The sequence below is a fragment of the Clostridium kluyveri DSM 555 genome (genome assembly GCF_000016505.1).
In the GTDB taxonomy this organism is placed as follows: domain Bacteria; phylum Bacillota; class Clostridia; order Clostridiales; family Clostridiaceae; genus Clostridium_B; species Clostridium_B kluyveri.
Map to the genome: position 1 here is coordinate 2,591,228 of NC_009706.1, position 115,343 is coordinate 2,706,570.

The following is a 115,343-nucleotide window of genomic DNA, read 5'->3' on the forward strand; positions in this document are numbered from 1 at the left end:
CAGTATTTAAACAGTATTTAATAGGGATAATAAAAAAATATAAATATACTTTTAAAAATATCTATCTCCATATTCCTGATAATCCTCCTCTGCACAATGGGATAAGGAGTATTCTTTCCTTTTCTCCTTAGGTTCAATTACATGATAGAGCAGCATATTAAAGAGTACACCTATCATAGTCCCTCCAGCCACATCTACTATGGAATGCTGCTTAATCATAACTGTTGACAGACAGATCAACACCATTAATATACCCGATTTTTGTTTTCCGTATTTCACCCTCTCAAATGCCTTTGAGTGACATAAGGCTGAATGTACTGCAATGGAGTTGATTACATGAACACTTGGGCATATATTGGTTGGAGTATCCGTTTCATAAATAAGCCTTACCATAAAAGAAAAGGGATCATTTCCTAGAACAGCAGGCCTTAACTCCTGACCATTTGGGAAAATCATATAGATAATATAAGCAGTACTCATTCCCCCTGCTAAAAAGATAATCAGCCGATAAAAGTCCCTTTTAGAATAAATTCCGGTATAAATAACACCATAAGCTATATAGGGAAACCACAGCAAATAGGGGACAATCAATGCAGGTACCATAGGAATAAGATCATCCAGCGGACTATATACCATATACTCCGGTACTAAAGTTGCCTCCAAATATTTAAACCAGATTAAAATCGGTATCAACATAAGTACCCAATAGAAATGCCTATGAGTTTTTGTAAAGTTCCTTAATCGTTTCAATTTATCCTCCTTGACTTATAGAATTCCTTTATTTTTCAATGAACAAGACGCCTAATGTATTCTGTCCACAATGACTTGAAATAGTACATCCTGCATTTGTTTCATATACCTTATCAAAAATTGCCTTTTTACTGACAGCATCTTTAACAGCATCTGCTATTTCTGAATTTATGGTTGTATGCGTAATAAAAGCCCTTTGGGGGACAATTTTATTTGAATTTTCCAGTTTATCATCAATATATTGCATCAGACACCTTTTTAACGTACCACGGTATTTTTTTCCAACTCGCATTTTCCCATTTTCCACTTCAATACAGGGCTTAAACTTCAATAGATTGGCACCCAATGCCATAACAGCTGAGCATCGGCCGCCTTTTGCCATGTAATCCAGACGATCCAGCAGAAAGCTTGCGCGAATCTTTGGAATCATGTAAGCCAGACATTCCAATATACAGTCGATAGGATAATCTTCGGCAGCTTTTATTGCCGCTTCAACAACAACATGACCTTGACCTGTTGACAGATTCATAGAGTCTACAACAAAAACATTTTCAAATTCTTGTGCCGCTATACAGGCATTCTGGTAACAACTTGAAAATCCGCTGCCGATGTTTATATGGATTACTGCATCATACTTATTTACAAACTGCTCAAAAAACGATTTATATTCAAGAGGATTAACCGCCGAAGTGGTGCTAATCGTTCCTCCATTACTTACATGATAAAAAATATCATCAGGATAAATATCAATACCATCTTGAAATATTTTTCCTCCCTTTTCTATATGCAGCGGAAGTAGGCTGATGTTATATAGTTGAAGTATGTCCGTTGACAGATCGCAAGTGCTGTCAGATGTAATTTTGATATTCATGTATGGTTCTCCTTTATCTTTTTCTGCTTCATTTATATTTAATCTCTTGTTATTTATCATCCTCCGGTAACTTTTTCAGTTTTCCTGGTCTGATACCAAATATCAGCCACATCTACATGACGCTATGAATTTCCGAATACAGAAAAATACCAAAGAACATTGGTGAAATAACACTCCAATAATGTATAATATAAGGATCTACAGTCAGCCGATGAAGTGTATATTCAGCCTCCCGAAGCAAAGCTGTCAGCTGAAAACCGTCTACTTTTAATAAATAATTATACCATACCTTGTTATTATAATAAAGTATATCCAATTCACTTTATCTTTTTGGCACACTGATAAGCTGCTACAAGAGCACCGGGCACACCACCAATCTGCATTGCCCAGCATGAACCAATATACAGATTTTTCACCGGTGTTTTTATAGAACTTCTTCTTTGGGTTCCAACTCCATGAGGAACTTGCTCCATCGGTATTATGAGTAAATCTTTCATAAGTCAGTGGAGTTGCAGCATCTTTATATTCGATATATTTCTTTAAACTAGGAATCAGTCTTGATCGTGACCAGAATTTAATTACTCCTAGTTCTGAATCATTTCTCTTACAGTTTTTATAATTATATCAGTTAATTTTCTAATATCTCCGTTATTTATTCGATAAGCTGATGTATCTTTTCGAGTTGGCTTCGGGTCCGAAGTCAATAGATCAGCGATATGCAAATCCATAAGTGCGTCAGGTTCCTTTCCCACTCTTTTTTTCAATTCACCTGCTAGTTTTGGATTTGCACCATCGGCCCCACCACTTATTGAAATAAAAGCATATTTACAGGGATTTGTTTTAAGGTGCTTTAAGTAAGCACGGAGTGGTGTAGCCACTTGTCCCATCCAAATTGGTGCAAAAAAGAGAATCAAATCATAATTTTCTAATTTATCAGGTGTTGGTTGTACCTGTGGTGTTCTGTTAAAAATCATGTCCAGAACAATTGAATTAATAGTCCTAGATTTAGTTTCTTTAATTTTCATGTGCTCCACCACAAGTTCTTCTGCTATACTGTTGGCTAAAGCTTCGTTGTTACCAGTTAATGAATAGGAAACAACTGCCACTTTCATAATAAAACCTCCTAAATTTTTCATATATATTCTTGCCACATTGACAAAACAAAATCCTTCCCTATTTTTTCTGTGCTTTAATGAGAGCGTTTTCCACAGGCTTCAAATAGGCTTTTGAAGTAAGAGTAGCTCCACTAATGACATCTACATGCAGCGACTGGGCTTTTATTACTCTATTATATAGCTCGCCTGTAAATTCCGGCTTTTGATTTTCTTTATGCTCTAGTATTTTAATATCAGTAACCTTGCCCGAAGACACAGTAACCTGTACTTTATTGGCTCTCCATTTGTACATTCCACCTTCATACTCCCCAATATAAGTACCGTCGTTCAACTTGCTGAAATTTACAGCGTCAAGAGAAAGATTTTTAGCTTCATTATATTCTTTTGATACATACCACCATCCTACTGCTCCTACTACTCCTAATACAGCAATAATTGCAAGAAAAATAACCCATCCAATTTTTCTTTTCCTCTGTTTTTTCATTTTTAACTACTGCTCCTTTTCATAATAATTATGCTTCCCATTTAATTTATTTTTCCACCTTGTAATATTATTCTTTTCCAGAGCAATCCATCAAGCCTTTCATTGTAAATTCCGCTAAGTATTCTAAAACTTGTGGGAAATATCTAAGTCCAATCTCTTCCTTGTGTGTTTCTATATTAACTAAGGCAGAAAAAATCGCCATAATCATCTCAGCATCTATGTCATTTCTCATTTTTCCTTCAATTTGCCACTTCTTTACTATTTCAATGAAATTGTCATATAAAAAAGCAACACAATCAAATCCGTTTTCCTCACGAAAACTTTGTTCTATTTTACTAAAAACATCTCTGTTATACCATTCTTTTAAGATGGGATTTGATGTCATTCCCTTGAGATTCAGAAACATGATTTTCTTCATAACATCTATGGGGCTAGCTTCTAAATTAACAGATTCCATTATGTTCCTTTTCAATTTCAAGTTTTCTTCCAAATAAATCTCCATAAACAGCTTATCTTTTGAAGGATAATAATTATAAAAAGTACCCGTAGCCATACCAGCCATTTTTGTTATTTCAGCAATACTTGTATCTTTAAAACCTTTGGAACCGAACAAATCCCTCCCACACTTTAATATATCCGCTTTTTTATCAATCATGTAAGTTACCTCCCTGTAGTTTAGAAAATCTCTTTATTTATGTATTCGCGTAATAATATGAATGAATATTTTTAAATTCATTCATATTCTAACATAAGTAAATATTTTAGTCAATTATGTATAATACATAGATGTTCCTCCTTTATCCACAGGCTGCCACTGCTAACACCTCCATCTTCTTCAAAGTGTTACGCCCCTGGATAAGTTCTTCCCCTAAAGGATAACGTATTCTAAGTGCTAAAAACACCAAGAATACTGTTAATAAGGTTCAGATGAAAATAAGTATTTCTCTATATCAAACTCCACCTGAACCTCTGAATCACTTGACATTTGCTACTTTATTTCTGTTCCAGTTTTCTGATAGCTGGAACCAGTGGACAAAGTACCGAAATTCCAATGATTAAAATGCCGGACAGCAAGAACCAATGGCTCACGCCGATTCTGTCGGCAAATGCTCCTGAAAGAATTAAACCAAAAGGCATAGCTAGAGATATGACGCTCCCTGTTAGAGAAAATACACGTCCCAAATATTCAGGTTTAATTTTCTCCTGAAAAAGGGCTGTTTGAACGCCGCTGTAAAATGGAACTGAAAGTCCCATAATTCCACAACACAAAACAAAAAAGATGAATTCATTTGAAGGAAGTAACCCTGAAATAGTCAAACTAACTCCCATCATAAAAATAGACGCTGTTATTAAGGTGATTCGCTTTTTATAGCCACCAAACAGTCCTAATAACAAACCTCCTGTGAGCATTCCAGAGGCATAGGCTATCTCTGTAATAGAGATATGCATCGGTGTTCCACCAAAGTGTTCCATGCTGATTAGTGGGTAAAGTGCATTGATTGGCATATAAACTAACATATATAGTGTTCCTATCAATAACAAGGTAAATAATCCTTTATTTTCTTTCAATACAAAAAGCCCTTGTTTCATCTCTCCAATAAAATTTCGCTTTAAACTCTCTTGCTCTATATTAACCTTGGGAATGTGAACAAGTGCCACCGCAATACACGCAATCACAGCACCTACCACATCTATGGCTATGATTGCATTTAGTTCCCAAACAGAATATAAAAAAGCCGCAGCAGCTGGACTAAGAATGTAGCTTATGGACTGCAAAGATTGACTGTAACCAGCACATTTAGTTAATTCTTCTTCTGGCACTAAAAGAGGAGTTACCGCACTTAGTGCAGGAGAATGGAAAGCTGTTCCAACACTACGAATGAACAAGACTACCATAACTATCCAGACTGGCAGTTCCATGTATATTGCAATAACAGCTAATACCCCACCAGCCGAAGCAATAATTAAATCAGCACAAATCATAATCATCTTTCGATCATAACGGTCAACCAATACACCAATGGCAGGTCCAAAAACCGCATATGGCAGAAAACCAATTAATGAAGCCATTGACAACACCACTGCAGATTGAGTTTTTTCCGTAAGGTAAAAGATAATCGTCATCTGCAGAATAGCACTAGTAATAAGTGAAACTGCCTGTCCTGTCCATATAGTAAAAAATTTTTGTTTCCAATTTGAATTTTCTTTTGTCATATCTATTCTCTCCTTGCATTTTTATTATTGGTTTTATACTGGCTTTAGGCAATAAAAAATGCAGGCTAAAATCCGCAATGCGAGCTTTAGTCTGCATACCAACGTTAAAAAGACATAGGAAAAAATATAGTCTCAAATGGCTACACTTTACCTGTATCTATGCCTCTATTCGTAAAATAAGTACAACAAAAAAGCCCACTTTCATGGATGTTTTTACTACTTTTTTATTGCCAGCTTATCTTAAACGTACAGAATACATAGATAGAATGTCCTCCTTTAATTCACTAAATTTTATGTCATTTTATCATAAATAATATGATTTTGTCAATTATTATAATTAATATTAAAATCGAGGATATCGTATAAGAAATCAATATCTAATTTTTATGGAAAATGAGAAAATGCGTTAACACAAGATCATAACTTTAAATTCTTTATATGATAACTATTTAGAGAATGAATAAGATCTAAAAACCTGTCCAGCATTCAAATATGCCTATTTGGGTCTGTAAAAAAGTCTGTAAATTATAGCTTTCTGTGATAGGATAAAAATATCATAGAAAGCCGTTTTTTCACAGATCCTTGCCTTCCTACTATGATTGCTCTTAATGTTGAATAATATAGCTCAATTATGACGAAATCGCATCCAATGTATCCTCTTTATTTGAATCAATGTTGACTGTAATTTTATTTGGCATACAGACTATAATTTGATACTTCTTACTTATCCACCCGGTATCAGAACAAACCTCTTTCGGACATATTTTTCTATCCATTTCTAACATTCTTACTTTTCCATTCTTCGTTTCTATATACCCATAGTTATTATTAAAATTAAACTTATAAACTTTACTCTTATTATCTTTATTAAGAGGCAAGTCTTTAACTATTTTCCCTTGTACCTTAACAATTATTTTCTCTTTATTACCTGTATTTTTTTCAGTATAGTTCATCACATATATAGAGAATACTGATATTATGATTATAAATATGAATATTCCATAAAAAACCTTGTTCAATTTGGTTAATGATTTCATTTTTTCTCACCCACTAATGTTAATATTCATATAAATTCACTCTTACAGTTTGATTTTATCATATTTTCACTGACCAAGGCAAAATAAAAAAACTATCTCTAGACCCTATTTTGCCTTGTGTTTTATTTCCTATTAATTCACAAGTTATCAACAACTTATCCACAGGTTATCCACATTATCCACAATATTCTACTAACTTCTTGAAATAAAAAAATAAGTACCAAAACATTGTTGGTACTTTCATATAAGTGAGATTGATAGGTATTTATAACTTAAGAATAATATTATTTTAGATGAAGGTAGCATATATTATTTATAGTTATCATAATATAGTATAACTATTAATTGTTATGATATTATTTACTAATTGTTAAATAATATTTATACTTTAAATATATGTTAATGTAAAAATAAGCACCTATTCATTTAGGATGCTTATTTTAACGTTTTTCTATTTCAAGAGTACAGTAAACATATAACTTATGTTGGTTGCATCTATATTTAACGTGTCCTGCAACCACAGACACAGCTTTACATATCCTCAATGCCTTGGAATATAATACTATGTTACATATTTATATTGTATTCACTAATTGTTATGATATCATTATGCGTATGTTAAAAGATATAAAAATAAGCACTCTAAATGACGAGCGCTTATTTTCAATATTATTCTATTTTAAAGGAGAGCAAACTTATACCATCCTATGGCAGTTGCATTTGAGTTTTAAGTATCCTGCAACTACAGACACCAGTTTGGTAATTACCATTATTTAAAGATTTTTTATTTATTTTTAATTGACACTAAAATATCTAATAAATATAGAAAGTTGAAATTGCATATTAGTATATCCATCAAATATAATCAATCCTGGATCAGGTTTTGGTATTACTTCAACTTCACAGTTTCTATTTAATCTTTTATGTTCAAATTTAATTTCTTTTATTTTACTTTCTAAGTCTTCTAATTTATTTGTACTATAAACTACAGTAGCATTTGGAAAATCATACATTATACTCACCCTTTCAAATAGTTATTCTTCTTTCCTCTAAGATTATTTTCTTAGGACACTTATAATTATATATGGTATTTATTACAGTTTAATGTCATATTTATTAACTATTTATAACAAATTTCATTATTCCATGAATAAAATGAAAATAGGCACTGTCCAAGCATTGCCTATTTCTGACATATATATAATACAAAGGATTATTTTTATTTACGGTTTCCCGTATGTGAATCTCCCTTAGCCGTATTGATTTGGGCTTGGGTAAGAAAAATACTATTTGTTAGATTAGCTCCACTAAGATCGGTATCTCTTAAATCAGCTCCAATTAGATCAGCCCAGCTTAAATCGACTCCTCTAATATTTGCCGCAATAAGACAGGCTCCCCTCAAATCTGCAGCTCTAAGGTTAGTTTTTCTCAGATCAATTCCTTAGTATACTTATCTTTGTATGTATATATCATATTTATTTACCTCATTTTAGAAAAATAGTTTACAATTTTATTTTATTTATGAAATCATACTTTTTTATTGTAACGGGTGTAACTGGTTCACCGTAAAAATCTATTGGCTCTCCTGTTACTTCACAATCAAATTGTTCTAATATTCTTATAGTTATATCTCTAGCTTCAATAAAAACCTTCTCTACATCAAGATTAAAAATTTCATTTAGTGAAAATATAATCATTTTTTTACCTATTCCTAAGCTCCGTAACTTTCTATTAACTGCAAATCTCCCCAAATGCCATTGATTACTTTCAACCCAACCGGCCAACACTCCTATGATATCTTCTCCTACTTTTGCACACCACCAAATCGGATTTAACCCTTTATCTATAGGTATTAATTTTTCAGGAATATTTTGCTCATAAGTAAATACTTCTATTGCTAACCTAATTGCATCATCCATATAATTTGACGAGACTTTCTCTATTTTTATTCGACGATTATCTTTTATGAGATTATTTTTTAATGCAAGAAGATGAAATTCTTTAAATGCTTTTGCAATGCCATTATTGCCATCCTCATATCCAAAATGCAGGATTTGATTAATAAACTTATTAGACTCATAATCTCCATTTATTATGGCTTTCATACCTAATGGTAGCATACTAATATATTTCATTCTTTTGTCAGTATGAGATTTCTCTATTTTAATAAAATCTTTAACTGCTAAGTTATTAAGAATTCTGCTTAACGAGGCCTTATCAATTCCTAACTGAATTACTAATTCATTAAAAGCAACAATTCCATTTCGTTTAAGGTAACTTAGTATATGTGCTTGAGCTAATGTTAATTCAGAATTTAGACAATTATGATTAAGTAAACCTAATTCTCTTATAATTAGTCGCAGTTCTTTCCTTACTATTTCAACTTCATTCAATCTAATCATTCCTTTTGTTGATATTATCAACAAAATTATACTCTATTGAGATGTATGTTTCAATACAGATTTCATAGATTTACTTATAAAATCATTTGTATATTCAAGATGTTTTCGCATTGCTGCAGAGGCTTCAGAAGCATCATGAACTTCAATTGCTTTAACAATATCTTCATGCTGCTTCTTAACAATATTTCTGCTCTCCGAACTTTTAAACATGTTTTCCACTACCTCTTCAATATCGGATTAACCCCCTCGTTTTGGACAGAATCTAATAAATTCTTCATTTCTATTAAATTTAGACCCTTATTTGAATGTTTGTTAGGTTTTCTTCAAAATAAAGGTTATAAAATTCATGTGGAGCCATAAATCTTAAACTTGAATGTAATCTCCTATTATTGTAGAATTCCATAAATTCATTTACTATTTTGTATGCTTCTCCATAGCTTTGAAATTCATTAATTTTTAAACACTCATCCTCAAGTATTCTGTGAAATGATTCTACATGTGCGTTTTTATTTGGCGTCTTCACTGGTATTCTCTCATGTTCAATTTTAAGTTCTTCACAGCATTCATCAAATTTATGACTTATAAACTGGGGTCCGTTGTCTGTTCTTATTACTGGCTTTTTAGAGTCTTCCTCAAACAAGTTTCTTCTTATTAAGCACTTCCTCAGTAGTGCTGCAGCATCTTTAGCCTCACAGTGTAAACCCATGTGGTAATCTATAATGCTCCTATCAAAGATATCAATTAAATTTAGTAAGTAGAAGAATTTATCCTCACCTTCTATATAGCCATATTTTATATCCATTTCCCATAGTTGATTTGAGCCTGTTATAGTTCTGTTAATTGCAATATTTCTCTTTATTTTAGTTCTAATTATTCTCTGATCTTTAAGTATTCTGAGCTCTTTGCAAAGCCGATAAACCTTCTTATGATTAATCACAAGATTACAATATTTTCTTAAATGGTAAGTTATTTTTCTATATCCATAGTTAATAGCATCCCCGTCAATGGCCTCCAAAATAAATTCCTTAATCTGATCATCGCATACTTTCTCACCATCTCTGTTTATACTATATCCTTTTGGCTTTCCACCTTTAGGCCTAGTCTTTTCTTTGCCTTCTACACTTAAATTATAGTAATATGTTGATCTTCCGAGTTTAACTACTTTAAGTACAAATACTGCATTGTATCCTTGCTCTATATACTTTTTAGCTATTTCTACTTTTTCCTTAATTGAGGGTTTGATTTTTTTATTAAATCTCTAAGAATTGCTATTTCTAAATCTTTTTCTCCTAACAATTTTTTTAGATGATCATTTTCTTTTGTTACCTCTGTCAGCTCATTTTCAAGTTCTTTTTCTCCCTCAACTAAAGCTTTTCTACCAGGCTTAATTTTAATCTCATCCTTATCCTTAGAATTCCTTATCCACGTAAATATAGTTGATTTTGAGAGCCCATGTCTCCTTGATACCAGTGAAACATTTCCTACTTCTTTCACTTCTCTTAATACCTCTTCTTTTAATTCTTTCGTATAACTTTTTCCTTTCATAGTTTACCTCCAATCACTTTCTACATTATAATAAATATAGATGTAATGGTCCAAACCTATTTAGGGGCTTAAGAGATATATTTTTCTATCAGATAGGAAACCGCATACATCACATTGGAAACAAGGCAATTTTCTGATGCCTGCACAATCTTATAATGTATTTTTTTATCGATCTCAGCACTTTTTTCATAGTTTTCTTCACTATTAAATAAATTGATTAGTTCTTTTATTTCCTGAAGCTTGGCATCATTAATATTCACTGCTGCTAAAGCAGCTGTTTCAGGCTCAATTATTTTCCTTAATTCTAAAATTTCATTTGTTTTACTTCCATGAAGCATAAAAGTTATTGAAAGGGGTTCCAACAGACTGTCTTCAAAGCTTTCTTTTATATAATTTCCTTCACCTTGTCTGCACTCAACTATTCCCAGCATCTCCAAAGATCTTAAAGCTTCCCTGATTGATGTTCTGCTGACATTAAGCTGTTCACACAAATCTCTTTCAGAAGGTAATCTATCTCCACATCTTAATTCACCTTTTTTTATTATATCTTTAATCTGTTCTATAACCTGTTCGAAAACCTTTGTATTTTTTATTTCGCTAAACACTTTAAAATTCCTCCATTCGATTTAATTAAAAAACACAAAAAATATATTCCACATAATTGGAGCTAGAAAAACGGTAATAATCCCTGAAATCGCCATAGTCAAACCACTCATTGCTCCCTCCGTTTCTCCTGATTCCATCGCCCTTGCAGTTCCAATCGCATGAGAAGATGCCCCCATTGCAATCCCAAATGCAACTTTATCATTAATTCTAAAAATTCTATATAAAATCGGCCCTAAGATCGAACCTATGATACCAGTAAGTATAATTGCTACAACGGTAACTGATTGTATTCCGCCTAATTGCTTCGAAACTGCCATTCCAATTGGTGTCGTAATCGATTTAGGCATTAAAGATTTTATAAGTATATCAGATACTTTAAAAAATTTAGAAAACATAATTACAAAAATAATTCCGAATATATCACCACATAAAATACTTATGATTATAGGCAAAGCATTTTTTTTGAATAAGGAAAATCTTTTGTACACAGGCAAGGCCAATGCAACTGTTGCTGGATATAGAAAAAATGAGATAAGCTGACCTCCAATATTAAAATCTTCATATTTTATATGCAGTTTTGCAAGTAATATAATCAATATAGCTATGGCTATTAACAAAGGGTTAAAAATTGAAAGTTTTATTTTTTTGTTTATATAAACTCCTATTTCATAAGCAACTAACGATAGTAATACGCCAAATACAGGAGAACTAGTAATTTCATTCATGTAAGCTTCCTCTTCTAAAAAATTTTACGATATAAGCTGTTATTAACCAAACCACTACTGTTGAAATAATTAAAATGCTTATAAACCCTACCCATTTTCCTTTCAATATTGCAAATGATGTTGCCAGACCTACTCCGGCAGGGATAAACAAAAAAGACATATTTGACAATAAGAATTCACATACATCCTCAATCATTTCGACTTTAATTATTCCTTTTTGCAGTGCCAGAAAAAGTAGAATTAAGCCAATAACAGAGCCTGGGATTGGTAAGTGTAGCAGTATTTGCAATACTTGTCCAATAAAATATGTAACTAAAATAATCATTAACTGTTTCAAATATTTCATTAAATTTTTCCGCCTTTCTACAATTCAATTGGTATTATGGTAATACCAATTAAGTTTAGTATACTACCCTTTGCCATATATTGCAATAGCCATGAGCTAATATATTTACTTAATTTACAGAAACATCCTATAGAATTACTTATCCATACTCATCTTCCACTTTGAAGAAACTGAAGGTGTTAGAAATAATAGTCTTTGGTTAAAAATTTGTCTTTAAAAATACAAGAGGTAGGCATATTAATCAATTCATTGACACCTATAAAATAGAATGATATAATAGACAGAACGGTCTATTATATACTGAAAAGGAGATGAATTAAATAAAAGATAAATTAAAATTATTAAGGCAGGAGGCTTTATAATGACGTATAAAACTTTATTATTAGAGAAGCAGAATGGGATAACAATCATAAAAATGAATACGCCCCACAATTTAAACGCAATCTCTCAACAGTCAGTGGAAGATTTGTTTGCTGTGCTCCAAGTGATTAAAAATGATGATAATTGCCGGGTTGTTATTCTGACTGGTGAAGGGAAAGGATTTATTGGAGGTGCGGATATTAAGCACATGGCCTGTTTGGACGCAATAGAAGGCGGGCAATTCTGTTTTGCTGTATCAAAATGTACATTAGAAATGGAGAAAATGGGGAAAGTGTTTATTGCGGCTGTTAATGGATTTGCACTGGGAGCCGGTTTAGAAGTGGCCCTTGGCTGTGATATCCGAATATTCTCAAAGCATGCCAAAATTGGATTTCCGGAAACCGGCTTAGGAGTCATTCCCGGTGCCGGTGGTGCACAGAGACTGCAGCGGTTAGTGGGAATAGGGAAAGCCAGTGAGATAATATTTACTGGTGACATCATTGGTGCAGATGACGCGTTAAGGTTTGGAATCGCAAACCAGGTTACAGAACCGGAATCATTAATGGATACAGCTATGTCCATGGCAGAAAAGATTTTGACAAAATCTCCAGTAGGCACCCGCTTAGCTAAGGAAGCCCTGCAGAAAGGCAGAGATACAGATTTGGAGAAGGCTCTTGAATACGATAAAAATCTATTTGGTTTATGTTTCTCAACAGAGGACAAAAAAGAAGGAATGGCTGCATTTATTGAAAAAAGAAAGCCAGTCTTTAAGTAACTTCAATTCGTAATTTGAATATATAGATCCAAGATTAAATTAATTCTATTTTTAAGAATTAATTTAATTATTACCTCTAATTTTCTAGATTAATTCCTCAGAAACTACATAAATTATAATATCATAAATCAATAGAGGAGGAAATTAATTATGTCAAAAAAGCCATTAGTTCCAGGTGCAGAAAAAAAATTAGATAAGCTTAAAACAGAAACAGCAAATGAATTAGGTGTAGATTTAAATAAAAAGTATGTTGCAGATTTACCATCAAAAAAAATTGGAGCTCTAGCTGGTCCAACAGGTGGTAATATGGTTAAAAAAATGGTTGAGGCTTATGAAAATAAATTGTTAAAATAAATCCATATTTGTTACAATCCAATATCCTATATAACAATTATTTGTAAATAAAATAGACACCCTAAATAACGGGTGTCACTTTGTGATAAAAGATTTACTTTTTATATTTATGTGGTATCTAGATAGTCATATTATATGCAAAGATTGTTATAAAAAAATATTTTCCTCGTTAAATCTTTGTTAAGAATACATCTGACTAAAAACTAAACATATAATGGTGGTTGCAACCATTTTAACGTGCCCTGCAACCTTAGACACGATGACTGGTAATCATCTTCTTACATACTTACAATGAATAATAAAGTTAACCAATGTATATAATTTTACTATAGGTATATTATATTCCCTAATTGTTACAATATTATTTTATATAGGTTAAATAAATATTTACCATATGAATAAAATTTTGCCCCTTAGATTGATAGTAATAAATTTAATAACTTCCTTTCAGCAATGGTGTAATCTTACCAGAATAGTATATGCATAAAGCATGAAGTGCTCTAGTACAGGCAGTATAAAGCAGCAGTCTTTCCTCCTCACAACTATAATTTCCATCTCCTGCATTATATATAAGCACCACATCAAATTCTAATCCTTTAGAAAGGTAAGACGGAATTACCAAGGTATCACTTACATATTCATCATCCTTCATTATGGATTTAACATGAACCTTACCTTTTAAGAAACTGTATACCTCTTCTGCTTCTTTTACGGTCCTTGTTATAATACCAATTGATTTGTAACCTTTCTCATTATATATTTTTACATCCTCAAGAAGTCTTTCCTTTATGGCTCCTTCATCTATGAATCCAAGAAGTAAGGGATCATCTCCACTTCTCTCTACGCATTCACCAGAAATCTCCTTATTAAGCAGCCTTCTTGAAAACTTAGTAATTTCTATTGTTGATCTGTAGCTTTTAGTTAAGTTTATTATGCAGGTATCATCTTTTGAAAATATATTGGATATATTACTATAATCTCCTACATTCATAAACGGATTGATTGATTGGTGTAAATCACCCAGTATGGTGATACTAGCAGACTGGAAAAGCTGATGAAATATCTCATACTGTAACGGTGTATAGTCCTGTGCTTCATCAATAATAACATATTTGATTTCTGAAGTCTTTGGAAGGTCTCCAATGGCACCTTTTAAATATAGAAGAGGCGGCTGATCCTCATAATTAAGTATTCGAGTCTTTAGTTTTTCTAGAGTATAACTTTTGATTTTATCAATTTCCGTCTCACGGTATTTAGTATTTGAACTTGCATAAAAAAATTCAAGTTTTTCAAAAAGTTTTTTATAAATATCCACCAAATCAAGTTCTGTCATCCTATTGATTTCATAATAGATATTCTTCATTTCTTCCTTTACAACATGTGTACTTCTCTTCATAATTTCTACTTTATCTATATAAGAATCCGAATCCTTAAGCTCGCTAGCCACTTCTTCTATCCGCAGTTTTTTATAAGGCTCTACAAGGAACAAAATTCTTTCTCTTATCTTTTCAAGCCTTCTTTTCAGCGGAAGCTTCACATAATCTTTAAAAAATAATTCTTGTATATCCTTAGAGGAAATTATCAAATTACCTCTGAAAATAATATCCGTAAAATTTCTATCCATCTTTTCAAGATACGATACATATCGTTTTAATATATCTAAAAATTCCATAGAAGACTTAAATTTTATACTGCTGATTCTCTTTTGGTAAGAATCTTGCTTCTTAGAAACAAGAATATATTCCATCATCTCGCAATAGTTTTCCTTTATAAGTTCACTGCCTAAGGCCATATGCATATATTCCTTAAACGTAGTCTGGTACATATTGTCTTCTCCAAGCTGTGGCAATACATTGGAAATATAATCATTAAAAATACCATTTGGAGAGAATATCACTATATTTTGAGGCTTTATTTTATCCCGCTGTTTATATAGGAGATAGGCAATTCTATGAAGAGCAACAGAGGTCTTTCCGCTTCCAGCAGGACCCTGGACAATCAGATTTTTGTACTCCTCATTACGAATTACTTTATTCTGCTCTCTTTGAATAGTTGTTACTATTGTCTTCATTTTACTATCAGTGCTTTTACTCAAGATATCCTGCAGCACTTCATCGTCTATCTTAAGATTGCTGTCAAACATATACTCAATTTTACCATTATTAATTTTATACTGTCTTTTCAGTGTGAGCTTCCCATCTACAATTCCTTCAGGACATTCGTAGCTGGCCTCTCCAATTTCGTAATCATAAAACATACTAGAAATTGGCGCACGCCAGTCATATATGAGAATATCATAATTATCATTAATAAGGTTTGAAATTCCAATATAACACTTTTCAGCTTTCTTATCTCCCTTTTCAAGGAAATCAATTCTTCCAAAATAGGGTGATAAAAGCATTCTCTCATATTTTTTCTCAAGTTTTCTGGTAAACTCATGGCCTCTCTTCTCTATTTTCATTGTATTAATGAATTGCATAAAATCTACAATCTGTTCCAGTCCATTGCTTACGGAAACAGAACCTATATCCTGCCACAGTTCCCTTTGTGTTTTAATGGCATCCTTTTTAAATCTTTCTTTAAAATTATGCTTTTCATTAAACTGTTTTCTAACTTCTTTAAGCACCTCCTGCAGCCATTCATTTTCAAGCTTCCATTTAACGTCATTCCTGTTCATGATATACCCCCTCCTTTTTGACGAATAATTAAATAAGATTTTTTTCAAATACTGTTGACACCATTATTATAAGGGTGTATAATATAATTAGAGGTTTATATTATACTTTTATGAAGTGACATTAAATTTAGTGTATCACTTTTATTTTATTATGTCAATGTAAAGACATTTGTCATTGGGCAAGTGTCTTTTTGTAGTGTAATTCATCATAGCTAATTTTAAGTAAAAACTATTAAGTCATTTTTCTCATTTACCTTTCCCATAGCATTTTCTCCGATAAATAATACTTTTATTATATTACAGCCTAATACATTCTTTTTCCGTCACCAAGGATACCCTTGCTCTTAGCTAACATGGCACTACTAAGCTGTACTCATGACTCTCACCGGTTAGATTACACCATGCCGGATGTACCTAAATTGACGTCGTTACCTCGTAGGCATGGGATAACGCATCAATAACAACTTTTTTTGCAGTTTCCTCTGATATTTCTTCTTGTACTTCGAATGAATTATATGGGAGGTCCATAGTCCACCAAGAGATTGATTCTATAATAAATCTTGCTGCTAATTTCAAATCTTCTATTTTCCTAATGTGCCCATATTCTTCAAATAGCTTTAAATACTCATATACACTCGTAAAGAAGTAAGACCTAAATTGCCTGTAAATCTCAACAAATTCTTCATGTTCATTTGTGTTTTTTTCGAAAATTAGACATCCTCTTGCATATTTTGAAATCGTATCAAAAGCATTCGATATCATACTTTGGAAATTATATCCTATTGAGATCTCTTCTTTATGCTTATCAAATTCTTTAGAATTATTTATTAACACTAAATGAACTTCTTTTTCTAATCCTATAAAATCCTTTTCAGTAATTGGCAAACTTAAAGGCCCATGGATATGCTCAGGAGATATGATACATTTAATAACGAATCCATACACTGCTTCTTTACTTTTAAATAAATGATACATACTGCCAACAGCTATTCCGGCAGCCTTTGCTATTTGATTCATCTGCGTCCTTGTATAACCCTGTTTAATAAACATTCTGCTCGCCACATCGAATATTTTATATAATCGCTCATCTGTCATGAATTTTCTCCCCTTTACCTTATTCCTTTTACCTTATCTTTCCCTTTATTATAAATCACGCATACAAGGATTGTCACTAAATAAGACATACTTAATATAAGAACAAATTGCAAATGCGGATTTATCTCAATTTTAAATATTTCATATGCTATAAAAGTCATAATTGGCATATGTACAATGTAAACCTGAAAAGATATCTTATTCAGAAATGATAAAATTCTACTTTTTATCGCTGGAATAAAGGAATGACCTATTCCCAAAATAGAAAAACTAGTTAACAGCTTAACAAGTTTTGCCACATAGCCACGAACACTATACATTTCATTAATTGTATCAAAATAGCAACCCACTTCCCAATAATAAAATAGTATTAGTAAAACTACTGATAAAAAAGTGTATTTATACTTATCACGATCTAAAGTTTTTTGAATTCGATCATCCATTGCAAAGAAATATCCCATTATAAATACATATAAATACCCGATTGGATTTCTTTCTCCTAAAAATGGGAAAATCCAAAATAGAAACGGATATGGCATGCAGATTAATAATATCATCATGGGTTTTGTTAGAAATTCTATTATTTTATCATAATGTTTGCTGTGAATTTTGCAAGCCCATTCTTTAAAAAATGGCAGACACAGTAATGTAAATACAAACAAATATAACAAAAACCATAAATGCATTGGTCCGAACCCTGTTGTCATTGCCTCCATATTTCTTGAAACAGAAGTAAAATATAATTTTATTTGTTCGATAAAGGATTGCTTTCTTCCAATGCTTAATCCATATAAATAAGACGTGATGGGATTTAAAAACACACACCCTAATACCATTGGAATAAGAATCTTTGATACCCTTGTTTTAATTATACTCCCTGCACTTCTTTGTTTTAATGAATAAAATAATGCCATACCTGATATTAGAAACAATATTACCATATGCCATCTTGCTAAAAACATTTGCATATATTTACAGAATATCAATTCAGTATTTGCTCTTGCAAATATAATAATGTTATTATTTAAAATAAACATATCGCATACATGATAGAAGATAATACTTATAACTACAATTGCACGAATCCAATCTAAGTCGTACCTTCTCTTTATTTTATATTTTTCCATAGGCAACCACCTCAAAGCATTTATATGAACGAATAATTCATTCATATAAATAATATCATTATAATTTTTATTTGTAAAGTATTTGAATTAAATCATTACAAACTGCCTTGCCTTGTATCCCAATTGTAAATTCCAAATTTATCTTTACAAAGTAAATTTTGATATAATATTTAAGATATTATGATATAATTTATTTATGAATTATTAAATTGGAAAAGTCAATGCAATGTGGGAATGAAATGTTTTATAAAATAAAAAAGAAACATGTAATATCAATATTAACATCGATAATTGCAATAGTGATTAGTTTTTCTTTTTTTACAAGTATTACAAATAATCCAAAGCAGAATTCTGAAAAAACATCAAATATTGATATACAAGAAATATCTGAAACAGACTCTAAAGATATACAATCATCTGATGTAACCGAAAACTATGGAAATCCTGAAATCATAAGTCGTCATTATATCTATAAAGAAGATGTAGTTCCTCATATCTATAAAGAAGATGTAGTTCCTCATATCTATAAAGAAGATGTAGTTCCTCATGTTATACTTCTTGACCAATAAATATAATAACCATTCCTGTAATAAAAATAAGCACCCTAAATAACGGATGCTTATTTTTAACAATATTATTTTGAAGGGATACAACTTTAATATACTGGCTTCTGGCAGTTGCATTTGAGTTTTAAGTGCCCTGCAACCACAGACACCGGGTTAAATTTTCATATGGGGAACTAATTTATAATCTGTTATATTATTTATTATATATGGTATTTGTTACAATCTAATGTCCTATGTAATAACTATTTGTAAATAATATAAAAAATAGACACCCTGAATAGAGGATGCCTGCTTTGTGTGTAAAGAGCTTATTTTTATGTTAGATTTAGAGTAGTGGTTGCATCCATATTTAAAGTGTCCTGCAACCATAGACACTGGTCGGTCTAAATATCCTCAATGCCTAGGGATATATTATACATGGTCTATTATGTATTATATACATCAATTGTTATCATATTGTTTTGTACAAGTTAAATAATATTTACACATATTAAAAGACACTCGAACTTAATCAAGTGACTTACACAATATATAATATAATTTTTATTTACGGTTTCCCGTATTGTATACCACTACATCTACCGTGTTTAAAAAATCATATATGCTTTTTCTTCTCATTTGTCTTGTAAATGCCATTATAATTTGATTTTTTTATTTTCAATTCTTTTAGCTAAGTCTTTAATTTTTTCTTCAATGGCTTTAGCTGTTTTTATAAACTCATCATCACTTTTCCCAGAAGGATCTTCCAGCCCCCAGTCTTCCTCATACTTTGAAGGTAAAAATGGACAAACTACATTACACCCCATTTTAACTACTATATCAATTTTGGGAAGATCATTAAGTAATTTTGATTTTTGTGTTTCATTTATATCAATATTATATAAACCTTTCATAATTCTTACTGCATCTTGATTTATATTTGGTCTTAATTCTGTTCCCGCAGAATAGGATTCAAATATATCATCTGCAAATAATTTTCCTAAAGCTTCTGCCATTTGTGATCTACAAGAATTGTGTACGCATATAAATGCTACCTTTGGTTTCATAATTGTATTCCTCCATATTTAACCTAACTTTGTAGGTATTTTAAAATATCTTTTTCTCCAATGTAGTGCTACATTTACAAGACCTATCATAGCCGGCACTTCAACTAATGGCCCTATAACAGCCGTAAAAGCTTCTTTTGATTCTATTCCAAATACTGCAACTGCAACTGCTATTGCAAGCTCAAAATTATTACTTGCTGCGGTAAATGACAGTGTAGTTGTCTTTTTATAATCTATTCCAGATTTATAACTTATAAAAAATGAAACTGAGAACATTATTACAAAGTATATTAAGAGTGGAACAGCTATTCTTATAACATCGAAAGGAAGTTCAACTATATATTTTCCCTTATAAGTAAACATGATTACTATAGTAAACAGTAAAGCAATTAATGCCAGTGGACTTATCTTAGGTATAAATTTTTTTGTATACCACTCTGTTCCCTTTTTAGGTTCTAGTAGTAATCTTGTAAATAACCCAGTTGCAAATGGTATTCCAAGATAAATTGCTACTGATTCTGCTACTTTAACTATAGAAATATCCACTCTATAGCCAGTAAGTCCAAACCATGTTGGCAAAACAGTTATAAATATATAACAATATATTGAATAAAATATAACTTGAAAAATTGAGTTAAAAGCCACAAGAGCAGCTGCATATTCTGTATCACCATCAGCTAAACTATTCCAAACAATAACCATAGCAATACATCTTGCAAGACCAATTAATATAAGTCCAGTCATGAATGCTGGGTATGACTTTAAAAAAACAAATGCAAGTATAAACATTAAAATTGGACCTATAATCCAGTTTTGCAAAAGTGATAACCCTAAAATTTTAGGAGTTCTAAAAACTTTATGAAGTTCTTTATAATTAACTTTTGCAAGTGGTGGATACATCATAACTATAAGTCCTATTGCAATAGGAATAGAGGTTGTTCCTACAGATAAATTCGATAATGTATTAGCTAAATTAGGCATAGACCATCCTAAAAATATACCAAGTGCCATTGCAAGAAAAATCCATAATGTTAGATAATGGTCAAGCCATGACAGCTTCGATATCTTATTACTCAACTTAATCACTCCTAATCCATACAATTATTATTGAAACATGCTTTCCCTTTTCTTAAGTCATCACAATTAAGGCCACTTTCTTTATATTTTTTTAATCTTTGTAAATCCTTCTTACATTGTTCTAAGTTAACTGCATGTTTTCTTATGATTACATCTATAAATGAAAATTCTCTAATAGTAGCCTTATTTATTTTATAGTACACATATTTATTTACTTTATAGTAATCAACAATTTTGGCATTTGTAAGTTTTGTTAAATGCCTAGAAGCGTTAGATTGACTAATATTAAGAACAGTTTCCATTTCGCAAACACATAATTCTCCATCTTTAAGTATATTTAATATTCTCATGCGTGTTTCATCTGCCAATGCTTTTATCACCTGTATTAAATTCACTATATTCACCTCCACCTCATATGATTATATTCAATTATAATCATATAAGATCTAATTCACTTCTGCAACCCATGGATTAATATTTTTTAATTATAAATTGTAGAATATAATAAAATTTTCAAATATTAAAAATAAAGATATGCTCTTATCCAAATTCTACAATACGTTCATAGCATACGTTACAAATAAAATCTAACAGAAAAACTCCTAGCAGACTTAGAAATAATTTCTATACATGATATAATATCATCAAGAAAATAAAGCATTTTTAGTTAGTCACCTTCCAGAATTTATCTCTCACAACAAATTCTGAAGTAAAGGGGTCGAGAATTCCGCTAGTTTATACTATCACGCAAGGCTGAGCTTATAGTTTATATATTATTTCATTAATTAATCTAAACCAGATTCCAATGTCAGTTTTTCGAGATTATTAAATATCTTCTCTTCGTCCCAGTTCCACCATTGAAGCTCTAACAAAAATTCTATTTTTTCATCACTAAAACGTTTCCTAATAAATTTAGCAGGATTGCCTCCACAAATGGTATAAGGTTCAATATTCTCTACTACTGTTGAGTTAACAGCAATAATCGCACCATCACCAACTTTAACACCTGGCATAATAGTAACATTTTGACCAATCCAAACATCATTGCCAATTACTGTGTCTCCCTTAAAAGGAAGTTGTTCTATTGTAGGAGTCACTCTCTCCCATCCACATCCAAAGATATTAAACGGATAAGTTGTAATTCCATACATTCTATGATTTGCTCCGTTCATGATAAACTTAATACCTTCTGCAATTGCACAAAACTTGCCTACTATGAGTTTATCCCCCAAAAATTCGTAGTGATGCTCTATATTATCATAAAATTTCTCTGGAGATTTTTTATTATCGCTATAATAAGTATATTCTCCTATCTCAACATTGGGTCTTTTAGGTAGATTACTTATATAGCAAACTGTTTTTATGTTTTCATTTGGATATAGCTTTTTCTTATCTGGTCCAGTCATAGAATTCTACCTCCTTTTTAATCTCTTATATACGCTGATAAATCAGTTTATCGAATTAAGTTCAATCTCTTATCTTTGATTTCATAAACCACATCAGCCACATTATCAATTAGTCTTTTGTCGTGGGTTATAAACACAATGGTTCCAGCATACCCTTTCATCAACATTTCCAAAGCCTCCAAACTTGACAGGTCAAGGAAATTACTCGGTTCATCCATTAACAAGATATTATACCTGCCTATAAGCATTTTAGCTAACAGCAATTTAATAATTTCGCCGCCGCTTAAAATAGATAATCTTTTGCAGATATCATTTTGTACAAAACCCATAGAGAGCAGCACTGAACGTATTTCTGATACATTGTAATCACAATCCTCCTGCATAAATTCCATAACCTCTCGATTACGGTTGTACTTATAACCATTTTGGGCAAAGTAACCTATTTCAGCCTTGGGTGAAATCGAAATACCCTCTTCATGTTTTAAGATCATTTGGATTAAAGTTGTTTTTCCTGTACCATTACCGCCAGTCAGTGCCACCTTTGCTCCAAGTGGTATGCTAAAAGATGCCTTTTCAAACAATATCTTATCTTCGAACCTTTTATTAATTTCTGTCCCATAAATCGGATGTGAATTATGAAGCTCCAATGCTTTACTCTGCCTGAAACGAATCCTACAAATGTCTTCTGGAGCTTCTACATCTCCTAAAGCTGCAATCCTATTTTCCATAGACTTCGCAGCATTATACAATGTCTTTTGCTTACTTCCCATTGTTTTCTGATGGGCCAAACGTCCACCGCTTTCAGAATTATTTTTCTTGCCGGCACCTTTTGCTTTCTGTTCTATTTTACGTGCCTGTTTTCGCTTTTCTTCAGCAGCCTGTTTCAGCCGGTCACGTTCTGCAACAAATCGTTCGTATTTTGCAGCCTGGCTTTTATTTTCTTCTTTTTTCTGACGAAGATAATCAGAATAGTTTCCCCAATACTCTGTGATTTTGCCGTCTTTCAATTCCCATATTTTATCTACCACCTTGTCAAGGAAATAGCGATCATGGCTAATAACTAGCAATGCACCGGAAAAATATTTTAACTGTCCGATTAAAAAATCGATTCCTTCACGGTCTAAATGGCTGGTAGGTTCATCTGCCAAAAGACCATGTACCTGCGCTGAAAGAGCCTGTGCTATTTTAAGTCTTGTTTCTTCACCACCACTCATGGTCTGTACTTCTAATTGCTCAACACCAAGTTTTCCTATAAGTACAAAATCTTTTTCCCCCTGCAAAGTTACTTCATCCAACTGAGGGATATATGCAAATCCCCCAAAACGATTGATTTTACATCCCGGGGGAGTTAATTCCCTCAAAAGTACCTTGAGTAAGGTACTTTTTCCTGCACCATTTGCTCCCACCAAACCAATACGATCATAATCATATAATTCTATTCATCTATATCTAAAACATCACGCCCTGTGTATTCCACACGAAGATCTTTTGCTCTTATTATTAATTCCATTTCCTCTCCTCCTGTCTAAAATCGCACGTTTTCATTTACCTGTTCGCAGGGAAAACCCTGCGATTTAAGCAGGAAGGATTATATGAAAATATAATACATAAATGTTCCTCCTTGAAAAACTATCTTCTTTAAATATTATTTATACACATATTCTCAAATCCATCTCATTTATTAATTCGATGTGAATTCCTAAAAATGACCATTCAACGTAAAAAAGGCTGCAAATGAACATAATTCACCTGCAACCCTTATATCTCTATAAAAACATAGAACATCAAAAACTACAATAAGGCGGTTACACTTAGTGTTGATAATAGGATACAATAATGGTATATGAGTGTTCATTGTAAGAATCCAAAAATAAAGTACAACAAATAAATCTAAAACTATAGGCTTTTTCACCTTATCTTTTATTTAGTTATTTGTATTAAATTAAATAACAGAGTCTCATTTTAACAATAAACATTCTTATACCTCTTTTCTAAATATTTATTTCAATATAACACATATAAAAATGATTATCAATATGCTCCTATTTCCTCAACGCAGTCCTACGGCACTCCACATGCATTGAACGGTTAAAAAAGATGCCGCTTGAATCTAGCACCCCCTTGGGGGAAGGCTATCTTCATGAAAAAAATTGACCCTCAAATTCAATTTTATCGGGCAAAATACAACACCTTCGTTTCATATTGCACGGCCGAGATTTTTATTGGACATCAAATAGTTGTATGGCTTAACACTTTAATCTCATAAATCAAAAATTGTAAGCAATAAAACCCTTAAATGCTCTTTGCGTTTGAATGAACTATGTTGATAACTATTTATTGCAATTGCTTTCTGAACACTGAATTTTCGGATTAACCCCCTCGTTTTGGACAGAATCTAATAAATTCTTCATTTCTATTAAATTTAGACCCTTATTTGAATGTTTGTTAGGTTTTCTTCAAAATAAAGGTTATAAAATTCATGTGGAGCCATAAATCTTAAACTTGAATGTAATCTCCTATTATTGTAGAATTCCATAAATTCATTTACTATTTTGTATGCTTCTCCATAGCTTTGAAATTCATTAATTTTTAAACACTCATCCTCAAGTATTCTGTGAAATGATTCTACATGTGCGTTTTTATTTGGCGTCTTCACTGGTATTCTCTCATGTTCAATTTTAAGTTCTTCACAGCATTCATCAAATTTATGACTTATAAACTGGGGTCCGTTGTCTGTTCTTATTACTGGCTTTTTAGAGTCTTCCTCAAACAAGTTTCTTCTTATTAAGCACTTCCTCAGTAGTGCTGCAGCATCTTTAGCCTCACAGTGTAAACCCATGTGGTAATCTATAATGCTCCTATCAAAGATATCAATTAAATTTAGTAAGTAGAAGAATTTATCCTCACCTTCTATATAGCCATATTTTATATCCATTTCCCATAGTTGATTTGAGCCTGTTATAGTTCTGTTAATTGCAATATTTCTCTTTATTTTAGTTCTAATTATTCTCTGATCTTTAAGTATTCTGAGCTCTTTGCAAAGCCGATAAACCTTCTTATGATTAATCACAAGATTACAATATTTTCTTAAATGGTAAGTTATTTTTCTATATCCATAGTTAATAGCATCCCCGTCAATGGCCTCCAAAATAAATTCCTTAATCTGATCATCGCATACTTTCTCACCATCTCTGTTTATACTATATCCTTTTGGCTTTCCACCTTTAGGCCTAGTCTTTTCTTTGCCTTCTACACTTAAATTATAGTAATATGTTGATCTTCCGAGTTTAACTACTTTAAGTACAAATACTGCATTGTATCCTTGCTCTATATACTTTTTAGCTATTTCTACTTTTTCCTTAATTGAGGGTTTGATTTTTTTATTAAATCTCTAAGAATTGCTATTTCTAAATCTTTTTCTCCTAACAATTTTTTTAGATGATCATTTTCTTTTGTTACCTCTGTCAGCTCATTTTCAAGTTCTTTTTCTCCCTCAACTAAAGCTTTTCTACCAGGCTTAATTTTAATCTCATCCTTATCCTTAGAATTCCTTATCCACGTAAATATAGTTGATTTTGAGAGCCCATGTCTCCTTGATACCAGTGAAACATTTCCTACTTCTTTCACTTCTCTTAATACCTCTTCTTTTAATTCTTTCGTATAACTTTTTCCTTTCATAGTTTACCTCCAATCACTTTCTACATTATAATAAATATAGATGTAATGGTCCAAACCTATTTAGGGGCTTAAGAGTTTTGATAATCGCTTTTTATACTTTTGAAGAAACAAGCATACCCACTCGGGGTCAACTTTGCTGTAATATCTGGAGCTCTAGCTCATCATTTTATCAAAGAAAAACTCGTCCGTGTCAAAGTCGTTACAGATAATTTCCACTAACCATTCTGTATGGTTCGGTTATTTATATCCAACGGCATGTCTTAAGACAATATTGTTCATACTTGTTTCCAAAAGTATCTTTCAGGCGGGCCTATTCTATGGGGATTACCATCTAATTGAGGTAAGCAAACAAGAGCAGTAATACAATGATCGGTCAAATTTGGACGAGAATACCGGCGCTAAAGTAAGCCCTACATACATCGGGTTTCGATTAAACCGACAAGGGCCGGTCGTCACCAGTATTGCCGATATTTCTCCTGGAACAGTTGTAGTACGTACTTTATGAAAAATAATCAGCCCCCATGCTGCAACAATCGTACCAATAATGAAAAAGACAATACCGATTTTAAACACTACCTCTGAAGAAATATTACTAGGAAAAAGCAGCTGCAGATCTAATCCAACAAGATAAGTTAAAACAAAAACCCATAAAACAGGAACACGCAACAAAAATTACAGTAGACTCTTAACTTTGCTATTTCTTTTTTTCATGCACCCCATACCGGAATGTGCGGAATAACGTATGCGCTGTTTCAGAAACGAATGAGAAGATGATAAGTCCAATAACGACTTTTGCACCTATGATCACCGGCTGAACAGGATTAAAATTTGCTGGGAGCGTAATAAAACCGGCGTTTGCGAGCTGCTGTACAAATGCCTGATTCCAAATTTTGAAGTTAGAAAAGGGGATCAGAGCCAGGATAAGTGCAGCTATACCCAAAGCCGTGTTCATGATCATCAATTTAAGGTTGTATCGACCGATGACCATCTTCAGGATCTCTTTGACAATTCCTATTCCGAAACAGATATCAATGAGCCAGAGATAGCCGTGCAGGACGCTGGGGTTAAATATCTGAATGAGGACACCGTTGTTCTTAGGCAGATAGAAATCGAACTGACCTGCAGCAAAGTTAAAAAAAATAAAGAAGATAACAATGAAAACAATGCTTACGATTGGCTCGGAGCGTTTAAATGCCGCTTCTTTTATAGGGAGCTCAGGCAAATCGACGAGGTCCCAATTATCCCTTTTCCATTTTTTTGCAACGATGTCCACAGCAAAGTGCTCTATGAGTGCGAAAACTGCTGTCAGCCATGCAAACGCCTGAATAACAGCATCCAGTATTTCTCCCAGTGTCGAGCCGATGATCGTCCCGATGATAAGCTCCGGTGCGGAAACATAGCGGACGATCGATGCCACGAGCATAGCCAGCGCGACAGCAGGAAGGGCAATCTTCAGCAACGTAATATACTTATCAAAGAGTTCCGGACCGATAATATAACGCGGCCGTCCCGAATATTTTGCGGCAAGTTTGGCAGGCTCACCGAGAGTTCTTAGTACAACCTCTATATCATTATCCGTAGCCTCACGCTCTCCCGTTTGTTCGGCAATCATATCCTCAATCAGGCCACGTAACTCCTTTGCTATATCCTCCCGCTGTTTTTCGGGCAAATGCCTAGTAACGGCGTAAATGTATCGTTCAATCATTTCCATCAGGTTCACTCCCATTTTCGTTTATTAGTTTCTCCATGTTTTCCGTCATAACAGTCCATTCTGAGCAGAGCTTTTGATAGACAGTTCTGCCAATATCGCTCATAACGTAATATTTGCGTGGTTTAGAACCGCTAGTCTCCCAGTTACTGCGCAGCAGCTCCTGCTTTTCCAAACGACGGAGCAGAGGATAAAGCGTACCCGCGTCTACCGGAAATCCTTTTTCCTGAAGGCTTTGCATGAGGGAATATCCATACTGGGGCTCATTAAGCTGACTGAGCACACCCAGGACAACAGTACCACGCCGCAACTCCATGATAAGGCTTGAAAAAATATCTGACTGATCAGACATACTATCACCTCTGCAGATATTATACTGTATGGCACACACTATTGTCAATATATCAATATTTGGAGATTTTTATATAGTGCAATAGATCATAATTAGAACTATCAAGGTAATATTATTGCCGTTAAAGCATTTACAATTAAAATCTACCCGCTAAATAAAAGAAGGTCGATTGCATACAATAGGTTTTTTCAACATAGTTGAAAGCCAATAAACAAATTATATTTGCAACACAGGGTGGGATATAAAACATTAAGTTTTAAAGCAGGACGTACGCCATCACGGGTTAGACTGACATTCGCATAGCTGTGAATACTGCAACTTGAATCGATAAAAACGCACACGAAGGCTTGTTTTCTTGTGTTCTATGCCAGCACTAGGAACAGCCAACTTCTTCGCCGTTTCTAATGATATAGTTATCTTTGTTCATTTTATCCTATATATAATAAGCTGTATCCATTGATTTTTTGCGTTTTGACAAAATCAATGGGAAAGTTGAGTAAATAATCTTTATTATGTAGATTTTATGGGGAGCCATTTTAGGTGGAGCGTAAATTTATACATTTTCGCAATGTAAAATTTTTATGTCTTTGATAATTATTGCAGATTCAATATGATACATCGTAAATTTTTGAAGCAAAGTTCCAACCAATCCTTTTTTAAGCTCAAGAAAGTCCTTGGAAAGTGTTTCACTATCAAACAACACAAACTGCGTATTGTTTTCTGCTAATGCAGTAATTATGTCTAAAATATTTCTTTCTGTTTCAAGTTTAGTTTCTGAATCATTAAAATGAACATAACTTATTTCATTATTGCTATTTACGGTATACTTCATTATTCCATAGTTGTAGGAGAAAGCTTTATTGGATATGGGGAAATTATGTTAGCTGATATTACTGGAGATGGTACTCCCGAGATAATATCCACAGCACTAAGTGGTGGTAGTAGTGGAAATGAATCTTGTGATGTAGAGACTATGCATGAAAGTAGTTTAACAAAAGTAGATAACTATAATGAAGGAGAAAGACCTGGATTAGATGATGAAGCCATTAGTCAAGATAATTTCTCATTTCAATTAAATGGCTATGATACATTTAATATGTATTCAAAAAATTTTGATAAAAGTTGTTCAGTAGATTTGACAGGAGATTTATCAATGCAAAATGCTAAGGACTGGGGGACAGAAGTACAGGCTTGGATGGGACATGATCCTATATATACTTTATATAATATGGATAATAGTGGTGTATATGGATTAAAAGTATATGAAGATGTATCTGGCAGTTGTCACGCTGATTCGTTAGGCTGATTTTATGCTTATTATAAATATGAAAATAGTGTGATGAAACTTATAAATATAGATTTTAATAGTCCCTACCCTATAACAGAAAATTAGAATTGTATTGAAATAAAAATTAATATAATTTTTATCTTCAAACTCACATTTCTTAATAAACTTATTGCTAGATAAAGTTTTAAGTTTATCCAAACCTTCTCACTTCAGCCTTCATCTTTAATATAGGTAGGACACCCCTGTCCTCTATTGGGATTAGCAAACGGTCCCAATTTTTTAAATTCTACATTTGATAGCGGTGTAAAACCATCTGAAAATTCAGCAAACGTTCAAATACTTATTTCCTTAAATTACTCATACCTCTTCAACGGAAACGAGGAAAAAGTTCTTTTGCCGTTTCAGACATTATCTTGCTCTTCTCACCTTCGTCGAAGCCTAAGTAGCTGCTGAACTGTTGGATACTTTCAGTTACGCCTTTCTCGTAGCGCAGTGGATAATCCGTACCGAATAGGATATGTGATGTTCCTGCCAATTCTCTCAATGTAAAAAATACACTAGATGAGGTTGAGAGCGCCACATCATAATACAAACTTCTCAAGGATGCAAGAACTTCATCGCTGGACAAGCTACTTACCTTGTTTTCCTGTGCAACAGTACTCAAACGATATGCAATATACGGAATGACTCCTCCTGCGTGAGAAACAATCCATTTAATATTTGAGTACTTTTGGACTTTTCCGCTATAAATTAGATCCATCATGGCGCGTGTTGTATCAAATGGGAATTCATAGATGGACATATCTTTTACAAACAGAGACTCAGTCACTCCCACAGGCTTAGTGGGATGAAGTAGTACAACCGCCGACCTTCTGTTTAACTCCGCCAAGATTTCATCCATGCGGTCATCTCCTATATAAATTCCTTTGGTGTTGCTTGGAATAGAGAATCCATCCACTTTCAGTGTGTCATATGCATAGTCAATCTCTTTTAATGCATCGTCAACAAATTCAGTGGGCAGACATGCCAGCATTCCATATTTCTTTGGATCATAAGTAACAAATTGAGCTAAAAAGTTATTCATTTGCCTGGTCACTTCAGGACTTGCTGACACAGGTAGCGAAAGTAATGCTCCTGTTATCCCCATCCTATTCATTGTCTCTTCATCTATTTTCATGTTCCAAGGTGGCAATAATGCTGCATTAGGATTATTTTTTCCTATCACATGGTGATGTACATCAATAAAACACATATTTATTTCCTCCTTAAATTATAGTTAAGCAAACACCTTGTCGCCAAACTGATTGAACAGATAATGTATCAGAAATATTTGATGTTGGATCGCCCTTAACTAGCAATAAGTCGGCACGAGCACCATCCACGATCCGTCCGCGGTCAATAAGTCCAAAACGCCGCGCCGGAACTGAAGTAACAGCTCTCAACACCTCAATAGGTGTCAAGCCGGCCTTGGCAAGCAATTGCAGTTCATGATGCAAACTTGCTCCGGGTACCATACCACCAACATCAGGTGTTGAAGAATCGGCACCAGCTAAAATATCCACACCGGCATCGTGAAGTGCCTTCACTGTTTCCAAAAGATATTCTGTCTTCCCTTGTGGATAAGAATTGATGTGTTTATGAAGTGCGTTTATCCATTCTTCACTTAATTTAGAGCATACACGTTCATCCTTGGCGAACTCACCCGCGTCACTGTCTCCTATTGTGGAAGCGCCAGCGACAATAGTGGGGCACACAAACACTCCTGAATTTACAATGGTATCAATAATTTCTTTAGTATAGGGCTTGTCAATGAAAATATGCATTAATCCGTCTATTCCAGCTTTAATCGCACGTTCAGAAGCTTTAATGGTCATTGTGTGGGCAACAGCCATTTTCCCAAAACGATGAGCTTCGGCACAAGTAGCCGCAAGCACTTCATCGGTAATGTCAGGTGTACCCGGCTTCCCAAACACCGTTCCGTCCTCAACCATAATTTTAATGTAGTTAGCGTCTTGCTCTACACGCTTTTCCACAACCTTAGCAGCCTCTTCAGGGGTTGATGCAAACTTAATTGCCTCGCTCATATCAAAGCCCTGAGGCATCTTAGGAATGGCGCTTTTCGGTATAAGCTCGTGGGGGTGACCTCCTGGAGCAGTAACTGCAAAGAATGAGTTCAAAGCATCAGCTATATCTCTGCGCTTATCAAGCGCTTTTTTCTGCTCTTTTGACCAATACCCTTGCATTATATACGCGGTAGTAACACCAAAAGTTAAGGCAATCTTCCGGCTTTCAGGGTCAGCATGTGTATGTGCGTCAATTAAACCCGGAAGCAGTGTGCATCCTTTCGCATCAATAACTTCTGCGCCATCAGGAGCGGAACCTCCAACGTTGACAATCTTTTCTCCTTTGATTGTAACTGATTGTTTTTCGATAACACATTCGCCATCAAAGATTTTTACGTTGGTGATGAATGTGATTTTGTCTTTACCCATATTAATTACCTCTTTTCAATAATATTGTTTCTAAACACCGTTTGGTTTCTACAAGCATAGTATATGGCTGCAATTTAAACCGAACTTAAATGGAGTTTAAACGCAATGTAAACAAAAAGAAAAATCACAGTCAGTTAATTTAGACTGTGGTAATCGACATATTAGTTTTTATCTGGGTAGAAAAATAGTAAATTCCGTACCTTTTCCAATTTCACTGGTAAGAGATATTTTCCCTCCGTGTAAATCAACAATCTTTTTTACTATTGAAAGTCCAAGTCCGTTGCCACCCAAAGAACGGTCACGAGATTTATCTGCTTTATAAAACCGTTCGAAAATTCGTGGCTGATCTTGCGGTGAAATACCTCTACCTGTATCGGAGATTTTACACTCAATTTCATTTTCATTGCTTGATAATTTGACTCCTATATTTCCGTTTTCGGATGTGAATTTAATAGCATTATGAAGCAAATTTATAAATACCTGACTTAATAAATCCTCATCGCCGCATACTATCGTCTTGTCAAGAGAAACGTCAAGTGTGATACTTTTCGCAGACCACTGTGGTTCTAGCATGAGTAAAATACTTTCAATTTGCTTGTCGATTTGATAGTTCTTTAAATTTAAATTATGATTTTCTGATTCCAAATTAGATAATCTTAATAAATTTTCGCTTAGCTTGGATAATCTTTTGCTTTCAGCTTCTATTATATTGGCATAGCGTGATATTTGGCTCTCGCTTAAATTTCCTTTTCTCAGCAGTGCAGCAAACCCTGAAATAGAGGTTAAAGGTGACTGTATTTCGTGTGATACATCTGATATAAAACCTTGCCGCATTTTTTCCAAAGAACCTAGCTCTTTTGCCATTCTGTTGACTTCATCTGCTACCTCATTAAAAGGGTCGAGTTCGTTTGTTTTAACAAACACATTGAAATCACCGGAAGCCATCTTGTTTATGGCTTCAATAGCTCCGCTCAATACTTGAGAGCGTGAAAGATCAAACTTTCTTTTTTTACGGGTGAATCGCCAGTGTAATTCTAAATATATTTCCCAACCAACAAAAAATATCACAACAGAAACGAAACTTTGAGCAATATAGAGTAGATATGAATGGTTAATTCCTGATTGACTGAAAATGAATGTGCAGATATAGTACCCACAGGTTAAACTAAGTAACGCCGAAAAAAAAATTAGCATTACTGAAGAAAAAGACCAATTTCCTCTCACTTCGCCGCCTCCAATCTATAACCAAGTCCCCGAATTGTAGTAATTTTGAACTTGTAAACATGAGACGGAAATCTCTCTCTAAGACGATTTATATGAACATCAAGTGTTCGCTCGTTTCCTTCAAAATCAAGACCCCAAACCTCTTCAATCAATCTATTACGAGAAAGGGTTTTACCATGATAGCTTCCAAGCATGAATAAGAGTTCAAATTCTTTCATGGGTATATCGTAATTTTCATTGTTACTAATGACCGTATACCTACTTTTATCCATGGCTAAATTACCTATATTAATAGTCTGTGAAGCAACTACTTTATAACGCCTCAGAAGTGCTTTTATTCGAACAAGTAGCTCATCAACCTCGAAGGGTTTTGTTAAATAATCGTCCGCACCAAGTTCAAAGCCCTTTACTTTTTGGGAAAGCTCGCTTTTGGCGGTCAGCATTAAAATAGGCATATCCTCATAATATCTACGTACTTGTTTGCAAAATTCGTAGCCGTCCATTTGAGGCATCATAATGTCAAGAACACAAAGGTCTATTTTTTCCTCTCCAAGTTTTTGTAATGCATCTCTCCCGTTTACAGCTTCAAACACAGAAAATCCGTCATTTTTCAATACTGTGCAAATAAGCTCTCTAATATAACCGTCATCATCTATAACTAGAACCTTATTCAAATCTCTCACCCTCCTCTTATGAGTGTACCCAATCAATGTAAATACAATATAAACTGAACCTATTTTTTTCGTTTATTATTTTGAAAAGCCGACTCAAATCCATTATTCTATTGATATCTTTAAGCATATAATCACCACCCTAAAAATAAAATGCCATGGCAAAATTAATATAAAATTCTGCTACCACGTTATCTTAATTGAACTATTCCACAATTATTTAACACTTCTTCTCTTTAAAAACTTTTCTATTCCCACTCTTACTTCTTCATCCATATCAATATTTGGAATTTCAATATTTTCTTCAAATCCATCCATTTCCACGCCATCAAAGCAATATAGTTTAATTAATAGTTTCCATAGGGTTTCTACTTCTTCTTTAGTAAAATCTTTGAAAATATCAGCCATAAAATTAATAATGCCCTCTCTTCCACACTTGATCATGATATCCATACCTAAATCAGTGACACATATGTTAACTGATCTCTTATCTTTTTTACTAGGCATTATAGACACAAAATTCTTTTTTTCAAGACTTTTAATTAATTGGGTTATATTTTGTTTAGTTGTTCCTAACTTCTTAGCAATATTAATAAAAGTAGTCTCATCTTTAGGTAAGTGAAGTACTGCCAGCATTGTCGTATATTGTCTAGATGTTAACGGTTCACAATATTGATCCCCTACAATTTGAATTTTATTTGAAACTGAAATAAGACTTGAAAATGCCTGCTGCATAATATGCAGTAAATAAAATCCTTTACTAAAGAGATATCAATAATGCTTAGATTATTCCAATATACTCATTCTTACTTTTCTAGTTTTTTTAATAAAGGTTCCATAAAAAATTCAATTGTTCTTTGCCATGATTTAAACTGCCCTTCTGCATTACCTTCTATGGTTCCCCCTGAAGAAAATACTCCTCCCATCATATTTATCGATAAGGTTTCGCTTATGGGAATAATATATGGAGCCGGCATTGGATGGCCCATTTTATCACATGTCAGTAATTCTACATTTTGAGAAGCCTGGTTGTAATAAGGACAAACAACATTTTTTCTATTAGAAACTAATGTTATTATTATTTTATCTGATTTGATTTTATAATCTAAAATTTCCAATTCAGTATCAAGAGATTTAAAAAGTTTTTCCATGATTATCACCATAACTTCAATTAAAATTGGAAAGAACCTATTTGACGCATACGTTTAAAGTAACTCGCTCTGTATTAATATTTGTTATTTATTGTTCACTATTTCCTATTTCCATCACTATCAAAAATACTTCTTAAATGTATTTCTGAAATGAAAACACCAATTAAAATAACTGGTACTATTCCAATAGATAATACAACAGCAATTAAGCCATTGAAATTATCATAAAATACTACAACAGATATCAAAGTCAACACAAAGTATACTGCTCCACATATAATTAGCACATTTCCACCATATATATTTGCTTCCTTCCAGGTATCTGCATTTTTCTTTGAAAGTTTAGTTCTATATCCTATACCATTATGTGGATTTACATTTGCTATACTTTTACATAAAAACCCTCCACCAATTATAACTAATGATAAAAATATTAAATTTACAATAGCAAATATAAACATACCTTTTCACATCCCCCCCTAATAAAACTTGTTGCGAAATAAATTACCGTTCCCAGAACTTGTTTACCTATAAGTTTCTTCTCTTTTATAACACTCTGTAATCTGGGCGCTTGATTTCTTTATACCAATTTCATCACCAAAATAGACTTTAGTTTATAAAATATGTTATTAGATAATGCAGAATACTTATTCTAAATGAGATTGAAAAGCTCTATGCACAATTGGATTTATGTACACAAGTGGTAATCCTAAATTATTAATTAATCTCTTACAATTTTCAAGTGTATTTTCTTCTTTACTTGAATAATACTGTTTTACTCCCATATCCAACTTTATCAAATACTGCTCCCCATTCATAATTAATTCTTTAATTTTAGTCAAATTATTTATTGGCTCCATCCATGATGAAAGTAATATATTATAGTCATTGAAATCTTTAATAGTTTTTAATGAACTCTTCAATTCATTAAAGTTATCATAATTTGGAATATCATTAACTAAAGGTATGGAATCGGCTGTAAAAAGTATTTTATCTTCTTTAAAAAAAATATTGATTGAACCTTTGGAATGTCCTGGAGAATGGATTATTTGCAGCGTCAGATCTTCATCCAGTTTTATTTCTTGTTTATCTTTAACTAACTCATCAACTTTTACTGATTTATTGACTAATTCATAAAATCCCGGAACCATCCTTGACTTATATTGAACACTCAAATCTTCTATCCATTCTTGTTCTCCTTTATGTGCCATAACTTTACAACCAGTAATAGTCTTAATTTTATTGGCAGAACCGATATGGTCAGGATGTGAATGAGATAAAATTACTAAATTAATCTCATCAATACTTCTTCCTTGTTCTTTAATGTAACTAAAAATCTTTTCATAGCTATCTTTTACACCAGTATCAATTAGAGTGATTTTTTTACCAAATATAATTATTGAATTAACAAATCTAGGTAGTTTTTTCTCTGTGCTAACTGAAATCTGAAAATCATGCTTTAGTAAATGTATTTTATTTGTGATATTCATTGTCTTTTCCTCCAATTTCAAATAACATATTTTATGGTATTTAACCATCATATTTGTTGTTTATTAGTGGTTTGTTGTTTTTTTATCTGTATAGATTACGCAAGACCTGTCCACAATATATTAATCCCCATAAAATTTTAGATATTTTTCAATATTTGATTGTATATATTCAACACTGTGATTACCGGAGAATATATAATTTTGAGAATTTATGCCTTTTTCTCTTAATATTTTATGCAAAATTGAACAGCCCTCATAAAATCTGCCTTCATCCTTATCTCCAGCATCAAGATATACATCAATATCAGAAGAAATATTATTATTTCTTGCAATATATATTGGATCATATTTTTCCCATACACCCATGTCTTTAAAATATAGCTTATCTTCATCTTCAAGTTGAAGTTCTAAAGCAGGCATATGCCCTCCTACCTTTAAAAACATATTCTGATGTCGAAATGCATTGTGAAGAGCTGCATAACCACCGGCAGATGCCCCTCCTATATATCTTCCTTTTCTATCTTTTATAGTATTAAAAGTTTTATCTGTTAAAGGTATTATCTCTTTTATAAAGTAATCTTCATACATTCCTACATTTACAATTCTATTATTATCTCCGAAGTCAAACACCTCTTTACAGATTAAGGATGAATTCAACCCTCGGCTGTTTTCAATCCTTGGACATACAATTATCATAGGTTTAATTTTCTCATTTTTTATCATTCGATCAGCCTTGGTGTTTATGTCCATTTGAAACATTATATTTTCATTTCCACTCCTTCCATGTAGAAAGTATAATACAGGCATAGGAGTTGAACTATCATAGCATTCAGGTAAATATACCAACATTGACATTTTTTTGCCAAGTATATCGCTATAAAAATTTACTTTTTCTAATTTTGATTTATTCATTTTTATAATCACTTCTTTCGCCAAAGTTACAAAACGTGATTAAAGCATTTCTTTCAAGCTTATACCACTTCATTTAAAATCTTTAACTTAAATTGTTATGTTTATAATGTCATCTAGTATACCTTCTTCCAACTTTCAATATTAAAAGTTATAATTTTAATATTATTTAAATTACTTTTATCTGTATTTACATTATATTTTCTTCAATACCATATTTCAATAATTTTGTTATCAATTAATTCTTGCTAATTATAAAAGCACTGTTACCACATTAGGTAAAATAGTCATAGAGAGCTTTACTATAACTGTGCCTGTAAAAGGTACTACTAATTTTTTCTTCGGAACCTCCATTTTGGTTCATTTTATTAAATCTTTACTGTGAACTAAACTTTGTTTATAGGGCATGATAGTCCTCCTCTCTAAAATTTTTAATGTACTATTTTCTCAAGCTTTTTTCTTGGACGAGCTTCTGGTGCTTCATTAGCATAACCAAGTGTGATGATACCAACTACATATTTATCAGAAGGTATATTTAAAATGGGCCTAATTTCTTCTTGTATGAACCATCCAACCCAGCATGTACCTAATCCTAAACTATTAGCTTCAAGTAGCATATAACTTATGGAAATCGATGTATCTCTAATTATTTGTTTAAGTTCTTCTTGTGGACTATCTTCTTTTATCAATATATCCACATTTTCTGCTATTCTACAACGTATATCTGCAACGCATACAATAAATACCGGGGCAGAAATCATCCACTGCTGATTATGAGATACTTTACCAATTTTTGTTTAATTAACTCAGACTTTACTATATTGAAATGCCAAGGCTGGGTGTTGCTGCCGAATGAAGCAAGTCTTGCACTTTCAACTAGTTGAATTATTCTCTCATCTTCAACTGGTTTATTGAGATATTTTCTTATACTTCTACGTTCTTCTATTGCCTTTATTGTATCCATACCAACCCTCCTCAAATTTGAACAACACTTTACTTATTTTTTCATAGTTTCAAAGATTCTAATGGACTTCAAATCATCCTTAAAAGCACATATATAAATTTACAATAAACCTATAAGTTTTCTATACGACAGAAAATACCATAAAAATTCTCTTAAATAATACAGTGTTTTAATAAAGTACCTAATTCCATATTTTCATTTATTAACTATAAATAATTTTATTAGCTTTTTCTATTTCTTTGGGTTGGATATATATTTCATAGTATTCATTTCTACTTCCATTGATAGCTATAGGATTTCTAACTCCTTTGTGCCTTATTATCTTAGTCTTTATTTTAATCCCATTACTCATAAGTTTATATTTTATAGCACAATATTCTTCTATTTTTACAGTAAAAAAGATCATCTCCCAATGATTCTCCTTTAAACGTTGAAAAAGCTTGTTTAACAAAATATCATTTCCCTTCATTTACCTTTACAATGCAAAAATATAAACTTGTGACACAAATTATGAAAGATACGACAGAACTAAAGCTAAAATTAAGTTACCTAAACTCTACAAAATGTTTTTTCCACGCTCGCCTGTAGAATGTCCCCATATAAGAATTTTATATTTAAGCAATGATTCCATAATAAATTACTTCTCCTCTCAATGAACCTTTATCCTTGGTTTCAATTTTTACCCATGGACATATCCATATACTCCTAGCTAAGTAAGTCTTGTTAAACTCTGTGGATCATTGTCTCTGAAAAATGCCTTCTTCATTTCCATCTCTTTCGTCATAATCTGATTTATACCGTCGCTGGCTTCCCTGAGCTTGCAGCTGTATACAATCGGGAAATAGGTTCTTATAAATTTTCCTTCCGAATGTGCTGTAAGGGCTATTATTTGAAATCCAAGCTGTTCTGCAATAAAAAATACAGGATCCAGTACATGTTCACTGGAAGCCTTGCCAAAAGGATTATCCATTATAACTGCTCTGTGCCTTTTACAATCTGAAGCCATCCTGATTCTCTTCTCCGCCAGATAATTCAGTATGCCCAGAAACAAAGTCATGTTTTTGCTCCACTTTTCTCCGCCGGACCATTGATTTGATGTCTCCCATGAAAAAGGCAGACTGCTCATCTTTCCATCATTGGTCACTTTCCTGCATTTCACCTTTATGGTGTTCTGCTTCATCACATACTGCAGCAGCTGTTTTGACTGAAGCCATTTTTCAATGCATTTTCTGACTTTTTCCACATCTTCCTTGCCATTTTCATCCTTGAACTGATCCCCCTGAAGCTGATTCAACATCCAGTCAATATATTCGGCCAGTCTTTCCCTGCCTTCTTTTTCATTCCATTCAGGTACTGTAAACAAAAATACCTCTTTCCACTTTCCATCAATCTTTATCCTGGTGCTTTTGGGAAGTCTCCTAAGTTCATCTGATATTGTCTTCAGATAGGAATGAAGCTGGTTTATAAACTGCTGAATTTCTCTGTCATGATTCCTCATGTCATCTTCTGTAATTTTAACTATGCGCATAATTCTTTCACTCATTTTATTCTGCCATTCTAAAATAGCTTCAAAATTTCTGTTATATTCTATACCTGTCACAGACATCTCTTTAAGTTTTACATCCAATATGTCATTTTGACAGAAATCAATAAAATTCTCCTTTTGTACTTTTACCCTGTCGGCTTTTTTATCTAGATTTCCGGCAATTTCATTCAGTTTTTTCTCCATTTCTTTTAAAACTTCCATCCTCATCTTCAATTTATTCCAAAGTCCGATCTTATCAATAAGTTTTCTGCCGGATTTTTCATCAATCCACTTTTCATCCCCTACAAGATAAAAGGATCTTTCCTGTGAAGTTGCATATTCCTTTGGCAGCCCGTTTTTGCATATATACTCATTAATTTTATCTATATAGGGTTTGTCCCTTTTTAATTCTTCAAAACTGCCGGCAAAATATTTTTGCAGGTCGATTTCACTGCTTATGCTCAAACTGTAATTCTGCAGAAAATCAATGTAGTCTTTTTTCAATCCATATTTATTGATGCCGAATTTATAGGGAAGTGGAATATCCTTTCCGTTATTAATCTCCGGCTTTTTTTCCACAAGTACATTATCTTCCACCAGCTCCATTATACAGCCGGCAAATTCATCATATTTCATATTTCCCGGCACCAAGCTCTCCAATTCCCCCAGAGTTATAGTTGCTCTCTTATAAGATTTGAGATAGGAAATTATATCATCTTTCATATTATCACCTTATATATTTTTAGATAATTTATCTAAAAGTCAAGTTTAATTTTCAAAAAATATGTTATAATATATTTAAAAGAAGCCATTGCGGTTTTAAATGTTTATACTTTTTTAGTTTAGTTTATTAAAATGCACTTATGCCAGAGTGCATTTTAATTTTTTGAGTTTCTATCTTTATTATCATCAACGGTAATTGAGATTTCATTGCCACTGACACTGGAATTATTCTTATACTTAAGAACAGCTCTTTCTTTTAAGTATGCGAGTATAGAAAAAATACCCACTACACCGACTATAGTAACACATACCATAGCCGTAATAACAATATATCCACTCATGCCGCCACCTCCTCTGCTGTCAATTACCGCAACAGCTCCTTTTGTGAGAGATAAAATCCGGGAGGCGGCTGCCTAAAAAATATTTATGCTCTCTTAAATATTATAAATCACTGTATGAATTTTTGCCATGTCTTTCTTGCTTTTAGTTTTCAGCAATTAAAGTATATGATATAATCTAAAATGTAATAAGAAAAATTTATATGGCTGCCTCTTCTTTATTCACGGGTGGATTATGGTTAATAATGTCTGCGTATGAAGAAGAAGTAATGCATTTATGGCAGGAGAATATTTAATATTGTTCTTCAGTTTATTTTCAATAACTGCTATTTGTATAGTAGCGTTGTCTGATAAAAAGTCAGATATTAAAATCGAAAATAAAATAACTTTGAGACCTGATGAAATATCATCCGATACCAAAGTAAACATAAACAGAGTTCTTTGCTTCAGGTGGGGTTTTTGACGCCACCTGAAGTTTAGAAATCGTTATCCAGGGGCATAGCTGCCCTTATCTGTCACTTGTAGAAAAACAGATGTCCCAAATTCTTTGATTTGGTAATAGTCGCTTTCACAGAGTGCGTGGCAGTATTAGGGCAGATAGCTATCAGATAAATAATTCTGAAAAAAATAATAGATAGCCTTTCCCGAGATCTATCTATTATCTGTAACATATAAATTTTACTAAGCAGACTGAATTCACAATCCACCCTCTTATTACGGATATTATACCATAGAATATAAAAATTATACAGATAAATTTAAGTCGCGCTTCATCCAGGTAATTTTTCCACTGAATATTCTTCATCACATAAAAAGATTATCTAACTAAAAATAGCATTCACTCAACAGTATCCAAAAGCTCATTTGCAATATTTATACTCTCCAATCTCATGATACTTTCCTCTGCATTCCCATAACTTAAAAGATTAATACTTCCATACCACACTATTTTTTCATCAATTATTGCAAATTTCTGATGTATGTTTGACTTCAAAATTACAGCTATCCCGGAAACCTTCATAGTTTCATGCATTTCTTCTAAATTAAATATATTTTTTCCTTTAAAGTCTGTTTTGGGGCGGGTAATTACCTTAATGTTCACGCAATTTTTTATGGCAATCATCAAAAGTTTTAACATTTGGGAAAGTCTCCTTTTGCTTACAAAAGGACTAACTATGATAATTTCATTTTTCGCAGTGAAAACATCATTGCTGAATACAGTTAAAAAATTATTATTGTTATAAATTGAATTTATTGCCTCAATAGGTTTGCTTTCACTTTTGGCTGAATATCCTATTGCTGCATACCCCTTTAATCTTTTTTCATACATTCTTTCCAGTACATCAACATGGACATCGACATAATCATATATTTGAACTTCATTTTTATTTTCATATATCCTATGAAGCCTACCAGCATACTGCTGTAGAGTCCCCTTCCATGATATAGGCATTGCCAGAAAAAGAGTATCCAACCTAGGTTCATCAAAGCCCTCCCCGATAAACCTACCAGTAGCCACTATTACTACACTATTTCCCGTCGGTATGTTCAAAAGTTTATCGAACTCAGATTTTCTCTCTTTTGCTGACATTTTTCCCGTAAGTGTAATGACATAAGACAATTTTTCTTTTAACATATCTGAGAGTATTTCAACATGAGATGTCCTTTCCGTTAAAACTATTGGATTTCGTCCCTCTTTTACACAATTTGTAACATCATCAATAATCAGATTATTTCTGATCTGACTTGTGCCTATCACAGAATATATTTCTGATATTGACCACTCTTTTTCATTTTGACAAACTGGTTTCCTAAAAGAAGTAAACCTTGGGATAACATAATGTTCAAAAGAACTCTTCTCAGCCTGTTTCTTCGCATTTACCCTATACCTGACAGGACCGCACTGCATAAATATTATAGGATGGTGTCCGTCTTTTCTTATCGGAGTTGCTGTTAACCCATAAACATATTTAGCTGATATACTTTTTAGTATAAGTTCAAAATTAAAAGCTGATGCATGGTGGCATTCATCAACTAAAACCATTCCATAATCTTTTACCAATTCTTTTACCTCGCCTTTTCTTACCAAAGACTGCATAATTGCAATATCAACAATACCGTTTAAATTGTTTTTGCCTGACCCTATTTGACCTATAACGTCAATATTCTTTTTTCTTCCTTTTCTTTTAGTTTTATCAATTGCTAAAGATTCATCTATTATTAAAAAATATTTCAATTTTTCTTTCCATTGTTCCAGCAGCTGCCGGGTATGTACAATTACAAGAGTACTGACTTTTCTTTCCGCTATTAATTTAGCTCCAAGGACTGTTTTACCAAAACCAGTGGCAGCCGATAGCACTCCATTATCAAATTTCAGCAGTGCATCTACAGCAACTGCCTGTTCTTCTCCAAGCTTTCCATTAAAAAGAACTGAAATTATCCTGCCACTATATGTATTATCATTATATTCAAAACCAACTTTATTTTCTTTAAGAAAATTATTAAGCTCCATTTCACAACCTCTTGGAATGCATAAATATTCTGATGTTTCTTCTGATAAAGAAATAACTCTTGGTTTATCAAATGTAGACAACCTCAGCGCCTGTGCTTTGTAGAATTCCGGATTTTTAAAAGCTGCTATTCGTTTTATAGAATTTAAAGTTCTATTAGAAAAGCCTTCTTTACTTATAAAAAGCATATTGGCCTTTATAATATGTGCGTTGTCTGGAAAATCTTCAATACTTAGCTTTCGGATTTCATTATTCCCTTTCCATGGTTTGTCAGTTTCCTCTTTGTCTTCTTTTAAATCACCTAATTCACTATTGGTACAAATTTCAGAAATGTAGCATTCTATTTGATTCCTTATTAATTTTTCAACAGAACTTAGAAATTTCCACTGATCCTCGTATGGCTTAAAATTTTTATCTACAAAAACCGTATTATTATTTTTTCTGACAAATTTCTGCATCGGCAGTGCTATAAGATTTCCCAATCCTCCTTTGGGCATAGTATCTTGATTGGGGAATAATCTATCATATGATTTAAATTTAATTTTATACCTTTTGGTCATAGCATAGGTTAGCAGTGCTGTAGCAAATTTCCTGGCAGATGCTGCAGCTATCTTTTCTTTAAAGAAAAACCATAGATGTGCCCCATTGCCGGATCTTGAACGTTCAACTGCAAAAGGTATTTTCTTTTCAATACATATTTCCTGCAGAATGGAAATATCATTTTCCCATCCATCATCATCAAAATCAATTGCAACAAAATAACAAGTTTCATCTTTAATCATGGGATAAATACCTAAAACTTCAATTCCTCTCAGATGTCTATCAATTGCATTTTCATTCAAAGGAGCATATTTTTTATTTTTACATTCTGAACACTTTACTTTAGGTTTGTAGCACATTCCCCTGACCCATTCATTTACACACACAGGCGAATAACCGGATTTACCATTTTCACTCTGCCATCGTTTAGCATACACATCTTCTCTACCTTTAAATAGTGACATAAAGAGCCTTATTTTATCTTTCGGTGCGCTATTTTTATTTACTTGTATACATTTATTTCCCCGAATTGACGTATCAGTATTAGTTTTAGTCAGTTCTTTACATTTATCATCCATAAATAAATTGGGTACTTGTAATCTAATATACTCTCTCAAATTTTTGTTTTTTTCTTTTAGCATTTTATTTTCTTCCAACAGCTTTACATACCTATCATAAAGCTCATTATAATCCATTATTTACTCCTCGTTATTTTCATTCAGCATCAACAAATCCCTTAAATTTATTTCACATTCCTCTTGCGTATTATCAGATTCTCTAACCTGTATTTATTTTCTGATATTTTATAAATTACTTTAATCAATTAAAAAATCTCTTAGTTATATCTTCTCTTCCAATGATCATAATATTGCTATAGTTCAAAAAATCACAGTTCTTTTTTTCTGCTTCCAAATTCTGAATTAAACTTACTCTTTTTTCCATAGTAATACAACCTATTGATAAATTCTGTGATATTTTATTTTTACTAGCAGAATCAAACAATTTATTTAAATAGAGTATAATATTATATTTAAAATTTCGAGGTCCAACTTTTATTTCATAAAACTCAGCATTTTGAAAATTATATCCTGCAATATCAACAGTCTTTTTATTATAGTCGGGATTGCCATAAATATCTTCATAAATAATCTCTTTTTTATCTATAATCACTTTACATCCATATTCCATTATACTATCCCTTTTACAGTAAATTGTAGAATACTTTTCTCTCATAATTACTTCAAACAATTTACCTCTAAAATCACTTATTTCATCATTACATCTCAATCTATCATATGTATCTGAAATTTCATCAAAGAGGTCGTCTATACCTTGAATATCAAAAATTTCAAGGTATTCCTGTGTACTTTTTAACCACTCCTCAAAATGAGATTTAAAATACTCTTTATTTCTAAATTTCAGCAAGAATATAATAATACTTCAAAAATTTCTTTACTATTTATATAACTTGATATTCTACGTGCTCTATTTTCTATCATTCTTATATATTCATTATTTCTATCAAGAACTTCAAGTTCCACCTTACCAAGACAAGACATCCCTATTCCCCCATATTCTTTTTTCCCTCGTTCATTATATCTATCATCTTGTTGATATTTACAGCGGGAAGAATAATTGGTGGAAGTCCCATTTTAAGCATAACACTATTTACAGTCTCTCTTGCATAAGCCCAAAGCATAGGTACACTCTGTATCTTAAGATAAAATTCCATATCATTTTTTTCAATAGGCCTTATAGCTTCACATAATCCTCTATAATTTACCTCTATATAAAAAAGCTCACTATTTTTATCTTCAAATTGTATTTTTACTTTCAAATATGATATACCTCTAGTACTAGATATTACTTTACTCCCATTTTTTAATTCAATATTCAATGGTAATGGTGTACTTGCTTTTTTATCAGCATCAAGTTTTTCATTTAAATAGCAATTGATACCTGTCATTTGAACATTTTTTAATTGTATATCATGATACAAAGTCTTATCAAGTTTCATTGCAATACCCCCATAATATTAATGACATTATAAAAAGAAACCTGCAAATTCGCAGGTTCACTAAAATCATCACTGAGACTAAAATTTAAACAACCTGATTGCCACGGATTATAATTGTTAAATTCACTGTATACAATCGAGTTATTTTCACTTTTCGTATTTTCTCTGATATTATCTTTTATAACAAATTTATTAATCTTAATAAAAGGATCTGTTGCACCCTCTGTTAAAAAAGTTTGAATAATTTCTGGATCATTATATATAGAATCTTCAATAAGGTAATTATAATATTTTAATATTTTAAAACTTTTATTGCTCTCATAATTACATGTATTTAGACTTTCCAGGAAATCAACAATATTACTCAATCCCTCACCAGCTCTTAAAAACCAATTACTAAAAGCTTTAATATCTGCATTTTGTTGATTATTTGAATAATCTTTTAATTTATAAATATTCTTAAAATCACCAAAATCAAAATTTACATTCTTACTTCTAATATATTTTTGGAGAAAATAGAAATAATTATAAACATAATTATAACCAATAAATTTATCAAGACTAACATCAATTAAATTATCAGTATTTTCAATATCCTTTTTTTCAAACAAAGTACTTTTTTCTTCAAATTTTATAGATGAAAAAGTATATGAATCCTTTAACCAGTTATGAATATTTACAATATCCATATAATTCTTAATTATCATACACCTCATCCCTTCCTTACTTAATTATTATATTTAAATTATATGCATGTAACAGTTAATACTTTCATCTCGTAATTAAATAATATCATATTAAAATTTCTCTTTCAACATTAATATTATTAACATTCTATCCTAATCATTTTGTCTTTATTCAAAAATAAGTGAAACTTTTTCTTCTTTAACCAAAACTCTTGCCCCCATATTTTACAGCTCTGCCCGTATAAAACATAAATAATTAAAATATTTTTCATCTAAAATAATTCTTTAAACCTATCTGTTTCTACCATAATTGAGTTTTCCCTTCCTCCACCTACTGATATTCTGATATTCTAAACTTTTTTTCATGATTTTTTCGGCTTATAGTAATAGAAGTTTTATTAAGATCTATTATCTCTTGAATTTGATCTTTATCCAACAGTGCAATTTGACTTTTCTTTAAACTTTTTACACCACATACTAAAGCAACAATAAGATTACATCCTTCCTTTAAATATTGACATAGCTCTTTAATATTGTCATCAGTTAATGTAAATAGCCAACTGCTATATTCATTCTTCTTAGTGTTTTGCTTATCGCTACGATATTTAATAAACAGCTTAAATTCCGTGTTGTCTGTAATAAAATTATATATTCTCCTATCATTACCCTCAACTATTGCCGGTGTAATGCTGCCATTTTTATTATTAAAAAGTGCCGATAATACAGAACCATAATAAAAATCTGCTTCTTTTGCTCTTGACATAATTTATCACATCCTAATTTGAGTATATAGTTACAATATTCGTTGCAACTAATAATATACAAAAAACACCAGAGATCTAATCTCTGATATTTTTAGCCCCTGTTACAAGCTTTCCATTATATTTAAAAGCGACTGATAACTGTCTACTTCGTGATATTTAACATGACTTGTAGAAAGTTCATTAAATAGCCTTTTAGCACAGGAGATTTTTGCACTTTCAATTTTTATCAAATGCATACTGTCCATAGTTCCTTTGGTTTCAGCTATGAAATAAATATGTTTTACTGTACCTTTTTTAAAAGCAATTGCCCAATCAGGAGAATAATTCCCACAGGAGTTGGAATATGAAAAGCTCTGGGAAGCTTTGCATATACACTTACTTCATTAGCTCCATCGAGATCTTCGGCAAATTTACGCTCTACACTTCTTTCTGCAGTTCCATCAGTAAAGACATAATCTTGAATATGTTTTTTAGCTAAAAATGCCCTGCTGAAATCCCTTCCCATATTTTCTGCAGTGAATATATTGCTGTCATAAGAACCATCAATTTGATTATATGTAATATGATCAACTATCATAGCGGCCTTTTCTTCTTTTATAAATTTAATACATTTTGTTATAAATTCTTCAGGATTGTATTTAAACATGGCAAATACAGTAGGATGTATTCCCTTTAATATTTCTACAACTGTCTTTCTTGTAAGCACCGCACCTTCCGCAATTTTTCCCACCAGATCATATTTTATGCTGCCTATTTCAGAATGCCTTAATGTTTTTGTTTTTGATGACACACTTTTGAAAGAGTCCCCTCTTTCAAGTTCATTGACGTTAATATTATCCTTCTGTTCTGCCTGAGACAGTGTATACTGCAGCTGTGATACAGCCATATGATTATCAATATTTCTTATAGATTTTTTTATGAGCTCGCTGCTGTCAAATTCTACAGTATAAGCATATTTGTGATTGATATAATTCCATAATGTCTGAAATTCCTTTTTATAAAAATTCTCATTTAACTTATTTTCAGGTATTTTTACCTTATTCCCATCTTCCATCATATCTTTCAATACATTTTCATCAAATACACTCTGGACAAGTTTGTGTACTCCATCAGCCATTGGGAGCAATTCCCCAGGTAAAGGTGTTAAACTATTATTTGCCAAATCCAATCTATAATTTTTAGTTACATTATCATCTTCATCAATATAATCATTTTTTATCAAATACCTATATATCTCCTTGGCCTGCCTTTTACTAATTTCCACTGATGTACTGTTAACCAATATCTTTTTGCCCACAAAATATTCTTGTTCGGCTTTTCTAGGTCTATCATATAAAACTTCTTTGATATCCTTTTGAAGACCTTCCGCAAAATTTTTATAACTTTCACTTGCAACTACAGTAAGCTTATTTATATCCTGTATATTATTTTTATCAATTCCAAGGTAATTTTCATCTACCCTGTCGCCATTTTTATCTACACACAATCTCATGCCTCTTCCAACTTCCTGCCGTTTCCCTATTGTACTATTACTGTGTTTTAAAGTGCATATCTGAAATATATTAGGATTGTCCCAGCCTTCCCTTAATGCAGAATGTGAAAATATAAATCTTGTAGGTTCATCAAAGCTTAAAAACCTTTCTTTATTTTTAAGTATTAAATCATAAGCATTTATATCATCACTTTCTTCACTTTTCCCATTTGTCCTTGAGTTCACTATTTTCTTTGTTTTCTTATCAATACTGAAATAACCTTTATGTGTGTCTTTCACATCAATACCTTTAAGATATCTTGTATAAGGAGTGTCCTCCAGTGTTATGTACTTATTTAAAACACTTGTATACTCCTCCTCAAAAACCTCAGCATATTCGGAATTTTGTTCAATACCATTTCCATCATAGACACGATATTTGGCTACCTCGTCTATAAAGAAAAGAGAAAGTGTCTTTATTCCTCTGTAAAACAGTTTTTCCTCTTTTTCAAAATGAGATGCAATGGTCTCCCTTATCTGTATTCTTCTCATATCTTTTTCTGATATATCCCCCACTACAGTTCCTTTAGCTATAACAAGTCCATTAGTAAAAGTGACAGTGCTTTCCATAGGATTAATCTCATTTATCACAAAATTTTCTTTATATTCTTCCATATTATTCTAAGCACTATAGAGGTTATCCCCAACATCAAATATTCGGGTTTCTCTATTAATAGATTTGTTATATCTGATTTCCAATTCAATTTTGGCTCTTGGCGGTTTTTTAGGAGAAACAATGATATCATCTAAAAACAAATACTTTTCTGTGCCTCTGAAATTTTTTACTTCAAATCCCTTTACCTCAATCTTCTTAACCAATCTTTCATTATAAGCATCCAGTGCATCCAGTACATATACCAAATTATGTTTTTCTCTGTGGGTAGCTGAATAATTAAGGCAGAATAACGGATTAAATAATTTCAACGAATCTTTTGTCTTTTTACCACTTAATCTCTGGGGTTCATCCATTATTAAAATAGGCCTGTTAGCTGCTATCACATCAATAGGACGTCTGCTCTGAAATTCATCCAGACGTTCATAAATTCTTCTGGCATCAGCTCCCCTTGCATTAAAAGCTTGTACATTTATAATCATTACATTTATATCCGAGCTGCTGCTAAAACTGTCCAGTAGGCTTAAATTTTTGCTGTTATAGATAAAATATCTGGCCTTTTTATGATATTTCTCCATAAAATGCTCCTCTGTCAGCTCAAAATTCTTCTTTACACCTTCTCTGATTGCAATAGAAGGAACTACAACAATAAATTTACTGAAGCCATATCTTCTATTCAGTTCAAATATGGTCTTTATATATACGTAAGTTTTACCGGTACCCGTTTCCATTTCAATATCCAGACTGCATCTTCCCAGGTTCTTAACCAATTTATCCGACAATTTTATGTTATTGCCATACTGAATGTTTTTTATATTTTTCAATAGTTCACCATCACTAAGAGCAATTTCTGGATTTTCAAAGCCATCACTATTTTCTATTTCCCTGTAGTAATCTTCCTTCTCTATTTCCTTAGGCTTTATTTTATTGTCAATCACATTAAACAGTGATGCTTTTTCTGCACCTTGAATATTACCATATTGATCCTCATATTCAATTACGTTTTTCTTCTCCTGTATTCCCAAATCTCTGCTATATTTCACCTGAGCTATATAAGGCTGCCCTCGAAAAACATTTACAGTGCTTTCCACTGCTTTTGTCTGATAAGATTGTATCTTAAATTTGAATTTCATAATTGACCTCCTACAACACTTTTCTGATTGTATCGGGACTGTATGTTTCAAATATCTGTTCAAAATTAGCTGCTACCGCATCACTGTCCAGGAAACTGTCCCTAAATACTGCATAAAAAGGCTTCATCTTAGCTATTTTCATAACTACATTATCTGTTATTCAGCCAAACTATCGTGAATCATTTCTGTATTCCAAAATATCTCCGGGCTGACATTCCAAAGCCCTGCAGATTGCATCTAAAGTCGATAGTCGAATTGCTTTTGCCCTTCCATTTTTTAATATAGAGATGTTTGCCATGGTTATTCCAACTTCTTTCGAAAGTTCTGTGACACTCATTTTCCTTTTGGCCAGCATAACATCAATATTGATTATAATTGCCAAGTTATTCACCTCAAATCGTTAGATCATTGTCTGATTTTATATCTACCGCATCTTTTAAAAGCTTTTGGAGAACAACAGCAAAGACTGCGATCACAAATGAAGCAAAAGCAATGACCAATCCCAGTGCTACAATGCCCGGGGCATCGTCTGCATTTGCCATAGGAACTAAGAATGGTATTAGTACTGCATATATAATACTGATTGTAATAGCACAGTGTTTTATATTCTTTAAAACTGTTACAGATAATTCCGAAAAGGCTTTGTTCCTGTCAATATAGTTTAGAAGTCTCAAGACCTGGTACAATGCAGCAAAAAACGGTATTGCTGAAAGATAGGAGCCTATTAAAACAGGCCAATAATCCACCTTGGGATAATGTTCTGCTGCTCCAGCAGCTATTGCAGGAAGCCAAAAAATGCACAATGCAAGTACTATAATTCCAATAAGAAAGACCACTATCTTTAAAAAAATTGTTGATCCCGGTTTCATAAAAAGCACCTCACTTATTTATTGTTTCGATTTACAATTGAGGAGATAAAAAGCATCCAAGTTTTAACCTAGATGCCTTTGTATAAGTAACTGCGATTGGCTATCTTACTAAGAAGCCTGGCCTTTCTTTTAATCGGCCGAACCTTTCCGCCCGCAACTGCCTCTGTAGCTTCATCTGCCTTTTTCATTGCATTTTCTATAAGCTTTTATACAACATCTTTGGCAAAGGCTTGATACTTCACGATATAATTTCCAGGCATTTTTACTCCAGCTGCATAAGACAAATAAACATCCTTTTCTTTCAAAATATCGTCCAGCATTCCCGTAGATGTTCTCCTGCTTTTTTAGAATTATTTATATAAATAGATGTTCTGTTAAAATCATCAATTGTATTCCTAATTGTTTCTGAGGGACACCATACATTAAGCCTGTCATAATGCTATTCTGACCTCCATGATTTATATAGGCTGCAGTTTCCGGCATGAGTTTACTAAAATCAAATCTTTTATCAATATGGATATTATTCTTCTCACATGGATTTACTTGTTCCGCTGCAATATATATCTGAAAATCAGTTCCTTCAAATGCTTTAATCAAGTTATTTACAACTGTCCTCGCCTTAATTGTTCCATAATCCAACTTGTAATCTTCTTTTTTTCTTGAACTCTAAATAATTGTGCCAGCTTGACTAATCTTTTTTCCATAAACATAGGAGCTCCAAATGGTGATGGAATTGGTGCATAATAATTTTTTACATTCTCTATGTTTCTATAATTAACATCTTCTCCGTTACAGGATTTCTATATAGCCTTCTGTTCCATTAATCCGGATTCTCTGTCCGTCATTTATCAGTTGGGTGGCATTTTCTACTCCCACAACTGCCGGCAAACCATATTCACGTGCGATAACCGCTCCATGGGTCATAAGTCCGCCCACTTCAGTGACCAGGCCTTTTATGGATACAAACAATGGTGTCCAGCTGGGGTCGGTAAAGGAGGTGACCAGTATATCCCCCTCTTCCAGATCAGCATCTTCCATGTTTAAAATGACACGTGCCCGCCCCTCTATAACTCCGTAAGAAACAGGCAGACCTGCAATAGCTCCTGCCGGGAGATTTTCTCGCTTGTACTCACCTGTAATTATTTCTCCATCAGAGGTGATAACCCGAGGCGGGGTTAGTTTTTCATATGATTTGTACTCCTGTTTTCGCCTTTCTATGATCTGGTAATCCAGTTTATTTGTGCATATAACTTTCCGGAGCTCTTCGAAGGTAAGATAGTATATATCTTCTTTTTCATGAATAATGGCTGCTTGGACAAGCTTAACAGCTTCTTTAAGCAAAGCCTTCTTGTAAATAAAGTAGCGATTAACCATGCCGTACTTTGGATATTCTCTAAACCCGCTGAAATTCCGGATCAGGTCGATCATTCCTTTTGTTTCTCCGGCTTTTTGTTCGCCATCCGGTAATTGCCTCAATTTATCTAATAACTCCTGTTCTTTTTTTAAAGCTTCCTGCCGTCCCTGCTCAAATTTCCGCCTGCCGGCATTAGGCTCAAAGTTTTTGATGTTACTGAGGATCATGGGAACAAGTGCAGAGGGTTTTTCGCTCCAACGGGGTTTGGTAATATCGATTTCTCCGGAACACCGCATTCCGTACTTGTTGAGATAAGCACAGACAGCCTTCCACCAGCTTTGTGCATGGGTGCTCTGGTGGTCAGCAGGAAAAAAGACAATCCCAATGGCTTCATGGGGTCGGTCATCATCTGCTGGTGACCCACGGATACATAAACATGATTTTTCCTATCATCTGCTTCAGGTATGGGGTACAAAGTAGTGATTGGCCGGCTCTGGACAATGTAAAATGTACCATCAGCCAGACACCATTCCATGTCCTGGGGACAGCGGAAATGCTCTTCGATCCTTCTTCCCAGACGCTCAAGCTGCAGAATCTGCTCATCCGCCAGCACTTGCTCCTTCTGCCTCTCTGGCTCAATCTCCTGCTCTTTCGTACCGCCATCTTTTAAGGCATAAACAGCCAGTTTCTTGATGGATATCTTCTTATGAATGATTCTACCGCAACGCACCTTATAGTTATCTGCATTTACCAGGCCTGAAACCAGGGCCTCACCAAGTCCGAAGCCGGCATCAATGGACAACACCTTCCTATTGGAAGTGACGGGATCGGCAGTAAACAAAATTCCTGCCGCCTGTGGGAAAACCATCTTCTGAACAACCACAGACAGGTGAACTTTACGGTGGTCAAAGCCTTTTTGAAGGCGGTAAGCTACTGCCCTCTCGGTAAACAGCGATGCCCAGCACCTGCTGATATGCTTTAAAACGGCCTCCCTTCCCACAATATTCAGATACGTATCCTGCTGTCCTGCAAAGGAGGCCCTGGGTAAATCCTCTGCAGTTGCACTGGATCGCACTGCATAGGCATTTTCTTCTCCCAGCCTTGCGAGAAAGCAGGTGATCTCTTCACTAATGTCTTCAGGGATGGCTGTGTCTTCGATGGCCTTTCGAATTTCACCGCTGAGTTCCCTGATTTTATCCCGATCTTCTGCTTTCAGAAGTGATAACTCATCCAGCAATTCGTCAACGGACGGCGTTTCACCAATGATTCTTTTAAAGGCTTCAGTAGAAACACAGAAACCATCTGGTACGCGTATCCCTTCAATCCTGGAAAGCTCCCCCAGATTTGCACCTTTGCCTCCCACAGCCATGAGCTTTGTTTTGTCAATGTTCTTAAAGCCAAACACATAAGAACTCATATGTCTACCTCTTTTGGATTCCACAATAATCCCTCCCACAAATCGCATTAACGTACTGCTGTATTGCATTATATCACCAGCAGCTGGGAACAAACAGTCTACATTTACAATTTTTTATATGCTATAATTAAAGTGGCAGGGGTTTAATTTTCAAAGGAGTAGCTTTAAAGACCCTACCCCTATAGATGATATATCCTCTATGTAGGCAGATGAAAACACTTCATAATGATTTCAAAAGATACTTCAAATATTCATGGGCCTGAACTTTGGAGCAACCATTCTTTTTCAAAAAGCTCCATTCCAAAATGAGAAGGATAGTATTGCAATAATGTTCTGCTATAATCTCATATGGAATCTTATAACGTTCTCTACATGAACACTGATGAAAAATTTCCTGCATCTGGGTATTCATATAGATTCGAAAATAACTAAGCAGTAAATTTTCTCCGGAGTTAAATTTCAAAATATGTTGAATCGTATCCTGATGAGCAGCAATCAAATCATACATTCGATCAAAAAAAATATATAAACTCTCTTCCGAATCCAAATCTCTATATTCTTCAAGGTGAATCTGTTGGGCAAGACTATACCAACAGTAATTTAGCAAATCATATTTATCGTCAAAGTAATTATAGAATGTAGCTCGTGGATAATTACTTTGTTGACAGAGTTCGTTAACAGTGATTTCTTCAAAAGATTTATTGGAAAGCAGTTCAAGCATACTATTAAAAAAAGCATCTAAAGTTCGCCTGGCTCCTTTGGTAATTTTTTTCGTAAGATCATATTTCAAAGATAATTCCTCCCTTTGCAGATTTATTTTTTTGTCTAAAATTAGACAAAAGTCTTTATTTGATTCTTGATATGCTTTGCATTCAAGTTTATCATAGAATTTGTAGATAGGCAAATGTCTAAAAATTTGCATATGAAGCAAAAAAAACAATTTGCGTTTAGCAATATCGATGATTTCTGCAGAATTAAATTTATGGAAAACTAGAGTTAGGAGGACAGGACAATGGCATACAAAAAATTATTTTCGCCGATGAAAATCAGAAATATAGAAATAAAAAATAGAGTTGTCATGACAGCCATGGGAGTGGATGTATCCGACCATGACGGCACCGCCAACGAAAAAACAGTAGCTTATTACAGGGAGCGGGCTAAAGGCGGCGTCGGCTTGATCATAACAGAATATACACGTGTCAATGAAAAAGACGGTGTAGTAGCTTCCGGGCAGCTCTCCATGTCTTCGGATAAGTATATCAAACCATTTCAGAAAGTTGCAGCTGCCGTTCACAGAGAAGGTGCGAAAATATTTGTACAACTCCATCATCCGGGTCGTCAAAATGTCGTGCTCTTCCCTACGTTTTGGAGTATTAATGAGAAGCTTGCAAAAATCTTTCCTTTTTATTGGAAAGTGTTCTCTTCTATAGCTGGAAAGGCTGATGCAGAATCTCTAAGTGATCCAAAGATGATTCAGATGATGAATAAATATATGAAGCCATTAAGGGCACCCAGTGATGTACCGGCGGGACTTGGACTTTCTGTTTTCGGGAATCAAAAAATCAAGCCTTTTACTACAGAAGAGATTCATAATTTAATAGGACAGTTCATAAAAGCCGCTAAAAGAGCACAACAATCCGGTGCAGACGGAGTGGAGCTGCATGCAGGACATGGATATCTTTTAAATCAGTTTTTAAGTCCTTATACAAATATCCGCAGTGATGAATACGGCGGCAGCTTTGAAAACCGGCTGCGGATTATGAAGGAACTGATAGAGGGAATTCACCGGGAATGTAGTGCAGATTTTCCCATCTCAGTACGTCTTACAGTAGATGAATTCTATGAAAAAATCGATTATCCTGAGCAGGGTCTGCATTTAAACGATGGCGTCGAGATAGCAAAGTCACTGGAAGCATATGGAGCAGATGCCATCAACGTTACAACTGGAAATAGTGATACTCAGTTTATGATCACCGAGCCCATCAGTTTTCAGCCCGGATGGCGAAAATATCTTTCCAAAGCAGTAAAGGATGCTGTGCATATCCCCGTCATTTCGGTTGGCGTAATTCGTACTCCGGAGCAGGCTGAGCAGCTTTTATTGGAAGGAGATCAGGATTTCATTGGACTGGCAAGGCCGCTTCTTGCCGATCCAGATTGGGCTGTAAAAGCCAAAAACGGAGATTCACGGAATATTCAGAGATGTATTGGCTGTCTATATTGTATGGAATCCTATGAGCGTAATATTATAAATGGATTGCCAGTTAATTGTGCTGTTAATCCACGGTCCTGCCAGGAGACAAAATACACGAAAATCGGGGAAAAAAACGGTGATGGAAGACAGATTGTGATTGTTGGTGCCGGACCGGCGGGTCTCACTGCAGCAAGAGAGCTGGCAGCCAGAAAATTCAAGGTCACCCTATTGGAGAAGGAAGCTGCACCTGGCGGGCAGCTGCAGCTTGCAAAGATGCCGCCGTATAAAGAAAAAATGAGCTGGTGTTTTGAAGATCTGGAATATCAAGCTAAGAGAAATGGAGCTGAGATTCTCTATAACAGGATTGCTACAAAGGAACTTGTAGCGTCCTATCACCCATATGCGGTAATCGTCGCCGCAGGGGCTGTGGCATTTAAGCCAGGTATACCGGGTGCCAAAGAAGATTATGTGACGACGGTAACACCGATTTTGAGAGGTGATTTGAAATTTGAAAACAAGTCAATTGCAGTTGTTGCTTCCGGTATGACAGGAATCGAAACAGCGGAGATACTGGTGGAGCAGGGCAACAAGGTAACCATTATAGAGATGGCCGACAAGATTGCTCCTGGTGCCTTTAATATCAGCGTGTGGGATGTCATGAACAGGTTAAAAAAGGGTGACGTAACCTTTATGCCCGGAAGAAAACTTGAAAGCATCGCCAACCACAAGCTTACACTCGTTCAGAAAAACAGCGTGAGGGAAATCGTATATGCAGATGCAGTTGTTCTCTCATTGGGAGTACGCAGCAATAAGGAAGTTGCAGCAGAATTACATGGATGCTGCGATAAAATGTATGTGATTGGAGATGCCTATAAATCAGGCAGAATTAAAGATGCAGTTCATCAGGCATATGAACTTTCGCGTGAATTGTCATAAACAAATTCGGAGATGTGATATGATTTATTATTTTTCAGCAACTGGAAATTCCAGATGGGTCGCTCAACGGCTCGCAGAAAAAACAGACGACACTGCCATCTCTATAACAGACATTGTAAAATCGAAAGAAGTACCCGCATCTATCGGTGAGAATGATATTCTAGGCATTGTGTTTCCCGTTTATGCATGGTCCACACCAAAGTATGTGACGGATTTTGTAAAACAGATCAGAGTTCACAGAAATGCAGTTGTGTATGCAGTTGCCACCTGTGAAAGCGAGACCGGTTTTGCTTTTACATGGCTAAAACGGCACATTCGCGTGGATAGCTGCTATTCTGTGAGAATGCCTAACAATTATGTTTTATCAGGTTTTAATACAGAAAATGAAATCTCACAGCACCGCAAAATTGCTGCTGCAAAGATAGATCTGGAATCAATCGGAGACAGTATCCTTAGAAGACAGAAAAAAAACAGAATATTTCCAGGAGCGCTGCCTTTTCTCAAATCATTTGTAATTGCACCGATTTTTCGACTGTCCCGGTCTGACAGGAAATTTCATGCCGATAGCAAATGTATTGGCTGTGGCAAATGTGCAGCTGTCTGTCCCGTATCCGATATTCGGATGGAGAAGGGCAGACCTGCCTGGCAGCACAAAAAGTGTATGCAGTGCTGTGCATGTATTAACCGATGTCCGGTAAAAGCCATTCAATATGGCAACGCTACGCAGAACAGCGGGCGGTATATTTTCCCCGATTAAGTAATTTTATTATCTTTAATACTATATAAAGATTGCATTACCCATTGTATGAGAAATATCGGGTAACAAAGTGTTTCCCGGTGGAGGATAGTTGTATTGGATGTGGCTATGTGGGAAAATACCAGGCTGTATCGATTAAAATTCAAGCAGGAAGGTCAGTATGGATCAGGATAAGGCACATTGCTTTGCTTGAATGCCTGAATTGCTATCCGAAGTTTGTAATCCATTATGAGAAGAAAACCCAGAAAACATGATCAATATATTAATCTGAATGTGAAAGTATAAGGAGGCTTAAAAACATGAGAATAGCAGTTGTGACTGGAGCATCTTCCGGTCTCGGAAAAGAATTTGTAGGAGAAATAATTGAAAAATGCCGGGAACTGGACGAAATATGGCTTATTGCACGAAGAAAAGAGAAATTAGAAAAAATCAGACAGAAGTACCCTAAGGAAAAAATAAGGCCAGTACCTATGGATTTGGGAAAAGAAGAATCATTTGTAGAACTTGAAAAGGTTCTGGATGAAAACAAGCCAGATATCAGAATCCTTGTCAGCAATGCAGGAGTCGGCACACGTGGAAAATTTGAAGAAAAAGATTTGGAAAATCAGATTAATATGATTAACCTGAATTCCAAGGGATGTGCAGTCATAACAAAAATATGTCTTCCTTATATGAAAAAAGGAAGTTTCATCGTCGAAACCTGTTCCGTATCCTCTTTTGTGCCAAACCCAAACATGGCAGTATATAGTGGAACAAAGGCGTTTGTGTTGTATTTCAGCAGGGCAATCCGTGAAGAGCTGAAACCACGTGGTATTAATGTATGTGCATTATGCCCCGGCAATATGGTCTCAGAAATGGCAATTCTATCAGAAGCGCAAGGAAAGAAGTCTATTGTAAATAAACTACCCTATCTTGATATGAAAAATGTAGCGAGGGATGCTTTAAACGCTGCCCAAAAAGGAAAGGCTGTATATACGCCAGGAGCATTTTATAAATTTTATCGCGTTGTAAGTAAACTCCTTCCGCATAATTTAATGGTGCCATTTGCAAAAGTGTAATTAACTGCAATACAACTTTTAAAAACATTTTACTTTGAGTCTCAAACTTGAATTATCATAAATTGGAGTTATTCATGGATAGTGACTCAAGTAGCGTTTAATCCTCTTTCAGAAAAATTGAAGGGAAAGGTAAAGGAAATTTATGTGATTGGAGATGCCAATAAGGCCGGAAAAGTACTTCATGCAACAACTGAGGCAGCAAAACTTGCAATATCGATCTAAATTTTTAAACAACATCTATTCCAGAATGGCAATACTACACAAAATAAGGACAGATATGTTTCCACGATTAATGCTGTTTTTTACGATTTCTCGTATTCTTTGTTCAAAACCCCTGCAAAAAAAGGAAACCAGCGGCTTTAGCTGTTCAAAGCCGCCTTTACCGATATAAAACTCACTTAACCCATTGCCAAAAACACAATTACCTTGAGCGAACTATACGAATCTTTTATGTATACTTCTCAAATATCTTCCTGAAATGATATCCACAAATAGCAAAGGCAATTGCCAGGTCGAATACTTTGGGCCGTTTGAACATGCAACCAAAAAATAGCTTCCAGTAATATTTTCTTTCTTTTCCAAATAAACCAAGGTAGACATTTGCTTTAAGAAATGCCTCTATCTCGCTTAAGCCAATATGCCGCTTGCCAAAGTTACTTGGACGAAATTCATTAAGGAAATTAGTGATCCGTTCATAATACTGTTTCGGTGAGTATATCGTACTGACAACATACTTATAACCACTAATTAATTCTTTAAGATTCATTGTAGGCTTAAAATTGATTGACAAGCTTGTGTTATTGCCGGAAAATCCTTCTTCAATTCTTCCTTCTTTTTTCAGCCTTTTGTAAAGTAATGTTCCTCTGGGTGCATTCAATAAACCGACCATAGCTGTTACAATACCTGTGTCCTGAATAAACCTGATCATTTTTTTAAATATAGTCTTGTTATCGCTGTCAAAGCCTATAATAAATCCTCCCTGTACCTGAAGGCCGTTACGCTGTATCTTTTTCACACATTCCTCCAGATTGCGGTTTTTATTCTGAACCTTGTTGCATTCAGTCAGGCTTTCTTCACTGACTGTTTCTATTCCTATGAAAACTGTTTTAAATCCAGCTCTAACCATCAAGTTCATAAGTTCGTCGTCATCAGACAGATTTATGGAAGCTTCCGTAAGAAAACTGAATGGATAATCCCTTTGCTCCAACCATTCTATAAGAGCTGGTAAAACTTCCTCCTTGAGCTTTTTGCGATTGCCTATAAAATTATCATCAACAAAGAAAATTGAGCCTTTCCATCCCATTTCATATATGGCATCAAGCTCGCTGATAAGATGTTTAACCGGTTTAGTTCTTGGAATTCGTCCGAAAAGTGTTGTAATATCACAAAATTCACAATTAAACGGACATCCTCGTGAGTATTGGATATTTAAAGTTGCATAATTACTCATATCAATAAGATTCCACAGGGGAGCCGGAGTTTGTGACAGATCAGCCCATTCATTAGTTGTATACATATGCTTCAAGCAATTGTTATCCAAATCGTGAAGAAATTCTGGAATAGTCAATTCTCCTTCACCCAATACTAAATAATCAACATCATCAAAATCCTGATACTCGCTGGTAAAAAGAGGTTCGCCTGCTACAGTTTTAACTCCGAGTTTTTTGCATCTGTTTATTAAATCCCTTGCGGATTCCTTTTGTATAACCATAGCGCTTATAAAAACAAAATCCGCCCATTTAATATCATCATCCTTGATCGCTTCAACATTCATATGAATCAGTTTTTTATCCCAGGCAGCAGGAAGCATTGCGGCAACAGTTATCAGTCCCAGAGGGGGAAATACTGTTTTTTTGGATATAAATTTAAGTGCATGATTGAAACCCCAGAATGTTTCCGGCGACTTCGGATAAGCCAACAGTATCTTCATAAATATCACCTGTCTCTCGTTAAATATTATTGACATATTCTCTTTTCATTAGATAACAGACTACACCGGCAATAAAACTGATCAACAGAGCATTACCAATAACTATTGCATATATTTCAAAAAACATTTTATTATCTTGCCACCTTGTGCCGGTAAACTATTTATTGATCTGTTATTTACTTACATACATATATTTATTATACTTTTCTGTTTAGAACCATGCAATATTCAACTTAATTAAGTTTTGGTCTAATTGAACCAAGCCATTTCAAAACAAACAAAATCTATTTATATCATAGCATATTTTAAAAATACCAGTATTAATCCCACTTATATTTTTACATTCGGGTTGATGTACTGACCATGTTTTTTGGTTTTCTTCCCATATTGGATGGCAAATTTGGGACAGCGATGCAGACATCCAAGACAAAGAGTACATTTTGTTTTGACCCACATCGGCCTTCCCGACTGCATCCTAATTGCTGAATCCGGACATTTTTTCGCGCAGAGCCCACAGGCTATACAACTATCCTCTACTGAAAAATATTTTGTTTGCCGCTGTTTATCATACTGAAGGTAAAATAATTTGACCGCAACTACAGGCATCTTTCGATGACTGAAATCTCCGTCAGCTTCTCGCTTGATCTTTTCGGTTACTTCCGCAATCTGCTTCTCCGCCTCGTGATTGATTTTCTCTATTTTCTCTTTGTTGGTAAGATCAAAGACCGGTGTCCACGTATCGGGCATCTGAACACTAAACCTGCCATTTAGGGACAATCCCTTTTTACTCAGAAACTTATCAGCCATACGTCCTACCTGTCCAGTTGTGGTTCCAAATGTTGCTACATGATAAATATAAGGATGGTATAAATTTGGAATTTCCAATTGAATTTTTTCAAGGAACTCACGCACAATGCAAGGTAATCCCCAGAAATATGTGGGTGTAATAAAGCCAATTTTTTCTTTGCTATTTACTTTAAATGTGAATTTATGATTTTTTATACAATCAGTAATTGCAATAAGTTCTTCTTTTGTCTCCGCCGCAATTTTCGAAGCGACATATTTGCTGTTTCCAGTGGCTGAAAAATAAAAGATCATGCTATCAACCTCCTTATCTTTATGCAGCACTAAAATAATGAAATTATTCAATAAGAGAAAATATATTGTACACTGTTCCGGACGACATTAGCATAGTCCATGTCCTAATATAACGAAGTTGTTTAACATAGTTATGAAATATCAGCTATTCACAGGAGAGCATTGCTAAGATAAGCAAAAAATTTTTTGAGCACAACAAGACATTGATGAAAATTTCACAACTAAGGTATGCGGCAGAACTTTCGCCAGTAAGTGATAAAATTTATAAAAAGCACCTTGTGTATAGGAAGCCTTCCCCCTTCTTGCTACTGCCAACGATTTAGATGCAAGTTTTTTAATATTTACTTTTGGTAAAAAGTTAGAAACACCAGTATGGTTTGTATTTCTTGTTACAGCGTTCATCTCAGTGTCCATCCAGCCGGGGTGAACTGCGCAAACATTAATACCCCGCGGCTTTAATTCCTGCCTTAGACCTGTGCAGAAGTTCATTAAATAGGCTTTTGTTGCACTATAAACATTCAGATGTGGATTCGGTGCGAAAGCTGAAGTTGAACAAGTTTCCAGAATGATGCTGCCCTTTTTCATATATGGCAGGCAAAGATGGGTTACTGCTGTAGCGCCTTTAACATTCAGATCGCACATGCCCAATTGGCTTTTTAGCTCTGCTTCATCAAAATTGCCGTGTATGGCAACACCGGAATTGCTGATGAGCAGTTTGATATAGGGTTTGTTTTCCTCCAGGATTTTACCGAGTGTTTCATAACTCTCATTCTTTGACAGATCAAGTCCAATGGCTTTGAATTTCTTCTGCGGGTATTGCTCCGCGATTTCATTAAGGCGCTTCAATCTGCGGGCAATCATCCATATTTCATCTACTTCAGGAAACTCGTTGACTACTACGTCGACATATTCCCTGCCAAGTCCAGAGGAGGAACCAGTTATAACTGCAACAGACATTTAATATACCTCCAATACAAATCTTAATGATTAGCTAAGCGTTTTTTGTAATAAAAAATGTGATTTACCTGTTATTATTTCTGACAGTAATTTGATAAAGTTCAATTGCAACGCCCTTTGCTACAATAGTAATAGTTGAAAGAAAATCTTCAATATCAAGAACGTTTGCCTATCTTTTTAAACAATTTTTTAAGATAAGCCTGCACTGGAAGCAATTTTCCTCTGCGGTACATCAGGAAAAATACCGCGATAAGGATAAGCAGGCTTGCTAAAGCTATCCATACAACCAGATATTTCAGAAAAATATTGGGCTGCATCGTAACAGTAAACACGCCCTGCGGTTCCATGGTAAAAATGAGATAGCTGCCATCCGCTTTATAAGCTTCTTCTTCCCAACCAGAATCCTTTTTGACCCAAATATGAATTTTACCACTTGTTTCGGGTGCAAGGTATCGAAATTTGATTTCCCTTGCATTGCCGTCATGCAGGCCGTTAACCGTCACCTTCCAGGACTCCAGGATACTCTGATCATTTACTGAAATCATTTTGCTTTTCGTTTCTGCTTTAGACAGGTTAATGACTGCGCCCTTCTCGAAAGAGGACTCCGCTATAAGAATTGGGCGTGCAGGTTTCCCTCGAGTCTGCTTACTGGCAATGGCAGTAACCAGAGGGTCATACTCTGCTTCAAATGTCTCATTAAAAGTCAAATTGCTGTAATCATAATCAGGCCATTTCGCAGAATACCCGGATTTTGGTTTGATCTCAGGCAATATCTTGGTGGAAATGGCTTCGCCATAATGGAATGGAATTACGGCTATTTCCTTGCCGTCCACCAGAAAGCGGAGTTTTAGATTTTTAAATTCAGTCGGCATGTCTTCTGCCATGATAAAATTATTATATTCCTGAGGAACCACTTTTCCACTATAGCTTATTCCGTCAACCCCATTCCACTGATTTTTAACAAAATAGTTATCAGTAATGTTCCCGTCACCAGCTCCTGCAATAGATCCCAGGTGCTCTCCATCACTGTTTATTCTAATGAAAGCATAACAGTTATCAATATTTTCTCCCGAACCTGCAATTCCTCCAACATAGCTTTTTCCGGAAATCTCCGTGAGAGCATAGCTAAGGCGAATTGTGGACAGGGAACTGCCAGCAATGCCTCCTGCATAATTTCCATCAGTGCTTTTGATATTACCATAATTCTGGCAGCCATATACAGTTCCTAAATCTGCTTCTCCTGCAATTCCGCCGGCGCAATTCTTTTTTGTAGTAATCTCTCCTCTGTTATAGGATTGATAAATGACAGCTCTTGTTTTGTATGCGAAATTCAGTGATTTTGTTCCAGTAGTTTGAGGATTGAGAACATCATTCTCCCGGTCAAATTCATAAAATATTGACATGGAACCCGCTATCCCACCTGCAGAAACATCTCCGCTCACAACACCGGTGTTTTCAGAGAAGGCAACCTTTCCTTCCTTAGCATCGGCCAGTTCTTTATCCGAAATGTCTTGAAAAAGGTTGGCATCCTCCTTTTGTTCATTGGAGCTGGCTAATTCTTCACCAATATTATTCATCTCCGCAGTAATCGCTTTTAGATCATTTGTTACCACAGTGCCTGCATCTGCCGCAAGGTTGTTTATTGTTTCAATGCCGGAGGTTATTTCAGAAAGGGAGTCATAAAGCTGATCCAGATGATTAGAATAGGATTCATCAGGAACTGGAAGCTGAATAATCGGCTCTTCTGTCAATTCTGAAATAATTTGCTCCATTTTTGCAGAGGCATCACTTAAATTGGCAAGTGCCGAAGACAGGTTGTTTGATGCGTCCTTAAAAGACCCAAGACCTTCACCAAGATCATTACTTGCCTTATACATTTCATTAAAAGCATCACTAATTTTCTCGAAACCTTCGGTCACATTATCAACCGCCTCATTAAAAGACTCCAATGCAGAAGCCATCCCACTTGCAAAACCATCAAGATCGATTGATGGTAAAGAATTGCTAATAACAACGGACAAATCGGCACTGATCTGTGAAAAAGCTGTAATGAGCTTCGTAGTACCGGAAGACAAATCGGCAAGCGCCTGATTGAGTTCATCATAAGCTTCAGGATCTTCTTCGCGTATTTTTTGTAGCGCAGTCACCGCATTCTGAAGGGCGGAATTCATCTCTTGAGAAGCAGACTGAGCACTAGCCAGAGCATTTTGCAGATCTTCCAGGGCAGCTTTTCTTTCGTCCTCGTTTGGTGCTACTATCAGTTTATCAAAAGCTTCAACAACTTTATCCGAAGCATCCTGAAGCTTATCTGCACCATCTCCAAATTTATCGAAAGCATCCGATAAATCCTCCATGGCCTCAGCTGCCTTGGAACTGCTTCCCCGCAAGTTTTCAAATCCATCTGCAGCATTTTTCGCAGCAATCGACATGTTGTCCGCTGCATTTTCAAGCTGTTCGAAAACCTGCTCTGATTTTGCCAGGGAATTTGTTATTCTCTCGCTTGAGTTATTAATGGACTCACTACCTTCCGAAATCAAATCGGTTGTCTGATGGGCAAGGGTATTCGTTGTCACCAAAGCACTGTCAATGGCTTTCATAGTATCAGTAATCTGATTTGATATGGAATTTGAGCTGCCGTGTACATCGTCTAGCAGGTTGTCAAACAATCCTGACATTTTCTGCAGGTGGCTTCCTACTTTTTGAAAGGTATCCTCTGAATATTGAAGAGAAAGGTTCGGCTCCATCTGCCCCACAATACCGCCTATATTTTTACGGCCCTGGATTTCTCCCTGGTTGCTGCTGTTTGTAAGATAACCATTTTGTCTGCCTGCAATACCACCTACATTATAGCCCACATGGGGATAACCTATTTCCCCGGAGTTTTTGCAATACTGTATTATTCCAGAAGAATGCCCAGCAATTCCGCCGGCATCCATATAACTTCCCGGCTCATTCAGCAAATCACCTGTACCAGTTTCCGATGTTTGATTTCTGGAAGCATCAGTTCCCACACCGAACTTTGGAAGAATATCAGAATTACTGTTCTTAGAATCGACAGTCGTGTTGGGAGTACGCTTTTGCGTATAGACTGCATTAACTTTGCCTTTATTGGTGGAATAAAAAACAGAACCCAAATTCTTACCTGTAATGCCGCCCGCCCAGCGATCCGATGTAACAGTAGCTGAGGAGCTGCAGCCTTTGATTGTTCCTGTTGTTTCATTCACTCCCGCAATACCTCCAACAGACTTGCTCCCCACAATAGATCCTGAAAAAGAACAATTCAGTATTTCTCCGTAATTGATTCCGGCAATTCCTCCCAATTCCTGCTTGCTTCCAGAGGGCTGGATGATTCCCGATACATTTAAATTAATAACTTTGCCGCTGCTCTGTATATATCGAAATACGCCCTGTACAGAGCCTGCTTTTGTAATCTTCAATCCGCTGATTGTATGCCCGCCACCATTGAAAGTCCCTCCAAATGTCGGAATGGCGGCAAATTTACTGTTGGAAACATCCAGGTCACGCTTCAGATATACCATTTTTCCCTGCGAATATGTATCCAAAGAACAGTCATTACTGAGTTTGACAAGATCCTGCACGGAATTTATATAAATAGTTTTTTCATCCTGCGCTGCCATTGCAGGAATACCGGCAATATTAATAAATATTGCAATAATTATCAGTAAAGCTACAATTCTCTTTTTAAGTTTCATCCTGATTTTTCTCCTCCTGTGCTGTGCTTTCGGTTTCATCAATATGCTCTATTGATGTATTTTGACTGTCAATCACCGCATCAATTTTTCCTTTCAAATCTCCTTTGATGTTGGCATTTATCATGCCTGAAACATAACCTCTAATATGCCCGTTCAGACGCACATTGCCGCTTTGAACTTTTTGATAAGTATCTGCCTGTAGTGTGAATCTTGTTTTTTCGATAATGATATCACCAAGGAGCAGTATCTGAGGCAGAACAAATAAAACAAGAAAAATGGAGATGATTGTTCCTCTCCCAAGGCAGTTTCCTACGCCGGAGATGACAGGGTCCGAGCTGAGAAGGGCTATCAAAATCCCAGTTGATGAAAGAATGGAGCCCGACGTCATGATTGTCGGAAAAGCCCCATTGACTGCCTCACCGATTGCTTTTGAAATCTTCATGTTCTTCTTTGCCACAAGATATCTGTTTGTTATAAAAATAGCATAATTGATGGTGGCTCCCATCTGAATTGCTGAAACAATCAGGTAGCTTAAGAAATGAACACGGTTATGAGACAATGCCTGAATCGCAAAATTAATCCAAATGCTTCCCTGAATCGTAGTTACCAAAAGTATGGGTAATCCTGCAGATTTGAATGTGAACAGCAGGACAAACACAACAAACAGTAAAGTCAATACAGTTATAACCACATCGTCAACTTCAAATGAAGTTGCCAGATCATGATTATTAATTGATTCTCCTACAAGAAAAGTATTTTCCTTGTAAAATTCCGATAACACTTTCCGTATGGTCGGCAGATATTCAAAGGTTTCCTCACTGTCCTCCGGCAAATCCAGTTTAATAATCATTCGAGAATAATTTTTTCCCTGCAGTTGCTTTGTTGCCATTACAAGCTGCTTATGGATTTCGTCTAAATTTTCTCTTGTATCGGAAGACAGCGTTACATAGCCTTCCTGAACCTTTTGATATGCATACATGAACATTTCATAAAGTGTTACACCCCGATTGTTAAACTCGTTTACCAGATACCCGTATTCTTCATGCTCAAGGCTATAAGCTGCATAAAGCAGTCTTGTATCATTAATGTCCATATTGGTAAGTTCAGCAAACATTCTGGGAGTCAGCTTATCTGTAAGTACGTAATCACTCACTTTTATATTTCCAAGACCCGTAACTGCTGTGACATGTTTTACTTTGCCCAGAGCTTTCAGCAGCTCTCCTTCTTTTTCATAATCTCCGGAAGGAACAACCACTGCCAGAATATTAGGCTGTCCGAAAGTCTTTTTTATTTTCTGATCTGCAATCTGTGTTTCACTTTGTCTAATTGTGGGGATGTCCTTCTGGCCAAAGGCAAATTCAGTCTGGCGGCTCAGATAAAAGGTTACAATCAGAAAAGGTATGAATAACAGAGGCACAATGTACTTGGTCCTGTTAGCCAGCTTTCCGATAAAACCTATTGCAGGTACAAAGTTCCGATGGCCGGTTTTGTCAATTCCTTTATGAAAAAGCATGAGTAAACCAGGCATTAAGAGAAGAACGCTCACAAGACTGCATACAATGGCCTTGATCATGACAATTCCCATATCATAACCGAGCCGGAACTGCATAAACATAAGAGCGGCCAAACTCACGATAGCCGTAAGACTGCTGGAGCCAATTTCTATAGCACCCTTGCTCAGTGCTGCAATAGTGGCCTCCCTCGGCTCTTTTGTTTCTCTTTCTTCGGTATAACGGTGGCATAGAACAACGGCATAATCAATGGCAAGAGCCAATTGCAGCACAATTGCTATGGCATTCGTAATGAAAGATATTGTACCTAATAAATAGTTGGTCCCCATATTCAGAACAGCTGCAACAGCAAATACAATTATCAGAACAGGAATTTCCATATATGTCTTGGAGGTAAACAGCAAAACTCCCAAAACAATTATAACCGTAATTATGAGGACAGAGGTCATTTCCTTTGCCAGGTCTTTCGCACTATCTGCACCTACAGTACTCGATACGTAAAAATCATATCCTGAAAGCATTTTCCTGATCTCGGACATGGCATCAATGCTTATTTTATCTTTTTCCTGTCCACCAAATGTAATGTCAAACAGGGCAGATGCCGATTTGAAATGCTTGCTGCTGTTATCGAAATCAACAGAAGAAACCCCTTTGGTTTCCTTTATTTTCTTGCTGATTTCTTCCGCCTGGTCATAACTGATATTGGCTACCATTACGCTGGCTGTACCAAATGTAGTAAATTCTTTGTGCATTACGTTCAGGCCAAGGCGTGTCTCCGAATCAGCCGGCAGGTAGCTGGTAATATCATTGTTGATTGAAACTTTGGGAATTGAAATAATGCAGTAAATTATGGCAACAATAAACAGCAGAAAAAAGCCCTGCCGTTTATCCACAATAAATGTTGAAATTTTCTTCATAATATTATTATCTTGTGATTTATTTTCCATTGTAATATCCTCACGTCTTATTCTCTATTTCCATTTCCTGCTTTCATCAATAAAAAAGCAACTATTTTTCATGCGCCTGCAAATTTATAGACAACAGCCTATTTCTTTTAATAATAGAAGTAGCCACAAATTTTATCAAGAATCAAATAAAAGATTTTGTCTATATTTAGACAAATTATACTAATTTGCAAAATATAGATTTTTCTAAACCCGAAATTGTAATTTTTTAGTTCCAAGGCATATAATATATAAGTAAAACAAAAGCCAGAAAAGAACATCTACAGCTTGTATACTTTCATACAGGTTTCCGGATGACAATTGAAAATAGATTGAATCACCAAATTATCCATTAATTGAAACGTTCAAGGTAATTATAGTTATACCAAACTTTTCGAGGTACCTATTTGGTAACGCATGATCAATCAATGACAATTTTGATCATAGAAAATTGCTCCCTTTGCTCATCCATTTAAAATTTCTGAATGAGAGTTTCTATAGTCTTAACAGCATTCCTACCTTCACTGGTGGGAATGCACGGATAAACATGATTCTGTCCAATCCCTTTATACAAGGTAGTTTTGACTCCCGCTTCTTTTAATTTATGGTCTAATTTCATAATGTCTGGATAAAATTGCTCTCTGGTACCCACGAAAATCGTGACATTCTTTAAACCTGACAGATCACCATATAGCGGGCTTACCTGATAGTTTTTCGGTTCTGAATCTGCCGCCCAATATTTTCCATAAACAATCAAGGATTTTCGATCCAGCATAGGGTCAATATCTTGATATTTCTCAATATCAGGATTGGACATTGTCACATCTACCCAAGGAGAAAGCAAAACCAAAGCATCTGGTTGTGAAATGTTTTTTTCCTTGAATGTTTCACTTAAGCCCAATGCCAATCCTTCTCCAGCTGAGTCGCCCATCAATACTACTTTTCTAGTTTTTTTGTCAGACAACAATGATCGATATAATGCATCCAAAAGGTGATATGACTCTTTATATGTGGCAAAAGGTGCCAATGGGTAGATGGGAACAACAATTTTTGCATTTGTAGTTTTTGCGACTTTATTTAACATTTGCCAATGTTGAATGAGCGGTTGATTCACATAACCTCCACCATGAATATATAGAATTACGGTTCCAGTATTTTTCTTCTCGTTTAAACTATAACAATCCATTCCCATGAAATCAGACTTGTTGAGTGGCACATCGAATTTCATACCTGAATCGATTCTGTAAGGTTTTTCGCCAGCTTTCTTCTTTTTTAATAACTCAGTTTCCGCTTGTTTAGTTGTTTTGACATCTTTCATTGTCCACAAAATCCGTTTAACGATCGTTGAGCTAACGCTTCGATCATAGCGGACGTGGGAATAAACTGTCAATCCCAACATAAGCACTACGATAACTCCCAGTAAGATCAAAATTTTTTTCCAGACTCTTTTCATAATGACATTTTCCTTTCTAAGATTTACAAGTTTGTTTACTAATTTTTATAACTGTATACTAAAATATGATCAAAGAAACCCTTTTAGTCCTAAATATACCACTGTTCAATATTTTGTAAATGCAAATCTGCAAACACAATTATATACTCATCATGAATAGCTAGTAAGCCTCAAAAAAAATATTATGTCTAATATTAGACATTCTAGATATTGCGCAAATATTCGATGAAAGGAAAGAGGAAAGTTTGCTTATTTTAATTGCAAACTTTCCTTGCAGATAACTATTTCTTCTGTTTCCACTTTATTTTTTCCTGATACACCAAAATTGTGTACGGCTAATTCCCAGCCTGCTGGCTGCCAAAGTCCAATTCCCCCTGCATTCATTTAAAACTTTATAAATATGTCTTTTCTTAACTTTCTCCAGGTTATCGGTATGATCACAATTGTTTTCTTCGTATTTGTAATTTTTACCTTCTAACTTTTCATTTATTATTTTTTCTATAGCCTCATCAGTTATTATACTGTATTATATTTCCAGGCCAATGCTAATGCTGCAGTTTATCTAAAGCATTATTTGAGATTTTCACTGATTTTTTCCTCGTACTCTTGAATTTTAGTTATATGCTGAAATGTTTCTACAGCCCCAATTGTTTTGTTATTTATAATTACAGGTACCCTGTTAGTGACAATCTGGGTTTTTCCAATTTGGAACAGCTGCCCTAGTTCAGACTCGGTTTGATTTAAAACTTCAGGAAGCATGGTATTCGGTATTAATTCATCAACTGGATGTCCAAGAGCCTTTTCAATGGGAATACCCAGCATTTTACTGACGGCAGAATTAAAAGTAATAACTCTTTTAGTATAATCTATAGAAACTACGCCTTCACTGATATAATTTAAAATCGCTTTAAATTGCTCCGTTTTTTGTTTTTCTTTGCGTGTACTTTTTATAATTCTTCTAGCTTCTTTAATGCTGGAATCCACTGTTACAGCACTTGTTTCTAATAAAACAGTGGGAATATTATATTTCAAAGCCAGATTTTCAGCAACCGTTCCTCCAAGAATCACATCTATTTTTTCACCGGAATTAATTAAATTTTTTATGTATCTTTCTCCATCGTGCTCATCGTTGATATAATAAATATGTATATTTACATTTAAAATTTTTCTTAATAAGCCAACTCCTTCAATAATATTTTGAAATCCAATAATAAAAATATTTGATCCATATTTTTTGGCGGTATACACAGCATTTATCAAATCATAGGGTGAAACCTCCATTTTAATTACAGGTACCGATTGAACAGTATTTTCAATAATAGAAGCAGTGCCTCCCCTTGATATTATAGCCCCTACGCCTTCTTTTTCCGCCAATCTGGCTATTTTAATTGATTGATTCAATAATGCCAGTTTTACATCCACATCATTATAACGGTCAGCTACTTTTTTAGCTGTATATTCAATTTTAAAATGTGGAGCAATAATTAAAATAGGTTTCACATTGCATCCTCCTCTTAATGACAAGCCCCTCTAAAAAATCATCTTTCCCGGTTTATAGCCCTCGGGCAATTCTTCTTCACTTAAAAACTTGAAATTGTCATCACCCAGTATTGGTAAAAATGCTTCATATGGAATCCTGGAAAACTCACAGGCATAATTGCTGGCTCCGAACCATTTACCCTCCTTGCTGCTCAGGTTCAAGTCTCTGGCAAATTTTGTATAGTTCGAGCAATCATGAACCACTAAATCCCACTTTTCTTCATCGGCTGTTTTCATGAATTTCAGAGTTAATTCTCTGCTCCAAATTGGAGATATGTAGCCCTGCCTGGAAATATACATGTCTTCCCCATAATAATTGTTTATGTTATTCTCATTTAAATGTAATTCTGCACAATTGATAAAATCAAGTTTTGTATCCAAGATGGCCTGCTTTTTCTCAAAAAAAATTTCGAAAAACTCGGGAGTCATTGGGGTTTCAATACCTACACTTTTAATATATTTTTTCGCTGTTCCGATATTTTCAATCACCTTGTCCGAACACTCAGAAGCACCCAGGTTGAAACGTATCTCGTCAAGGCCGGCTTCACCTAATGCTTTCAATGTTTCCTCTGTAGCTAAAATGCCATTTGTATACAGATGTTGATGAACTTGAGCATCACTAAATTTCCTTATTACCGGATAGTATTTTTCAATTTCCATAAACGGCTCTAAATAAACATAGCAAATGCCAGTGGGTTTCTTCTGAATGGAAAGAAGCAAATCAATATCCTTGTCATAAAATCTTGTGCCTCCAATTTCCCACATACCTTCGCCAATTGGAGGAATATCTTCCAGCTCTCCATAATCATAACAGAACTTGCACTCCATGTTACACTTATTGGTTTTCCTGATTGCATTCAGACCAGTACCCAGCAGACAGGAACGGCACCCCTGGGGAAATTTACTTTCATTTCCCACAAAAAAAGTTCTATTCTTCAAGGTTTTCAAACCTTTAATTTCTGACATTAACATATTATTTCTATGATCAATGGCTGCCTCAATTTGTGCAAAGGCAGAGTAAACAATCTCCTGCTGTTTTGTCATAATTTCTTCTTCCTCAGGCAGTGTTGAAAAAAATTCAAACCATTTCAGTGCATCTTTCTTTGAAATTTTCATAATATATCCTCCTATAAGTCTGTCTTTCACAACTCTAATTCTTTCTTTTACTGTATGGCAATTATCAATTCCAATATAATTCATAACTACATAAAAACCAGCTCAATATCAACATACCAAGCTAGTTTCACTTTAGAATTTTTCTAATCCATTTAGGCATATTTTTACTTTTCCATTTAATAGTTCCATTAATCAAATAAGCTATTTCCTCAATTTGTTTTGTATTATCATATATATTAGTTTCATCACAGCCAGGCATCTCTATTTACTTATTGTCCTTTTTTGCTCTTTTTGTAATACCATATTTGATAGATTCATATAAAAATCTTGTTCTTCCTTTGTTTTTGCCTTTTTAAATAATTCTTTTAAATCCCAATATGAATATTTTAGGAATTGTTCATATAAGCCATTTTGTTGATTTATTTTTTCCATAATAATTCCCTCCAACAAATAATACTTTTATTATATTATAGCTTAATAAATTTTATCATATCTATCTTATTTTACACAAGCATATGGACGCTCCTTTTGATAAAGAATTGTAACAAATAATTTATACATATTATTCATTAACAACCCTTACTATATACTCAAATACTACTGCTGTTTTATAATTATTTGTTTATGTATTGATTGCTAATATTAAATTTTAAACTGGAGTTTTTTTCATTATATATTCTAACATCTCAACCATTAACATATCATTTCTATAATCAATGGCTGCCTCAAGATGTACCCCTTATTGCAGAATATTTTTATCCAATGGGAATGCTTTATTTATACTTTTACTCTTGACTATCAACACCTGCATACAACTTGGTAATCATAGTGTAAAACAAATGGATTTCTTCATCAGAATACTCATGAAACAAACTATTAAGTTTTTCATTGTGAAAATAAAAAACTTCCTCAAAATAGCTATCACCTTTTTCCGTTAGCTGAATTGAGGTATTTCGCTTATTAACAGGATTTTTCCGAATGGTTACAAAACCTTTTTTCTCCAGTGATGCAGCCAGCTTCTTTATATTTTGCCTGGAGGAACCTGACAATTTCCCCAAGTGAGTAAAGGTGGTTTTACCAGTTGTATGTTTTATCATCACAAGCAGCATAAATTGTTTCAGTGTGAGAAATGGATCGGCTTTATCAAAAATTGCTTGCAGACGATTTTGCAAAATAAATATACTCGCAAAGATACCACGTGTTTCTTTTTCTCGCTTACCACTATAATTTTTAATCATATCATCAATCTGCATAACGTTTTCCCTTCCATTAACAATAACTTATCCATTATATCTATTTACATTATAGTAACTAGTTACTATATTTGATGTCATGCATCAAGGAGGACTGCAATGAAGATGAATAAAACAAGCAATTTACTGGTGATTTTCATTATCATCCTGGCAGCAATTGCTTCTGCATATGGTTTTTTTCAAATAATGTTATCAATGAAAATCAAACAATTCAAACTATTAATAATGAAACCGTCACGCTTTATGGAAAAGGATTATATCATAATGAATCAGTATCTATGGCAACACAAGTAAGAGCTCAAGACGTAGTTACACTGGTCTTTGCCATTCCCCTACTGCTGGTTTCGTTGATTCTGAACAAAAGGTCCCTCAAAGGAAAATTGTTGTTGGCAGGAACATTAGGTTATTTTCTATACACCTATATGAACTATTCGTTTTTAGCAATATACAACAATTTCTTTCTGATTTATGTGTTACTGATGTCACTGTCGCTTTTTGCCTTTATAATCAATATTACTTCACAGAAACTGCAGAATTTGGAGAAATGCTTTTCAGCCGCCATGCCCAGTAAGCCTGTTGGAATTTTCATCATCGTTATCGGCATTATTATAAGTTTGATGTGGTTAGGCAGAATAGTTCCTACCATTGGTAATGATACTGTGAATGGTTTGGAGCATTATACTACTTTCGTTATTCAAGCAATGGACTTAGGAATTGTCCTTCCAGTGACTGTAGTAAGTGGTGTTTTGCTATTGCGAAAGAAAAGTTTAGGTTACTTGCTTGCCCCAATCATTATCATTAAGGGCATAACATTACTGTTAGCTATTGATGTGATGGCTATTTCCATGGCAATTAGTGGTGTTTCAGTTTCGCCGATTGAACTAACTCTTTTCCCATTATTTACTCTGATATTTATTATGATTTTGTGGATAATATTCAAAAATTTTAAATCAATAGATAATATTTACACATATAAAAAAACGATTTAGTTAAATCAAAGCATTTTCATAGCCATTTAGCACAAACTCTCTCAATGCCGCATTCAAAATTACGCTCCGTCTCTGCAGTTCTAAATCCAGCAATTTTATAAGCATACAATGTCCCCCTTTTTTGATCTGTCAGATAAATAAATTATATCATTATTCACCTGACAGATTAAAAACTCCCAAGGTAATCCCCTCAGAAGCTTTCATTTATTATTTTTTGGGTTATAAAGGACCCCAGGACTTTTCTGAGAGTTAACATATATTTCTATATTATTATTCTAATACATACTAACCGGACAAAATGAATTATTAAAATCAATGCTTTCAAAACTCAGGCACTTAAATTTCATCCAGGGATTTTTGTTTTGTTTCAACTCCTAACACAGCAATAATAAATGCCACTATTACAAGTATACATCCAAGTACTATAAAAACAGTTCTGGTATCATAGTTTTTAAGCATCCATGCTACTCCATAAGAGCTGAATATAGTTGCCAGCCTTCCTACTGCATTACAAAACCCCGATCCTCTAAGTCTTATATCTGTGGGGAACAATTCCGGAACATAAATGGCAAGGCCAAGTGTAAGAAGTATATATATAATTACAGTGAGGAAAAAACCCATAGTCAGTATTACAGCCATAGTATTTTGTGAAGCATATGCATATCCAAGTATTCCTGCTGCAAGCATAAATGCAGTAAGGCACCATTTACGCCCCAATTTATTCACAATAAAACTCCCAATTAATGCTCCAAGAGGTGCACCTATCATCATTATGGTTGTATATCCCAATGATTTAGACACATTTATGCCTTTTCTCAGGAAAAATGTAGGTGCCCAGCTTACAAAAGTATATATTAAAGTATTTATGGCAATCAGTACTACACAACCTACAATAGTTCTCGAGATCATATTTTTACTGAATAAATCACTAAACTTCCCCGATTCTTTATCATGTTCCTTCCTTATGACATTAGGTTGTGCTATGGAATTATCAGCTTCCTTTTCTGCTTCATGGTAAAATATATTCACAACATGCTGTGCATTTTCTTCCATTCCTTTGGATTCATACCATCTTGGAGATTCAGGCATACTTTTTCTCATATACCATACAATTACGGAAAATACACCTACAAATACAAACATCCATCTCCAGCCAAACCGTGGTATTATAAGATATCCTAGAAATGCAGCCGCCGGTGTAGAAACGTTTGTTATAAGGGAAAGCATGGACACCCACTTTCCCCTGGTTTTTGAAGGCACAAATTCTGCAAGTAATGCATATCCTGTAACAATTTCAGCACCGAGTCCAATTCCCATTATTCCCCTGCAGACTATTAAAAAAATCATATTGGGGGAAAATGCAGCTACAAGGGATGCTCCACCAAATATCAAAAGGTTCAGCTGATAAGAAAATTTACGTCCAAAACTGTCTCCTAAAAATCCAGTGATAAGTGACCCTATCAAAAGCCCTAAAAAAGTTACAGAAATAAAAGCAGCATTCAAGCTTATGCTTGACCATCCACTTTTTAACAGCACACCTAAAACTCCACCTGCCAGATATACATCAAATCCATCTAAAAATATTCCAAGACCGATGAGCCATAAAATTTTATAGTGTAATTTGGATATTGGAACATAATCCATTTTTTCAGAAGTATAATTGACTTCTTCCATTAAGATACCTCCATTTAGTAAACAAAAATTTAATATTTTTAATATATAATTTCACTGGCCAGTAAAAATTATTTTCTAAAAACAAGCATAAAAAATAGACCTTCCCATGGGGCGAAAGGTCTATCGCGGTACCATCCAAATTTTTTTCTTTATAAAATAACGGATTCATCCGATACAGTCTACTTGTATTTCAACCAATAACTCAAGGACGAGTTTTCAATACATGAGTATTGTGAATTTACATCAAACATCACTCTCTTTAAATATCATATATTTACTTGATTCCTGTCATAGTTTTTAAATTTAATTTTTTCTAAATTATAGTACTAATCTTATATATTGTCAAGATTTAGATTTGATGAATCAGTGTAACCGTAGGAGTGCATCAATCATAAACATTGATGCAATTAATAGTCTTTTTTCTTTACTGGAATCCAGATTTCGCTTCGATACTTTGGATTTCCAGTATCTGGGCTCTCATTCCACAAAATTTCAGGGCCCTCAACTGCCTCATATCTTGAAGATGGAAACCACTCTGAGTATATCCTTCCCCATATATTTTGAAGTGTTTCCGGAAATGGTCCAATTGATTCGAAAACTGCCCAGGTACTTGCTTCTATTTTCAACACATGGAATTCTGATGTTTCATCATTTGAAGTTACTACACCGATGTAATGATCCAGCTTACCCTTTTCTCCCATTCTTCCTTCCGAGAAGTTGGTAGATGCACTAATAATCCCTATATGAACATTTTTTCTTGTTAGTATATTTTACAATACACTATTTACAGTATTTTCCTTATCTGGCTTCCTAGTCAACTGAAATTAAATTTGTCTTTTATAAAATTCCATGCCTTTTTTGGACAAACTATCCTCCCAGATCAATTTTAATATATTTAGTTCTTCGCTGTAATCAACTTTTGTTTCATCCTTATCATATTTAAGCTTCTTCAGTATCTCAATTGTGAAATTTGACTCTCCATGTTCCTTCCAGTCCTTTTGAAGTTCTTTGTTAGGATGATTTCCTAATTCTAATTTAAATTTTGTGCTGTTTATTGTACCTTTCAGATCTTGGGTTACTTCTATATAGCACTTATCATTAAAGTTAGACTTAATAATAAATATCCCCATATCTGATTTCATAGCTTTATACAGTTCTTTAAGCTCTTTTCTTCTATTCATAAGCTATCATCCCTTTCCAATAATTGGTTTTTATCTTATTTCAGCCAATATTCTTTACAATCATCAGTTCTTTCCATAAATCCATAATCAACCAGGTAACGTTTAATCACCGCATAATCGCCATAAATCTCCTTCAATATTTGATTTAACTCTTTTTCCATATAGTGTTTTCCATGTTCCAGCTGTTCCGTTATTTTTGTCAAAACAACAATTTTATTCTTCTCTTTCCTGGGGAATGTTTTTAGTCTTAAGGGAGATAGATTTTCAAATACAGTTTTTAATATTTGCTCTTTTTCAGTAATAACATATCGATCATCAACCATAGTTGCATCATTATGAATAGGTACTATAGCCTCATCCATTGAGGACTTCTTTTCAATTGCCTGCTCATAGATTGCCAAATACATCTTTGCCTGTTTTGCCTTTTCACGAAGCATAAACCTTTGATGTCTTACTGTAGAAGGAGAAATATCAAGTATTTTTGCAATTTCTTTATCTGACATATCCGAATATATCAAAAATAATAGTTCTTTCTGATTATCTGTGAGTGTATTATACTTAGATTCTGAATAAAGTAATTGCTTTAAGTAGTTCCCATGTTCCGTACTTAAATGTACTTTGATGGCACGAGATGCTTCAAAAAATCTACCAGCAAAAGAATAAATTTCACCAACTTCAAATCTCTTTCCGCAATTATTGCAAATGTAAGAATTAGTATCTATATCAAATCTATATCCGTTCTTAAGTTCTTCTATAGTAAGTTTATCAACATCCAAATATATTGCCCCTTTGGTTTGTTATTTTTATAAACACATTATAAAATTGTTTATTTATTTTGTCAACCACAGCATACTTACCCACTCCCCCAGCTATTTTTTAGCCTCATTAGACACATTACCTTCAATTTTTTATAGTTGAACTTTTTCCTCTTTCTGTCTTATGCAGTATATCATCGTTTCCCAAATTTACTTTGTAAATCCTCCAAAACCTTTGAGGACCATTCTTTTCTTTCAGATATGGATTTATCTCTAAGAGTATCATTATAAGATTCTATTATTCCATTTTCAGAAATCAAGCCATACTTAGCTGATAAAATATATACTTCATCACTGTTTTTCTTTGCGTATTCGTATGCAAGAGCAAACCTTGGACTCTTTCAATAAAGTTCTGATGCGTTACATTTATATTTTTTTCCTGCTTGCACAAGAAATTAGAGCGATTTTCATAGTATCATCAACCTTATCCATTCCCCTATCTGCAACAATCCTGACAGTATCTTTCTTCTGTAAGTTTGGGACAGCCTGGATGAATGCAGGGCTTCAGCAGTTTTGTCGAACTCATTTTTACACATTCCTGCTCTTCTATTCTGCTTTTTAACTGCTCAATTTCCCGATTGCTGTAGGTTAAAAAAAGCACCGTTAAGCAAGGCTATGGTTCTTCACTATTTCTCTTTTACTTGCTTCCCTTAGTGTAGCCAGCATTAGATGCAGAACCCCAAACTTAGCATAAGATACCTATTAAAAATAATAATGAGGTAAAAATACTAATTACTAAATTCCAACATATGGTTATACTAAAAAATAGGTGTGTTTTCCCAATTATTGATTTATGCGCACACTAATTATTTCATAAAAAATTAAGCAAGCAACATCTCATTTAAATGATCAGCGTGAGGTAATTTTCCATAAATCAAAGGAGGAATTAATAATGTTAGAAAAAGTAAAAAGAACTGATTTATTTTACCAATATTATGGGCAATGGATTACAGTCTACAAAGATGGTGCTATAAGGAAAGTGACTATGGATAAATACCTTATGACGAAAAAATGGCTTGAAAAACTTATTCCAAAACTTATAATTTGCGATTTGAATCGTATAACTTACCAGCAATTACTTAATAACTATGCTGCATGGCATGAACGTCAAACAACAATGGATTTTCATCATCAATTAAAAGCTGCAATTTTGGATGCAGTGGATGAAGGTCTAATTGATAGGGATCCTACGCGAAAAGCAATAATCAAAGGAAAAACTCCAAGAGATAAAAAAACAAAGTACCTGAATCAGTTTGAGCTGCATACTCTATTAAGCAATCTTGATTTAAAGCCTGAAGTAAGCTGGGATTGGTTTATACTATTAGTTGCAAAAACCGGAATGCGATTTTCAGAAGCATTAGCGCTTACACCCAAAGATTTTGATTTTTCACATCAGATTCTTTCAATCAGTAAAACATGGGATTATAAAGGAAGTGGCGGCTTTCTTCCAACAAAAAATCAATCTTCTGTACGAAAAGTACAAATAGACTGGCAAACAGTAATTCAGTTTTCTGAATTACTAAATGGATTGCCGGAAGGCAGCCCTATATTTACAGAAAACAAAGTATATAATTCAACTGTCAATGGCATATTAACAAGACGCTGTAAAAATGCAAAAATTCCAGTAATTTCAATTCACGGATTACGGCACACCCATGCCTCTCTTTTGTTATTTGCTGGTGTATCAATTGCAAGTGTTGCCAGAAGGTTAGGTCATGCTAGTATGACAACAACCCAAAAAACCTATTTACACATTATTCAGGAACTTGAAAATAAAGATGTAGATTTGGTTATGCGTTCATTGTCAGGATTAAGTTAACCAGGAATCATTATCAAAAATGACTCACGCTGATGAAGGGTGATAAGGTTGTCAATATCTTGGAAAAAGTCACCTATTTGTTTCTGTTCCTTATAATCAGGTATCAAAACATCTACATTATTAATAGCAGTTTTGGATAAACTTGGCACACCTGTTGATTCATCTTTTTGTTTCCATTTTATATTTTGAAAAATATCATAAACAAAATTTAAATTATTATTATTCTCAGGAACCGCATAAAATAAGGTATCCACAGTCCAAAAAGGTGCTCTCAATATGTATGGTTTATCAATTGTACCTTTTCTCCCAATACCTATCGCATCTTCTTTATATGATAAAGCTTCATTCACACTTAGCATATATCCACCAGTTCCATAGACTGGAATTTTACCCTCTGAAAGGTGCTTATAGTCTCTCCCGCTTTTAACATCAACTATATTTTTTAACTTACGCTGTTCCCAAGGGTCAGTAAATCCCGGAAAACGAAGTTCTGGAAAATTCTCACCTTTTTTCGGGAACATTTTTTGTAACAAACCTTTCTTCTCATCCTTCAGGTGATTTAACTTACGCTGATGAAGGGTGATAAGGTTGTCAAGATTACGAAAAAACAAACCGATTTTATTCTGTTCTTCAATTTTGGGTACGCCAATTATAAAATCATTTAAATGTTCTTTTGTAATTGTGCTAATAGTTGCTCCCCACGCTCTTTCCTTTTCTATCTCAAATAGTTTCTTAATTACTTGTGCAAAATATTGTTTATCTATGGGGAATTTATATTCTTCAAAAATTAATATTGTGCGATCAAAATAAGCGTCGTATTGTGTAATAGCCGTTCTGCCAATACTTTTCTCAATGCTTCCTTGTAAAGCAACTACTATCTTTCCAGCTTCAACAAATCGACTTTTAGGCTCAGCTATTTTGCTGATATGTGCTTTTGTATCAGGATTTAATCTCAAATCAAATCCAATATCTGCAACTTGAACAAATGGTTTTCCATTTTCTTCATCATAAAAGTCTGGGTTTGTATAAGGTTGAGGAAATGATCCCCTTATATAATATGCCACATCTTTTAACTTACGCTGTTCCCAAGGGTCGGTAAATCCTGGAAATCTTATTTTAGGTACATTAGCTTTATTTTTATCCATTTTATCTCCTATCTTAACTGTCAATTGATAATTAGCAGTTTAATAATTAATTTTAAAGTTTTATTAGATATAAATTAGCTTTCAGCATGCTCATCAGCCAATTCATAAATGGCTTTACGCAAACCATTACGATACTTGATTTTAGACAAAGATTGTATCTTTTCATCATGTGCCAACGTCTTATAATCCCTGCTTGCTTTGGCAATTATATCCCGGATTTGACCGGTATCATCTAAATCCTGTATACCATAACGATGATGACTAAATAATTCACGCATCTGGGCACTTGTGATAATGTCTGTAATTCCCCACTTCACCCGAAAATCCAGGAACATTCTATCAAGGCTGACATTGTTGGCCGCCTGAATAATTTGCTCACTATCTCTCAATTTTACTGGATATTTAAGATTAAAGCCCTCGGTTGGAAAATGCCCTTTGATAATAGCAATTGCTGCATTCATAACCTTTACAGCATAATTTCTGTCTTCCAAGCCAGTGGCAAATTGATCAATTTTCTCTTTCGTAGCTTGCGCCTCCTGGCTCTTGCCCTCATGCACCTGGTTTAATAATTGTTCCACCAATTCAGTTAGATAATCATAATCTATTTTCACATCTTTGACATGGGTCATTTTCAACTCAATTTGATAAAAAGGAATTTTCTTTTTCTTTGACATATACTGTTTAAGCTCATTGGTTAAAACTGTGGTAAGCATGGTTTCTTGAGCACCTGTCATGCCTAATTTTTCAACTAATTCATCAGGATTGTCGTAGTTGAAACCTACTGTATTTCCATCAACTTCTTCAGAGGTATATTGTTTTAATTTAGCCATACCGGCATTATAATCACGCAGCAAATCAAACATATATTCTTTTTGCTTTTCAGAAGGCGGCAATTGCTGGAACTTATTAGTTAAACTGCCTAATTTCTGAGCAACCTCTTTGACTTCATTAAACTCATCCTCAAAAGTTTTAGCGATAATACCATCTTTTTGATTGGATTTACGCTGCTCATTTTCTGATAAAATTGCTGAATCTTTATTGGCATAAATTGCCAGAGCTTCATTCATCAGCTTCTCATTTTGAGCAGGCCAGCGATAGTTTACAATACGCCCCCAGGGTTTTTCCTGCATGTCAGCAATACGGTTTGTCCTTGAATAGGCTTGAATAAGTCCGGCCCCTTTAAGTGTTCTATCTACATAAAGGGTATTAAGTTCCGGTGCATCAAATCCAGTCAAAAGCTGATCTACCACAATCACAATATCCAGGAAGTTCTTGTCCGTAGCAGTTTTATTCAAACGACTAGTAACATCCTGTGTATATCCAGCTACATCATCCATGCCAAAACTTGTACCAAATTCTTTGTTATAGGCCTTTATAGCATCATATAAACCTTGATTGGTGGCAAGCATGCTATCATTATTGGATGAGTTCTGGCTAAATGTAACTGCTACTTTTAATGTTTGTCCACCATTCTTCTTATTCTCATCATTTACTCGCTGAAATTCATTGAAATACATCATTGCCATTGGCGTACTGGCTTTCCCGCCGCCAACATGAGTGGTAAAAAGTGCATTATACTTACCTTCGTTTGAGCGATTTCGCCAGTTCTTGAAAATATCTTCAACTACTAATTTGATGTGATCCGGATTTTCGTCATAGAAACTTGGTTCAACCGCATCATCCATATCTTCCTGACTTAGATTATTGATCTTATCTTTAATTTGCTGTTCAGTCCATTTCGGATAGCGTTCCCGGTAAAAATTTGGCAGATATTTGGTTTTCATTTGCTCTTCATCAATGGTTGTTTCAAAATCCACTTTAAAACCTAAAACATTTCTGTCTGCAATTGCTTCACGAATAGTATAGGCATGTAGCAGCGGTCCAAAAATGTCTTCAGTTCGCAAACCGCTGGTAGTTTCATCAAACATGGGTGTCCCTGTATAACCAACCCAGGCGGATTTTCTAAAAGCCTTTTGTATCTTTGCAAAACTTTCGCCTCCAGTTGAACGGTGTGCCTCATCCACAATAAATACAACATTTTTATCAGGTGATTTAAATGATTTACGTTTCACTAAAGTATCAAGTTTTTGAACAGAAGTAACAATGATACCATTATCTTTACTCTTTAGTTTACGGCTTAAATCAGTAGTATTATTGGTATCTTGAACACTTCCAATCATATCTTCACCAGCATCCGGATCATAGGCCCTGTAATTTTCATTTGTTTGTTTCGTTAAAGCAATTCTATCCACTACGAAGACAACTTTGTCAACTTTCGGCATGCGGCTTGCAAGCCATGCTGTTTTAAAACTGGTTATAGTTTTACCGGAACCAGTGGTATGCCAAACATAACCTACTTTATTTGTACCCAGTTCAAAATCAACTTTCTTTAATTTTTCAATTACATTCTGAGTGGCGTATACCTGATATGGACGCATTACTTTTAACATTTGTTTGTTTTTTGTGCCATCCAAAATCATATAATTAGTAGCCATCTGATGTGCCATTGGAATACTTAGCATTGAATCCGCAAACTCTTTCCAATTGCGAACAATGATATTATCACTTTTACGCTGCCAGTTAAAAGCAAAGTCCTTATTGAACTTATCCGGCGTGGTATTCGCCATATACTTCACATTATTTGGCGTAATTGCCACCAATATCTGCAAGGTGGAAAAAATATCACCATATTGGTTTTCTTTAGAATATTGATGCATTTGATTCAGCGCTTCATTGACATCATGTGTATCACGTTTTTCTTCAATTTGTATGATAGGCAAACCATTAATAAGAAGTGTAGTATCAAAACGGCGGCTTTGTTTCCCAGCGATAACTGCAGGGCGTTCAATTTGATTAACCACTTGATATACCGTATCCCCAGCGCCAATCTGTTTTTGATCGAAAACCGTTAAAAACACGTGACGGCCGTCATCCAAATCAATTTCGATTTGCGATACACCATTGAGTCCATATAAAAATTGTCCAGCTTCATATGGTGTTTGAATATCAGATATAATCTTTTTAACTTGATTAAATTCCACAGTACTTAGTGGATGATCAAGTGTATTTTGATTGTGCCTCTCAAGAATCTCTTTGAAGTTATCCCAAAGCTGATCTGTAGTTTTAATTTTGGGTTCATACTTCCACAGCTTTGTTTTCACACAGTAATCAGCAGATTTTTCACTAACCGTAAAGCCGCTGATTACTTCCAGGTGTTCAGGTTTAGTTATGGTTCCACTGGTAATATATTGTATTAATTCAGTTTCAAATTGCTCTTCATTCATTTCTCACTTGCCTCCTCTAACCGGGATAATATGATTTTTGCTTCAAGCTCTGCTGCCCTATTTCTAAGTGTTTTCAGTCTTAACTGATTAAAATAAACTTGTCCTATAATTTTTTGCTTATCTATGGAAGGTATTCTCGGTATTTCAAGCTCTTTAAGCTGCTTAAGAGTATATTTTAAAACTTGCGAACCTTGCAGCCCCAGCACAAACTGTTTCTTAATGGTTTTGTTTTCATTAATGAGATAGACCAAAAACTTTGAGTCAATGTTATGGCCAGGTAACAACTTAACGTAGTTTTGCGTGTAAAGATATCCCTCATACTCTTTTCTTACCATGGCTGCAGTTCCCGTAATTAAACTAAACACCACATCACCATGGCACAAGGTATTTACTTTATCATTGGTTCTGACCTGTTTATTGTCCACACCATTTGAAATAATACCCACCAAATCATCTGTTAAATCTGTTTGACTATAATAAGTAAAAAGCGGTGTTTTCTCATCAAACACTTCAGTAATCCTAAACTGAGGAGATCCACTTACTAATTCAACCAATTCACTCAACTTTTTCATAAAATATTGTGCCTTTCTAAAATTAACTTTATTTACTATGACGTAATCATATCACAAAAGAATTTTTATTACAACTATAAAATGTAATTTTTTAAAATTACATTTTTACTATTAAGCATTAACTTTAATGAAATAATTTAGCCTGACCAACACATTAATTTTAATAAAAAGCACTGAAAGCCCAAAAAAGAAAAAAATAGGACATCGTATCTGCAAGAGAAAAAGAAAAGAGCACCTGGGACAGCCTATTCAAATTGATGCCGCATCTGATACACAGCCGCAGTGAATGGAAAAACGAGAATATAAATAGATTTGTGTAAAATAGATTAGTTTTAGTTTTATATAACTGGAAATTTTGATTTTCAGCTATATAAGTTCCTGCTCCAACTGCCATTATAATACTATAGCCTACCATTACCCAGCTTGCCTCTGAAGAAGAAAGTGAAAAAGATAATGAAACTGATTTATTTTTCATATCTAATTCTCTCCTATAAGAAATTTGGATATAATGTATGCCAGTTTTTTGCCTGTTCAGCATCATGCCCAAAAAATATGAACTCTGGTTTAATCTCCTGAACAAGTTTTTTCATATTACTAATTGACTTTGAAGCCATCTCTGTATCTGACGATAAAAATGGAATATCATTATCAAAAATTTCTTTATTGTATGCCACATCAATAGTCAAGAGTATATATCCTGTTCGTTCGGTTTTTACAAGTACTGATTGATGACCTGGTGAATGACCTGGCGTATGAAAAATCTGTATACCTGGTGCCAATTCATAATCTCCTTCAATCAACTTGTAATTTAAATCTGATATTCTGCATTCATAAGGTGAATAATCATCATTGCCAATAGCAGCTTCGAATTCTGTTTTCTGAATAATAATCGGTGCTTTTCTAAAATGTCCATTTCCTCCAGCATGATCTAAGTGTAGATGAGAACTCACAACCATCTGAATATCATTGATACTATATCCAACTTTTTTTAAGATATTTTCAATTCTGTCAGCCTCAGTCATATTAGGAACTAGTCTGCCTTCTCTTCGAGTTCCTTTATAATAATCTGGATTATTCACAAAACAATCTGGCATTCCACTATCAACTAAAATAGAGCCCTCCTTTGTTTCTAATAAAAAACACCATACTGGCATTTCAACTAATTTACCTGATGGAAGATTTTTATTAACCGCTGACTGATCAAGAAAACAAGAACCAGCAGGCAGAAAATATAATTTTTTTACCATAAATAACATCACCTTTCATTTTCTTTTAATATCCCTGATAGCAAGTAAAAGAGCTATCTTTTTAATTCATAGTTTATATAAAGCAATGTGTTTCATATTTTCTTATTCAAATTAATGAAATAATAAAATAGATCTAATTAATACAAATCCCTCCTCCAGCTTCTTGTCTTTTCAATGTTGCCTATGTTATAATAGCCTACGGACAATTTGTCCGTTTCTATATTTGTATTATATCGGACAACTTGTCCGATTGTCAAGAATAAAAATTTTTTAAAGGAGGTACTTTAAGTGAGTAAAGAAAAAGAAATGGATACTTCCACTACAAAACTTTCTAGAGAAGATAAAAACAGAAGACGAATTTTATTCGAAGCGAGAAAACTATTTATTGATAATAAAGGTACTGATGGTGTAAACATGCATCAGATTGCAAAAGCCGCAGAGGTTGGGCAAGCAACTCTCTATCGCAGGTATAAAGAAATAGGTGATATTTGTATTGAAATTGTTAAAGAAGAGTGTCAGCCTTTATTTAATGAACTCAACAAATATTTAAATAAAAACTTAGAGTCCGAACCTTTAGATAAACTGTATCATGTTATAGAGAGATTTGTTACGTTTTTAGATGAAAAAAATCCATGGCTTTGTGCTGTCAGCCGCACTATATTGGGATATCGTCCAATGCAGACTCCTCTATATCAATGGATGCGCAATACATGCAGAACATTGTTAAGTGAAGCCGAGCAGCATGGAGATATCTCTGACGTTGATATTACATATACTGTTGAAATCATGTTATCAGCACTTCATGATCTTGATTTTCATTTAAACAATTCCCGGCTTACCACAGAACGAATCATACAAGGCTTGGACCGGATTTTTATTAGGGGCTTAAAAAGCAAGAGAATATAGATAGATTTGGTGTAAGAGACTGTGCATTTTTCGGTTAAAGATAATGATATAATACAAAAACTTGCCGCATATATCATTCTCGGCATCAATGATGAAGGGAAGAAGGAAGTTCTGTCTATCCAGATCGGCGGAAATGAAAGCAGCAGCTGAAAAATGCCAGGATAAATATCCGGGAACAATGAGCAGCTGGTCAAAAAAGCTGGGATGCCATAAACCCTATATTCAAGTTTTCAACAGATGTCAATTCTCAGAAATTGATATAAAGTTTGTGGTGAACTATCCCTAATGTATTATACTTTTAGTTTTATATAACAGGAAAGTATAGATTTGGTTTTATACAAATCCATACTCATTCCCCTCATTTGCCGATTAATGATACACCATATATATCTACTTCCAATCTGATATATTATACTTGGCCAATAATTCCCGTGATAATTTCATGCCTTCATCTGTAATTGCTACAGACTTAGAACGGTGGCTCCCCTGCCGGATATAATCTTCCTTATCCAGTTCATTAATAATATCGAAATCATATCCCTTCCAAGCCATATCCAGATCTGATCCAAAATAATCACGTTCCTTAAATCTTGTTAAATACATCAACAGCATGGTCAACTCTTTAACTGCTTTCTCCGGGTTAGTCTTATCCATAATAAAATCTCTCCTCTTCGTAGTGAAATTACAATTTCATTGTTATACAATTTTTATGCCCATCATCATGCTACAATATCCTTTTATTGGCAATGTTTTTTTCACTTCAGCCAAGTCTCTTTGCCCAAGCACGAAGCTCATTACTTTCCACCTTGTCTTCACTTTCATAAACAGTCCCTAAAAAATTAGCAAATCCACTTAGTCCGCCTACATCATCAAGCAAAAAAACTCCATCTTTATAAATACAAACCGGCCTATGCTCATTCAGCACAGTATCATTTGCATGGGCAATCTCTTCATGCGAAACAAGCCCGCCTTTAAAAAGACCTTTGAGCCGATTGGCTTCTATTCGTTCATACATACTTATATATAATCTACCTCCAGATATTAATTCTTCTCTGCATATCCAATTATCTTTTCTTAATACCAATTATTAATGTTAAATCTACAGTTATTGAAGATATATTCTTTTTGTATACATTATTTAATTTTTCAATACTTTTTCCCCAAGTTAATGGTGTCATTTTAATGAAATACGGTAAAAGTTCTTCACTGACATCAAATTTATAGTTGATATTTTGAATATCCTTAATATCCAGCTTTTGCTTAAAATAATCAATTACTTTACTATTTGAATAGTCAGGAATATCCTTGTCAATATAAATTATTTCACGTAATTCTTTAAGATAACTGGATCCTGGAACTACTTTTATAACAATTCCACTATCATTTAATATTCTATCAAATTCACCATAATTAGCTGGAGATAAAATATTTAGTGCCACATCAAAACTCTTATTTTGAAAAGGCAGCCTTGTTAAATCTGCCACACACCAAATAATATGAGCATTGTTTCTTGCAGCAATACTGATACTGTCTTTTGAAATATCCACTCCTACATAAATGTTGCCCTGATTTTCTTTAGCCCTTTGAGAAATACTGTAAATGTGGGACCCTTCACCGCATCCTGTATCTAAAATCTTTATTTTTTTATTGTCCCTGGATTTTTTGTATTCATCAAGTATTTGCGCAAGTTTATTGAGCAAGGGGGCATAGAAACCAGTTTTACAAACTCTATGTCTTGCTTCAAATAATTTCTTTGAATATACAGGAGCTTTGCCCGATACTAATAAATTCAGGTAACCTTTTTTAGATAAATCAAAGTTATGTTTTAAATTACAAGTCAAGCTTCCAAAATCATTCATAATCATTGTCCCGCTGCATATAGGACATTTAAATAAATTATTATTGTTTTGTATCAATTCTCTAATTCTATCTTTTTTCTTAATATTATTTATACACATATTTTCAAATTCACCTCATTTATCAAATCTGATGTGAATTCCTGAAAACGATCATTCAATATAAAAAAGGCTGCAAATGAATGATTCACCTGCAACTCCAATATCTCTATAAAAAATATAGGACAACAAGAACTACACTAAGGGCAGTCACACTTAATGCCTATAAATAAGATACTATAAAGCATATGAATGTTCATTATAAGAATCCGAAAATAAGGTACAACAAATTAACCTAAAACCATAGGCTTTTTTACCTTATCTTTTTTATTTAGCTATTTGTACTAAACTAAATAACGGAATCTCATTTTAACAATAAACATCCCTATACCTCTCTTCTAAATATTCGCTTCAGTATAACATATATAAAAATGATTATCAATAATGCTTTTTTCCATTGTGTTGTTAACTTGCGCTAATGTAACCTTAAGATTAACTTTACAAAATGTCACTTTTGGATCTGATTATAATATCGAAACCCATAATGCAATCATGGCGTCATACACACCATGGGCAATGATTAGTGTGATTCTCTCTAAATACACAGAAGAGAAATCCAATAAATGCCGTCATGAAAACCTGAATGATATTTCCGTTGAATATATGAAACAGACCAAACAGCAAGGATGATACAATTATAGCAAGTCACTTAGAGTTCTTGATTTTCAGTAATTTATTAAATATGTAACCGCGAAAGATTAATTCTTCTGCAAGAGCAGCTCCCAATATTGCATAGATAAATTGATAAACAAATTGCCATGTCTGTGTATAAGATGTGTTTCCAACCATATTTTTAAAGCCAAGCATAATTGGGAAGACAGTCAAAAGCAATGACATGGAAAAAGCAAGTAATACGCCGATACCTACTTGCAGTGGAATTTTTTCCCTTCTTAAGCCCATGTCTCCCAGATTTTCCTTATTCACAATCATTAACATCCCTGGAACGAAGAAAAGAAACCATTGCGTAGCAATCATAAGCATCATGCGTAATGCCAAAGAAGCAGGGATATTATGCCGGCGCAGACATTTTTACAGATTAGAAGCTGAAATAATTACTTAATAAAAGCAAACTTTTCTGACTTAATATACGGGGGCTGTCGCACTAGCACAAAGAATAAGCTAATGCGGCAGTGTTTTTAAGGAATACCGCTTTTACTTAACATCCATATGGGTTTTGAATCAAGTCATGTCATCTCTAAGCGCATCAATGATATTTTCTTTTTTTATCTTGCTAATGGCATAAAGCATTGTAATGAACACGATAAAAAGCACACTGAATATGCTGATTGCCATACTGCCCCACGGAAACACAAAATTGATATTGTCCGCTCCACCGACGACCATTCCTTTGTAAATCAGCCAAGAAGAGATTGCCGCCATGGGAAGACCGAAGAGCAATGCTCTCAGGCCATAAAAGGCACACTCGAAATTCATCATCTTTTGGAAATCGCGATCAAACATCCCCACAGAGCGAAGCATGGCAAACTCCCGCCGGCGCAGTTTGATATTCGTGGAAATCGTGTTGAATACATTGGCAACCGCAATCAACGAAATCATAATGATAAAAGTATAAGCAAACACGTTGGCAATGAATATCATATTGCGGCTCTGATCAAGTATTTCAGACGTATTCAAAATGATGTACGAGGCTGTGATTCCCGCACCTTGAATCATCGTTTTCATCTCAGCCACCGACTACGATGGATTCTTTGACTGAAAGGTCATGCCCTTCACCATGATATCCGACGATGTATCGGAGGGAGCAAGCTTCTCCTTGATGGAATAGGGAGCAATCACACTAAAAGTGTATGGCCGCTGCTCAGAGGTTTCTGTCATCGGAGGTATATCAGGCGGCACGGCATTGACAAACGTAATGCCTACATTTTGACTATATTCCGTTTTCGGCTGGCCATTTGTTTCGGGAGCGATGGTAAAATTCATGGAAGGACTGGCGAAAACATCAGGAAGCTGGTCAATCTTCTCCTGATTGCCGCGGCCCTTCATTTTGGCAACAGCGATTATTTTTGCATTTTGTCCGGTATATTCCTCCGCGGACAAGCCCAAGGCTTTGATAATATTCAAATAGGCACTGTCATCAAGAAACTGGATTGTCATTGGCAGATTCACCGTTTCCTCTGGCGAATGTGAACCCACGGATTTCCTGTAAGCGCCTGAAAGGTCGCTGCCCTTAGCAGCGCAGGAATACTTCATAACAACTTGATACGAGCTTTCGTAAACGCCATGGGTGGTTTTTAGTTTGTTATAAAGCTGCAGCATTTCGCTATCGTTCATATCATGTGTACCAAAACCAATGTCATAAGTAGTACCCACCCGCTGACGCCTGTTTCAAATCTGTTACAAAGGCACTGGTGGATATAAATAGCACTACGCTTAAAACAAGTGACAGAACAATGCTGTGATGGCGCTTTTTGTTCCTCTTAAAGTTCTTTAATGCAAGAGTTCCCTCCAAGCCGTAAATACGCTCCACCAGTTTTGACGTTTTCACAGTTTTGGATTGGATTTTGACCTCGTTGGTTTGGCGAATACACTCCATCACGGGCGTATTGGCAGCCTTGCGAGCCGGAATATCGGCCGAAATCAGGATTGTAATCATGCTGGTGGCCACTGCTGCGAGGATTGCGGGAGCGGACACCGTCAATGCCAAAGGTACATCAGTATAGAGAATGTTTGCGAAGTTCTTGGCGACGATGCCTATCACAATCCTGATGCTGGCTATGCCGACGAGAACACCAATGGGGATGCCAATGGCCCCGATACAAAGCCCTTCAAACAGCACTGAATGGCGCAGTTGCTTTGCAGTAGCTCCCACCGACGAGAGAATCCCGAACTGGTGTGTGCGTTCGTTCAAAGAAATGTTGAATGAATTGCAAATCAGAAAAATCGAACCAATCATGATGATGAGAACTACAATGCCTCCCACTGAGTACAGAAGTGCATTGAACGGCTTATCGCTGGAATCATCCGAAAGACCCATGAAACGCAGCACATCATTATTCAAGATGTAAGCATGGCTTCCAGCTGTACTTTTTGCGTAAGCATGAACTTCATGCGGTTCTTTCAGCGTGACAAATAAGCTGAGATCATCCGCCGTATCTGCTGCATCTGCAGTTGTAATTAAGGTATATCCCGATGCGGAATCTTCATCAAAGTGGGGCGTTTGTCAGATACCGACCACCGTGTAAGTTCTCTCCGCTTTTGGCACAAAAGTTTCACTTTCGGCAGTGTACGGATCACTCTGACCAAGCTTCTTGTTGACCTTCATACGGTTCCCCACAGCAAGGGTAAGGGTGTCGCCCACCTGTAAATGAACGCCGCTCTTTGTCATGACGCTCCCTGAAACAAGAATCTCCCCGCTGTTTTTCGGTAGTCTGCCGGAAAGCAGCGTGAGGGGCAGGGCATTAAAGGTTTTCTTGCTGAATCCGGCGATAAAAAGATACGGTTTGTTGTGATTTTTCCCACCTTCAAGTTTTGCATAGCCGATATTTTCAAATGTTGCGGTGTTTGCAACTTTATCGTTACTTGCCTGTTTCGCTACAAAAGAAGAATCCACATCCTCAAATTTGACGTGCCAGCCGCCATATTTCTGAGCCGCACCCCTTGCCATATAGTTCAGCAGGGAAATGCCAAAGGTGGTAACTGCCGTAATCAGGGCGGCGGACAGGACAACTCCCATTACCGTTACAATCGTTCGTGTGTGGCTCTTTTTCATACTCTGCAGGGTGATTTTGTTAAAAATGTTCATGATCTAACCTTCTCGTCTCGTACTACTTTGCCATCTGATATGCCGATAATACGGTCTGCTTGCAAAGCGATGTTTTCATCATGTGTGACTATAATAAGGGTCTGATTGTATTTTTTATTGCTTTCTTTCAGCAGTTTGATGATTTCATGTCCATTTCGTTTGTCCAAACTTCCAGTGGGTTCATCGGCAAGCATCACCGCCGGTGCATTCATCAAAGCACGCCCGATGGCAACACGCTGCTGCTGACCACCTGAAAGCTGATTGGGTAAATGTGTTTTTCGGTCCTTTAGCCCAAGCAGTTCCAATAAATCATTCAGCCGTTCCTCGTTAACTTTTCGCTTGTCCATCAGGATAGGCAAGGTGATGTTTTCCACCACATTCAAAGTGGGAATGAGGTTGTGAAACTGGTAAATCAGTCCGACCTGCCTCCTGCGGAAAATTGCGAGCTTTTCATTGCTTTGGGCATATACATCCTGTCCATCTAAATACACCTTTCCGCTTGTTGGCACGTCCACACCGCCGATAATGTGAAGCAATGTGGATTTGCCGGAGCCAGAGGAACCGATGATTGCGGTAAACTCCCCTTTTGGGATTGTAAGCGAAACATGGTTAATCACGGTAACTTGGTTTTCACCCTTACCGTAGACCTTGCATAAATTTCTGTTTTTAAAAACTCCATTATGTGATCCTCCTTTTTCATAGCTTACCCATATAATAAAACTTTCAACTTACATCTCTGTGACCTTCAGGTGAGAGATTCGTCACTTTGGAAAACGAATGGAAAATATGGCACCGCCCTGGAGATGATTTTTTGCGGTAATCATCCCTCCCTGCCGTGTTATAATCATCTTGCAGAGAGCCAATCCAATCCCATATCCTGTAGCGTTTGAGTTTTTCCCACGATAAAACCTGTTAAATAAGAATGGTAAATCTTCTTTTCTAAAGCCAGCGCCGCTGTCGTGGATGGCAATCTCAGTAAATAATGGATTGCTCTCGCAAACAATCTCAATCTTCCCATTCTCACCTGCACTTTCTATACAATTTTTGAGGATGTTTTGAATTGCTTCCGAAAGCCAACCTAAATCGCCTTGAATAATAATTCCCTTCGGTGCATTTATTTGTAAATCAATACTATGCAGTTCCATTGGGATTAGGAACGGGCGAAGTGCGGAGCATATCAAGCTGTTTACATCTATCTTCTCGCTTTGAAATACCACAATACCCGCATCCAAACGAGATAATTTCAATAGAGAAGTAAGCAGCCAATCCATCTGTACAAATAATTCCTTTGTTTCCCGTATTAATGCTTTCCGTTCATTTTCGTCAGGGTTGTTCTCTAACAATGACAGAATAAGGTTTACGGATGTGAGAGGGGTGCGAAGTTGGTGGGCTATGTCAGTCAACGAATTGGCAAGATGTTCTTTTCCTTCTTTCAGTGCGTAGTTTTGCTCCCGAATGCGCAGCATCATTTTTGTTATCTCGCTTTGTAAAATGGAAAGTTCGCCTTCATCCGATTCACCAATGTACAGGCGGTCAGCGTTATGAAGTACAAGATCGATTTGATCTGAAATCTGCGCAATACTTTTATATCGGGCTTTGGTAAACGCCAAAAACGTTGTTCCAAAGGCGGCGGCAGAAGCAGCAGCAAGGATTCCAGCCAACCTATTGATTGCAAATCCCAGCGTTACAGCAGCGGCAGCCATTAAGGAAAACAAAATGGCAAACTGCCGAAACTCTCTATTCCGAAGCATACCTGTCCCCCAATCTATATCCCGTTCCGCGAACGGTCAGAATTATTTGCGGACTGGCAGGGTTGTTCTCTATCTTCTCCCGCAAGCGTTTGATGTACACGGTCAATGTATTGTCATTGACAAACTCCCCTGCAGCGTCCCACAATTCGTCAAGCAGCCTGCTCCTTGTGACAATACTTTTAGGGTTGTTAATAAACACCAACAACAAGCGATATTCTAGAGCTGAAAGGAAAACCTCACTGCCGTTCTTTTTCACCACACCGCTTGCCATATCCACATGAACTCCGCAAATTTCAAAAGCCCTTGGAGAACGCCCACTTTTTCGCAGGGCAGTTCTGATTCGTGCCATCAGTTCACGCGGACGAAAAGGCTTGGTAATATAGTCATCCGCGCCCATGTTCAGCCCGGTAACAACACTTGCTTCATCGCCGGAAGCCGTCAGAAATATAACGGGAAGATCCTGCATTTCTTTGATTTCCGTGCAAACCGTAAAGCCATTTCCGTCAGGCAAAGAAATATCAATCAACGCCAAGTCAAATTTATTTCCGGCAAGCGCTGTAAAGGCATCACTCCGAGTAGGTGCATGGGTGACTGTAAATCCCTCTGAGCGGAGCAAAAGCACAAGGTTTCTGGCAATTGCCTTATCATCCTCAACTAAAAATATCCTTTTCATTTATTTTCACCATCCTTTGCTTTACTGATTTTATACCTTCCATCAGCTGGTTTTTCTGCGTCATTTTGCAGCGAAACTATAGTCTCCACATGGCTCGAGTTGATGGCATTGATGTCATATTACTTTGCCCGTCTGTGGAAACATATCAGCAGCATTTTTGGAACTATCGGTAGACGGGAACATATCCAGCGGTTTTTGACCATTTTAAGAAATTTCGGTATGAGAGAACCTATCAATGGAATTCTCAACACCAGCCTTTTAGAGATTAAGGGAAGACTCTATAGACTTCTTCATATTATTAACGAGTTCAGTCACCTCAGAATCCATTCCTTTCCACTTATCAATATACCCTCCTAGATAAGCCTTTCTTGCTTTGTCAAGTAAAATGGCATGCTCATAAGGTAATTGAGGTATTGCCCATTCAGCTGCCAGATCTTTTGATCTGATTTCACCAGTAGATGCTGTCACCCACATTCTGGCTAAAGTTAAAATCACATTGCGTTCGTCACCTTTAATGCTAGTTATCAACCCGGGCAACGATTCTTTAATTGCTTTTCGAATATCTGTCATCGGCACAGGCTCAATTACTTCTGTTGCCTTTGGTCCCAAAAGGTTAATACTATTTTTTCTTAGTTGTGCTAAAAGTATTGCTAAATCCGGATCATAAGTCGGCTCAGGAATATCTCCCTTTTCAAACTGCTCTCTTAGCCACTCGCCGTACATAAATTCATATCTGGGAGGAAAATGCCAAGGAATAATATCTTTTTGATTAATGACTGTAACTTCAAGAGGTCTCATATCTTTTGTGTTTCCTATTTTCCCAGATATAAGCATTAGTCTGTCTGTAAGATCTCTTCGAGTTCTTTCAGATAAACTACGATTTATTACAACCAAAATATCTACATCGCTATTAATGCGTAATCCTCCCATAACAGCAGAACCGTACAAATATATACCCACTAATATACTATCGAGTAGCTCCTCTATAATTTTCGATGCTTGAATTGCTTCTTTCGGTATTTCTTTGTTATTCATATTCTCGAATGCGAGCTCCTTTCGCGCAAACTTTCTGGGCATCCCGACACATATCTCGAGACCTTTATGGATGTAATTGGGGATGATTCCTTGGACTTATCCCGTACATTTAAATTAAAACTGGTTTATTTTAGAAGATTTTACTGCTTTCAAAAAATCCTCAGGTGCTTCTGCAAATTGCAGCTTTTCAAAATCTTTTTGCGGCATATGTTCTTTTAGAATGGTTAAACATTCCTCCAAATCATTTTTTCTATATCCGATTATTGGGTCTGTTAAAAAAGCAAATCCAAAATCAGAATACAATTTTATTGCACGAAAGCTGGATGGTTGTGTATGAAGAAATACCGGATAGTCATTCTCTTTAATACTTCTCATAACAATGGAAAGTAAAGCTCTACCAATGCCTGATCCTTCATAGTTTTTCCGGACTTTAAACCAATGTATTGTAGAAATTTTTTCATATGCCTTCCACGCAAAGCACGTCCCTATAGGAGTATCATTTTTATCACAAACAAATAAACACTTCTGAAAAAATAAATCTTCTTTACTTCCGTATACATCATTAAAGTATTCCGTCATAAACCCATTATATTCTTTGGCAGATTTCACATCGTCAAACGGCATCTCTTTCCATATATCCAGTTCATCTCTTCTACATGTTCTAACATGATACTCATCTGACAACTCAGAAATGGCATTGGAATTTAATGCTTTGCACATCATAAAAAGATTTTTTTCAGGAATCCCATTTTCTAAATTCAAACTAGCTCGTTCCATGATTTTCTGTATTATGGACGTTTTGGCGTCCGCATAGTGTTGAACATGCCTCCATTTATTCTTTGCCAAGTTTCGCTTAACTTGTGCATATTTGTCTCGATCAGCATCATTAGTCCGCAACCAATCTCGAAAACGTAACATTCTATCAATCTCTGATGTGCCCGAACTGAACACATGCAGATTGATGTCGGTATCGGGTCCTTTGAACAGGCGGTGTTCGAACCACTCGGGTTCCCGAATCCGCAATATATAGCCAGCTGATTCCAATGCCGGAACATAGGATAGCTCGTCGGCAGAGTCCTTCACAACCAGCAGCATATCAATTATTGGTTTGGCACAAAGCCCCGGTACCGAGGTCGAGCCTACATGTTCAATCTGCAAGGCTTTGTTGCCGAGTACTGAACGAATCCGGTTCGCTTCCTGTTCAAACAAATCAGACCAACTCGGATCGTATTCGACAAGAGTAATCGGTGCATTGTGCGGCTTAAGTTCAGCAACCATGTTTTTTTGCAGCTCTTCATCACTCCTTGGTGTGGAGTTATTTTCAGATAGCATCATATCGCACTCCTTTGCTGTTTATGTTGCGGGTGTTTCAATTTTATCTTTTCTCTTTTTTGTTGGCCGATACAATCAGCATCATGGGACGGCGCATTTCATCCTGCATCCCCGGAATATCCATCATGTTTTCCGGCGGCTGCGGCTCCACAATCTGATTTATTATAAAACCATTTGAAAGCAGTGTATTTAGATATGTGGTCAGTGTTCTATGATATTTTGTAACCTTTTCTCCCAAAAACACAGCTGTCCGTTTGCCCTCATAATAATAATTATCCACCGGAAAATGCAGTATTTCTCCTTTTTCGTTATAATGCCAGTCTTGTGTTCCATAGGCAGTAAAAACAGGATGTTCAACCGTAAAAACTAGCTTACCACCAGACTTCAGTATTCTATATATCTTTTTTACTAAAATCTCATAATCTGCTACATAGTGAAACGCAAGTGAACTTAATATTACATCAAAACTCTCCTCTGGGAATTCCACATCTTCTATAGCACAGCATTTATATTCAACCTGTGGAAAATGCGTTTTTTCTTTGGCTACCTCGAGCATTTTATGAGAAATATCAACACCTACAACAGAAGAAGCACCGTGTTCCATCGCATAAATACAGTGCCATCCATAGCCGCATCCTAAATCAAGCACACGCTTATCTTTAAAATCCGGCAGCAGCTTTCTCAATGTTCCCCATTCTCCTGCACCGGCTAGTCCCTGCTGCGAGCGACTCATTTGACTGTATTTTTGAAAAAATATATTATCATCATATTTGTTTTCTTTCATCTGAATTCCCCTCGTTTAAAAAGTTATTTATCTCCGTTGCAATTTTTTTCACTTCTTTATAAAGCTTCTCGGTCATATCGTAGCATTCAAAAAGTGAAAGACCGAGTACTTCAAAAATATGATTAACCCTTTCGGCATATTTTTCAGGTTTATATTCAAAAGTTTCAAGCAGTTTTATAGCTTTCTTTTCGTTAATGCAATAAGCATTATTACATGCAAATAGTACTTGATTTAAGCATGAAATAATACGAAAAACATGGCCTGCAATATAATATTTATCCTCTGCTCCCGCATTTGCTTTTACAAACATTAAAGAGAACTCTGCTTCAAATATAAAAAAGTTTATCAAGTTCTTCTTTAGAGCACCAGGGTAAATTTCTGCCTGATTTTTTAATTCGCATAAGCTTTCATTCTTAGCATATTGTATCTTGCTGATCGCCAATTCTCCACGATACATAGCACTTATATAACCATGGGGATGCCCAGTCTGATAATTGGCAGTAACAATTCCTTGCTCCGTATCTTTGATTATTTGTTCCACCCGTTTTATATCACGTAAAATCAAGTCAACATGATACCCGTTTATAACTAACCATCCGCCGCCATTAATCCAATCACCCCACGCTCCGGGAGGTACAACAAGGTCGTTTCTATTCTCATCATCCAATTCTGTAGCAATTTGATTAATCGCTGTCAGGTCAAATGATTCTGAATTGTAATAGATTCCGATATCTATATCAGAATCCTCTGTATGGGTGCCTCTTGCACGTGAGCCCCCTAATACAATGCCTTCTATATAAGGCAAAGAGGATAATTTTTCTGTCACTGATTGAATAATATTATCTATCATACTGAATCACTCCTTTCAATATCAAAAGCTATATCCCATGCTGAGAAACGCCTTTTTTGCCATGTGTTCCTTATGCTTTACGTATATTTCTATGGAAAGGGGGCCTTCAAAATTCATCTTGAAGGCCTTATTTTCCCTGATTAGAGGTCTAACCTACTTAACGTTTAGATAAAATCAATAACCTCTTTCACTGGCCTACTTACGATCTGTCAAATACGAAAAGTAAAATAATTATCGGACTAAGTTTAATTTCTTATCTTTGATTTCATAAATCACATCAGCCACATTATCAAGCAGCCGTTTGTCATGGGTGATAAACACTATAGTTCCGGCATACTCCTTCATTAGTATTTCCAAAGCCTCTAAGCTTGGTATGTCAAGGAAATTGCTGGGTTCATCCATTAGTAAGATGTTATATCTACCCATAAGCATTTTAGCTAGCAATAATTTCATAATTTCGCCGCCACTTAAAACAGATAAGCTTTTTCTAATATCGTTCTGCTTAAATCCCATGGATGCTAGCACGGAACGAATTTCTGAAACATTGTAATCACAATCCTCCTGCATAAACTCCAGGACTTTCTGATTACTGTTGTACTTGTAACCATTTTGTGCAAAGTAACCTATTTTTGCCTTAGGTGAAATAGAAATTCCATCTTCATGGTTTAAGATCATTTGGATTAAAGTTGTTTTTCCGGTTCCATTACCACCAGTTAACGCCACTTTTGCTCCAAGCGGAATTTGAAAAGATGCATTTTCAAACAGTACCTTATCTCCAAATATTTTATTAATTTCCTTACCGACAATAGGATATGGATTGTGGAGCTCCAATGCTTTACTTTGCCTGAAACGAATCCTACGAATATCTTCTGGAGCTTCTACACTTCCTAAGGCCGCAATCCTATGTTCTAGGGATTTAGCGGCATTATGCATCTTTTTTTCCTTACTTCCTATTGATTTTTGATGAGCTAAACGCCCTCCGCCTTTAGTACTTTTTTTCTTTGAAGCACCTTTTGCCTTCTGTCCTATTTTACGAGCCTGTTTTCGCTTTTCCTCCGCAGCCCTTTCCAATCGGGCACGTTCCGCAACAAATTGTTCGTATTCTGCAGCTTGGCTCTTGCGTTCTTCCTCTTTCTGACGAAGATAATCAGAATAGTTTCCCCAATACTCAGTGATTTTGCCATCTTTCAGTTCCCATATTTTATCTACTACCTCATCAAGAAAATAGCGGTCATGGCTAATAACTAACAGTGCACCTGTAAAATATTTTAGCTGTCCAATTAGAAAATCAATTCCTTCACGGTCTAAATGACTCGTAGGTTCATCCGCTAAAATACCATGAACCTGTGCCGATAAGGCCTGTGCTATTTTAAGTCTTGTTTCTTCACCACCGCTCATGGTCTGTATATCTAATTGCTCAACACCGAGCTTACCCACAAGTGCAAAATCTTTCTCCTCCTGCAAAGTTACTTCGTCCAACTGAGGGATATAGGCAAGTTCACCCAGACGATTCATTTTACATCCTGGGGGAGTTAATTCTCCTAAAAGTACCTTGAGTAACGTGCTTTTTCCTGCACCATTTGCTCCTACTAAACCAATACGGTCATAATCATACACTTCTAATTCATCTATATCTAAACAAGTGCGTCCTTTAAATTCCACACGTATGTCTTTTGCTTTTAATATCAATTCCATAACATTTTCCTCCTGTCTATAATCGCATGTTTTCATTTGCTTGTACGCAGGGAAAACCCTGCGATTTTAGCAGGAAAAATTACATGAAAATTAAATACATAAAAATGGCCCTCCTATGAATTTTGTTTTAAATCTAATTTTCTAATCTCAGTTATCATTGGGCAAACTATTGCAATACAAATAATTAAAATACCTGATAGTAAAAACCAATGATTTACACCGATTCTATCAGCAATGAATCCAGAAAGAATTAACCCAATTGGCATAGCAAGTGACATGATACTTCCGGTCAAAGAAAATACACGTCCTAAATATTCAGGCTTAATTTTCTCCTGAAAAAGAGCTGTTTGCACACCGCTATAGAATGGCACCGAAAGCCCCATTATTGCACAGCAGACTACAAATATGAAAAATCCACTTTGAGGAAGTAATCCTGAAATGGTTAAGCTTATCCCCATCATAAAAATTGATGCCGTTATTAATAAGATTCGCTTTTGGTAATTCCCAAATAACCCTAATAATAGACCCCCTATCAACATACCAGAGGCATAAGCAATCTCCGTAATAGAAATATGCATCGGTGTACCATTAAAATATTCCATAGTGATTAAAGGATATAATGCATTTATGGGCATATAAACAAACATATATAATGTTCCAACGAGTAATAAAGCAAATAATCCTTTATTTTGCCGTAGTACAGCCATTCCTTCTTTCATTTCTCTTATGAAATTTGGTTTCAAGCTTTGCACTTGATCGCCTAGCTTAGGAATACGTACAATTGCTACCGTAATAGACGCAATCATAGCACCCAATACATCGATGGCAATAATAGCATTTAATTCCCAAACAGAATATAACAATGCTGCAACCGCCGGACTAACAATATAGCTTATAGACTGCAAAGACTGACTATAGCCTGCACATTTCGTAAGCTGCTCTTCTGGTACTAAAAGTGGCGTAACCGCATTGAGAGCCGGGGTATGAAAAGCTGTTCCAATGCTACGGATAAACAATACTACCATAACCATCCAGATAGGTAACTCCATATACAATGCAACAATAGCAAGCACTGCCCCAGCTGCTGCGATAATTAAATCAGCACCAATCATTATCTTCTTCCTATCATGACGATCCACTAATACACCAATGGCTGGTCCAAAGACCGCATAGGGTAAAAAACCTACTAGTGAAGCCATAGACAAGACCATCGCAGATCCTGTTTTTTCTGTAAGGTAAAAAATAATCGCCATTTGCAGGATGGCACTAGTGATTAATGATACTGCCTGCCCTGCCCATATTGTATAAAACTTAAGTTTCCAATTGTTGTATTTTTCCATTTATATTATCTCCTGCATATTATTTTGCTTGAATTTCTATTTTGAATAGCATTCTAGGCAATAAAAAATGCAGGCCTAAATCCACAATGTGGCTTTTGGTCTGCATACATACAATATGGAAACATTCATAATAAAGACATAGTTAAATAAAGGTATAGTTTAATAACCTATATCCTCACCGTAACTAATGAATGCTCAATATCGTATAAATAAGCACAACAAAAAAGCCTATCATCGGGGATAGATTCTGCTTTTTTTATTGCCAGCTTATCTTAAACGCATTGAGGCTGTCATAGTTTCGGTTCCTCCTAAATTCTTATTTGTATCAGCGTATATTTTAACACAACAAGTCGTTTTAAGCAACTTTAAAATTAAAAAAATCCAATATTAACCGCCAAAGGGTGCTAGCCCCTAATTGGCGGTTAATATTCTATATCTCTTCGTCAATCTCAATCCCAGACTTGAATTCAACGGTGAGCTTATCTTCATATATCGTTACTTTCTCAATAAGTCGCCTTACTAACTGTTCATCATATTCCTCCAACTCACAGGATTGTTCATTCAAGAAATCAGTCATTTCAGCGATTCGTTGCCTTTTTCCTTCTCGCTCTGCATTTTCAACCAGTGCATTTTGCTTCAATTCACGAAGCCGATAAATTTCATCAGCCACATCTTCATAGTCATTCTTGGACTTTGCTTGAATAAGAAGCTGTTGTTGCAATTCTTCCAATTTGCCATCAATATCAACGGTGGCATTATCATTTTCTTCATTAAGTACGGTGGCTATATTTTTCTGTAACGTTGAGAGGAAGGGTTCTTTGTTAGCCAAAAGTTCGTTAATAGCCTTGACCACTGCTGTCTGTAATATTTCCTCGTTTATGGTAGAGGCCGTACATTCAGACCCTTTTTCCTCCAAACGGCTGACGCATCTCCAAACAATAGACTTGTAACCTCGGTTATTCCAGTGTACTCGTCGGTAAATATCGCCGCAATGACCGCAGTAAACAATACTCGATAAAGCATACTTGCTGCTATAGACTCTCTTTTTACCGCCTTTGCCGCCCCGAAGATTTGCTCTTCGAACCATCTCTTCTTGAACCTGCATAAAAAGGTCGCGTGGAATGATAGGATCATGGCTGTTTTCTACATAATACTGGGGAACGATGCCATTATTCTTGACTCGCTTTTTAGAAAGGAAATCAACCGTATATGTTTTTTGTAAAAGGGCATCACCAATGTACTTTTCATTCTGAAGTATTTTTTTCAGTGTTTCTGGTCTCCATTTGGCTTTGCCTGCTGCTGTAAGAATACCGTCTGCTTCTAGTCCTCTAGCTATTTGTAATAGGCTAGCCCCTTCAAGGTACTCTCTGTAAATCCGTTTAACAACCTCAGCACCCTTTGGGTCAATCACTAGTTGCTTGTTTTCATCTTTGGTGTATCCTAGGAAACGCTTATGGTTGACTTGAATCTCACCTTGCTGATAGCGATATTGAATACCCAGCTTTACGTTTTGGCTTAAGGACTGGCTTTCCTGTTGGGCAAGGGATGCCATAATGGTCAGCATGATTTCGCCCTTAGAATCCATGGTGTTAATATTCTCTTTTTCAAAGAATACGGCGATGTTTTTATCCTTTAATTGACGAATGTATTTAAGGCAATCCAACGTGTTTCTGGCAAATCGGCTGATGGATTTTGTGATGATCATGTCTATTTTTCCTGCCATACACTCTTCAATCATACGGTTGAATTCTTCACGCTTTTTTGTATTTGTGCCTGTGATGCCGTCATCCGCAAAAATACCTGCCAATTCCCATTCCTTATTCTTTTTAATATAATTTGTATAATGCTCAATTTGAATATCATAACTTGAAGCTTGCTCCTCACTATCCGTTGAAACACGGCAGTAAGCAGCCACTCGTATTTTGGGTTTGCTTTCACTATTTTTATTATTTCCGACTCGCTTAATTGCCGGAATCACTGTGACATTCCTACTTACCACCATTTATTACACCTCACTTTCTATCAAACTGTAGGCATATTCTGCCTGCTTGTATGGATCGTCATATTTTTGCACCAGAGGTTTTGCTTTGAACTTTACAGGATAATGCGTTTCTGGTTCATCTTTAGACTCCCATATCCTTCCGAGTTTTTCTGCTCGTTTTCGCTTTTCTAATCTTGCTTTTTCAAATGTCTCCTCATCAATAATCGGAGGGTAAAATTCATCGCCAAGGTAATGCTTGTTCTGCAACATCTTACTTGCTGTGGCATGGTAGCAGTCTATCCCAGCTTGTTTAGCAGCATCCTTCAAAGAAAGTCCTGCCAAATATCCTGAGAATAGTTCGTTTACTTGCTTCGATGCTATTTCATCTACAACAGCCTTTCCATCTTCAATTCTATATCCATAGGGCGTGTGACCCATCTAATTCACCAACCTTTCCTTCAATGTGATTCCACATTTTAATTCAAATCCAACTTCCTCTCGTGAAAAAACAATAATCTTTTCTACGTAATTTTCAAACAGCTCATCCTCATGTGCTGTAAGCATTTTGGACTTAGTGGCAAACTTGAGCAGTCGATCAACTTCTTCTACTTTTGCAAAATTGCCATTTACGGACCGAGTAAGTTGATCCTTTTCGGCAAGAAGCCTTTCTCTTTCTGCTTCCAGTGAATACTTTTCTTTATTAAACAGAGCAGGTTCCAGATATCCTTTGGCCATTAAACCCGTCAGCATCTGGCTTTGCTCCATGTTGTTTTCAATCTTAGTTTCCAACTCTTCGATTCTACGAAAACTTGCTGCATTGTTCTGGTTACGTAACCCATTTAAAAGTGGTCTTAATATGAATTTCTGACCGAAAATGAGTTTATTCATCATCGTAACAAATGCAGTCTTTATATCTTCATCTCGAATGAACTGCATAGAACATTCCGTTATATTGCTTATATGCTTACTGCAACACCAAGCAATGTATTTTCTTCCAGATGAATGAATCCGTCTTTTAAAGGTACTGCCACATTCCGAGCAGATGATTTTACTGGAGAAAGAATATCGGTTTAAATATTTGCTGTTGCGTTTTTCGATGGCTTTTTCTTTTGCTCTCTGATTAAGAATGGCATCTACAGCTTCAAAATCCTCATGGCTAATAATTGCCTCATGATGGTTTTCTACGAGATACATATTTTTCTCACCATAATTGGTGTGCCTGTTAAAATGGCTGTCAGTATAGGTCTTTTGCAAAATAACATCGCCAGTATATTTTTCATTGGTCAGAATTCCTCGAATGGTAGTAGCTGTCCAACGACCACCTCTTTTTGAAGGGATACCCTTTTGATTAAGATCATTTGCAACTTTCTGTGTGCCTTTGCCCGATAATACCTCTGCAAAAATATACTTCACAACTTCAGCCTGCTTGAGGTTTACTATCATCTGACCGTCAATGTTTTGATATCCATATGGTGGGTAGGAAATTTTAAAGGTTCCGTTTTGAAATCGTCTTTGAATGGCCCACTTCGTATTTTCTGAAATGGAAATTGACTCACTTTCTGCAAGCCCACTCAAAATGGAGAGCATCAATTCACTTTCCATTGAACCCGTATTGATGTTTTCCTTCTCAAAATAGATATGAACCCCAAGGCCGATCAGTTTTCGAACCATCTCCAAGCAGTCTGTAGTATTTCTTGCAAATCGGCTGATGGACTTTGTAATGATTAAGTCAATTCTCCCAGTTTCGCAGTCTGATAACATCCTAAGCAGGTCAGAGCGGTTTTCCTTTTTCGTACCGCTGATTCCCTCATCATAATATAGGCCTGCATATTCCCATTCTGGATTCGCCTTTATGTAGGTCTCATAATGGGCCTTTTGTGCTTGCAAGCTGACTAGCTGTTCATTACTATCTGTTGAAACTCGGCAGTAGGCAACTACTCGGTTTTTTGGCTTAATAAAAGAGTTGGCTAGATTTCCTTCTATTTTCGTTATCTTTTTCATCCTCTCACCTCCTTCTTGGTAGGTCACATATTACCTCTGAAACCCTTATATATCAACGATTTCAGGGCATTATCTCTGCCAAATAAGGGGAGAAAGTTTGGCGGTTGAGTGCGTCTATCTTGTTGAATTCCACTTCAGTTATTAAGCCTTTTTCGAGCATCTTTCTAAGTAATTTTTCTGCCTGGATATAATCAAACTCACGTTGTAACCGTTCCTGTGATACTCTCTTTAGTGCAGTGCTTTTGTCTATAACTTCATCTGATATCTTCGTAACTTTTTTATCCTCGTGCTGATTCACTGAGAATCACCTCCTACCTAATAGCCGTGGGAACAGGTCGAAGTTGAGGATTTGTAGAATTTAATTTGAATCAGAGCATAAAAAAAGAGCCTGCAAGGGAAGAACCCCCACAGGCTACATACATTTAATAGTTTGATATATTATTTGAGAGGCTTGATGAAATTTATGAAATACTGTTTTTAACTCGCCCTTTTGATTAATCATACTTAATAAATGCATCCGTAAATCCTGCCTTTTTAGCTTTGGCAAGCTGTGCCTCAGCATTTGCTTTGACAGTGTATGCACCTATTTGTACACGGTAGTATTTCTTTTTCGCTGGTTCTGCTGATTTTTCTTCTTCGCTTAGAAGTTTCTTAACATCTGCTCTAAAGGTATCCATGGTCTTGCCATGCTTAGGAAACCAGTGCATAACATCCGCATGGTTACTGGCTATACCTTGCTTATAGCCTTCACTATGACAGATGATATCCTTCTCACTTAGTCCATAGAGTTTACAAAGATGTACACAAAGCTCTACTGCTTCCTTATAAACAGCAGAAAAATACGAGGCATCGGTTAGACCGTCCTCGCAAATCTCAAATCCTATATGGGTATTATTCGCATCCCCTCCAGCATGCCAACCACGATGATTCCAAGGCAATGTTTGGTATGTGGCAATGGAGCCATCTGCTAACTTACCAATAAAAGCATGGACGCAAACTTGACGACCTCCAGGTTTATCCTGATTCCAATGATTATTGTATTGGTTCTTTCCGAGCAAACCGTCATCTGGACCAACATATCTCTTCAACCATGGGTTGTTAGCCCCTGTTGAATGAACCATTATACCCTTCGGTTTTATTGTTTTGCCTGCTTTGTAGCAGGCATTATTCGTAAGTATTAGTTTGTATAATTTCATTATAATCACCTCAACATTTAATCATTTGGCTCAGGTGTAAGATGGACAGGGTACAGGTGATAGGTAAACTTTAAATCACAATAAGCATTTGATGATGTTCCATCACTTCCCATACAGATATACAGCCCATAACCTGCTGGAACTCTGGCCTGCCGCATTTGAATATGAATGTGCAAGGATTCTGCTGAAGTATTCGATCCGACAGGTGTACTCCGTTGAATTCTGGTGAACGTCTCCTCATCATTGGAAATATACAAGTCCAGTTCCTTTTCACTAGTATCCGATTGACGACAAAGAGTTATCAAATGGCAATCATAAGCCGTCGTATACAATTCTCCGCCCTGACCGCCAATAACCACACTATTAATAGGTAATATCGTGTGCAAAGGACCACGGACACTGTTTGCACCGCCTGAACCCGAGACATTACCCGACAAAATATATCTTGAATAGGCCGAACGGGTGAAGTCACTAATAATAGCCGTTGCTGTGGATGAGAGCGGTATTGCGGAAGTCACATTTTCTGCTCTTTCAAGTAGAAAAAGGCTCTCACCTGCCTCAACGGTAGTACTACCTATGGAAAACCTTTGACTTGTCCAGTAAGCTGTACAAATTGGGTTTGGATCAGTCCCAGTTCCATAGGCAATATTCATTTCGTCATCAATGCCCCTTATAGCTCTAGCAAGTGTCTTAACTGTATTACGAAGGGTGTCTTGAATTAGAACCTGCACATTATTTGCAGCTGGACTACCCAAAGCTGTAACGAAGGTATATGTTATCATGCCAATCACTACATTGTTTCCATTTGCTATGTTGTTAAATGTGATGGCTGCTCTCCGGCTAATCATATCCGGTGCACTAGCTGTTTCTATTGGATGCAAATGGTTGAGTAGAATACCTGTCCGCCTATATAAATTTTCGCGGGTATCCTCAACCAAATTGTGTGTTGTATTTAGCAAATCATAGTTGTTGTTTAATAGATTGTAAGTGAGGTTGAGCAGATTATTTATTTCATCAATATCCAGTTCAGCTAAAGCTGAAAGCACTTTATTTAACCATTCCTGTGCAGGAGGTTCTGGTGGTTCAGCAATTCCATCCACAAGAGCATCCTCGACTATGGTTAGTATTCTTGTGCTCTTTCCAACCACATCACCATAAGTAACCCTTATTTCAAGCCGACCAACACCAACAAATGATATGTCAGTTGCATTGGGCTGCCATGTAAGGACACCATCAGCGTAGTTCGTGACTACTGGATATGCAACCCCATCAGGCCTTTTGTAAATCGCATTTAAGGAGGCACTTGGGTAGTTATCTTCCAGTAGGCTTGATACATCAAACTCAATATTTCGGTAATTGTGTTCACCGCGTCGACCAATGAATACCGTTACCGCTTTTGTTAAGTCAATCATATTTCATCACCTGGCTTAGGAGGTTCCTCATCACGACCATGTAGTTGCTTAAGAACCGCCTTTAGTTTTTCTGGGATGGGTAGCCCAATATGACCTGCATTCTCCAAAATGGATACACCCTCGTTACTTAGGTAGAAAAAGATTACCGCCGTTCGCAAAGCGCTGCCATTGTATCCTGCACTCCCCAATATTTGTGTATCAAAAATATGAGCGATACCTACCATTACAAAGATGAGCACCTTTTTGAAAATTCCCTTGGCACCAATTTCGCTGGACAGCTTTTTATCTGTAATCGCACAAAGGACACCTGTCAGATAATCAATAGCTACAAAAGTGACCAGTGTATATAGAAATCCGTCAAACTCGCCGAGAAACCATCCAAGAAAAGCACCAACAGCCGCAAAAGCTAACTGTATCCAATTCCAAATCTCTTTCACTGTAAACACCTCCATTACATTAATTTGTGTATTTAAAAAAGCACCCCTGTAAAATACAAGAGTGCTGTTGCCGTATCACACACCTTACAGCATCAGTATAAGATCGTGGATTTGTTGCATCACATCCGCCTTTGGACGCCCTGTTCCAATAGGGAGCCATGTCACAGGTGGTATATCAAATGCTGCAGAAGAGTCAAAACCATTAACCACTGTAATGATAGTATCAATAGCCTTTCGGATTTCAGTAATGTGAGACGGCCATTTTTTAACTGTTGTTCTTCCCGCAATAATCTCTTCACTCCAAATTACAGGGGATAAGTTGTAATAACTTAGCACTATATTTAAAGCGGTTCGAAGCGTCTGAATATGTGCTGCCTTTACGACAGTCTCATTTGCAGTAATCGTTTCAAAAGGTGGCGGTAATATAGTAAATGTCCTGACAACTTCTGTGCTTGCAGACTCAATATCACTATCAAGACAGCGGAAGGTTACAGTATGGTTTCCTACTGCAAGCGGTTCCGCTTGGTACACCGTACTAACACCATTTCCCAGATAGCCACTCGTAGAAAATCTCTCAGGATTATCCACACTATTAACCCACTCACCTGAATCAATCTTTACTTCCACAATCTGTGTCTGACCGTCTGGTTCAGTGCCTGTAGTAATCATAAAGCGTGGTGTAGTGTTATAAGTAGACTTTCCGGTCATAGGACTGACGATGATCGGAGCAGCAGGCGGACTGTTTTTCTTTACCGTGTTACTAACCACATGGCTTGAAACTGCATCAAGTGTATCTGTTACGCTTATTCGATAGCGGGTATACATTCCAGGTACCGGGGAAGCATTTACCTGATGGGTACCTGAAGTAGCACTTGAAATAATAGTAGTCAATGCTTCGTATACCGACCAATTTATACCGTCTGCTGATGTAGCTTGTTGAATAACATATTGCTTGATAGCACTGGTTCCCGGTATTGTTCCGCTCCACATAAGAGTTACTGTATTCGTCTCATATATTGAAGGAGTTGCAGTAAAAGAAGTAGGCGGAATGGGCAGTGTATTTCTGCGGACAGTGTTGCTAGATATAGTCCAGTCAGAATAAAAACTCTCTCCAGCCGTACCACGTGTCCTAACTCTATACCTACGGTAATAACCGCGAGTTGTCGGTGGGCTAACAACTACGCTGCCACTTGTTGTTGAGGTAACCGTTATTGTTAATGCTGTCCATGCTCCCCATGTGCTGTTATCTGCCGAGTCACTATATTGAATCTCATAGGATGTGATGGTGTTGCCTGCTCCATTGGATGCACCACTCCATGAAAGAGTAACATTTCCTTCAGCTAAAGTTGAACTTACCGAGCAAGCAGTAGGTGCTCCACAAGCCGTGATATCACAGTAAATACTATTACTGATTTTTTCCGATGAGTAGACATCGAGATTATCTATCGTCCATACACCAAATTGAGTATATGTTCCTGGAACTCGTGACACGTTAGGGTTATAACTACCTCCACTAGCCGATAGGGCCAATATGGTTAGAACATTCCATGAACTCCATGTACTGTTATCCGTAGATGTTCGACTAGCAATCTGGTACCCCTTGATTGCACTCGTACTTCCAGAAGCTCCGCTCCAAGTAAGTGTAATTATTTCATCACTATAATTGATTGGAGTAGCAGTTACTGTAGTTGGTGGGCTAGGAACTGTGTTTCTGCGAACAGAGTTCGACGATACTCTCCAGCCTGAATAATAACTTGCTCCTGCTGTACCTCGAGTTCGCACCCGAAACCTACGATAATTACCCCGTGTTGATGGTGGTGCAACTGACAAGCTGCCACTAGTGGCCGTGGTGGTTACTGTAGTTAGTGCTGTCCACGATCCCCAATTCAAGTTGTCAGCAGAATCACTATACTGTATCTCGTAGGAGGAGATGGCATTATTTGTACCACCGGAAGCACCACTCCATGATAATGTAACATTGTCCTCCGAGAGGGTTGCACTCAATGAACAGGATGTCGGAGCACTACAAGCTGTGGTTCTTATTGCCCAGTTAATGGTTAACACTATCTGGCTTAAATCATCTCTAGCTCGAAATCCCATATAGTTTAGTGTGCTGGAGCTAGCATCCATGAATAAACAATTACTAGCTCCACTACCGATGGAATCAATGAGTGCGGTGGAAATTGCGATATCCTTTGTACCCTGTCCGGCAGAAACAGTATAGCTATATCCAGAAGTAACTTTCGTAGGTCTACTCCCGGATATGCTGGTACCCGAACTAGGAGATGGCAAACCATATGCATTTCCAGCATAAAGTGTTATCGTTCTGGCTGAACCCCAATCACCTGCAGCTATCCTAACAAGACGAATACTGGCAGAGGTAGGATAATAGTTTGCATAGGTATTTCGAATACTTGTAAGGTCAAATAACATGGCACCAACATTCTCATAATTATTGGCTGGGGCATAAACCCCTTGTCGAACGTAGTCGGTTACACCCGCAATCCAACTGCCATTACGCCATGTACAAGCATTTATCGCTTGATAGGTTGCCATAGAAATTCACCTCACTCGTAAACCGCCGATACCAATGAGTTCACTAACCCACAAAGGCTGGTGTTTAATCTGGTATCAGTAATGTTATTTGCTGCAATTGATGTAGCCGCAGCAGGTACCAGAACGTCTGCAATACCGAGTTCATATACATCGCTGGTTCTTGTTAAGTCTGGGGCCACTGGTGTAGCAGCTGGAGTCCCTGTAACAACTGCAAGCTGAATATTCCTGCTGATTTGGCTTAAGCGAACAACAATCCGGTCAATGCGTGGATTGCTACCGTGCGCTGTAGCGAGAGGCATATTTAACGCATCTGTATTCTCATATCTATATCCATTAATCCACGCACTTCCAGCCGCCACGCTTACTGCCAATCCCATCCCTGGTGATACCTGCAGATTTGTAGCTGTTTTATAAAATATCCCGTTTGAAACAAGACTTCCAAAGTATGCTGCAAAATCCGTGGCATCATAGACTCTATCTCCATCGGATGAATTGAAAAATCCGCTTTTCTCCATACAAAAATTCCTCCTTCCTAGATGGTTTTCGTATACTCGATAACCACGTAGCCCGTATAATCTGTCCGGTCAATACCAGGTTCAACAACGACATTTGTTTTATCCACATAAAGACCGATTTGTGAAGCGAAGTTGTTATACCGTGCAAGCGGTAGTGGCAAGAAGTTAGTGCCATTTGTTGCAAAGCCAGATAAACTAACAACTGTACTTAGGTTTGCAATACCATGGGCTACGCTCCCAGGAGTAGCATTGGGAAGGGAGCCGAGGTTTACTACTTTTCGATATATTACCTTACCATCTACCCATAGACGCCCTGTGTTTTGTTCTGTCATAGAGTAATCAGTAAACGCAGAGGAGATTTTAGTTGCTGTAATCGTTCGTTCTGCAATCTTTGTACCAGTGACCGCTCCATTTGCAATCCGTGCTGTAGTTATTGGATCGTTATTAATATTTAACCAGTTCGCTTCACCAGACGGATTGTTAAACACAAAAACAGATATCACATAAAACGTCATGGTATTGCGTGATATAAAAAATCCCATTGCCCGCTGATATCCGTTTCCCGTGTTATCCCCGCTATGCTTTACCAAAAAGACATGCCCGTCATCGCTTGGCTGATCACTGAATTTGTTGCCGCTCCACGAGGTGAAATAAAAAGCATCTCCAGGACTCATATGGTGCAGAGCATACTGGCCGATCGATATAGTTCCTTCTCCAACAATTACCTCAAGTGAGGGCAGTTTCCCAAACAGATTGTTAATACTATCGGTAACAGTATCTCCTTGGATATTGGGGTCAAGGTCATGAATATCTCCAAGTGTTTCTGACACATTACCTAATGCTTCTGCAATATCAGAGATGCCAGTTGGGGCAGATAATGCCGTTTTAACCTCACTCATATCAGAGCGAATTTTTTGAGCTATTGTTAGCTCGCTCTTTCCGAATACTACGCTGATGCTTTGACCGTCCGCGTCATATGTCTCCTCCACTTCAGCGATTCGTGTTGTCATAGATACACCCCATGCTTTGGAAATAACCTTAACAACCTGCCCAAGGTCAAAGTCTACCTTATAAGTCAGGTTGCCATGTGGGTTAACTGATGTATCAAAGGAATAACGTATTACTTGCTCATTTAGCTTGCTCTGCCCACGAAAAATCAGCGTATTGATATAATCCACTCCAAAATCTTCTGCCCGTAGGTCTTTAGCATCCACAAAAATCTCATGTCGAGTTTCTCCCGATCCACTTGTAATTGCTACAAATGTCCGCTCTGCACCTTCACCCTCTCCACCTATAAGAGCAGTGTTAGCAAAATCTGCTGCACTTACTGTATAAACCTGCTCAGTTAGGTTCTCATACTCCTTAGAGAACACTGCCTGTGATTCAGTCCCCTTATACAGCATTATTGTAAAAACCCCTGTTTCAGGAGTAAAAATAGTCTTGATACCAACCTC

At 35.5% G+C, this 115,343-nt stretch carries 108 protein-coding genes, 10 pseudogenes and 1 other annotated feature (1 of these 119 cut by a window edge); of the genes and pseudogenes, 15 read left to right on the forward strand and 103 right to left on the reverse strand.

From position 1 onward, the window contains the following. Nucleotides 1–51 precede the first annotated feature (51 nt). From CKL_RS12295 to CKL_RS12370, 17 genes and pseudogenes are all read right to left on the reverse strand, one after another. Nucleotides 52–750, reverse strand: coding sequence for a phosphatase PAP2 family protein (locus CKL_RS12295; RefSeq protein WP_012102858.1), 699 nt, complete (start codon nucleotides 748–750; stop codon nucleotides 52–54). A 28-nt stretch (nucleotides 751–778) separates the two neighbouring features. After that, on the reverse strand, nucleotides 779–1,681 hold the full coding sequence (locus CKL_RS12300) for a DegV family protein (RefSeq protein ID WP_242649421.1): 903 nt from the start codon (nucleotides 1,679–1,681) through the stop codon (nucleotides 779–781). Nucleotides 1,682–1,938: 257 nt separating this feature from the next. After that, nucleotides 1,939–2,118, reverse strand: a complete 180-nt coding sequence (locus CKL_RS12305; protein WP_041700816.1) for a hypothetical protein — start codon at nucleotides 2,116–2,118, stop codon at nucleotides 1,939–1,941. A gap of 87 nt (nucleotides 2,119–2,205) precedes the next feature. Next, on the reverse strand, nucleotides 2,206–2,733 hold the full coding sequence (locus CKL_RS12310; RefSeq protein WP_242649422.1) for a flavodoxin family protein: 528 nt from the start codon (nucleotides 2,731–2,733) through the stop codon (nucleotides 2,206–2,208). A gap of 61 nt (nucleotides 2,734–2,794) precedes the next feature. Continuing rightward, nucleotides 2,795–3,220 carry an FMN-binding protein gene (locus CKL_RS12315; RefSeq protein ID WP_012102861.1) on the reverse strand — a complete coding sequence of 142 codons (426 nt, stop codon included), beginning with the start codon at nucleotides 3,218–3,220 and terminating at the stop codon, nucleotides 2,795–2,797. Nucleotides 3,221–3,287: 67 nt separating this feature from the next. Next, nucleotides 3,288–3,875 carry a TetR/AcrR family transcriptional regulator gene (locus tag CKL_RS12320; RefSeq protein WP_012102862.1) on the reverse strand — a complete coding sequence of 196 codons (588 nt, stop codon included), beginning with the start codon at nucleotides 3,873–3,875 and terminating at the stop codon, nucleotides 3,288–3,290. Nucleotides 3,876–4,213: 338 nt separating this feature from the next. Beyond that, on the reverse strand, nucleotides 4,214–5,434 hold the full coding sequence (gene mef(A), locus CKL_RS12325; protein ID WP_012102863.1) for a macrolide efflux MFS transporter Mef(A): 1,221 nt from the start codon (nucleotides 5,432–5,434) through the stop codon (nucleotides 4,214–4,216). A 629-nt stretch (nucleotides 5,435–6,063) separates the two neighbouring features. Next, nucleotides 6,064–6,471 carry a NusG domain II-containing protein gene (locus CKL_RS12330; RefSeq protein ID WP_012102864.1) on the reverse strand — a complete coding sequence of 136 codons (408 nt, stop codon included), beginning with the start codon at nucleotides 6,469–6,471 and terminating at the stop codon, nucleotides 6,064–6,066. Between the two features lie 794 nt (nucleotides 6,472–7,265). Next, nucleotides 7,266–7,484, reverse strand: coding sequence for a hypothetical protein (locus tag CKL_RS12335; protein WP_012102865.1), 219 nt, complete (start codon nucleotides 7,482–7,484; stop codon nucleotides 7,266–7,268). A gap of 206 nt (nucleotides 7,485–7,690) precedes the next feature. Continuing rightward, nucleotides 7,691–7,912, reverse strand: a pseudogene (locus CKL_RS12340) (pentapeptide repeat-containing protein); the annotation flags it as partial. Nucleotides 7,913–7,973: 61 nt separating this feature from the next. Continuing rightward, a complete protein-coding gene (locus CKL_RS12345) occupies nucleotides 7,974–8,864 on the reverse strand; it encodes a bifunctional helix-turn-helix transcriptional regulator/GNAT family N-acetyltransferase (RefSeq protein ID WP_041700817.1) in 891 nt (296 codons plus the stop codon). 42 nt (nucleotides 8,865–8,906) lie between these two features. Further along, nucleotides 8,907–9,083 (reverse strand): FCD domain-containing protein, encoded by a 177-nt coding sequence (locus tag CKL_RS20335; RefSeq protein WP_148204847.1) that lies wholly within the window; start codon nucleotides 9,081–9,083, stop codon nucleotides 8,907–8,909. A 79-nt stretch (nucleotides 9,084–9,162) separates the two neighbouring features. Beyond that, nucleotides 9,163–10,116, reverse strand: a complete 954-nt coding sequence (locus CKL_RS12350) for an IS3 family transposase (RefSeq protein ID WP_148204824.1) — start codon at nucleotides 10,114–10,116, stop codon at nucleotides 9,163–9,165. After that, on the reverse strand, nucleotides 10,089–10,418 hold the full coding sequence (locus tag CKL_RS20855; protein WP_011989064.1) for a transposase: 330 nt from the start codon (nucleotides 10,416–10,418) through the stop codon (nucleotides 10,089–10,091). The genes CKL_RS12350 and CKL_RS20855 overlap by 28 nt, the downstream gene beginning before the upstream one ends. Nucleotides 10,419–10,486: 68 nt before the next feature. Beyond that, nucleotides 10,487–11,023: a FadR/GntR family transcriptional regulator gene (locus tag CKL_RS12360; protein ID WP_012102868.1), complete on the reverse strand. Its 537-nt coding sequence runs from the start codon at nucleotides 11,021–11,023 to the stop codon at nucleotides 10,487–10,489. 21 nt (nucleotides 11,024–11,044) lie between these two features. Further along, the gene (locus tag CKL_RS12365; RefSeq protein WP_012102869.1) at nucleotides 11,045–11,749 is read right to left on the reverse strand and encodes an LrgB family protein; all 705 of its coding nucleotides are present in this window, start codon (nucleotides 11,747–11,749) and stop codon (nucleotides 11,045–11,047) included. After that, nucleotides 11,742–12,095: a CidA/LrgA family protein gene (locus CKL_RS12370; protein WP_012102870.1), complete on the reverse strand. Its 354-nt coding sequence runs from the start codon at nucleotides 12,093–12,095 to the stop codon at nucleotides 11,742–11,744. The genes CKL_RS12365 and CKL_RS12370 overlap by 8 nt, the downstream gene beginning before the upstream one ends. Before the next feature lie 361 nt (nucleotides 12,096–12,456). Between CKL_RS12370 and CKL_RS12375 the strand changes: the two genes are divergently transcribed. Together CKL_RS12375 and CKL_RS12380 are read left to right on the forward strand one after the other, a co-directional pair. After that, nucleotides 12,457–13,230: an enoyl-CoA hydratase-related protein gene (locus CKL_RS12375; RefSeq protein ID WP_012102871.1), complete on the forward strand. Its 774-nt coding sequence runs from the start codon at nucleotides 12,457–12,459 to the stop codon at nucleotides 13,228–13,230. Nucleotides 13,231–13,380: 150 nt separating this feature from the next. Then, the gene (locus CKL_RS12380) at nucleotides 13,381–13,584 is read left to right on the forward strand and encodes an alpha/beta-type small acid-soluble spore protein (protein WP_012102872.1); all 204 of its coding nucleotides are present in this window, start codon (nucleotides 13,381–13,383) and stop codon (nucleotides 13,582–13,584) included. A gap of 433 nt (nucleotides 13,585–14,017) precedes the next feature. On the opposite strand, the gene helD is transcribed toward CKL_RS12380, so the two are convergent. The 3 genes from helD to CKL_RS12395 all read right to left on the reverse strand — a co-directional run bounded on the left by helD (nucleotide 14,018) and on the right by CKL_RS12395 (nucleotide 18,483). Next, on the reverse strand, nucleotides 14,018–16,261 hold the full coding sequence (gene helD, locus CKL_RS12385) for an RNA polymerase recycling motor HelD (protein WP_012102873.1): 2,244 nt from the start codon (nucleotides 16,259–16,261) through the stop codon (nucleotides 14,018–14,020). Nucleotides 16,262–16,675: 414 nt separating this feature from the next. Continuing rightward, entirely contained in the window at nucleotides 16,676–17,356 is a 681-nt protein-coding gene (locus tag CKL_RS12390; protein ID WP_012102874.1) for a TetR/AcrR family transcriptional regulator, read from the reverse strand. A gap of 14 nt (nucleotides 17,357–17,370) precedes the next feature. Continuing rightward, the gene (locus tag CKL_RS12395; RefSeq protein WP_012102875.1) at nucleotides 17,371–18,483 is read right to left on the reverse strand and encodes an acyltransferase family protein; all 1,113 of its coding nucleotides are present in this window, start codon (nucleotides 18,481–18,483) and stop codon (nucleotides 17,371–17,373) included. Nucleotides 18,484–18,722: 239 nt separating this feature from the next. Between CKL_RS12395 and CKL_RS12400 the strand changes: the two genes are divergently transcribed. Next, nucleotides 18,723–19,052, forward strand: coding sequence for a hypothetical protein (locus CKL_RS12400; RefSeq protein WP_012102876.1), 330 nt, complete (start codon nucleotides 18,723–18,725; stop codon nucleotides 19,050–19,052). 632 nt (nucleotides 19,053–19,684) lie between these two features. Here CKL_RS12400 and CKL_RS12405 read toward each other — a convergent pair. From CKL_RS12405 to CKL_RS12450, 10 genes are all read right to left on the reverse strand, one after another. After that, nucleotides 19,685–20,095: an arsenate reductase ArsC gene (locus tag CKL_RS12405; RefSeq protein WP_012102877.1), complete on the reverse strand. Its 411-nt coding sequence runs from the start codon at nucleotides 20,093–20,095 to the stop codon at nucleotides 19,685–19,687. An 18-nt stretch (nucleotides 20,096–20,113) separates the two neighbouring features. Beyond that, nucleotides 20,114–21,172 (reverse strand): ACR3 family arsenite efflux transporter, encoded by a 1,059-nt coding sequence (gene arsB, locus CKL_RS12410; protein ID WP_012102878.1) that lies wholly within the window; start codon nucleotides 21,170–21,172, stop codon nucleotides 20,114–20,116. Nucleotides 21,173–21,183: 11 nt separating this feature from the next. Beyond that, nucleotides 21,184–21,567 (reverse strand): ArsR/SmtB family transcription factor, encoded by a 384-nt coding sequence (locus CKL_RS12415; protein WP_012102879.1) that lies wholly within the window; start codon nucleotides 21,565–21,567, stop codon nucleotides 21,184–21,186. Between the two features lie 390 nt (nucleotides 21,568–21,957). Beyond that, on the reverse strand, nucleotides 21,958–22,578 hold the full coding sequence (locus CKL_RS12420; protein WP_012102880.1) for a Vat family streptogramin A O-acetyltransferase: 621 nt from the start codon (nucleotides 22,576–22,578) through the stop codon (nucleotides 21,958–21,960). A gap of 47 nt (nucleotides 22,579–22,625) precedes the next feature. After that, nucleotides 22,626–23,984, reverse strand: coding sequence for an Msr family ABC-F type ribosomal protection protein (locus tag CKL_RS12425; protein WP_479723176.1), 1,359 nt, complete (start codon nucleotides 23,982–23,984; stop codon nucleotides 22,626–22,628). 1,016 nt (nucleotides 23,985–25,000) lie between these two features. After that, entirely contained in the window at nucleotides 25,001–25,954 is a 954-nt protein-coding gene (locus CKL_RS12430; protein ID WP_148204824.1) for an IS3 family transposase, read from the reverse strand. Beyond that, entirely contained in the window at nucleotides 25,927–26,256 is a 330-nt protein-coding gene (locus CKL_RS20860) for a transposase (RefSeq protein ID WP_011989064.1), read from the reverse strand. Before CKL_RS20860 ends, CKL_RS12430 begins: the two co-directional genes overlap by 28 nt. Nucleotides 26,257–26,950: 694 nt before the next feature. Continuing rightward, nucleotides 26,951–27,967: an HAAS signaling domain-containing protein gene (locus tag CKL_RS12440; RefSeq protein ID WP_148204848.1), complete on the reverse strand. Its 1,017-nt coding sequence runs from the start codon at nucleotides 27,965–27,967 to the stop codon at nucleotides 26,951–26,953. Beyond that, the gene (locus CKL_RS12445) at nucleotides 27,954–28,316 is read right to left on the reverse strand and encodes a PadR family transcriptional regulator (protein ID WP_012102884.1); all 363 of its coding nucleotides are present in this window, start codon (nucleotides 28,314–28,316) and stop codon (nucleotides 27,954–27,956) included. The genes CKL_RS12440 and CKL_RS12445 overlap by 14 nt, the downstream gene beginning before the upstream one ends. Nucleotides 28,317–28,869: 553 nt before the next feature. Then, nucleotides 28,870–29,148 (reverse strand): DUF4180 domain-containing protein, encoded by a 279-nt coding sequence (locus CKL_RS12450; protein ID WP_012102885.1) that lies wholly within the window; start codon nucleotides 29,146–29,148, stop codon nucleotides 28,870–28,872. 45 nt (nucleotides 29,149–29,193) lie between these two features. Between CKL_RS12450 and CKL_RS12455 the strand changes: the two genes are divergently transcribed. Continuing rightward, nucleotides 29,194–29,622: a hypothetical protein gene (locus CKL_RS12455; protein WP_012102886.1), complete on the forward strand. Its 429-nt coding sequence runs from the start codon at nucleotides 29,194–29,196 to the stop codon at nucleotides 29,620–29,622. A 349-nt stretch (nucleotides 29,623–29,971) separates the two neighbouring features. On the opposite strand, the gene CKL_RS12460 is transcribed toward CKL_RS12455, so the two are convergent. The 13 genes and pseudogenes from CKL_RS12460 to CKL_RS12525 all read right to left on the reverse strand — a co-directional run bounded on the left by CKL_RS12460 (nucleotide 29,972) and on the right by CKL_RS12525 (nucleotide 41,094). Then, nucleotides 29,972–30,856 carry an amidohydrolase family protein gene (locus CKL_RS12460; RefSeq protein ID WP_012102887.1) on the reverse strand — a complete coding sequence of 295 codons (885 nt, stop codon included), beginning with the start codon at nucleotides 30,854–30,856 and terminating at the stop codon, nucleotides 29,972–29,974. A gap of 13 nt (nucleotides 30,857–30,869) precedes the next feature. Further along, nucleotides 30,870–32,096, reverse strand: a complete 1,227-nt coding sequence (locus tag CKL_RS12465) for an amidohydrolase family protein (protein ID WP_012102888.1) — start codon at nucleotides 32,094–32,096, stop codon at nucleotides 30,870–30,872. Nucleotides 32,097–32,264: 168 nt separating this feature from the next. Continuing rightward, complete coding sequence (locus tag CKL_RS12470; RefSeq protein ID WP_012102889.1) at nucleotides 32,265–33,320, reverse strand: sensor histidine kinase; 1,056 nt, start codon at nucleotides 33,318–33,320, stop codon at nucleotides 32,265–32,267. Beyond that, nucleotides 33,317–33,994 carry a response regulator transcription factor gene (locus tag CKL_RS12475; protein WP_012102890.1) on the reverse strand — a complete coding sequence of 226 codons (678 nt, stop codon included), beginning with the start codon at nucleotides 33,992–33,994 and terminating at the stop codon, nucleotides 33,317–33,319. Before CKL_RS12475 ends, CKL_RS12470 begins: the two co-directional genes overlap by 4 nt. Before the next feature lie 213 nt (nucleotides 33,995–34,207). Continuing rightward, entirely contained in the window at nucleotides 34,208–34,726 is a 519-nt protein-coding gene (locus CKL_RS12480) for a MarR family winged helix-turn-helix transcriptional regulator (protein ID WP_012102891.1), read from the reverse strand. 71 nt (nucleotides 34,727–34,797) lie between these two features. After that, the gene (locus tag CKL_RS21335) at nucleotides 34,798–35,142 is read right to left on the reverse strand and encodes an acyl-CoA thioester hydrolase/BAAT C-terminal domain-containing protein (RefSeq protein WP_012102892.1); all 345 of its coding nucleotides are present in this window, start codon (nucleotides 35,140–35,142) and stop codon (nucleotides 34,798–34,800) included. 98 nt (nucleotides 35,143–35,240) lie between these two features. Continuing rightward, nucleotides 35,241–35,603, reverse strand: a complete 363-nt coding sequence (locus CKL_RS12490; protein WP_012102893.1) for an SdpI family protein — start codon at nucleotides 35,601–35,603, stop codon at nucleotides 35,241–35,243. A gap of 186 nt (nucleotides 35,604–35,789) precedes the next feature. After that, a complete protein-coding gene (locus tag CKL_RS12495; RefSeq protein WP_012102894.1) occupies nucleotides 35,790–36,632 on the reverse strand; it encodes an MBL fold metallo-hydrolase in 843 nt (280 codons plus the stop codon). Between the two features lie 120 nt (nucleotides 36,633–36,752). Then, on the reverse strand, nucleotides 36,753–37,544 hold the full coding sequence (locus CKL_RS12500) for an alpha/beta hydrolase (RefSeq protein WP_041700818.1): 792 nt from the start codon (nucleotides 37,542–37,544) through the stop codon (nucleotides 36,753–36,755). Between the two features lie 428 nt (nucleotides 37,545–37,972). Next, nucleotides 37,973–38,505, reverse strand: a pseudogene (locus CKL_RS21340) (nitroreductase family protein). Between the two features lie 202 nt (nucleotides 38,506–38,707). After that, a complete protein-coding gene (locus CKL_RS12515; RefSeq protein ID WP_012620709.1) occupies nucleotides 38,708–38,974 on the reverse strand; it encodes a hypothetical protein in 267 nt (88 codons plus the stop codon). 240 nt (nucleotides 38,975–39,214) lie between these two features. Continuing rightward, nucleotides 39,215–40,753 carry a hypothetical protein gene (locus tag CKL_RS12520; RefSeq protein ID WP_012102899.1) on the reverse strand — a complete coding sequence of 513 codons (1,539 nt, stop codon included), beginning with the start codon at nucleotides 40,751–40,753 and terminating at the stop codon, nucleotides 39,215–39,217. Between the two features lie 155 nt (nucleotides 40,754–40,908). Then, nucleotides 40,909–41,094 (reverse strand): hypothetical protein, encoded by a 186-nt coding sequence (locus tag CKL_RS12525; RefSeq protein ID WP_012102900.1) that lies wholly within the window; start codon nucleotides 41,092–41,094, stop codon nucleotides 40,909–40,911. 274 nt (nucleotides 41,095–41,368) lie between these two features. Between CKL_RS12525 and CKL_RS12530 the strand changes: the two genes are divergently transcribed. Beyond that, entirely contained in the window at nucleotides 41,369–41,554 is a 186-nt protein-coding gene (locus CKL_RS12530) for a hypothetical protein (protein WP_041700822.1), read from the forward strand. Between the two features lie 375 nt (nucleotides 41,555–41,929). Here the strand turns inward: CKL_RS12530 and CKL_RS12535 are convergent, their stop codons facing one another. From CKL_RS12535 to CKL_RS12590, 14 genes and pseudogenes are all read right to left on the reverse strand, one after another. Continuing rightward, on the reverse strand, nucleotides 41,930–44,836 hold the full coding sequence (locus CKL_RS12535; RefSeq protein ID WP_012102901.1) for a TOTE conflict system archaeo-eukaryotic primase domain-containing protein: 2,907 nt from the start codon (nucleotides 44,834–44,836) through the stop codon (nucleotides 41,930–41,932). Nucleotides 44,837–44,960: 124 nt separating this feature from the next. Beyond that, the gene (locus tag CKL_RS12540) at nucleotides 44,961–45,566 is read right to left on the reverse strand and encodes a hypothetical protein (protein WP_012102902.1); all 606 of its coding nucleotides are present in this window, start codon (nucleotides 45,564–45,566) and stop codon (nucleotides 44,961–44,963) included. Continuing rightward, nucleotides 45,560–45,700, reverse strand: a complete 141-nt coding sequence (locus tag CKL_RS20865; protein WP_155814031.1) for a hypothetical protein — start codon at nucleotides 45,698–45,700, stop codon at nucleotides 45,560–45,562. Before CKL_RS20865 ends, CKL_RS12540 begins: the two co-directional genes overlap by 7 nt. Nucleotides 45,701–45,702: 2 nt before the next feature. Next, entirely contained in the window at nucleotides 45,703–46,158 is a 456-nt protein-coding gene (locus CKL_RS12545) for a protein-export chaperone SecB (RefSeq protein WP_012102903.1), read from the reverse strand. Further along, nucleotides 46,155–46,865 carry a hypothetical protein gene (locus tag CKL_RS12550; RefSeq protein ID WP_012102904.1) on the reverse strand — a complete coding sequence of 237 codons (711 nt, stop codon included), beginning with the start codon at nucleotides 46,863–46,865 and terminating at the stop codon, nucleotides 46,155–46,157. Before CKL_RS12550 ends, CKL_RS12545 begins: the two co-directional genes overlap by 4 nt. A 310-nt stretch (nucleotides 46,866–47,175) precedes the next feature. Next, nucleotides 47,176–47,607, reverse strand: a complete 432-nt coding sequence (locus CKL_RS12555) for a hypothetical protein (protein ID WP_012102905.1) — start codon at nucleotides 47,605–47,607, stop codon at nucleotides 47,176–47,178. 102 nt (nucleotides 47,608–47,709) lie between these two features. Then, nucleotides 47,710–49,754: pseudogene (locus tag CKL_RS21725) on the reverse strand (restriction endonuclease). 6 nt (nucleotides 49,755–49,760) lie between these two features. Beyond that, entirely contained in the window at nucleotides 49,761–50,885 is a 1,125-nt protein-coding gene (locus tag CKL_RS21730; protein WP_041700823.1) for a DEAD/DEAH box helicase family protein, read from the reverse strand. A gap of 10 nt (nucleotides 50,886–50,895) precedes the next feature. Then, complete coding sequence (locus tag CKL_RS21580; RefSeq protein ID WP_278184424.1) at nucleotides 50,896–51,027, reverse strand: hypothetical protein; 132 nt, start codon at nucleotides 51,025–51,027, stop codon at nucleotides 50,896–50,898. 27 nt (nucleotides 51,028–51,054) lie between these two features. Then, nucleotides 51,055–51,267, reverse strand: coding sequence for a helix-turn-helix domain-containing protein (locus CKL_RS12570; protein WP_012102909.1), 213 nt, complete (start codon nucleotides 51,265–51,267; stop codon nucleotides 51,055–51,057). Nucleotides 51,268–51,277: 10 nt separating this feature from the next. Next, nucleotides 51,278–51,754 carry a DUF2975 domain-containing protein gene (locus CKL_RS12575; protein ID WP_012102910.1) on the reverse strand — a complete coding sequence of 159 codons (477 nt, stop codon included), beginning with the start codon at nucleotides 51,752–51,754 and terminating at the stop codon, nucleotides 51,278–51,280. Between the two features lie 354 nt (nucleotides 51,755–52,108). After that, the gene (locus CKL_RS12580) at nucleotides 52,109–52,393 is read right to left on the reverse strand and encodes a hypothetical protein (protein ID WP_012102911.1); all 285 of its coding nucleotides are present in this window, start codon (nucleotides 52,391–52,393) and stop codon (nucleotides 52,109–52,111) included. A 150-nt stretch (nucleotides 52,394–52,543) separates the two neighbouring features. Continuing rightward, a pseudogene (locus tag CKL_RS12585) lies at nucleotides 52,544–54,525 on the reverse strand (phosphoenolpyruvate synthase). Nucleotides 54,526–54,745: 220 nt separating this feature from the next. Next, nucleotides 54,746–55,315, reverse strand: a complete 570-nt coding sequence (locus tag CKL_RS12590; protein ID WP_012102914.1) for a TetR/AcrR family transcriptional regulator — start codon at nucleotides 55,313–55,315, stop codon at nucleotides 54,746–54,748. Nucleotides 55,316–55,537: 222 nt separating this feature from the next. Here CKL_RS12590 and CKL_RS12595 point away from each other — a divergent pair, with 222 nt between their 5' ends. The 4 genes from CKL_RS12595 (at nucleotide 55,538) to CKL_RS20875 (ending at nucleotide 59,689) form a co-directional block, all read left to right on the forward strand. Then, nucleotides 55,538–57,652, forward strand: a complete 2,115-nt coding sequence (locus CKL_RS12595) for an FAD-dependent oxidoreductase (protein ID WP_012102915.1) — start codon at nucleotides 55,538–55,540, stop codon at nucleotides 57,650–57,652. A 19-nt stretch (nucleotides 57,653–57,671) separates the two neighbouring features. Then, nucleotides 57,672–58,409 carry an EFR1 family ferrodoxin gene (locus tag CKL_RS12600; protein WP_012102916.1) on the forward strand — a complete coding sequence of 246 codons (738 nt, stop codon included), beginning with the start codon at nucleotides 57,672–57,674 and terminating at the stop codon, nucleotides 58,407–58,409. Nucleotides 58,410–58,708: 299 nt separating this feature from the next. After that, nucleotides 58,709–59,467 (forward strand): SDR family NAD(P)-dependent oxidoreductase, encoded by a 759-nt coding sequence (locus CKL_RS12605; RefSeq protein WP_012102918.1) that lies wholly within the window; start codon nucleotides 58,709–58,711, stop codon nucleotides 59,465–59,467. A gap of 81 nt (nucleotides 59,468–59,548) precedes the next feature. Then, on the forward strand, nucleotides 59,549–59,689 hold the full coding sequence (locus CKL_RS20875; RefSeq protein ID WP_155814032.1) for a hypothetical protein: 141 nt from the start codon (nucleotides 59,549–59,551) through the stop codon (nucleotides 59,687–59,689). 226 nt (nucleotides 59,690–59,915) lie between these two features. Here the strand turns inward: CKL_RS20875 and CKL_RS12610 are convergent, their stop codons facing one another. From CKL_RS12610 to CKL_RS12650, 11 genes are all read right to left on the reverse strand, one after another. Next, entirely contained in the window at nucleotides 59,916–61,433 is a 1,518-nt protein-coding gene (locus CKL_RS12610) for a B12-binding domain-containing radical SAM protein (protein ID WP_012620717.1), read from the reverse strand. Nucleotides 61,434–61,727: 294 nt separating this feature from the next. Further along, nucleotides 61,728–62,495, reverse strand: a complete 768-nt coding sequence (locus CKL_RS12615; protein WP_012102920.1) for an EFR1 family ferrodoxin — start codon at nucleotides 62,493–62,495, stop codon at nucleotides 61,728–61,730. A gap of 165 nt (nucleotides 62,496–62,660) precedes the next feature. Continuing rightward, the gene (locus CKL_RS12620; RefSeq protein WP_012102921.1) at nucleotides 62,661–63,452 is read right to left on the reverse strand and encodes an SDR family NAD(P)-dependent oxidoreductase; all 792 of its coding nucleotides are present in this window, start codon (nucleotides 63,450–63,452) and stop codon (nucleotides 62,661–62,663) included. Between the two features lie 155 nt (nucleotides 63,453–63,607). Beyond that, the gene (locus tag CKL_RS12625; protein ID WP_012102922.1) at nucleotides 63,608–67,165 is read right to left on the reverse strand and encodes a GLUG motif-containing protein; all 3,558 of its coding nucleotides are present in this window, start codon (nucleotides 67,163–67,165) and stop codon (nucleotides 63,608–63,610) included. Continuing rightward, the gene (locus CKL_RS12630) at nucleotides 67,155–69,623 is read right to left on the reverse strand and encodes an MMPL family transporter (RefSeq protein WP_012102923.1); all 2,469 of its coding nucleotides are present in this window, start codon (nucleotides 69,621–69,623) and stop codon (nucleotides 67,155–67,157) included. Before CKL_RS12630 ends, CKL_RS12625 begins: the two co-directional genes overlap by 11 nt. Before the next feature lie 469 nt (nucleotides 69,624–70,092). After that, a complete protein-coding gene (locus CKL_RS12635; RefSeq protein ID WP_012102924.1) occupies nucleotides 70,093–71,073 on the reverse strand; it encodes an alpha/beta hydrolase fold domain-containing protein in 981 nt (326 codons plus the stop codon). Between the two features lie 301 nt (nucleotides 71,074–71,374). Next, nucleotides 71,375–71,593 carry a helix-turn-helix domain-containing protein gene (locus CKL_RS21815; protein ID WP_081428018.1) on the reverse strand — a complete coding sequence of 73 codons (219 nt, stop codon included), beginning with the start codon at nucleotides 71,591–71,593 and terminating at the stop codon, nucleotides 71,375–71,377. A 50-nt stretch (nucleotides 71,594–71,643) separates the two neighbouring features. Continuing rightward, the gene (locus CKL_RS12640; RefSeq protein ID WP_012102925.1) at nucleotides 71,644–72,573 is read right to left on the reverse strand and encodes a sigma-54-dependent Fis family transcriptional regulator; all 930 of its coding nucleotides are present in this window, start codon (nucleotides 72,571–72,573) and stop codon (nucleotides 71,644–71,646) included. A gap of 30 nt (nucleotides 72,574–72,603) precedes the next feature. Further along, entirely contained in the window at nucleotides 72,604–73,728 is a 1,125-nt protein-coding gene (locus tag CKL_RS12645; RefSeq protein ID WP_012102926.1) for a radical SAM protein, read from the reverse strand. A gap of 261 nt (nucleotides 73,729–73,989) precedes the next feature. Further along, nucleotides 73,990–74,160 carry a hypothetical protein gene (locus CKL_RS20370; RefSeq protein WP_012102927.1) on the reverse strand — a complete coding sequence of 57 codons (171 nt, stop codon included), beginning with the start codon at nucleotides 74,158–74,160 and terminating at the stop codon, nucleotides 73,990–73,992. A gap of 353 nt (nucleotides 74,161–74,513) precedes the next feature. Continuing rightward, nucleotides 74,514–74,981: a MarR family winged helix-turn-helix transcriptional regulator gene (locus CKL_RS12650; protein WP_012102928.1), complete on the reverse strand. Its 468-nt coding sequence runs from the start codon at nucleotides 74,979–74,981 to the stop codon at nucleotides 74,514–74,516. 99 nt (nucleotides 74,982–75,080) lie between these two features. Between CKL_RS12650 and CKL_RS12655 the strand changes: the two genes are divergently transcribed. Next, nucleotides 75,081–75,275: a hypothetical protein gene (locus tag CKL_RS12655; RefSeq protein WP_012102929.1), complete on the forward strand. Its 195-nt coding sequence runs from the start codon at nucleotides 75,081–75,083 to the stop codon at nucleotides 75,273–75,275. After that, nucleotides 75,260–75,970: a hypothetical protein gene (locus tag CKL_RS12660; RefSeq protein WP_012102930.1), complete on the forward strand. Its 711-nt coding sequence runs from the start codon at nucleotides 75,260–75,262 to the stop codon at nucleotides 75,968–75,970. The genes CKL_RS12655 and CKL_RS12660 overlap by 16 nt, the downstream gene beginning before the upstream one ends. Nucleotides 75,971–76,306: 336 nt before the next feature. On the opposite strand, the gene CKL_RS12665 is transcribed toward CKL_RS12660, so the two are convergent. The 6 genes and pseudogenes from CKL_RS12665 to CKL_RS20880 all read right to left on the reverse strand — a co-directional run bounded on the left by CKL_RS12665 (nucleotide 76,307) and on the right by CKL_RS20880 (nucleotide 80,241). Next, nucleotides 76,307–77,644, reverse strand: a complete 1,338-nt coding sequence (locus CKL_RS12665) for an MFS transporter (RefSeq protein ID WP_012102931.1) — start codon at nucleotides 77,642–77,644, stop codon at nucleotides 76,307–76,309. 104 nt (nucleotides 77,645–77,748) lie between these two features. Next, nucleotides 77,749–77,945: a binding site (T-box leader), on the reverse strand. A 106-nt stretch (nucleotides 77,946–78,051) separates the two neighbouring features. Beyond that, nucleotides 78,052–78,387, reverse strand: a pseudogene (locus CKL_RS12670) (GyrI-like domain-containing protein); the annotation flags it as partial. An 81-nt stretch (nucleotides 78,388–78,468) separates the two neighbouring features. Beyond that, a complete protein-coding gene (locus CKL_RS12675) occupies nucleotides 78,469–78,825 on the reverse strand; it encodes a GIY-YIG nuclease family protein (RefSeq protein WP_012102934.1) in 357 nt (118 codons plus the stop codon). A 35-nt stretch (nucleotides 78,826–78,860) separates the two neighbouring features. Next, nucleotides 78,861–79,601 (reverse strand): DUF2087 domain-containing protein, encoded by a 741-nt coding sequence (locus tag CKL_RS12680; protein ID WP_012102935.1) that lies wholly within the window; start codon nucleotides 79,599–79,601, stop codon nucleotides 78,861–78,863. A 173-nt stretch (nucleotides 79,602–79,774) separates the two neighbouring features. Further along, nucleotides 79,775–79,966: pseudogene (locus CKL_RS21590) on the reverse strand (DUF6884 domain-containing protein); the annotation flags it as partial. 110 nt (nucleotides 79,967–80,076) lie between these two features. Further along, nucleotides 80,077–80,241 (reverse strand): hypothetical protein, encoded by a 165-nt coding sequence (locus CKL_RS20880; RefSeq protein ID WP_172634764.1) that lies wholly within the window; start codon nucleotides 80,239–80,241, stop codon nucleotides 80,077–80,079. Nucleotides 80,242–80,532: 291 nt separating this feature from the next. On the opposite strand from CKL_RS20880, the gene CKL_RS12685 reads away from it, so the two are divergent. After that, complete coding sequence (locus CKL_RS12685) at nucleotides 80,533–81,459, forward strand: site-specific integrase (protein ID WP_012102936.1); 927 nt, start codon at nucleotides 80,533–80,535, stop codon at nucleotides 81,457–81,459. Here the strand turns inward: CKL_RS12685 and CKL_RS12690 are convergent. From CKL_RS12690 to aiiA, 5 genes are all read right to left on the reverse strand, one after another. Next, nucleotides 81,456–82,604, reverse strand: coding sequence for a restriction endonuclease subunit S (locus CKL_RS12690; protein ID WP_012102937.1), 1,149 nt, complete (start codon nucleotides 82,602–82,604; stop codon nucleotides 81,456–81,458). The two genes, CKL_RS12685 and CKL_RS12690, sit on opposite strands and share 4 nt — an antisense overlap. Nucleotides 82,605–82,678: 74 nt before the next feature. Further along, a complete protein-coding gene (locus tag CKL_RS12695) occupies nucleotides 82,679–85,888 on the reverse strand; it encodes a type I restriction endonuclease subunit R (protein WP_012102938.1) in 3,210 nt (1,069 codons plus the stop codon). Continuing rightward, nucleotides 85,885–86,460, reverse strand: a complete 576-nt coding sequence (locus tag CKL_RS12700; RefSeq protein WP_012102939.1) for a restriction endonuclease subunit S — start codon at nucleotides 86,458–86,460, stop codon at nucleotides 85,885–85,887. The genes CKL_RS12695 and CKL_RS12700 overlap by 4 nt, the downstream gene beginning before the upstream one ends. Before the next feature lie 160 nt (nucleotides 86,461–86,620). Further along, complete coding sequence (locus CKL_RS12705) at nucleotides 86,621–86,935, reverse strand: hypothetical protein (RefSeq protein WP_012102940.1); 315 nt, start codon at nucleotides 86,933–86,935, stop codon at nucleotides 86,621–86,623. A gap of 13 nt (nucleotides 86,936–86,948) precedes the next feature. After that, a complete protein-coding gene (gene aiiA / locus CKL_RS12710) occupies nucleotides 86,949–87,707 on the reverse strand; it encodes a quorum-quenching N-acyl homoserine lactonase AiiA (RefSeq protein ID WP_012102941.1) in 759 nt (252 codons plus the stop codon). Between the two features lie 288 nt (nucleotides 87,708–87,995). On the opposite strand from aiiA, the gene CKL_RS12715 reads away from it, so the two are divergent. From CKL_RS12715 to CKL_RS20885, 3 genes and pseudogenes are all read left to right on the forward strand, one after another. Further along, a complete protein-coding gene (locus CKL_RS12715; RefSeq protein WP_012102942.1) occupies nucleotides 87,996–88,613 on the forward strand; it encodes a TetR/AcrR family transcriptional regulator in 618 nt (205 codons plus the stop codon). Nucleotides 88,614–88,628: 15 nt separating this feature from the next. Continuing rightward, nucleotides 88,629–88,757, forward strand: a pseudogene (locus CKL_RS20380) (transposase); the annotation flags it as partial. Beyond that, nucleotides 88,747–88,899: a hypothetical protein gene (locus CKL_RS20885; RefSeq protein ID WP_155814033.1), complete on the forward strand. Its 153-nt coding sequence runs from the start codon at nucleotides 88,747–88,749 to the stop codon at nucleotides 88,897–88,899. The pseudogene CKL_RS20380 and the gene CKL_RS20885, both read left to right, overlap by 11 nt. A 104-nt stretch (nucleotides 88,900–89,003) precedes the next feature. Here CKL_RS20885 and CKL_RS12720 read toward each other — a convergent pair whose 3' ends face one another. From CKL_RS12720 to CKL_RS12850, 24 genes and pseudogenes are all read right to left on the reverse strand, one after another. After that, nucleotides 89,004–89,267, reverse strand: a complete 264-nt coding sequence (locus CKL_RS12720) for a DUF6429 family protein (RefSeq protein WP_012102944.1) — start codon at nucleotides 89,265–89,267, stop codon at nucleotides 89,004–89,006. Nucleotides 89,268–89,373: 106 nt separating this feature from the next. Next, a complete protein-coding gene (locus CKL_RS12725; protein ID WP_012620727.1) occupies nucleotides 89,374–89,697 on the reverse strand; it encodes a hypothetical protein in 324 nt (107 codons plus the stop codon). After that, entirely contained in the window at nucleotides 89,678–90,571 is an 894-nt protein-coding gene (locus CKL_RS12730; protein WP_012102946.1) for a methyltransferase domain-containing protein, read from the reverse strand. The genes CKL_RS12725 and CKL_RS12730 overlap by 20 nt, the downstream gene beginning before the upstream one ends. 495 nt (nucleotides 90,572–91,066) lie before the next feature. Then, nucleotides 91,067–91,552, reverse strand: a pseudogene (locus tag CKL_RS21735) (CPBP family intramembrane glutamic endopeptidase). 195 nt (nucleotides 91,553–91,747) lie between these two features. Beyond that, nucleotides 91,748–94,331, reverse strand: a pseudogene (locus CKL_RS21350) (ABC transporter permease). After that, nucleotides 94,328–95,010, reverse strand: a pseudogene (locus CKL_RS12760) (ABC transporter ATP-binding protein). Before CKL_RS12760 ends, CKL_RS21350 begins: the two co-directional pseudogenes overlap by 4 nt. An 82-nt stretch (nucleotides 95,011–95,092) precedes the next feature. After that, nucleotides 95,093–96,082 carry a sensor histidine kinase gene (locus CKL_RS12765; RefSeq protein ID WP_012102955.1) on the reverse strand — a complete coding sequence of 330 codons (990 nt, stop codon included), beginning with the start codon at nucleotides 96,080–96,082 and terminating at the stop codon, nucleotides 95,093–95,095. After that, nucleotides 96,069–96,755, reverse strand: a complete 687-nt coding sequence (locus CKL_RS12770; protein WP_012102957.1) for a response regulator transcription factor — start codon at nucleotides 96,753–96,755, stop codon at nucleotides 96,069–96,071. The genes CKL_RS12765 and CKL_RS12770 overlap by 14 nt, the downstream gene beginning before the upstream one ends. A 258-nt stretch (nucleotides 96,756–97,013) precedes the next feature. Then, nucleotides 97,014–97,790, reverse strand: a complete 777-nt coding sequence (ant(9), locus tag CKL_RS12775) for an aminoglycoside nucleotidyltransferase ANT(9) (RefSeq protein WP_070104654.1) — start codon at nucleotides 97,788–97,790, stop codon at nucleotides 97,014–97,016. A 114-nt stretch (nucleotides 97,791–97,904) separates the two neighbouring features. Next, entirely contained in the window at nucleotides 97,905–99,125 is a 1,221-nt protein-coding gene (locus CKL_RS12780) for a GNAT family N-acetyltransferase (protein ID WP_012620729.1), read from the reverse strand. Between the two features lie 40 nt (nucleotides 99,126–99,165). Next, nucleotides 99,166–99,906, reverse strand: a complete 741-nt coding sequence (locus CKL_RS12785) for a class I SAM-dependent methyltransferase (protein WP_012102960.1) — start codon at nucleotides 99,904–99,906, stop codon at nucleotides 99,166–99,168. Next, nucleotides 99,887–100,756 (reverse strand): nucleotidyltransferase domain-containing protein, encoded by an 870-nt coding sequence (locus CKL_RS12790; RefSeq protein WP_012102961.1) that lies wholly within the window; start codon nucleotides 100,754–100,756, stop codon nucleotides 99,887–99,889. Before CKL_RS12790 ends, CKL_RS12785 begins: the two co-directional genes overlap by 20 nt. 231 nt (nucleotides 100,757–100,987) lie before the next feature. Beyond that, a complete protein-coding gene (gene msr(D) / locus CKL_RS12795) occupies nucleotides 100,988–102,451 on the reverse strand; it encodes an ABC-F type ribosomal protection protein Msr(D) (RefSeq protein WP_012102962.1) in 1,464 nt (487 codons plus the stop codon). 113 nt (nucleotides 102,452–102,564) lie between these two features. After that, on the reverse strand, nucleotides 102,565–103,791 hold the full coding sequence (gene mef(A), locus CKL_RS12800; RefSeq protein WP_012102963.1) for a macrolide efflux MFS transporter Mef(A): 1,227 nt from the start codon (nucleotides 103,789–103,791) through the stop codon (nucleotides 102,565–102,567). A 430-nt stretch (nucleotides 103,792–104,221) separates the two neighbouring features. Beyond that, nucleotides 104,222–105,793: a recombinase family protein gene (locus CKL_RS12805; protein ID WP_012102964.1), complete on the reverse strand. Its 1,572-nt coding sequence runs from the start codon at nucleotides 105,791–105,793 to the stop codon at nucleotides 104,222–104,224. A 3-nt stretch (nucleotides 105,794–105,796) separates the two neighbouring features. Continuing rightward, on the reverse strand, nucleotides 105,797–106,210 hold the full coding sequence (locus tag CKL_RS12810; RefSeq protein ID WP_012102965.1) for a recombinase family protein: 414 nt from the start codon (nucleotides 106,208–106,210) through the stop codon (nucleotides 105,797–105,799). Beyond that, entirely contained in the window at nucleotides 106,211–107,773 is a 1,563-nt protein-coding gene (locus tag CKL_RS12815; protein WP_041700825.1) for a recombinase family protein, read from the reverse strand. A gap of 61 nt (nucleotides 107,774–107,834) precedes the next feature. Then, nucleotides 107,835–108,071 carry an SHOCT domain-containing protein gene (locus CKL_RS12820; RefSeq protein WP_012102967.1) on the reverse strand — a complete coding sequence of 79 codons (237 nt, stop codon included), beginning with the start codon at nucleotides 108,069–108,071 and terminating at the stop codon, nucleotides 107,835–107,837. 196 nt (nucleotides 108,072–108,267) lie between these two features. Further along, complete coding sequence (locus tag CKL_RS12825) at nucleotides 108,268–108,969, reverse strand: N-acetylmuramoyl-L-alanine amidase (RefSeq protein ID WP_012102968.1); 702 nt, start codon at nucleotides 108,967–108,969, stop codon at nucleotides 108,268–108,270. A gap of 17 nt (nucleotides 108,970–108,986) precedes the next feature. Continuing rightward, nucleotides 108,987–110,381, reverse strand: a complete 1,395-nt coding sequence (locus CKL_RS12830; RefSeq protein WP_012102969.1) for a hypothetical protein — start codon at nucleotides 110,379–110,381, stop codon at nucleotides 108,987–108,989. Further along, complete coding sequence (locus CKL_RS12835) at nucleotides 110,378–110,818, reverse strand: phage holin family protein (RefSeq protein WP_012102970.1); 441 nt, start codon at nucleotides 110,816–110,818, stop codon at nucleotides 110,378–110,380. The genes CKL_RS12830 and CKL_RS12835 overlap by 4 nt, the downstream gene beginning before the upstream one ends. An 84-nt stretch (nucleotides 110,819–110,902) precedes the next feature. Beyond that, nucleotides 110,903–113,374, reverse strand: coding sequence for a phage tail protein (locus CKL_RS12840; protein ID WP_012102971.1), 2,472 nt, complete (start codon nucleotides 113,372–113,374; stop codon nucleotides 110,903–110,905). A gap of 11 nt (nucleotides 113,375–113,385) precedes the next feature. After that, on the reverse strand, nucleotides 113,386–113,889 hold the full coding sequence (locus tag CKL_RS12845; RefSeq protein WP_012102972.1) for a hypothetical protein: 504 nt from the start codon (nucleotides 113,887–113,889) through the stop codon (nucleotides 113,386–113,388). Between the two features lie 17 nt (nucleotides 113,890–113,906). Further along, nucleotides 113,907–115,343, reverse strand: the 3' portion of a protein-coding gene (locus tag CKL_RS12850) for a siphovirus ReqiPepy6 Gp37-like family protein (RefSeq protein ID WP_012102973.1). It continues 480 nt past the right edge of the window; 1,437 of the gene's 1,917 nt are visible here — the last part of the coding sequence; its start codon lies off the right edge, out of view — the gene reads right to left on this strand; it ends in the stop codon at nucleotides 113,907–113,909.

What these genes read in the sequence shown, in the direction of transcription:
- CKL_RS12300 (WP_242649421.1), bottom strand. Translation starts at nt 1,681, where the DNA reads ATGATAAATAACAAGAGATTAAATATAAATGAAGCAGAAAAAGATAAA.
- CKL_RS12305 (WP_041700816.1), bottom strand. Translation starts at nt 2,118, where the DNA reads ATGAAAGATTTACTCATAATACCGATGGAGCAAGTTCCTCATGGAGTT.
- CKL_RS12310 (WP_242649422.1), bottom strand. Translation starts at nt 2,733, where the DNA reads ATGAAAGTGGCAGTTGTTTCCTATTCATTAACTGGTAACAACGAAGCT.
- CKL_RS12315 (WP_012102861.1), bottom strand. Translation starts at nt 3,220, where the DNA reads ATGAAAAAACAGAGGAAAAGAAAAATTGGATGGGTTATTTTTCTTGCA.
- CKL_RS12320 (WP_012102862.1), bottom strand. Translation starts at nt 3,875, where the DNA reads ATGATTGATAAAAAAGCGGATATATTAAAGTGTGGGAGGGATTTGTTC.
- CKL_RS12330 (WP_012102864.1), bottom strand. Translation starts at nt 6,471, where the DNA reads ATGAAATCATTAACCAAATTGAACAAGGTTTTTTATGGAATATTCATA.
- CKL_RS12335 (WP_012102865.1), bottom strand. Translation starts at nt 7,484, where the DNA reads ATGTATGATTTTCCAAATGCTACTGTAGTTTATAGTACAAATAAATTA.
- CKL_RS20335 (WP_148204847.1), bottom strand. Translation starts at nt 9,083, where the DNA reads ATGTTTAAAAGTTCGGAGAGCAGAAATATTGTTAAGAAGCAGCATGAA.
- CKL_RS20855 (WP_011989064.1), bottom strand. Translation starts at nt 10,418, where the DNA reads ATGAAAGGAAAAAGTTATACGAAAGAATTAAAAGAAGAGGTATTAAGA.
- CKL_RS12365 (WP_012102869.1), bottom strand. Translation starts at nt 11,749, where the DNA reads ATGAATGAAATTACTAGTTCTCCTGTATTTGGCGTATTACTATCGTTA.
- CKL_RS12370 (WP_012102870.1), bottom strand. Translation starts at nt 12,095, where the DNA reads ATGAAATATTTGAAACAGTTAATGATTATTTTAGTTACATATTTTATT.
- CKL_RS12375 (WP_012102871.1), top strand. Translation starts at nt 12,457, where the DNA reads ATGACGTATAAAACTTTATTATTAGAGAAGCAGAATGGGATAACAATC.
- CKL_RS12380 (WP_012102872.1), top strand. Translation starts at nt 13,381, where the DNA reads ATGTCAAAAAAGCCATTAGTTCCAGGTGCAGAAAAAAAATTAGATAAG.
- helD (WP_012102873.1), bottom strand. Translation starts at nt 16,261, where the DNA reads ATGAACAGGAATGACGTTAAATGGAAGCTTGAAAATGAATGGCTGCAG.
- CKL_RS12390 (WP_012102874.1), bottom strand. Translation starts at nt 17,356, where the DNA reads ATGACAGATGAGCGATTATATAAAATATTCGATGTGGCGAGCAGAATG.
- CKL_RS12395 (WP_012102875.1), bottom strand. Translation starts at nt 18,483, where the DNA reads ATGGAAAAATATAAAATAAAGAGAAGGTACGACTTAGATTGGATTCGT.
- CKL_RS12400 (WP_012102876.1), top strand. Translation starts at nt 18,723, where the DNA reads ATGTTTTATAAAATAAAAAAGAAACATGTAATATCAATATTAACATCG.
- CKL_RS12405 (WP_012102877.1), bottom strand. Translation starts at nt 20,095, where the DNA reads ATGAAACCAAAGGTAGCATTTATATGCGTACACAATTCTTGTAGATCA.
- CKL_RS12420 (WP_012102880.1), bottom strand. Translation starts at nt 22,578, where the DNA reads ATGACTGGACCAGATAAGAAAAAGCTATATCCAAATGAAAACATAAAA.
- CKL_RS20860 (WP_011989064.1), bottom strand. Translation starts at nt 26,256, where the DNA reads ATGAAAGGAAAAAGTTATACGAAAGAATTAAAAGAAGAGGTATTAAGA.
- CKL_RS12440 (WP_148204848.1), bottom strand. Translation starts at nt 27,967, where the DNA reads ATGGAAATGATTGAACGATACATTTACGCCGTTACTAGGCATTTGCCC.
- CKL_RS12445 (WP_012102884.1), bottom strand. Translation starts at nt 28,316, where the DNA reads ATGTCTGATCAGTCAGATATTTTTTCAAGCCTTATCATGGAGTTGCGG.
- CKL_RS12450 (WP_012102885.1), bottom strand. Translation starts at nt 29,148, where the DNA reads ATGAAGTATACCGTAAATAGCAATAATGAAATAAGTTATGTTCATTTT.
- CKL_RS12455 (WP_012102886.1), top strand. Translation starts at nt 29,194, where the DNA reads ATGTTAGCTGATATTACTGGAGATGGTACTCCCGAGATAATATCCACA.
- CKL_RS12460 (WP_012102887.1), bottom strand. Translation starts at nt 30,856, where the DNA reads ATGTGTTTTATTGATGTACATCACCATGTGATAGGAAAAAATAATCCT.
- CKL_RS12465 (WP_012102888.1), bottom strand. Translation starts at nt 32,096, where the DNA reads ATGGGTAAAGACAAAATCACATTCATCACCAACGTAAAAATCTTTGAT.
- CKL_RS12480 (WP_012102891.1), bottom strand. Translation starts at nt 34,726, where the DNA reads ATGCAGCAGGCATTTTCAAGTCTTATTTCAGTTTCAAATAAAATTCAA.
- CKL_RS21335 (WP_012102892.1), bottom strand. Translation starts at nt 35,142, where the DNA reads ATGGAAAAACTTTTTAAATCTCTTGATACTGAATTGGAAATTTTAGAT.
- CKL_RS12490 (WP_012102893.1), bottom strand. Translation starts at nt 35,603, where the DNA reads ATGTTTATATTTGCTATTGTAAATTTAATATTTTTATCATTAGTTATA.
- CKL_RS12495 (WP_012102894.1), bottom strand. Translation starts at nt 36,632, where the DNA reads ATGAATATCACAAATAAAATACATTTACTAAAGCATGATTTTCAGATT.
- CKL_RS12500 (WP_041700818.1), bottom strand. Translation starts at nt 37,544, where the DNA reads ATGAATAAATCAAAATTAGAAAAAGTAAATTTTTATAGCGATATACTT.
- CKL_RS12515 (WP_012620709.1), bottom strand. Translation starts at nt 38,974, where the DNA reads ATGAAGGGAAATGATATTTTGTTAAACAAGCTTTTTCAACGTTTAAAG.
- CKL_RS12520 (WP_012102899.1), bottom strand. Translation starts at nt 40,753, where the DNA reads ATGAAAGATGATATAATTTCCTATCTCAAATCTTATAAGAGAGCAACT.
- CKL_RS12525 (WP_012102900.1), bottom strand. Translation starts at nt 41,094, where the DNA reads ATGAGTGGATATATTGTTATTACGGCTATGGTATGTGTTACTATAGTC.
- CKL_RS12530 (WP_041700822.1), top strand. Translation starts at nt 41,369, where the DNA reads ATGGCAGGAGAATATTTAATATTGTTCTTCAGTTTATTTTCAATAACT.
- CKL_RS12535 (WP_012102901.1), bottom strand. Translation starts at nt 44,836, where the DNA reads ATGGATTATAATGAGCTTTATGATAGGTATGTAAAGCTGTTGGAAGAA.
- CKL_RS20865 (WP_155814031.1), bottom strand. Translation starts at nt 45,700, where the DNA reads ATGTCTTGTCTTGGTAAGGTGGAACTTGAAGTTCTTGATAGAAATAAT.
- CKL_RS12545 (WP_012102903.1), bottom strand. Translation starts at nt 46,158, where the DNA reads ATGAAACTTGATAAGACTTTGTATCATGATATACAATTAAAAAATGTT.
- CKL_RS12550 (WP_012102904.1), bottom strand. Translation starts at nt 46,865, where the DNA reads ATGATAATTAAGAATTATATGGATATTGTAAATATTCATAACTGGTTA.
- CKL_RS12555 (WP_012102905.1), bottom strand. Translation starts at nt 47,607, where the DNA reads ATGTCAAGAGCAAAAGAAGCAGATTTTTATTATGGTTCTGTATTATCG.
- CKL_RS21730 (WP_041700823.1), bottom strand. Translation starts at nt 50,885, where the DNA reads ATGAAATTCAAATTTAAGATACAATCTTATCAGACAAAAGCAGTGGAA.
- CKL_RS21580 (WP_278184424.1), bottom strand. Translation starts at nt 51,027, where the DNA reads ATGAAAATAGCTAAGATGAAGCCTTTTTATGCAGTATTTAGGGACAGT.
- CKL_RS12575 (WP_012102910.1), bottom strand. Translation starts at nt 51,754, where the DNA reads ATGAAACCGGGATCAACAATTTTTTTAAAGATAGTGGTCTTTCTTATT.
- CKL_RS12595 (WP_012102915.1), top strand. Translation starts at nt 55,538, where the DNA reads ATGGCATACAAAAAATTATTTTCGCCGATGAAAATCAGAAATATAGAA.
- CKL_RS12600 (WP_012102916.1), top strand. Translation starts at nt 57,672, where the DNA reads ATGATTTATTATTTTTCAGCAACTGGAAATTCCAGATGGGTCGCTCAA.
- CKL_RS12605 (WP_012102918.1), top strand. Translation starts at nt 58,709, where the DNA reads ATGAGAATAGCAGTTGTGACTGGAGCATCTTCCGGTCTCGGAAAAGAA.
- CKL_RS12610 (WP_012620717.1), bottom strand. Translation starts at nt 61,433, where the DNA reads ATGTCAATAATATTTAACGAGAGACAGGTGATATTTATGAAGATACTG.
- CKL_RS12615 (WP_012102920.1), bottom strand. Translation starts at nt 62,495, where the DNA reads ATGATCTTTTATTTTTCAGCCACTGGAAACAGCAAATATGTCGCTTCG.
- CKL_RS12620 (WP_012102921.1), bottom strand. Translation starts at nt 63,452, where the DNA reads ATGTCTGTTGCAGTTATAACTGGTTCCTCCTCTGGACTTGGCAGGGAA.
- CKL_RS12625 (WP_012102922.1), bottom strand. Translation starts at nt 67,165, where the DNA reads ATGAAACTTAAAAAGAGAATTGTAGCTTTACTGATAATTATTGCAATA.
- CKL_RS12630 (WP_012102923.1), bottom strand. Translation starts at nt 69,623, where the DNA reads ATGGAAAATAAATCACAAGATAATAATATTATGAAGAAAATTTCAACA.
- CKL_RS12635 (WP_012102924.1), bottom strand. Translation starts at nt 71,073, where the DNA reads ATGAAAAGAGTCTGGAAAAAAATTTTGATCTTACTGGGAGTTATCGTA.
- CKL_RS12645 (WP_012102926.1), bottom strand. Translation starts at nt 73,728, where the DNA reads ATGAAAATTTCAAAGAAAGATGCACTGAAATGGTTTGAATTTTTTTCA.
- CKL_RS20370 (WP_012102927.1), bottom strand. Translation starts at nt 74,160, where the DNA reads ATGGAAAAAATAAATCAACAAAATGGCTTATATGAACAATTCCTAAAA.
- CKL_RS12650 (WP_012102928.1), bottom strand. Translation starts at nt 74,981, where the DNA reads ATGCAGATTGATGATATGATTAAAAATTATAGTGGTAAGCGAGAAAAA.
- CKL_RS12655 (WP_012102929.1), top strand. Translation starts at nt 75,081, where the DNA reads ATGAAGATGAATAAAACAAGCAATTTACTGGTGATTTTCATTATCATC.
- CKL_RS12660 (WP_012102930.1), top strand. Translation starts at nt 75,260, where the DNA reads ATGGCAACACAAGTAAGAGCTCAAGACGTAGTTACACTGGTCTTTGCC.
- CKL_RS12665 (WP_012102931.1), bottom strand. Translation starts at nt 77,644, where the DNA reads ATGGAAGAAGTCAATTATACTTCTGAAAAAATGGATTATGTTCCAATA.
- CKL_RS12675 (WP_012102934.1), bottom strand. Translation starts at nt 78,825, where the DNA reads ATGAATAGAAGAAAAGAGCTTAAAGAACTGTATAAAGCTATGAAATCA.
- CKL_RS12685 (WP_012102936.1), top strand. Translation starts at nt 80,533, where the DNA reads ATGTTAGAAAAAGTAAAAAGAACTGATTTATTTTACCAATATTATGGG.
- CKL_RS12690 (WP_012102937.1), bottom strand. Translation starts at nt 82,604, where the DNA reads ATGGATAAAAATAAAGCTAATGTACCTAAAATAAGATTTCCAGGATTT.
- CKL_RS12695 (WP_012102938.1), bottom strand. Translation starts at nt 85,888, where the DNA reads ATGAATGAAGAGCAATTTGAAACTGAATTAATACAATATATTACCAGT.
- CKL_RS12700 (WP_012102939.1), bottom strand. Translation starts at nt 86,460, where the DNA reads ATGAAAAAGTTGAGTGAATTGGTTGAATTAGTAAGTGGATCTCCTCAG.
- CKL_RS12705 (WP_012102940.1), bottom strand. Translation starts at nt 86,935, where the DNA reads ATGAAAAATAAATCAGTTTCATTATCTTTTTCACTTTCTTCTTCAGAG.
- aiiA (WP_012102941.1), bottom strand. Translation starts at nt 87,707, where the DNA reads ATGGTAAAAAAATTATATTTTCTGCCTGCTGGTTCTTGTTTTCTTGAT.
- CKL_RS20885 (WP_155814033.1), top strand. Translation starts at nt 88,747, where the DNA reads ATGAAAGCAGCAGCTGAAAAATGCCAGGATAAATATCCGGGAACAATG.
- CKL_RS12720 (WP_012102944.1), bottom strand. Translation starts at nt 89,267, where the DNA reads ATGGATAAGACTAACCCGGAGAAAGCAGTTAAAGAGTTGACCATGCTG.
- CKL_RS12730 (WP_012102946.1), bottom strand. Translation starts at nt 90,571, where the DNA reads ATGTGTATAAATAATATTAAGAAAAAAGATAGAATTAGAGAATTGATA.
- CKL_RS12765 (WP_012102955.1), bottom strand. Translation starts at nt 96,082, where the DNA reads ATGCTTCGGAATAGAGAGTTTCGGCAGTTTGCCATTTTGTTTTCCTTA.
- CKL_RS12770 (WP_012102957.1), bottom strand. Translation starts at nt 96,755, where the DNA reads ATGAAAAGGATATTTTTAGTTGAGGATGATAAGGCAATTGCCAGAAAC.
- CKL_RS12780 (WP_012620729.1), bottom strand. Translation starts at nt 99,125, where the DNA reads ATGATGCTATCTGAAAATAACTCCACACCAAGGAGTGATGAAGAGCTG.
- CKL_RS12785 (WP_012102960.1), bottom strand. Translation starts at nt 99,906, where the DNA reads ATGAAAGAAAACAAATATGATGATAATATATTTTTTCAAAAATACAGT.
- CKL_RS12790 (WP_012102961.1), bottom strand. Translation starts at nt 100,756, where the DNA reads ATGATAGATAATATTATTCAATCAGTGACAGAAAAATTATCCTCTTTG.
- CKL_RS12805 (WP_012102964.1), bottom strand. Translation starts at nt 105,793, where the DNA reads ATGGTGGTAAGTAGGAATGTCACAGTGATTCCGGCAATTAAGCGAGTC.
- CKL_RS12810 (WP_012102965.1), bottom strand. Translation starts at nt 106,210, where the DNA reads ATGGGTCACACGCCCTATGGATATAGAATTGAAGATGGAAAGGCTGTT.
- CKL_RS12815 (WP_041700825.1), bottom strand. Translation starts at nt 107,773, where the DNA reads ATGAAAAAGATAACGAAAATAGAAGGAAATCTAGCCAACTCTTTTATT.
- CKL_RS12825 (WP_012102968.1), bottom strand. Translation starts at nt 108,969, where the DNA reads ATGAAATTATACAAACTAATACTTACGAATAATGCCTGCTACAAAGCA.
- CKL_RS12830 (WP_012102969.1), bottom strand. Translation starts at nt 110,381, where the DNA reads ATGATTGACTTAACAAAAGCGGTAACGGTATTCATTGGTCGACGCGGT.
- CKL_RS12840 (WP_012102971.1), bottom strand. Translation starts at nt 113,374, where the DNA reads ATGGCAACCTATCAAGCGATAAATGCTTGTACATGGCGTAATGGCAGT.
- CKL_RS12845 (WP_012102972.1), bottom strand. Translation starts at nt 113,889, where the DNA reads ATGGAGAAAAGCGGATTTTTCAATTCATCCGATGGAGATAGAGTCTAT.